99 protein-coding genes, 7 tRNA genes, 1 pseudogene and 1 riboswitch (2 of these 108 cut by a window edge) are annotated in these 114,709 nt (G+C 66.9%); of the genes and pseudogenes, 69 read left to right on the top strand and 38 right to left on the bottom strand.

Features of this window, described 5'->3' with window-relative positions:
- A protein-coding gene (locus AC2JAJ_RS20075) for a leucyl aminopeptidase (protein ID WP_486414766.1) crosses the window boundary here: on the bottom strand, positions 1–804 show its 5' portion. Its footprint begins 717 nt before the window's first position; the window shows 804 of its 1,521 coding nt (coding positions 1–804); it begins with the start codon at positions 802–804; its stop codon lies off the left edge, out of view.
- A gap of 256 nt (positions 805–1,060) precedes the next feature.
- On the opposite strand from AC2JAJ_RS20075, the gene AC2JAJ_RS20070 reads away from it, so the two are divergent.
- From AC2JAJ_RS20070 to AC2JAJ_RS20055, 4 genes and pseudogenes are all read left to right on the top strand, one after another.
- On the top strand, positions 1,061–1,999 hold the full coding sequence (locus AC2JAJ_RS20070; RefSeq protein ID WP_221387535.1) for a proteasome assembly chaperone family protein: 939 nt from the start codon (positions 1,061–1,063) through the stop codon (positions 1,997–1,999).
- A gap of 51 nt (positions 2,000–2,050) precedes the next feature.
- Positions 2,051–3,398, top strand: a pseudogene (locus AC2JAJ_RS20065) (MFS transporter).
- A gap of 177 nt (positions 3,399–3,575) precedes the next feature.
- Positions 3,576–4,874, top strand: a complete 1,299-nt coding sequence (locus tag AC2JAJ_RS20060) for a DUF4192 domain-containing protein (protein ID WP_486414768.1) — start codon at positions 3,576–3,578, stop codon at positions 4,872–4,874.
- 344 nt (positions 4,875–5,218) lie between these two features.
- Positions 5,219–6,541 (top strand): RNA polymerase sigma factor, encoded by a 1,323-nt coding sequence (locus AC2JAJ_RS20055; RefSeq protein WP_221387538.1) that lies wholly within the window; start codon positions 5,219–5,221, stop codon positions 6,539–6,541.
- Between the two features lie 196 nt (positions 6,542–6,737).
- On the opposite strand, the gene AC2JAJ_RS20050 is transcribed toward AC2JAJ_RS20055, so the two are convergent.
- A complete protein-coding gene (locus tag AC2JAJ_RS20050) occupies positions 6,738–6,959 on the bottom strand; it encodes a DUF7455 domain-containing protein (protein ID WP_013600696.1) in 222 nt (73 codons plus the stop codon).
- Positions 6,960–7,217: 258 nt separating this feature from the next.
- On the opposite strand from AC2JAJ_RS20050, the gene AC2JAJ_RS20045 reads away from it, so the two are divergent.
- The gene (locus AC2JAJ_RS20045; protein ID WP_486414769.1) at positions 7,218–9,326 is read left to right on the top strand and encodes a DNA gyrase/topoisomerase IV subunit B; all 2,109 of its coding nucleotides are present in this window, start codon (positions 7,218–7,220) and stop codon (positions 9,324–9,326) included.
- A gap of 102 nt (positions 9,327–9,428) precedes the next feature.
- On the opposite strand, the gene AC2JAJ_RS20040 is transcribed toward AC2JAJ_RS20045, so the two are convergent.
- Both AC2JAJ_RS20040 and AC2JAJ_RS20035 read right to left on the bottom strand, forming a co-directional pair.
- Entirely contained in the window at positions 9,429–10,421 is a 993-nt protein-coding gene (locus AC2JAJ_RS20040) for a M56 family metallopeptidase (protein WP_486414770.1), read from the bottom strand.
- Between the two features lie 6 nt (positions 10,422–10,427).
- Positions 10,428–10,811, bottom strand: coding sequence for a BlaI/MecI/CopY family transcriptional regulator (locus AC2JAJ_RS20035; RefSeq protein ID WP_221387541.1), 384 nt, complete (start codon positions 10,809–10,811; stop codon positions 10,428–10,430).
- Positions 10,812–11,074: 263 nt separating this feature from the next.
- On the opposite strand from AC2JAJ_RS20035, the gene AC2JAJ_RS20030 reads away from it, so the two are divergent.
- The 3 genes from AC2JAJ_RS20030 to cydD are packed head-to-tail and all read left to right on the top strand — an operon-like array spanning position 11,075 to position 17,252.
- The gene (locus AC2JAJ_RS20030) at positions 11,075–12,673 is read left to right on the top strand and encodes a cytochrome ubiquinol oxidase subunit I (protein ID WP_486414771.1); all 1,599 of its coding nucleotides are present in this window, start codon (positions 11,075–11,077) and stop codon (positions 12,671–12,673) included.
- Positions 12,674–12,688: 15 nt separating this feature from the next.
- Positions 12,689–13,738: a cytochrome d ubiquinol oxidase subunit II gene (gene cydB, locus AC2JAJ_RS20025; RefSeq protein ID WP_486414772.1), complete on the top strand. Its 1,050-nt coding sequence runs from the start codon at positions 12,689–12,691 to the stop codon at positions 13,736–13,738.
- Between the two features lies 1 nt (position 13,739).
- Positions 13,740–17,252 carry a thiol reductant ABC exporter subunit CydD gene (gene cydD / locus AC2JAJ_RS20020; RefSeq protein WP_501053277.1) on the top strand — a complete coding sequence of 1,171 codons (3,513 nt, stop codon included), beginning with the start codon at positions 13,740–13,742 and terminating at the stop codon, positions 17,250–17,252.
- A 40-nt stretch (positions 17,253–17,292) separates the two neighbouring features.
- On the opposite strand, the gene AC2JAJ_RS20015 is transcribed toward cydD, so the two are convergent.
- Entirely contained in the window at positions 17,293–17,811 is a 519-nt protein-coding gene (locus AC2JAJ_RS20015; protein ID WP_221387545.1) for a DinB family protein, read from the bottom strand.
- 121 nt (positions 17,812–17,932) lie between these two features.
- On the opposite strand from AC2JAJ_RS20015, the gene AC2JAJ_RS20010 reads away from it, so the two are divergent.
- Positions 17,933–18,913: an ABC transporter ATP-binding protein gene (locus AC2JAJ_RS20010; protein WP_486414773.1), complete on the top strand. Its 981-nt coding sequence runs from the start codon at positions 17,933–17,935 to the stop codon at positions 18,911–18,913.
- Positions 18,903–19,703: a DUF2705 family protein gene (locus AC2JAJ_RS20005; protein WP_486414774.1), complete on the top strand. Its 801-nt coding sequence runs from the start codon at positions 18,903–18,905 to the stop codon at positions 19,701–19,703. The genes AC2JAJ_RS20010 and AC2JAJ_RS20005 overlap by 11 nt, the downstream gene beginning before the upstream one ends.
- A gap of 16 nt (positions 19,704–19,719) precedes the next feature.
- Here AC2JAJ_RS20005 and AC2JAJ_RS20000 read toward each other — a convergent pair whose 3' ends face one another.
- Positions 19,720–22,236, bottom strand: coding sequence for a DNA gyrase/topoisomerase IV subunit A (locus AC2JAJ_RS20000; RefSeq protein WP_221387548.1), 2,517 nt, complete (start codon positions 22,234–22,236; stop codon positions 19,720–19,722).
- Positions 22,237–22,311: 75 nt separating this feature from the next.
- On the opposite strand from AC2JAJ_RS20000, the gene AC2JAJ_RS19995 reads away from it, so the two are divergent.
- The 7 genes from AC2JAJ_RS19995 to AC2JAJ_RS19965 all read left to right on the top strand — a co-directional run bounded on the left by AC2JAJ_RS19995 (position 22,312) and on the right by AC2JAJ_RS19965 (position 30,650).
- Positions 22,312–24,996, top strand: coding sequence for a GNAT family N-acetyltransferase (locus tag AC2JAJ_RS19995; protein ID WP_501053276.1), 2,685 nt, complete (start codon positions 22,312–22,314; stop codon positions 24,994–24,996).
- 43 nt (positions 24,997–25,039) lie between these two features.
- The gene (locus AC2JAJ_RS19990; protein ID WP_473697494.1) at positions 25,040–25,783 is read left to right on the top strand and encodes a DUF5998 family protein; all 744 of its coding nucleotides are present in this window, start codon (positions 25,040–25,042) and stop codon (positions 25,781–25,783) included.
- Positions 25,783–27,018, top strand: a complete 1,236-nt coding sequence (locus AC2JAJ_RS19985) for an alkaline phosphatase family protein (RefSeq protein WP_486414776.1) — start codon at positions 25,783–25,785, stop codon at positions 27,016–27,018. The genes AC2JAJ_RS19990 and AC2JAJ_RS19985 overlap by 1 nt, the downstream gene beginning before the upstream one ends.
- The gene (locus tag AC2JAJ_RS19980) at positions 27,011–27,745 is read left to right on the top strand and encodes a thymidine kinase (RefSeq protein WP_221387552.1); all 735 of its coding nucleotides are present in this window, start codon (positions 27,011–27,013) and stop codon (positions 27,743–27,745) included. Before AC2JAJ_RS19985 ends, AC2JAJ_RS19980 begins: the two co-directional genes overlap by 8 nt.
- Positions 27,746–27,940: 195 nt before the next feature.
- On the top strand, positions 27,941–28,435 hold the full coding sequence (locus AC2JAJ_RS19975) for a hypothetical protein (RefSeq protein ID WP_501053274.1): 495 nt from the start codon (positions 27,941–27,943) through the stop codon (positions 28,433–28,435).
- A 115-nt stretch (positions 28,436–28,550) separates the two neighbouring features.
- On the top strand, positions 28,551–29,090 hold the full coding sequence (locus AC2JAJ_RS19970; RefSeq protein ID WP_486414778.1) for a hypothetical protein: 540 nt from the start codon (positions 28,551–28,553) through the stop codon (positions 29,088–29,090).
- 138 nt (positions 29,091–29,228) lie between these two features.
- Positions 29,229–30,650, top strand: a complete 1,422-nt coding sequence (locus AC2JAJ_RS19965) for an HNH endonuclease signature motif containing protein (RefSeq protein ID WP_486414779.1) — start codon at positions 29,229–29,231, stop codon at positions 30,648–30,650.
- A gap of 57 nt (positions 30,651–30,707) precedes the next feature.
- Here AC2JAJ_RS19965 and AC2JAJ_RS19960 read toward each other — a convergent pair whose 3' ends face one another.
- The 3 genes from AC2JAJ_RS19960 to AC2JAJ_RS19950 all read right to left on the bottom strand — a co-directional run bounded on the left by AC2JAJ_RS19960 (position 30,708) and on the right by AC2JAJ_RS19950 (position 33,363).
- Positions 30,708–31,313 (bottom strand): dihydrofolate reductase family protein, encoded by a 606-nt coding sequence (locus AC2JAJ_RS19960; protein ID WP_486414780.1) that lies wholly within the window; start codon positions 31,311–31,313, stop codon positions 30,708–30,710.
- A 108-nt stretch (positions 31,314–31,421) separates the two neighbouring features.
- Positions 31,422–32,744, bottom strand: coding sequence for a septation protein SepH (sepH, locus tag AC2JAJ_RS19955; RefSeq protein WP_486414781.1), 1,323 nt, complete (start codon positions 32,742–32,744; stop codon positions 31,422–31,424).
- Between the two features lie 130 nt (positions 32,745–32,874).
- Entirely contained in the window at positions 32,875–33,363 is a 489-nt protein-coding gene (locus tag AC2JAJ_RS19950; protein ID WP_486414782.1) for a DUF3093 domain-containing protein, read from the bottom strand.
- A 139-nt stretch (positions 33,364–33,502) separates the two neighbouring features.
- On the opposite strand from AC2JAJ_RS19950, the gene dut reads away from it, so the two are divergent.
- From dut to AC2JAJ_RS19930, 4 genes are all read left to right on the top strand, one after another.
- Positions 33,503–34,021, top strand: a complete 519-nt coding sequence (gene dut / locus AC2JAJ_RS19945) for a dUTP diphosphatase (protein WP_473697485.1) — start codon at positions 33,503–33,505, stop codon at positions 34,019–34,021.
- An 83-nt stretch (positions 34,022–34,104) separates the two neighbouring features.
- A complete protein-coding gene (locus AC2JAJ_RS19940; protein WP_473697484.1) occupies positions 34,105–34,818 on the top strand; it encodes a DUF3710 domain-containing protein in 714 nt (237 codons plus the stop codon).
- Positions 34,790–35,173: a single stranded DNA-binding domain-containing protein gene (locus AC2JAJ_RS19935; RefSeq protein ID WP_374226191.1), complete on the top strand. Its 384-nt coding sequence runs from the start codon at positions 34,790–34,792 to the stop codon at positions 35,171–35,173. Before AC2JAJ_RS19940 ends, AC2JAJ_RS19935 begins: the two co-directional genes overlap by 29 nt.
- Positions 35,170–35,928, top strand: a complete 759-nt coding sequence (locus AC2JAJ_RS19930) for a DUF3159 domain-containing protein (protein WP_486414783.1) — start codon at positions 35,170–35,172, stop codon at positions 35,926–35,928. Before AC2JAJ_RS19935 ends, AC2JAJ_RS19930 begins: the two co-directional genes overlap by 4 nt.
- A gap of 51 nt (positions 35,929–35,979) precedes the next feature.
- Here the strand turns inward: AC2JAJ_RS19930 and AC2JAJ_RS19925 are convergent, their stop codons facing one another.
- The gene (locus tag AC2JAJ_RS19925) at positions 35,980–36,732 is read right to left on the bottom strand and encodes a potassium channel family protein (protein WP_221387561.1); all 753 of its coding nucleotides are present in this window, start codon (positions 36,730–36,732) and stop codon (positions 35,980–35,982) included.
- Positions 36,729–37,403 (bottom strand): potassium channel family protein, encoded by a 675-nt coding sequence (locus AC2JAJ_RS19920; RefSeq protein WP_221387562.1) that lies wholly within the window; start codon positions 37,401–37,403, stop codon positions 36,729–36,731. Before AC2JAJ_RS19920 ends, AC2JAJ_RS19925 begins: the two co-directional genes overlap by 4 nt.
- A gap of 119 nt (positions 37,404–37,522) precedes the next feature.
- On the opposite strand from AC2JAJ_RS19920, the gene AC2JAJ_RS19915 reads away from it, so the two are divergent.
- The 11 genes from AC2JAJ_RS19915 (at position 37,523) to AC2JAJ_RS19865 (ending at position 52,667) form a co-directional block, all read left to right on the top strand.
- Positions 37,523–39,499, top strand: coding sequence for an APC family permease (locus AC2JAJ_RS19915; RefSeq protein WP_486414784.1), 1,977 nt, complete (start codon positions 37,523–37,525; stop codon positions 39,497–39,499).
- The gene (locus AC2JAJ_RS19910) at positions 39,496–40,896 is read left to right on the top strand and encodes a class I SAM-dependent RNA methyltransferase (RefSeq protein ID WP_486414785.1); all 1,401 of its coding nucleotides are present in this window, start codon (positions 39,496–39,498) and stop codon (positions 40,894–40,896) included. Before AC2JAJ_RS19915 ends, AC2JAJ_RS19910 begins: the two co-directional genes overlap by 4 nt.
- A 167-nt stretch (positions 40,897–41,063) precedes the next feature.
- Positions 41,064–43,889 (top strand): aconitate hydratase, encoded by a 2,826-nt coding sequence (locus tag AC2JAJ_RS19905; protein ID WP_486414786.1) that lies wholly within the window; start codon positions 41,064–41,066, stop codon positions 43,887–43,889.
- Between the two features lie 142 nt (positions 43,890–44,031).
- On the top strand, positions 44,032–46,005 hold the full coding sequence (gene dxs, locus AC2JAJ_RS19900; protein WP_486414787.1) for a 1-deoxy-D-xylulose-5-phosphate synthase: 1,974 nt from the start codon (positions 44,032–44,034) through the stop codon (positions 46,003–46,005).
- Positions 46,002–46,619 carry a DUF402 domain-containing protein gene (locus AC2JAJ_RS19895; protein WP_486414788.1) on the top strand — a complete coding sequence of 206 codons (618 nt, stop codon included), beginning with the start codon at positions 46,002–46,004 and terminating at the stop codon, positions 46,617–46,619. Before dxs ends, AC2JAJ_RS19895 begins: the two co-directional genes overlap by 4 nt.
- A complete protein-coding gene (locus tag AC2JAJ_RS19890) occupies positions 46,616–47,176 on the top strand; it encodes a hypothetical protein (RefSeq protein ID WP_221387568.1) in 561 nt (186 codons plus the stop codon). Before AC2JAJ_RS19895 ends, AC2JAJ_RS19890 begins: the two co-directional genes overlap by 4 nt.
- Positions 47,177–47,185: 9 nt before the next feature.
- Positions 47,186–48,163: an aldo/keto reductase gene (locus tag AC2JAJ_RS19885; RefSeq protein WP_473697475.1), complete on the top strand. Its 978-nt coding sequence runs from the start codon at positions 47,186–47,188 to the stop codon at positions 48,161–48,163.
- Positions 48,164–48,169: 6 nt separating this feature from the next.
- Positions 48,170–49,195: a nucleoside hydrolase gene (locus tag AC2JAJ_RS19880; protein ID WP_473697474.1), complete on the top strand. Its 1,026-nt coding sequence runs from the start codon at positions 48,170–48,172 to the stop codon at positions 49,193–49,195.
- 177 nt (positions 49,196–49,372) lie between these two features.
- Entirely contained in the window at positions 49,373–50,257 is an 885-nt protein-coding gene (locus AC2JAJ_RS19875) for an ECF transporter S component (RefSeq protein ID WP_501053273.1), read from the top strand.
- 9 nt (positions 50,258–50,266) lie between these two features.
- A complete protein-coding gene (locus tag AC2JAJ_RS19870) occupies positions 50,267–51,055 on the top strand; it encodes an energy-coupling factor transporter transmembrane component T (protein WP_486414790.1) in 789 nt (262 codons plus the stop codon).
- A gap of 4 nt (positions 51,056–51,059) precedes the next feature.
- The gene (locus tag AC2JAJ_RS19865) at positions 51,060–52,667 is read left to right on the top strand and encodes an ABC transporter ATP-binding protein (protein WP_486414791.1); all 1,608 of its coding nucleotides are present in this window, start codon (positions 51,060–51,062) and stop codon (positions 52,665–52,667) included.
- Here AC2JAJ_RS19865 and AC2JAJ_RS19860 read toward each other — a convergent pair.
- The 9 genes from AC2JAJ_RS19860 to AC2JAJ_RS19820 form a co-directional block, all read right to left on the bottom strand.
- Entirely contained in the window at positions 52,664–54,829 is a 2,166-nt protein-coding gene (locus AC2JAJ_RS19860) for a 3-hydroxyacyl-CoA dehydrogenase NAD-binding domain-containing protein (RefSeq protein ID WP_486414792.1), read from the bottom strand. The two genes, AC2JAJ_RS19865 and AC2JAJ_RS19860, sit on opposite strands and share 4 nt — an antisense overlap.
- A complete protein-coding gene (locus AC2JAJ_RS19855) occupies positions 54,826–56,103 on the bottom strand; it encodes a thiolase family protein (protein ID WP_486414793.1) in 1,278 nt (425 codons plus the stop codon). Before AC2JAJ_RS19855 ends, AC2JAJ_RS19860 begins: the two co-directional genes overlap by 4 nt.
- A gap of 121 nt (positions 56,104–56,224) precedes the next feature.
- Complete coding sequence (locus tag AC2JAJ_RS19850; RefSeq protein ID WP_486414794.1) at positions 56,225–57,559, bottom strand: HRDC domain-containing protein; 1,335 nt, start codon at positions 57,557–57,559, stop codon at positions 56,225–56,227.
- Positions 57,560–57,648: 89 nt separating this feature from the next.
- Positions 57,649–58,302 (bottom strand): DUF3000 domain-containing protein, encoded by a 654-nt coding sequence (locus AC2JAJ_RS19845; RefSeq protein WP_221387576.1) that lies wholly within the window; start codon positions 58,300–58,302, stop codon positions 57,649–57,651.
- A gap of 55 nt (positions 58,303–58,357) precedes the next feature.
- Positions 58,358–59,455, bottom strand: coding sequence for a threonine aldolase family protein (locus AC2JAJ_RS19840; protein WP_473697468.1), 1,098 nt, complete (start codon positions 59,453–59,455; stop codon positions 58,358–58,360).
- Positions 59,456–59,498: 43 nt separating this feature from the next.
- The gene (locus AC2JAJ_RS19835; protein ID WP_486414795.1) at positions 59,499–60,236 is read right to left on the bottom strand and encodes an SDR family NAD(P)-dependent oxidoreductase; all 738 of its coding nucleotides are present in this window, start codon (positions 60,234–60,236) and stop codon (positions 59,499–59,501) included.
- Positions 60,233–61,600, bottom strand: a complete 1,368-nt coding sequence (locus AC2JAJ_RS19830) for a DUF6421 family protein (RefSeq protein ID WP_486414796.1) — start codon at positions 61,598–61,600, stop codon at positions 60,233–60,235. Before AC2JAJ_RS19830 ends, AC2JAJ_RS19835 begins: the two co-directional genes overlap by 4 nt.
- 142 nt (positions 61,601–61,742) lie before the next feature.
- On the bottom strand, positions 61,743–62,210 hold the full coding sequence (gene msrB / locus AC2JAJ_RS19825) for a peptide-methionine (R)-S-oxide reductase MsrB (protein ID WP_221387656.1): 468 nt from the start codon (positions 62,208–62,210) through the stop codon (positions 61,743–61,745).
- Between the two features lie 59 nt (positions 62,211–62,269).
- Complete coding sequence (locus tag AC2JAJ_RS19820) at positions 62,270–62,761, bottom strand: hypothetical protein (protein WP_221387579.1); 492 nt, start codon at positions 62,759–62,761, stop codon at positions 62,270–62,272.
- Positions 62,762–62,936: 175 nt separating this feature from the next.
- Between AC2JAJ_RS19820 and AC2JAJ_RS19815 the strand changes: the two genes are divergently transcribed.
- The 4 genes from AC2JAJ_RS19815 (at position 62,937) to AC2JAJ_RS19800 (ending at position 68,550) form a co-directional block, all read left to right on the top strand.
- Complete coding sequence (locus tag AC2JAJ_RS19815) at positions 62,937–64,154, top strand: alpha/beta hydrolase family protein (RefSeq protein WP_473697465.1); 1,218 nt, start codon at positions 62,937–62,939, stop codon at positions 64,152–64,154.
- Between the two features lie 27 nt (positions 64,155–64,181).
- On the top strand, positions 64,182–65,807 hold the full coding sequence (locus tag AC2JAJ_RS19810; RefSeq protein WP_486414797.1) for a succinic semialdehyde dehydrogenase: 1,626 nt from the start codon (positions 64,182–64,184) through the stop codon (positions 65,805–65,807).
- A 1-nt stretch (position 65,808) separates the two neighbouring features.
- The gene (locus tag AC2JAJ_RS19805; protein WP_486414798.1) at positions 65,809–66,636 is read left to right on the top strand and encodes an SDR family oxidoreductase; all 828 of its coding nucleotides are present in this window, start codon (positions 65,809–65,811) and stop codon (positions 66,634–66,636) included.
- Between the two features lie 135 nt (positions 66,637–66,771).
- Positions 66,772–68,550, top strand: coding sequence for a multicopper oxidase family protein (locus AC2JAJ_RS19800; RefSeq protein ID WP_473697462.1), 1,779 nt, complete (start codon positions 66,772–66,774; stop codon positions 68,548–68,550).
- Between the two features lie 24 nt (positions 68,551–68,574).
- Here AC2JAJ_RS19800 and ybaK read toward each other — a convergent pair whose 3' ends face one another.
- The 3 genes from ybaK to AC2JAJ_RS19785 are packed head-to-tail and all read right to left on the bottom strand — an operon-like array spanning position 68,575 to position 70,498.
- A complete protein-coding gene (ybaK, locus tag AC2JAJ_RS19795) occupies positions 68,575–69,087 on the bottom strand; it encodes a Cys-tRNA(Pro) deacylase (RefSeq protein WP_486414799.1) in 513 nt (170 codons plus the stop codon).
- 10 nt (positions 69,088–69,097) lie between these two features.
- Complete coding sequence (locus AC2JAJ_RS19790; protein WP_221387585.1) at positions 69,098–69,547, bottom strand: SufE family protein; 450 nt, start codon at positions 69,545–69,547, stop codon at positions 69,098–69,100.
- A 27-nt stretch (positions 69,548–69,574) separates the two neighbouring features.
- Positions 69,575–70,498, bottom strand: a complete 924-nt coding sequence (locus tag AC2JAJ_RS19785; RefSeq protein WP_473697460.1) for a sulfurtransferase — start codon at positions 70,496–70,498, stop codon at positions 69,575–69,577.
- A gap of 215 nt (positions 70,499–70,713) precedes the next feature.
- On the opposite strand from AC2JAJ_RS19785, the gene zapE reads away from it, so the two are divergent.
- Positions 70,714–71,751, top strand: coding sequence for a cell division protein ZapE (gene zapE, locus AC2JAJ_RS19780; RefSeq protein ID WP_473697459.1), 1,038 nt, complete (start codon positions 70,714–70,716; stop codon positions 71,749–71,751).
- Here the strand turns inward: zapE and AC2JAJ_RS19775 are convergent.
- The 7 genes from AC2JAJ_RS19775 to AC2JAJ_RS19745 form a co-directional block, all read right to left on the bottom strand.
- The gene (locus tag AC2JAJ_RS19775) at positions 71,748–73,001 is read right to left on the bottom strand and encodes a benzoate/H(+) symporter BenE family transporter (RefSeq protein WP_473697458.1); all 1,254 of its coding nucleotides are present in this window, start codon (positions 72,999–73,001) and stop codon (positions 71,748–71,750) included. The genes zapE and AC2JAJ_RS19775 overlap by 4 nt on opposite strands.
- Positions 73,002–73,162: 161 nt before the next feature.
- Complete coding sequence (locus AC2JAJ_RS19770) at positions 73,163–73,426, bottom strand: antitoxin (protein ID WP_221387589.1); 264 nt, start codon at positions 73,424–73,426, stop codon at positions 73,163–73,165.
- A 144-nt stretch (positions 73,427–73,570) separates the two neighbouring features.
- Positions 73,571–73,645 (bottom strand) — tRNA-Val (locus AC2JAJ_RS19765).
- Positions 73,646–73,679: 34 nt separating this feature from the next.
- Positions 73,680–73,755: transfer RNA gene (locus AC2JAJ_RS19760), tRNA-Gly, on the bottom strand.
- 56 nt (positions 73,756–73,811) lie between these two features.
- Positions 73,812–73,883: transfer RNA gene (locus tag AC2JAJ_RS19755), tRNA-Val, on the bottom strand.
- A 41-nt stretch (positions 73,884–73,924) separates the two neighbouring features.
- Positions 73,925–73,995 (bottom strand) — tRNA-Cys (locus AC2JAJ_RS19750).
- A 47-nt stretch (positions 73,996–74,042) separates the two neighbouring features.
- A tRNA-Gly gene (locus AC2JAJ_RS19745) sits at positions 74,043–74,115 on the bottom strand.
- A gap of 355 nt (positions 74,116–74,470) precedes the next feature.
- Here AC2JAJ_RS19745 and AC2JAJ_RS19740 point away from each other — a divergent pair.
- From AC2JAJ_RS19740 to hisF, 14 genes are all read left to right on the top strand, one after another.
- A tRNA-Val gene (locus AC2JAJ_RS19740) sits at positions 74,471–74,542 on the top strand.
- Between the two features lie 104 nt (positions 74,543–74,646).
- On the top strand, positions 74,647–75,507 hold the full coding sequence (locus AC2JAJ_RS19735) for a cytochrome (protein ID WP_221387590.1): 861 nt from the start codon (positions 74,647–74,649) through the stop codon (positions 75,505–75,507).
- A gap of 136 nt (positions 75,508–75,643) precedes the next feature.
- Positions 75,644–76,246: a peptide deformylase gene (gene def / locus AC2JAJ_RS19730; protein WP_486414800.1), complete on the top strand. Its 603-nt coding sequence runs from the start codon at positions 75,644–75,646 to the stop codon at positions 76,244–76,246.
- Positions 76,243–77,163 carry a methionyl-tRNA formyltransferase gene (gene fmt / locus AC2JAJ_RS19725; RefSeq protein ID WP_501053272.1) on the top strand — a complete coding sequence of 307 codons (921 nt, stop codon included), beginning with the start codon at positions 76,243–76,245 and terminating at the stop codon, positions 77,161–77,163. The genes def and fmt overlap by 4 nt, the downstream gene beginning before the upstream one ends.
- A 223-nt stretch (positions 77,164–77,386) precedes the next feature.
- Positions 77,387–78,790: a transcription antitermination factor NusB gene (locus AC2JAJ_RS19720; RefSeq protein WP_501053271.1), complete on the top strand. Its 1,404-nt coding sequence runs from the start codon at positions 77,387–77,389 to the stop codon at positions 78,788–78,790.
- Positions 78,791–78,900: 110 nt separating this feature from the next.
- Positions 78,901–79,581 (top strand): ribulose-phosphate 3-epimerase, encoded by a 681-nt coding sequence (gene rpe / locus AC2JAJ_RS19715; protein ID WP_221387594.1) that lies wholly within the window; start codon positions 78,901–78,903, stop codon positions 79,579–79,581.
- A 39-nt stretch (positions 79,582–79,620) separates the two neighbouring features.
- A riboswitch (FMN riboswitch) is annotated at positions 79,621–79,770 on the top strand.
- A 183-nt stretch (positions 79,771–79,953) separates the two neighbouring features.
- Positions 79,954–81,138, top strand: a complete 1,185-nt coding sequence (gene ribD / locus AC2JAJ_RS19710; RefSeq protein ID WP_486414802.1) for a bifunctional diaminohydroxyphosphoribosylaminopyrimidine deaminase/5-amino-6-(5-phosphoribosylamino)uracil reductase RibD — start codon at positions 79,954–79,956, stop codon at positions 81,136–81,138.
- Positions 81,138–81,797: a riboflavin synthase gene (locus AC2JAJ_RS19705; RefSeq protein ID WP_221387596.1), complete on the top strand. Its 660-nt coding sequence runs from the start codon at positions 81,138–81,140 to the stop codon at positions 81,795–81,797. The genes ribD and AC2JAJ_RS19705 overlap by 1 nt, the downstream gene beginning before the upstream one ends.
- Positions 81,794–82,519 carry a 3,4-dihydroxy-2-butanone-4-phosphate synthase gene (gene ribB / locus AC2JAJ_RS19700; RefSeq protein WP_374226192.1) on the top strand — a complete coding sequence of 242 codons (726 nt, stop codon included), beginning with the start codon at positions 81,794–81,796 and terminating at the stop codon, positions 82,517–82,519. Before AC2JAJ_RS19705 ends, ribB begins: the two co-directional genes overlap by 4 nt.
- Positions 82,516–83,250, top strand: coding sequence for a GTP cyclohydrolase II (gene ribA / locus AC2JAJ_RS19695; RefSeq protein ID WP_486414803.1), 735 nt, complete (start codon positions 82,516–82,518; stop codon positions 83,248–83,250). Before ribB ends, ribA begins: the two co-directional genes overlap by 4 nt.
- A gap of 30 nt (positions 83,251–83,280) precedes the next feature.
- Entirely contained in the window at positions 83,281–83,766 is a 486-nt protein-coding gene (gene ribH, locus AC2JAJ_RS19690) for a 6,7-dimethyl-8-ribityllumazine synthase (protein ID WP_221387598.1), read from the top strand.
- A gap of 105 nt (positions 83,767–83,871) precedes the next feature.
- A complete protein-coding gene (locus tag AC2JAJ_RS19685; protein WP_009358176.1) occupies positions 83,872–84,135 on the top strand; it encodes a phosphoribosyl-ATP diphosphatase in 264 nt (87 codons plus the stop codon).
- Positions 84,136–84,219: 84 nt separating this feature from the next.
- Positions 84,220–85,080, top strand: a complete 861-nt coding sequence (hisG, locus tag AC2JAJ_RS19680; RefSeq protein WP_221387599.1) for an ATP phosphoribosyltransferase — start codon at positions 84,220–84,222, stop codon at positions 85,078–85,080.
- Positions 85,081–85,120: 40 nt separating this feature from the next.
- Positions 85,121–85,897, top strand: a complete 777-nt coding sequence (gene hisF, locus AC2JAJ_RS19675; protein ID WP_221387600.1) for an imidazole glycerol phosphate synthase subunit HisF — start codon at positions 85,121–85,123, stop codon at positions 85,895–85,897.
- Positions 85,898–85,952: 55 nt separating this feature from the next.
- On the opposite strand, the gene AC2JAJ_RS19670 is transcribed toward hisF, so the two are convergent.
- The gene (locus tag AC2JAJ_RS19670; RefSeq protein WP_221387601.1) at positions 85,953–86,597 is read right to left on the bottom strand and encodes a TIGR03085 family metal-binding protein; all 645 of its coding nucleotides are present in this window, start codon (positions 86,595–86,597) and stop codon (positions 85,953–85,955) included.
- Between the two features lie 112 nt (positions 86,598–86,709).
- On the opposite strand from AC2JAJ_RS19670, the gene hisI reads away from it, so the two are divergent.
- The 11 genes from hisI to pyk all read left to right on the top strand — a co-directional run bounded on the left by hisI (position 86,710) and on the right by pyk (position 102,004).
- Positions 86,710–87,159, top strand: coding sequence for a phosphoribosyl-AMP cyclohydrolase (gene hisI, locus AC2JAJ_RS19665; protein ID WP_501053270.1), 450 nt, complete (start codon positions 86,710–86,712; stop codon positions 87,157–87,159).
- A gap of 113 nt (positions 87,160–87,272) precedes the next feature.
- On the top strand, positions 87,273–88,835 hold the full coding sequence (locus AC2JAJ_RS19660) for an anthranilate synthase component I (protein ID WP_221387603.1): 1,563 nt from the start codon (positions 87,273–87,275) through the stop codon (positions 88,833–88,835).
- A complete protein-coding gene (locus AC2JAJ_RS19655) occupies positions 88,835–89,479 on the top strand; it encodes a Trp biosynthesis-associated membrane protein (RefSeq protein ID WP_501053269.1) in 645 nt (214 codons plus the stop codon). The genes AC2JAJ_RS19660 and AC2JAJ_RS19655 overlap by 1 nt, the downstream gene beginning before the upstream one ends.
- Before the next feature lie 104 nt (positions 89,480–89,583).
- Positions 89,584–89,871, top strand: a complete 288-nt coding sequence (locus AC2JAJ_RS19650) for an HGxxPAAW family protein (protein WP_221387605.1) — start codon at positions 89,584–89,586, stop codon at positions 89,869–89,871.
- Complete coding sequence (gene trpC, locus AC2JAJ_RS19645) at positions 89,871–90,692, top strand: indole-3-glycerol phosphate synthase TrpC (RefSeq protein ID WP_221387606.1); 822 nt, start codon at positions 89,871–89,873, stop codon at positions 90,690–90,692. The genes AC2JAJ_RS19650 and trpC overlap by 1 nt, the downstream gene beginning before the upstream one ends.
- A gap of 79 nt (positions 90,693–90,771) precedes the next feature.
- Positions 90,772–92,103, top strand: coding sequence for a tryptophan synthase subunit beta (trpB, locus tag AC2JAJ_RS19640; RefSeq protein WP_473697444.1), 1,332 nt, complete (start codon positions 90,772–90,774; stop codon positions 92,101–92,103).
- Between the two features lie 20 nt (positions 92,104–92,123).
- Entirely contained in the window at positions 92,124–92,963 is an 840-nt protein-coding gene (gene trpA, locus AC2JAJ_RS19635; RefSeq protein ID WP_221387658.1) for a tryptophan synthase subunit alpha, read from the top strand.
- A 3-nt stretch (positions 92,964–92,966) separates the two neighbouring features.
- The gene (gene lgt, locus AC2JAJ_RS19630) at positions 92,967–94,121 is read left to right on the top strand and encodes a prolipoprotein diacylglyceryl transferase (protein WP_486414805.1); all 1,155 of its coding nucleotides are present in this window, start codon (positions 92,967–92,969) and stop codon (positions 94,119–94,121) included.
- Between the two features lie 264 nt (positions 94,122–94,385).
- Positions 94,386–98,999, top strand: coding sequence for a glutamate synthase large subunit (gene gltB / locus AC2JAJ_RS19625; RefSeq protein WP_486414806.1), 4,614 nt, complete (start codon positions 94,386–94,388; stop codon positions 98,997–98,999).
- Positions 98,992–100,449 (top strand): glutamate synthase subunit beta, encoded by a 1,458-nt coding sequence (locus AC2JAJ_RS19620; RefSeq protein WP_221387610.1) that lies wholly within the window; start codon positions 98,992–98,994, stop codon positions 100,447–100,449. Before gltB ends, AC2JAJ_RS19620 begins: the two co-directional genes overlap by 8 nt.
- 64 nt (positions 100,450–100,513) lie before the next feature.
- A complete protein-coding gene (gene pyk / locus AC2JAJ_RS19615) occupies positions 100,514–102,004 on the top strand; it encodes a pyruvate kinase (protein WP_473697440.1) in 1,491 nt (496 codons plus the stop codon).
- A 130-nt stretch (positions 102,005–102,134) separates the two neighbouring features.
- Here the strand turns inward: pyk and AC2JAJ_RS19610 are convergent, their stop codons facing one another.
- Positions 102,135–102,740 carry an ANTAR domain-containing response regulator gene (locus AC2JAJ_RS19610; protein WP_131134321.1) on the bottom strand — a complete coding sequence of 202 codons (606 nt, stop codon included), beginning with the start codon at positions 102,738–102,740 and terminating at the stop codon, positions 102,135–102,137.
- Between the two features lie 204 nt (positions 102,741–102,944).
- Between AC2JAJ_RS19610 and AC2JAJ_RS19605 the strand changes: the two genes are divergently transcribed.
- A tRNA-Leu gene (locus AC2JAJ_RS19605) sits at positions 102,945–103,026 on the top strand.
- A 703-nt stretch (positions 103,027–103,729) separates the two neighbouring features.
- On the opposite strand, the gene AC2JAJ_RS19600 is transcribed toward AC2JAJ_RS19605, so the two are convergent.
- Together AC2JAJ_RS19600 and AC2JAJ_RS19595 are read right to left on the bottom strand one after the other, a co-directional pair.
- Positions 103,730–104,311 (bottom strand): recombinase family protein, encoded by a 582-nt coding sequence (locus AC2JAJ_RS19600; protein ID WP_478221864.1) that lies wholly within the window; start codon positions 104,309–104,311, stop codon positions 103,730–103,732.
- Positions 104,312–105,262: 951 nt separating this feature from the next.
- Positions 105,263–105,502: a hypothetical protein gene (locus AC2JAJ_RS19595; RefSeq protein ID WP_306969856.1), complete on the bottom strand. Its 240-nt coding sequence runs from the start codon at positions 105,500–105,502 to the stop codon at positions 105,263–105,265.
- Between the two features lie 655 nt (positions 105,503–106,157).
- Between AC2JAJ_RS19595 and AC2JAJ_RS19590 the strand changes: the two genes are divergently transcribed.
- Positions 106,158–106,382 carry a hypothetical protein gene (locus tag AC2JAJ_RS19590; RefSeq protein WP_286404796.1) on the top strand — a complete coding sequence of 75 codons (225 nt, stop codon included), beginning with the start codon at positions 106,158–106,160 and terminating at the stop codon, positions 106,380–106,382.
- A gap of 25 nt (positions 106,383–106,407) precedes the next feature.
- Here the strand turns inward: AC2JAJ_RS19590 and AC2JAJ_RS19585 are convergent, their stop codons facing one another.
- The 3 genes from AC2JAJ_RS19585 to AC2JAJ_RS19575 form a co-directional block, all read right to left on the bottom strand.
- A complete protein-coding gene (locus AC2JAJ_RS19585) occupies positions 106,408–106,914 on the bottom strand; it encodes a hypothetical protein (protein ID WP_486414807.1) in 507 nt (168 codons plus the stop codon).
- Between the two features lie 849 nt (positions 106,915–107,763).
- Positions 107,764–108,375: a hypothetical protein gene (locus AC2JAJ_RS19580; RefSeq protein WP_286404799.1), complete on the bottom strand. Its 612-nt coding sequence runs from the start codon at positions 108,373–108,375 to the stop codon at positions 107,764–107,766.
- 1,166 nt (positions 108,376–109,541) lie between these two features.
- Positions 109,542–109,676, bottom strand: coding sequence for a hypothetical protein (locus AC2JAJ_RS19575; protein ID WP_486414808.1), 135 nt, complete (start codon positions 109,674–109,676; stop codon positions 109,542–109,544).
- Positions 109,677–109,858: 182 nt separating this feature from the next.
- On the opposite strand from AC2JAJ_RS19575, the gene AC2JAJ_RS19570 reads away from it, so the two are divergent.
- Together AC2JAJ_RS19570 and AC2JAJ_RS19565 are read left to right on the top strand one after the other, a co-directional pair.
- Positions 109,859–110,302, top strand: coding sequence for a DUF7793 family protein (locus AC2JAJ_RS19570; protein WP_486414809.1), 444 nt, complete (start codon positions 109,859–109,861; stop codon positions 110,300–110,302).
- Positions 110,303–110,892: 590 nt separating this feature from the next.
- The gene (locus AC2JAJ_RS19565) at positions 110,893–111,678 is read left to right on the top strand and encodes a response regulator transcription factor (RefSeq protein ID WP_486416766.1); all 786 of its coding nucleotides are present in this window, start codon (positions 110,893–110,895) and stop codon (positions 111,676–111,678) included.
- Between the two features lie 34 nt (positions 111,679–111,712).
- Here AC2JAJ_RS19565 and AC2JAJ_RS19560 read toward each other — a convergent pair whose 3' ends face one another.
- The gene (locus tag AC2JAJ_RS19560) at positions 111,713–112,003 is read right to left on the bottom strand and encodes an Hpt domain-containing protein (RefSeq protein ID WP_486414810.1); all 291 of its coding nucleotides are present in this window, start codon (positions 112,001–112,003) and stop codon (positions 111,713–111,715) included.
- Between the two features lie 605 nt (positions 112,004–112,608).
- Between AC2JAJ_RS19560 and AC2JAJ_RS19555 the strand changes: the two genes are divergently transcribed.
- From AC2JAJ_RS19555 to AC2JAJ_RS19545, 3 genes are all read left to right on the top strand, one after another.
- Positions 112,609–112,986: a hypothetical protein gene (locus tag AC2JAJ_RS19555; protein WP_486414811.1), complete on the top strand. Its 378-nt coding sequence runs from the start codon at positions 112,609–112,611 to the stop codon at positions 112,984–112,986.
- A gap of 64 nt (positions 112,987–113,050) precedes the next feature.
- The gene (locus AC2JAJ_RS19550; RefSeq protein ID WP_486414812.1) at positions 113,051–114,589 is read left to right on the top strand and encodes a signal peptidase I; all 1,539 of its coding nucleotides are present in this window, start codon (positions 113,051–113,053) and stop codon (positions 114,587–114,589) included.
- Positions 114,590–114,651: 62 nt separating this feature from the next.
- On the top strand, positions 114,652–114,709 hold the beginning of the coding sequence (locus tag AC2JAJ_RS19545; RefSeq protein WP_486414813.1) for a sensor domain-containing phosphodiesterase. The gene runs 1,310 nt beyond the window's last position; only the first 58 of its 1,368 coding nucleotides appear in the window; the start codon lies at positions 114,652–114,654; its stop codon lies beyond the right edge, outside the window.

Genomic DNA, 114,709 nt, shown 5'->3' with positions numbered 1-114,709 from the left:
GATGCCCTTGCCGACGAGGGCAATCTTCTTGGTGGCCTTCGCGGGGGAGTACTCGACCTTAACCAGGCGGGGCTGGCGCGTGGAGCCCTTGCCGACGCCCGTGATGCCGCCAAAGCCTTCCTTCTCAAGGCGCTTTTCGTCCCAGACCGTCACCTTGACGGGCAATCCCTTCGCGAGGTCCTTGGCAGCCTCCGCGAAGGACTCCGGGTAGAGGTGGCTGGGGGGAGTGTTGACGAGGGAACGGGTGGAGTTCACGGCCTTGGCCACCAGCCCTGCGCGCTTGAGGACGGCGCCAAGATCGCCGCTGTCAGCCAGTTCGGTGAAGATCACCGCATTGCGGACCGGGTCCTTAAGGCCGTCGCTCGAGGAGCGGAATTCGGTGAAGGAGTAGGCGCCCATCGCCGCACCCTCGGCGACCGCAGCGACGTCCGCTACGGACGCCGTCGGAAACGCGAGCGTGACTGTGCCCAATCCGGCCAGCTGCCGCACGGCCGATCCCGCGGCGCGGCGCAGCGATTCGCCCGTGAGGGGCTTGCCGGCCTGGACCTTCCCCACTCCCGCGAGGACCAGGATGCCGGACCCAGTTTCGGGCAGGCCGGGGAGGCGGACCAGCTGGTCCGCGGCACCCGTCACACCGAGCGGCTTCAGGGAGTCGGCAAGGGCCTCGGCGGACTTGGCCGTCAGTGGGTTGTCCAGCAGGACGGGCCCATCGGTTCCCTGCCCCACCCCGATGACCACGGCGTCGCTGGTGCCCTTCAGGCCCCGCGAGACGGTACTAAGGTTGATTTCAGTATTCTTGACCACAGGGATGAGTCCTCAATTCTCGAAAACGTTCGGGCAGGGATGCATGTTGGGCGCTCTGCCATGGTGGCCCGGATGCGGCCGTTCTGGACGCGGCCCGGTACGTGCAGGCCCGCCTGGCAGGCCAGTTCCGATCGTAGCCCTTCGCTTGGGCGGCAGGGGAATTTCCTGAGAGGTGCGCCACACCGGCCGCCGGAATGCCCGCAGCGCTGGCCGCGTTATGCATGATGTCCGCCCATACCTTTGAAAGGAATATGCCGTGCTTGAACGGATTTCCGGCTCCCTGCTGGACCCGGATGCGCTTTATGCGAGCAACATCGAGCTGTTCCACAGCCCGGAGCTGCGCGGGCTGAACCTGGTCATGGGGTTCACGGGCTTTGCCGATGCCGGGCATGTGGTGAAGCAGATCAACGCCGAGCTGCTGGATTCGCTGGACGCCCAGCCCGTCGCTGTGTTCGACGCCGACCAGCTGATCGACTACCGCTCCCGCCGCCCGCACCTGACGTTCGTCGAGGACCACCTGCAGGACTACCAGGAACCCCGCCTGGCGCTGTACCGGCTCGTGGACGGACTTGGCAACCCCTTCCTGCTCCTGGCAGGTTTTGAACCGGACCTGCAGTGGGAGCGGTTCGCCCGCGCCGTGGTGAACATCGTCGAGGCGCTCGACGTCAACCTGGTTACCTGGATCCATTCCATTCCCATGCCTGTGCCGCACACCCGGCCTGTCGGTGTGACCGTGCACGGCAACCGGCCGGAGCTGATCGAGGGCATCTCCGTGTGGAAGCCCACTGTTGAAGTTCCCGCCGCCGTCGGCCACATCCTGGAGCTGCGCCTGGTCGAAGCCGGACGCAACGTGGCCGGTTACGTCATCCACGTCCCGCATTACCTGGCTGAAGCCGAATACCCCACGGCGGCCGTGGCGGGGCTGGAATACCTCGGTGCTGCGGCATCGCTGATGCTGCCCACCGACAGGCTGCGTGAATCCGGCCGTGAAGTCAGCCGCCAGATCGCCGAGCAGATCGAGGCGTCCGAGGAGGTCCAGCAGGTCGTTTCCCGGCTGGAGACCCGGTACGACGAGAAGGCCGACGGCATGGTCCGCCGCTCGCTGCTGGCCAACGAAAATGACGAGCTGCCCGATGCCGACGTGCTCGGTGCCGCGGTGGAGGCCTACCTGGCCCGGGAGAACCCCGGGCAGTAGTCCTCGTCACAGCTGCCGGGAAGGCGGCTGCCCGCCGGGCATAATGACATTGTGACTGCACCCCGCGCCTGGCTTATCTGGACCATCGGTATTTTCGGATATTTGGTGGCCGTGGCGCAGCGGACGTCCTTCGGCGTGGTGGGGCTGGAGGCTACGGAGCGGTTCCATGCCACCGCCTCCGCCATCTCCTTCTTCACTGTCCTCCAGTTGCTGGTGTACGCCGGGCTCCAGATCCCCGTCGGCGTGCTGGTGGACAGGTTCGGTTCGCGTGCCATGATCGCCGGCGGCGCCATCCTCATGGGCCTGGGCCAGCTCCAGCTTGCGTTCGCCGACAGCGTTCCCGGCGGTGTCGCCGGAAGGGTCCTGGTCGGCGCCGGCGACGCCATGACGTTCATCTCGGTCATCCGGCTCATTCCGCTCTGGTTCGCCCCGGGCCGGGTGCCCCTCGTCACCCAGCTGACCGGCATGTCCGGCCAGCTGGGCCAGCTGTTCAGTGTCCTGCCGTTCGCGTTCGTCCTGCACGCCTCCGGCTGGACCCCGGCGTTCCTGATGCTGGCCGGAATGTCCGCGCTCGCCGTCGTACTGGTGGTGCTGCTGCTGCAGGACGCCCCGCCGGGCACCGAACGTTCGCATGCCCGGCAGGGGCTTCGGGCCACGGGGGCTTCCCTGGCCAGGGCCTGGCGGCAGCCCGGGACCCGGCTGGGAATGTGGAGCCACTTCACCATCCAGTTCAGCGGTACCGTGTTCGCGATGACCTGGGGCTACCCCTTCCTGATTTCCGGCCAGGGCCTTGAAACCGGGACGGTGGCCGCGCTGATGGCGCTGTACGTTGCCGCAGCCATGGCGGTGGGGCCCTTTATCGGCCGCTTCGTCTCCCGACACCCCTTGCGCCGCTCCACCATGGTGCTGCTGATCGCCGGTGCCACCGCCGGGGCGTGGGCCGCGGTCCTGCTGCTGCCCGGGCGCGCTCCGCTGTGGCTGCTGGCCGGCCTGGTGGTGGTGCTGGCCATCGGCGGCCCCGGCTCCATGATCGGCTTTGACTTCGCCCGGACCTTCAACCCCGCGCACCGGATCGGCACGGCCACGGGCATCGTGAACGTGGGCGGATTCATCGCTGCCCTCGTATCGATCTTCCTGATTGGCCTGGTCCTGGACGTGCTCTACGCCACCGGATTCTCGCAGGGAACGCTGTACGGCCTGGAGCCCTTCCGCCTGGCCCTCAGCATCCAGTTCCTGGTCCTCGGTGCCGGTGCGGCAGCGATGCTCGCCGCCCGGCGGAAGGTGCGCCTGGCAGATGGCTGCCCAGGGGATCGTGGTGCCGCCGCTGCGGGCCGCGCTGGCCCGGCAGCGCCGTGAAAACCTCGCCCGCCGCCGCGAACCGGCGCCGACTGACGACTGACAGGCCGCTGTCCGGCAGGACGCTGCCGGGCATGATGACATTCCCGTGCGGAAGCACCGGGAATGTCGGGTTCGCCGGGCGGTCCACTGGTCCTCCACTTGTCCTGTCCTGGTGCCGTTTTGCACATAGCCGGATTCGCGGCTTCCGCCGGCTGGCACGGACACGGAAGCTGGAGCCATGACAGCTCCTGAACGATTGACAGTCCGTGGGCCGGAGGACATTCTCGGCTTTATTCCCCACACGCTGGGCTACTGGCCGGAGTCCAGCCTGGTGGCCATGACCCTGCACGGGACCAGGCTCGGGGCAACCCTCCGACTTGACCTTCCCGGGCCGGCGGTGCGGGCCGACCCCCGGGCCTTTGCCCGGGCCGTCCGGCGCTACCTTGAGTCCGACCAGGACGCGGACGGTTCACTGCTGGTGCTCTTCGCCGGCGACCCCACGGCTGTGCCGTCCGGATACCAGCCGCTGTTGTCGCAGGTGCGGTCTGTCCTGGACCAGGCCGGGATGCCCGTGCGGGACGCCTGGTGCGTCGGTGACGAATATTGGCGAGACGCCTTCTGCACCGACCCGTCCTGCTGCCCTTTTCCCGGCCGGCCCGTGCAGCAGATCCGTGACAGCACGCTGAATACAGAGATGGTGTACCGGGGCAGCAGCGTTGGTCCGGCGCCGCGGCCCGGCCGTGCCCCCGCCCCTGCCGTTCCGGCCCTCCACCGCGCAGCCGTCCTTGAGGCCGAGACGGCGTGGGCGGAGGAGCTCGCCGGCCGGACAGCCGACAGGGCGCAGTTCAGCGCCGTGCTGGACTGCTGGGAAAGCCTGCTGGGGATGCCCGGATCCGAACCCTGGTTGCCGGAGGTGGAACGCGACGCGTTCCTGCGGGCCACGCTGCTCTTCACTGTGTGGCGGGACGCGGTCCTGATCATGGCGGCAGCGGGCAGGCGCACGGCCGAGGCCGGTGCCGAACAGTTCGGCGTGCTGGACGGCGGGGCGGGCGCTGCCGGAAACGGACCAGGCGAGCTGCCGCCCGTGCTTCCGCCTGCACTGGCGGCAGAACGTCCCGCCGGCGGGCCACTGCGAACCATCCCGTCCAACAGGACAGTGGGCCGGCGCGGGGAAAGCCGTCTCGGGGTCACGGCCGGCGCCGCTACCCCCGGATACGGGGAGGTCCTGATGGGCGTGGCCCCGCAATCTCCCCACTGGAGCGGCCTTGACCGCCTGGACCGGATCTTCGAACAGCTCTCAGCACTGGGCGGGCAGCCGGGAGCGGCTGCCTTCACCGGCCGGGGCTGGATTGCCTGGTGCCGCGGCCGGGGCTCGTACGCGGCCGCGTATTTGGGCCAGGCCCTCGACATCGATCCGGACTACCGGCTTGCAGGCCTGCTGCTGGAACTGGTGGGCCGCGGCGGCATCTGCGGCTGGGCGGGGAAGAAGGACGCTGCCTGGCAGAAGTTCGGGGACGAGCCGGCGCCGCCAATGTGAGGGTGGAGGGACGGGAGCGTGGAAGGGAACCTTGGAGGGAAGGGAATCGTGGGGCGAAGCTAAGCAGCGCATCTCCACAGGCGCGGACGGCGGTGCAGTAACGCATGGCGGCAGGGGAGGCCGGATCCGGGCAAATCATGAGACAATGGATGCCGAGACCCGGTTGGGTCCGTGTATCGGGTGTTTGTAATGTGCCCCGGATGGGAACATTACAGCCGCGCCGGCAGTTGTCTTAAGTGACTCTGACGGCCGTGGTGGCGCTTGGTTTTCACCACGGACTTGACAGGGTCATAGTGGTGTTGCCCGTATGGTGATTCCACAGACCACCGCTAGAAAGGTTTTCTGTGACCCCGTCTTCCACGAAGAAGGATTCCGCCGCCCAGGACGTCTTGTCCCCTGAGGAGAAGCAGGCCGCGACCAACGCCAAGCGGGCAGCTACGCGGGCAGCCAACAAGGCTTCGGCCGGTGATGCTGCAGCGGACGGCAAGCGCGAGCCCAAGAAGCGCGGGCCCAAGCCCGGTGCCAAGGCTGCAGCAGAAGCTGCGGGAAAGTCCGCTGCCGGTGACGTTGACGCGGATGACGCAACCGACGTCGAAGAGGAATTTGACGAGACTGCCCTCGAAGGACCGGACGCGGTCGAGGACACTGACGCCGACGAGGAACCCGCAAAGGCTGCTGCCGGTTCCGGCAAGGGCTTCGTCTACTCGGACGCCGACGATGACGACGCCCCCGTCCAGCAGGTCATGTCTGCCGGTGCCACGGCCGACCCCGTCAAGGACTACCTGAAGCAGATCGGTAAGGTTGCACTGCTCAACGCCGAGCAGGAGGTGGACCTTGCGCTCCGGATCGAGGCCGGTCTGTTCGCCGAGGAAAAGATCGCTGCTGACGACGGCTCCATGGACCCGAAGTACAAGCGTGAACTCGAATTCATCATCCACGACGGCAAGCGCGCCAAGAACCACCTCCTGGAGGCGAACCTCCGCCTGGTGGTCTCGCTGGCCAAGCGCTACACCGGCCGCGGCATGCTGTTCCTGGACCTGATCCAGGAAGGCAACCTTGGCCTCATCCGCGCCGTGGAGAAGTTCGACTACACCAAGGGCTTCAAGTTCTCCACCTACGCCACCTGGTGGATCCGGCAGGCCATTACCCGCGCCATGGCCGACCAGGCCCGCACCATCCGTATTCCGGTGCACATGGTCGAGGTCATCAACAAGCTGGCACGCGTCCAGCGGCAGATGCTGCAGGACCTGGGCCGCGAACCCACTCCCGAAGAGCTGGCGCTGGAACTGGACATGACCCCGGAAAAGGTCGTCGAGGTCCAGAAGTACGGCCGCGAACCCATCTCGCTCCACACCCCGCTCGGTGAGGACGGCGATTCCGAATTCGGCGACCTGATCGAGGACTCCGAAGCAGTGGTACCGGCCGACGCCGTGAGCTTCACCCTGCTGCAGGAGCAGCTGCACTCCGTGCTGGACACCCTGTCCGAACGCGAGGCCGGGGTAGTTGCCATGCGCTTTGGCCTGACCGACGGACAGCCGAAGACTTTAGACGAAATCGGCAAGGTCTACGGCGTCACGCGCGAACGCATCCGCCAGATCGAATCGAAGACCATGTCCAAGCTCCGCCACCCCTCGCGGTCGCAGGTGCTCCGGGACTACCTGGACTAATCCCGCGTCCGGAGAGGGCCGCTCCGTTTCCATCCAGCACGGATGGAAACGGAGCGGCCCTCTCCCGTTAACAGGTGGGTCCGGTTCACACGCGGGCCCGAACCGCAAGCAGCCTCAACGGAAATCGGCTTAAACGCCGGTGGGACCCCTCCGTTATGGAGGGGTCCCACCGGGTTCGTTGCTACCGATGACTCATCTAGTCGATCTCAACGGCAGCTTTCTCGTGAAGCTTTCCCGTTTCGTCGTGCCAGTCCGAGCTCAACGGCTTGAGCGTTGCCTCGACTGCACGGGCGTGGTGGCCGCAGAACAGCAGCTCACCGCCGGAGGACTCGAGTACAACCCGGACATACGCCTGAGCTCCGCAACGGTCGCACCGGTCCAGTGCGTTGAGTGTGCGATCTGCCACTGCTGTTGTCATATCGGCCTCCTTAGTAGATCTGTACATCTATATAACCAGCATTCGTATCCAAACCAGCGCAAGGATGGGGCAAGTTCGCTGTCCGCGTATCCACAAGGTTCGGTCAAGAATGGCCCTTGGCAGCACCGCCACGAAAGCTGGTGGCGCGCTGCACACCCGCTTCCGGGTGTGGCAGACGGGCGTGCCGTGCGCGTCCGACTACCCTAGAAGGAGCGGTTTTAGCTCCCGCTTCCACGTCCTCGAAGGAGTTCATCACCAGTGGCACCAAGCTCTGAGTACACTGCCCGGCACCTCTCCGTGCTGGAGGGCCTCGAAGCCGTCCGCAAGCGGCCGGGCATGTACATCGGCTCAACCGACTCGCGCGGCCTCATGCACTGCCTCTGGGAAATCATCGACAACTCCGTGGATGAGGCCCTGGCCGGCTTCGGCCACGACATCCGGATCATCCTCCACGCGGACAACTCCGTGGAAATCCACGACGACGGCCGCGGCATTCCCATCGACAAGGAACCCAAGACCGGGCTCACCGGCGTCGAGGTGGTCTTTACCAAGCTGCACGCCGGCGGAAAGTTCGGCGGCGGTTCCTACACCGCCTCCGGAGGCCTGCACGGCGTCGGAGCCTCCGTGGTGAACGCCCTGTCCTCCCGTCTGGACGTCGAGGTGGACCGCGGCGGCAAGACGTACCGGATGTCCTTCCGCCGGGGCGAGCCCGGCAGGTTCAAGGACACCGGATCGCGCCTGGACCCGTCCGCCCCTTTCAGCCCGTTCGTCGAGGACTCCGTCCTGGATGTCGTGGGCAAAGCCAAGCGGGGCGTCACAGGCACCCGCATCCGGTACTGGGCCGACCGGCAGATCTTCACCCCGGACGCCAAGTTCTCCTATGACGACCTCGTGGCCCGTGCCCGGCAGACTTCCTTCCTGGTGCCCGGCCTCAAACTCACCGTGCGGGATGAGCGCAAGTTCCCGGGGACCCCCGGTGAGGCCGGGCCGCACGAGGAGGTCTTCCACCACGACGGCGGTATCTCCGAATTCGTCGATTTCCTGGCGGCCGATCCTGCCGTCACGGACGTCTGGCGGCTGCACGGTTCGGGCAAGTTCAAGGAGACTGTCCCCGTCCTGGACGAGCGCGGGCACAGCCAGTTGGCCGAGGTCGAGCGCGACTGCGAAGTGGACGTGGCCCTGCGCTGGGGGATCGGCTACGACAGCACCGTCCGCAGCTTCGTCAACATCATCTCCACCCCCAAGGGCGGCACCCACCAGTCCGGCTTCGAGCAGGCCCTGGTCAAGACGTTCCGCAAGGCAGTGGAAAACAACGCCCGCAAGCTCAAGGCCGGGAACGACAAAATCGAGAAGGACGACATCTTCGCCGGCCTCACTGCGGTCCTCACCGTCCGGCTCGCCGAGCCGCAGTTCGAGGGCCAGACCAAGGAGATCCTGGGCACCTCCGCAGTCCGCGCGATCGTGGCCAAAGTGGTGGAGCGGGAAATAACGGCCAAGCTCAGTTCGTCCAACAAGAACGACAAAGCCCAGACGGCGCTGCTCCTGGAAAAAATCGTCAGCGAGATGAAGTCGCGCATCTCGGCCCGTGTCCACAAGGAAACCCAGCGCCGGAAGAACGCCCTGGAAACTTCCTCGATGCCCACCAAGCTGGCTGACTGCCGCACGGACGACGTCGGACGTTCCGAACTGTTCATCGTGGAAGGCGACTCGGCGCTCGGAACCGCGAAGCTCGCCCGGTCCTCGGACTTCCAGGCCCTGCTGCCCATCCGCGGCAAGATCCTCAACGTCCAGAAGGCTTCGGTGGGGGACATGCTCTCCAACGCGGAGTGCGCGGCCCTCATCCAGGTGGTGGGCGCCGGGTCCGGCCGCAGCTTCGACATCAGTGCCGCGCGGTACGGCAAGGTCATCCTCATGACCGACGCCGACGTGGACGGAGCGCACATCCGTACCCTGCTGCTGACGCTTTTCTTCCGGTACATGCGGCCCATGATCCTCGAGGGCCGGGTGTTCGCCGCGGTACCGCCCCTGCACCGGGTGGAAGTCATCAATGCGGGCCAAAAGGCCAATGAGATGATCTACACCTACTCGGAGTCCGAACTCCATGTGCTCCTTGCCCGCCTGGCCAAGGAGGGCAAACGGTACAAGGAACCCATCCAGCGCTACAAGGGCCTGGGCGAGATGGATGCAGAGCAGCTGGCCGAGACCACCATGGATCCGCGGCACCGCACGCTGCGGAAGGTGGGAATCGAAAACGCCCAGCAGGCGGAGGAGATCTTCGACCTGCTGATGGGTTCGGACGTGTCGCCGCGCAAGGACTTCATCATCGCCGGAGCATCCAGCCTGGACCGGGAGCGGATCGACGCCTGACGGGCTTCGGGGCCAGGACGGCGGGTTTGTCGGAGCCGGGATGCCGGCAAGCCCAGCCACCGGCATGAAGCACGACGACGGCAGTTCAGCCGGGCATGCAGTTCAGCCGAGCAGCCCGGGAACCACCAGCAGGGCAGTGGGAAGCGCCAGCAGCAGGGCCGAGCATGCCAGCACGAGACCACGGGCGGCGGCAGGGAGCTGCGGCTGGGGTGACAGCAGGCGGCTGACCCGGGACGCGGTGGTACGGACCGCGTCCGCACCGGGGCCGCCCGGGCCGGTTTCCAGGCTCGACAACGCGAGGCCAGGCGGGGCGGGCCGGAGTTCACCTGCTGCCGGGCTTCCGGCCGATCCGCTGGCGACGATGGCGATGGCCTTGATGAGTGTGGCCTTGCTTTCGGTCTTCAAAGCGACGTCATCGGCCAACATTTCGATCAGCGAGTTGACGGACTCCTGCGCCAGCCGGGTGGTGGGAAGCCACGGGAGGGCCTGCCGCCAGGCCGCGAAGGCCCAGAGGAGCAGGTGATGCCGCTGGCTGAGGTGGGCATTTTCGTGGCTGATGACGGCGCGCAGCTCGGCCGGCTCAAGGGCTGCCATCAGCCCGTCGGACAGGACGGTCACGGAGCGGGCGCCGCCGGGGAGGCAATAGGCGACAGGGGAGTCGTGGCTGATGACCAGTGTTCCCGCGTCCTGCCCGGACGGCGAAGCCAGCAGGGTCAGCAGTTCGCGGTGCCGCCGCCGCTGCCGCTGGATCTTGTAGTAGGTCAGCAGCAGGGTAAAAACGAGGTGCGCCGTGAGCAGGGCCGCGGCGGACAGCGCAAAGATGTGCCAGAACCCCAGCGCGGTGGTGGGCGCGTTGAAGAGAACCATGCCCGCCAGCGCCCGGAGTCCGGCGATCAGGTTGTCGCCGACCGGTTCCAGGCCATAGACCAGCATGGCACCGATCATGGACAGCCCACCGGCGAGTGCGATTGCCTGCCACAGGAGCATAGCCGTGAACGGCGAGCGCGCAGGCCATTGCGCCTTCGACAGGAGGATCGGCACCGGCCAGGCCAGGATTATTGCAAGGACCGCCAGCAGGTATGAGGCCCAGAACATGGTCCGCTACGCGTGGCCAAGCAGCTTGCGCAGTGTTTCAGCTTCACCTTCGGAGACGGACCCAATAAACCGCGCCAGCACCGCTTCACGGTCCGGTGCGGAACCCAGGACCTCGTGCATCAGTTCGGCGGTGTGGTCCGCACGGCTGGACACTGCTTGGTACCGGTGCGGGCGGGTGCCGCGTTCGCGTTCCACCAGGCCCTTCTTTTCCAGCCGTGAGAGCACCGTGAGTACGGTGGTGACGGCCAGTTCCTTGCCCTCATGGCCAGGGCCGCCCTGCGCCGCCGACGTCCGGGCCAGCTGGTCCCTCAGGGTATTGGCCGTAGCCGCTTCCTGGCCCGCCCAGAGCAGGTCCATCACTGCCCGTTCCAGTTCACCAAGACTAGCCATAGCACTTTTCCTTTGTATCCCCGCACCGGCCGCCCTTCAGCGTCCGATGACTTCACGCGGTTGTTCAACTACAGAACTAAATTTACCCGGAAACCGCCCCACTTTCTACACCGGGTAGAACATCTGGCGTGCCGCGCCCGTCCGCGCCATCCTTGGAAGGGGGCACTTCCGGTTTTACCGCCGCCAGACATGTTCTACACTTTGTAGAAGTTAGAGTTCTACAGAACGTAGAAGAACTGCATTGCCTAACAGTAGGGACTGCCTTGGACGCCTTGGAAATCGCACGCTGGCAATTCGGCATCACCACCGTCTACCACTTCATGATGGTGCCGCTGACCATTGGACTCGGCCTGGTGGTCGCCGTCATCCAGACCGCCTGGTACCGCACCGGCAAGCCCGAGTACCTCCGCATGACGAAGTTCTGGGGAAAGCTGTTCCTCATCAACTTCATCATGGGCGTGGCCACCGGCATCGTCCAGGAGTTCCAGTTCGGGATGGCGTGGAGCGAGTACAGCCGCTTCGTGGGTGACGTCTTCGGCGCCCCGCTGGCACTTGAGGCCCTGCTGGCGTTCTTCGTCGAATCCACGTTCCTGGGCCTGTGGATCTTCGGCTGGAAGCAGCTCAAGCCCGCCATCCACCTCGCCTGCCTGTGGGTGGCGGTCATTGGGTCGGCGCTCTCCGCCTACTTCATCATCGTGGCGAACAGCTGGATGCAGCACCCGGTAGGGGTGGAAATGATCAACGGCCGGCCGGTGATGACCGACGCCTGGGCCGTCTTCACCAACAACACCGCCCTGGTGGCCGTCCCTCACACCCTGTTCGGCGCCCTCGCCGTGGCCGGCGGTTTCCTGCTGGGCATCGCCTGGTACCACCTGTGGCGGAGGCGGCACGACGGCGTGGACACGGTGGGTTCCGACGGCCGGGTGGTCCCCGGCGAAGACGCCCGCATCCCGGGCCGTGACCGCGCCGACCACAATGTGTGGATCCGCTCCCTGCGGATCGGCGCAGTGGTGGCCATGATCTCGTTCGCCGGCACCGCCGTCACCGGCGACCTCCAGGGCAAGCTGATGTTCCAGCAACAGCCCATGAAGATGGCCGCCGCGGAAGCCGCCTGCCATGACGGCACCGGCTTCTCCATCCTGAGCGTGGGCAACGTGGGCTCGAAGAACTGCGACGACGTCGTGGCAGTGATCGAAGTCCCCGGCATCCTCTCCTTCCTGGCCAAGGGCGATTTCACCACCGAGGTCAAGGGCGTCAACAGCCTGCTGCCCGAGTACAAGGCGAACTACGGAACCCACCTGCCGGACAACCCGATCTACGGCGAGCGCGCGGGCCAGGAAATCCAGTACGTACCCGTCATGGAAGTCACCTACTGGGGATTCCGGATGATGATCGGCTTCGGCGGCCTCGCCGCCCTCGCGGCACTGGTGGCCCTCTGGGTCACCCGCAAGGGGACGGTGCCGGAATCGCGCTGGCTGATGCGGCTGGCAGTCTTTGGCATCCTGGCGCCCTTCGGCGCCAACGCCGCCGGGTGGATCTTCACCGAGATGGGCCGCCAGCCCTTCGTGGTGGCCCCCAACCCCGATCCCAGCGGCATCGACCAGGTATTCATGTTCACCGCCGCTGCCGTGTCACCGGGCGTCTCGGCAGGGGAGCTGATTGCCTCCCTGGTGGCCCTGACCGCCGTCTACGCCGTCCTCCTGGTGGTGGAAGTGAAACTGCTGGTCAAGTACATCCGCGGCGGCGTGGTTTCCGCGATGCCCGAGCTCGGCCACGCACCCGCGGACGAAAACGAGGACCAGACGCCCGGCGGCACCGGGGGAGCCAAACCGGCCGACGACGTCCTGGCCTTCGCCTACTAGCAGAGGAAACGAATAATGGAACTGCTTCCCACCATATGGTTCATCGCCATCGCAGTGCTGTGGACCGGCTACCTCTTCCTGGAGGGCTTCGACCTGGGCGTCGGGATGCTGATGAAGGCCTTCGCCCGCAACAACACCGAACGCCGGGTGCTCCTGAACACCATTGGGCCGGTCTGGGACGGCAACGAGGTGTGGCTCCTGACCGCGGGCGGCGCCACTTTCGCCGCCTTCCCGCTCTGGTACGCCTCGCTGTTTTCGGCCCTGTACCTGCCGCTGCTGGTGGTGCTGCTCGCCCTGATCTTCCGCGCGGTCGCGTTCGAATACCGGGGCAAGGTGGACACCGACAGCTGGCGCAACCGCTGGGACTGGGCCATCGCGCTGGGCTCGCTCTTTGCGGCCTTCGGCGTGGGCGCCGCCCTGGCGCTGACCACCACAGGGCTGCCCCTGGACGCGAACGGTGACCGAGAGGGCGGTCCGCTGGCCTGGTTCAGCGGCTATGCAGTGCTGGGCGGGCTCGCCGTGGTGGGCTTCTCCCTGCTGCATGCCCTGGCCTTCCTCGCCCTCAAGACCGATGGTGAAGTCCGCCACCGCGCCCGGCAGTGGTTCGTCCGCCTCCTGCCGGTCCTGCTCCTGCCCATCGCGGCCTGGGCCCTCGCCATCCAGTTCATGGACGGCAAGCCCTGGACGTGGGCCGCCGTCGTCCTGGCCGTGGCGGCCGCTGCCACCGCATGGCTGCTGGCCCGCAACGGTTCCGAAGGCCGCGCGTTCCTGGCCCTGGGCGCGTTCCTGGTCCTGGGCACCGCCTCCATCTTCGGCGCCGTGTTCCCGGTGGTGCTGCCCTCCACCGTGGACAGCGCCTTCGACCTCACCGTCTCCAACGCGTCCTCCTCGGACTACACGCTGGGGCTGATGAGCGTGGTCGCGGCCTTCGGCCTGCCGCTGGTGATCGCCTACCAGGCCTGGACCTACTGGGTCTTCCGCCGCCGGGTCAGCGCCGCCTCCATTCCCGAGGCACACAGCTTCCTCCCGGCGATCGCCGCCAGGGCCTTCACCACCAAGGGCTGACGTGCGGCCCACCTTCCCCTCCGGTCCCGCAACCCGTTCGGCCCTCTACTGGCTGGGGCTCCTGGCAACGCTCAAGGCGCTGTCCCTGGTCCTCATCGGCCAGGCAGTCGCCTCCATCCTCGCCGGGCTCGTTGCCGGGAACCCGGACTGGGGAGGGCAGCTGGCGGCCGGATCCGCCGGCGTCGTCCTGCGTTCGCTGACCGTCTGGGGCCAGGCCGTGGCGGCGCGCCGGGCAGCCCTGGGCGTCAAGGAGGAGCTCCGCGCCGGACTGCTGGAACACGCCTTGCGGACCGGTGTACGCACCGCCGGTCCTGCCGACGGCGGCCTGGCGGTCCTGGCCACCAGGGGGCTCGATGCCCTGGACAGCTACTACACGCAGTTCCTGCCCGCCCTGGTCAACTGCGCCGCCGTCCCGCTGCTCCTCGGCGCGCGGATCCTCTTCGCAGACTGGGTGAGCGCCGTCGTCATCGTGCTGACCCTTCCGCTGATCCCCGTGTTCATGGTGCTGATCGGCCGGTACACGGAGGACAGCGTGCGCCAGGCGCAGGCCTCCCTGGCCAGGCTCTCCGCGCACATGCTCGAACTCGCCAAAGGCCTGCCGGTCCTCGTTGGTCTGGGCCGCGCCACAGCCCAGCGCAAGGCCCTGGAGGAGATCTCCGAGGAATACCGCACCCGCACCATGGGCACCCTCCGCACGGCTTTCCTGTCCGCCCTTGCCCTGGAACTCATCGCCACCATCTCCGTGGCGGTGGTGGCGGTGTTCATCGGCGTCCGCCTGGTCCACGGCGACATGCCGCTGGAAGCAGGCCTGCTGGCCCTGCTCCTGGCACCTGACTGCTACCTTCCGCTGCGGGAGCTGGGCACAGCCCACCATGCCAGCGACGACGGCCGTGCAGCGCTCGCGGAAACCACCGCCGTGACAGGGGGAGGCGCGCAGGCCCCGCTGCCCGCCGCCAAGGCGGGCAGGCCGGCGGCTCCGCTTGAGGTCAACGCGCTGACGGTGCGCTTCGGCGCACGGTCCGGTGCCGCCGTCGGACCGCTCACCTTCGCCGCGCCACAGGGAAGGATCACGGCACTGGACGGCCCCAGCGGCGCGGGCAAGAGCACAGTCCTGGGCGTGCTCGCCGGAACGGTCGGCACCGGCGGCGGGACCAGCATGACGGGATCCATCCGCAACCTGGACCGCCACGCGGTGGCCTGGGTGCCGCAGCATCCCGTCATGGTGGCGGACACGGTCCTGGACGAAGTCCTGCTGTACCTCACACCCGACTCCGGACGCGTCACCGGCAGGTCAGCCGTGGAAGCGGCGGAGCGCTGCCTGGCCCGCGCGGGAGCCGGCCACCTGGCCGGGAAACACCAGTCGGAACTGAGCCCCGGCGAACTGCGCCGCGTGGCGCTGGCCCGCGGACTCGCCAGGATCGAAACAGGTGCCACCCTCCTGCTGCTCGACGAACCCACCGCGCACCTCGACGATGCCTCCGCCGCCACTGTCGAGGACGCAATCCGGAGGCTCCGCGGGCAGGCCACCGTCATCCTGGTGGCACACAACGACCGCACCCGGCACCTTGCCGACCACCTGGTGCCGGTCATTCCGGCCGGAACGCCGGAGCCGCTGCCCGCGGACTCGGAAGACCGCGCGGGCGGACCCGGCGCGGCGCTGCCCGCGCAGCCTCCGGCAGCCGCGGCACTCCAGGAAGTCCCGGACGAAAGGGGCGAAACCGGCGCAGGCCCCGGCCCCGGCAGCCCGACACCGGAGCCGGCCGCGGCCTCGTCCGGTGCGGCCCGGCTTCTCGCTGCCATCCTGGCGCCCGTGCGGGGCAAATTCGCTGCCGCTGCCCTCGTCGGCATCCTGGCGGCCGTCTTCGCCGTCGCGCTTTCCGGTCTGTCCGGCTGGCTGATCATCCGGGCCAGCGAACAGCCGCCCATCCTCTACCTCCTGACGGCGATCGTGGGGGTCCGGTTCTTCGGCATCGGACGGGCCGTCTTCCGCTACTGGGAGCGGCTCCTGCTGCACGACGCCGTCTTCGCCGCCCTCACCAGGCTGCGGGGCCGGCTCTGGGAATCGCTGAGCCGGCGCGCGCTGTCGCTGCGGCGGCTCCTGCAGGGCGGCAATGTCCTGGGCACCGTGATTGACGACGTCGACACCATCCGCGACCTCCTGCCGCGCGTCATCCTTCCGCCAGTCACCGCGCTGGCGGTGACGGTTCTTGCCCTGGCCGCCACCGGCATCCTTGTGCCGGCCGCGCTTCCCGCCGTAGCCGCGGCAGCTGCCGGCGGACTGCTGCTGGCGCCGGCGGCCGCCCTGTGGGGGGACCGCAGGTCCGCAGCGCGCGAACAGGCCCTGCGCTCCGGCGTCCTGCGGCGCGCCGCGGCGGCCCTCGACGCGCGGGCTGAGCTGCACGCCAACGGCGTGGCCGCCCGGGTGCTCGAGGACCTGAGGGCGGAAGACCGGAGAGCCACCCGCGCGTCCCAGCGTTCGGCCTGGGCTGACGGCCTGGGCCACGCCATTGCCACCGCCGGCTGCGGGGCGGCGGCACTTGCCGCCGCGTGGCTGGCCGCCCCCGACGTCCTGGCAGCACGACTTGCACCTGCGACGGCGGCCGTGGTTGTCCTCCTGCTCCTTGCGCTGGTGGAACCGTATGCGGCCATGACGACGGCGGCACGCCAGTTCCCGGCCCTGCGTACCGTGGTGCGGCGGGTGGGCGGATCCGGCGCGCTCGACGGCGGGGCGCACCTGCCCTCCCAGGGTGGTGGCAGCGCCCCGGGCCTGCAGCCGGTTCCGGCCAGGAACGGCCAGAAACCCGGAGTCGAGCTGGGAGGCCTCGCCGCGGCATGGCCCGGCGGCGCCCCGGTCTTCTCGGGCCTGGATGCCGTCGCGGAACCGGGGCGCTGGCTGGCGGTCACCGGCCCGTCGGGCTCGGGAAAATCAACTCTGCTCTCGGTCCTGCTCGGCTTCCTCCCCGCCGCAGCCGGTGCCGCACGGGTCACCGGCAAGGCGGCCTGGTGCCCGCAGGAGGCGCACCTTTTCGACTCGACCATCCGGGGCAACCTGCTGCTGGGACGGCCCGGCCGGGACGGCACTGCCCCCAATGAACCCGTGCCCAATGAACCCGTGCCCACGGAACCTGCGCCCAACGAAGCTGCCGGCGGACAGGACAGTGCACTGCAAGCGGTGCTCGCCGCCGTCGGACTGGCAGGGCTGGTACGCCGGCTGCCCGCCGGCCTCGATACCCGGATCGGCCCCGGCGGCGCCTTCCTCAGCGGCGGCGAGCGCACGCGGCTGGCCGTGGCACGGACCCTGATGACCGGGGCTCCGGTCATCCTGCTGGATGAGCCCACGGCGCACTTGGATGCGGAGTCCGCCGCGGCCATGCTCGCTGACCTTCGCGCCGGACTCCGGGACCGCACGGTGGTGCTGGTCACGCACAACCCCGCCGACATCCACCCCGACGACGCGCGGCTGGACTTAGCAGGCTCAGGGCGGCCGGCCGGATCGCTGGCCGGGTCCCGCTAGGAACCCGCGGCCCCGCTAGGAACCCGGCGGTCCGGCGGCGCTACCCGTCGACGTCGTGGAGGTGGTGGACAACGTCGTGCAGGAAGTAGCGGGACAGGGTCAGGACGGTGAATTCGGAGCCGTTGCTGCGCAGGCCCTTCCGCGGCCAGTCCTCTTCCCGGACGGCAGCGAAGGACTCGGCGGCCTGGTGTCCTTCGGCAGTGAGTTCGGCGCTCACCACGGCGGGGTCGGCGTTGGCGTAGTCCTTTTCCACGGCCGTCCGGTCCTGGTCCCAGTCCTCGAACCGCGCGTCATCGGATGCCAGCATGAGGTTCAGCCGCTGGTCGAACAGGGTGAAGACGTCCCGGACATGGCAGGCATACTCCAGTGCGGACCAGGTGCTGTCGTCGGGACGCTCCGCCACGTCCGGCCGGCGCAGGACTGCCCGCCACCGGGGGAGTAGGCTCAGGATGGTTCCGGGGACCGTCGACGGCGTCACGGTTGAGGCGTCGAAGGAGCATTCCGGGCAGGTGCGGGACAGGACCCAGGTCCAGTCCTTCTCATCGGGGACGATAGGCATGAGAGCAGTCTAGGCGGGATGCGCCCGCGCCGTGCGCAGCAGTCCCGCCAGAGTCCAACGCCTCCCGCCGCAGGCCAAAGGACTCTGGAGCGGCGTGCAGGCCGCGCATAGCCTTGGCTCCATGAGCGGGGAAGACATGGTGCAGACCGCCGGACTGACGAAGCGTTTTGGCCGGACAACAGCGCTCGACGGCGTCAGCCTCGCCATCGGGCCGGGCGAAGTATTCGGATACCTGGGACCGAACGGGGCAGGCAAGACCACCACCATCCGGCTCCTGATGGGCCTGCTGCGGCCCACCTCCGGCACAGCGTACGTGCTGGGGCTGGACGCGTGGCGGCAGTCGCGCGAAGTCCACCGGGTCGTGGGGTACGTGCCCGGGGAGCCAGCGCTCTATGACCGGCTGACCGGCCGCCAGCACATTGCGTACTGCGCCCACCTGCGGCACCGGGACGACAGCGAATTGGCAACCCGGACCGCCGCGCGGCTCGAACTGGACCTGGACCGGCCGGCCCGCACGCTGTCGCGGGGCAACCGGCAAAAGCTTGCAGTGGTCCTTGCGGTGATGTCCCGGCCGCGGCTGCTGGTGCTGGACGAACCAACCAGCGGCATCGACCCGCTGGTTCAGCAGGTCTTCCACGCCATCCTGCGGGAACACACGGCGGCCGGCGGCTCAGCGCTGTTTTCCTCCCATGTCCTTGGCGAGGTGGAGCGCGTGGCCGACCGGATTGGTGTGGTCCGTGCGGGAAAACTGGTGGCGGTGGAGCGGCTCCAGGAACTGGCTGCCCGGTCCCTGCACCAGGTGCGGGCCCGGTTCGCCGAAGAGGTGTCCGCGGCCGAGTTCGCGGGGGTGCCCGGCGTGCGGGACGTGCGGGTGGACGGCCGGTCGCTGGCCTGCAGCGCCCCGCAGGCAGCCCTTGACGCGCTGCTGAAGCGGGTCAGTGCCCGTCAGGTGGAGGATTTCGAGTGCTCCGAAGCACCGCTGGAGGAAACGTTCCTGGGGTACTACGGGATGGACACGGCCGGGACAGGCAGGCCCGGGACGGAGACGGCCGGGACAGGCAGGCCCGGCGGGGTGGAAGCGGAGGCTGGGCATGCTCGCTAACGTTCTGCTTAAGACGCTCCGGGACCAGGGCAGGACGCTGCTGGCCTGGTCCGTCTCCCTGGCGCTCATCGTGGCCACCTATGCGGCGATCTGGCCCTCGGTCCAGTCCCAGCCGTCGATGAGCGACTTCATCGACCAGATGCCGGAGGCCTTCCGCTCCCTGTTCGCAACCTCCAGCGCTGACATGTCAACCCCCACCGGGTACATCCAGGTTGAACTGCTCTCCTTCATGGGGCCGATTGCCGTGCTGATCTACTCAATCAGTGCCGGTGCGGGTGCCATCGGAGGGGAGGAGGACCGGCACACCATGGACCTGCTGCTGTCCAACCCGGTCAGCCGGGGCAGGGTGGTGCTGGACAAGTTCGCCGCAATGGTCCTGGGCACGTTCCTGCTGGCCGCCGTGATGGGGGTGTCCCTGGTGCTTGAAGGCAGCATGGTGGACATGGTCCTTCCCACCGACAAAGTGGCGGCCGCCATGTTGCACCTTGCCCTGCTCGGCGTCGTGTTCGGCTCCCTTGCCCTGGCACTGTCGGCGGGCACCGGGCACACGGGTCTCAGCCGGGGAGTGCCTGCCGTGCTGGCGGTGCTCGCGTACATCGTCAACGCCCTGGCGCCGCTGGTGGATGTCTTTGACCGGATCCAGAAGGTGTCCCCGTTCTTCCAGTACATCGCCCACGACCCGCTGAGGCAGGGCACGGCGTGGGACAGCGTGTTGGTGTCTGCCGGTACGGCCGCGGTGCTGCTGGCGCTCGCCGTCCTGGGTTTCCGTCGGCGGGACGTGGCGGGCTAGCGCCGTCTGCCCGGCTTTAGCCTTCCGCAGCTGCTTCGTCCGCCCATGCCATGGACGGACCCACGGCCTCCACGGCCTGGGACAGCGGGACGCCCGAGCCGTCACGCCGGCCGTGTTCCTGCGGCAGCGACCGGGCCACCCCGGCAGCTGAGGAGGCTTTTGCCGGTCCGTGCCCGGCCCAGGCCAGCAGCAGCACGTCCTCGCCTTTCAGGAAACGGTGCGACCGCACTCCGGCGGTGGCGCGCCCCTTGACCGGGTACTCCGCGAAGGCGGTCACCTTCGCCGTGCCCGGGGCGGTGCCGGGAAGGGCGCCGTTGCTGCCGGCGATGGTCACGACGACGGCGGCCTCGTCCTTGGGCTGGACAGCGCCGAAGAAGATCACCTGGTCACCGGCGGCCAGTTTGATGCCGGCCATGCCCCCTGCCGTCCGCCCCTGCGGCCGGACGTTGCCTGCGGGAAACTTCAGCAGCTGCGCCTGCCGGGTGAGGAACACCAGGTCGGCGTCGTCCGCGGCTGCCGGTGCCACGCCCACCACGAAGTCCTTGTCCTTGAGCGTGATCACTTCCCAGTCCTCGCGGTTCAGCGGGTAGTCCGGCTGGACGCGTTTCACCACGCCCTGCGCGGTGCCGATGGCCAGGACCTCGTCCAGGCGCACGAACGCGACCAGCGACTCACCCTTCACCAGGGTCAGGAACTCCTTGGCCGGAACACCGCCGGCCAGGTTGGGCAGCCCTGCCACGGGCTCAAGCACCGGCATGTCCATGACCTGCAGCCGGAGCATGCGGCCCAGCGAAGTGACCGCAGCGATTTCGCCGCGGGCCGAGGTCTTCACCACGGATGTGTACACGTCGTGCTTGCTCCGGGGCCCCGCCTCGGTCAAGGGTTCCTGGTTGGTGGTGCGGGCCACCTGCCCGGATGCGGTGAGGATCGCCCAGCAGGGGTCGTCCGCAATCTCCAGCGACAGCGGCGCAGCCTTGCCCTTCCTGCCGTTGGCCCCGGAAAGTTCGGCGGCCACGGTGGGGGAGACGGCCTCGGATTCCAAAAGGACGGTGCGGCGCGGGGTGCCATGTTCCTCGGCGATGGCGCCGAGTTCATCGGAGACCACGGTGCGGAGCAGCTCCTCGGAGTTCAGGATCGCCTCGAGGTCGGCGATCTCGCGGCGCAGCTCGTCCTGCTCCTTCTCCAGCTCGATCCGGGAATATTTGGTGAGCTGGCGCAGGCGCAGTTCCAGGATGTAGTTGGCCTGGATTTCGGTGAGGTCGTAGATGGACATGAGCCGCTCGCGGGCCGCGGCGGCCTCGTCCGAGGACCGGATGATCTGGATGACCTCGTCGATGTCCACGATGGCGATGAGGAGACCCTCCACCAGGTGCAGGCGGTCCTTCTTCTTCCCGAGACGGAAGACGGTCCGGCGGCGGACCACGTTGATGCGGTGGTTGACGTAGACGCGCAATAGGTCCACCAGGCCCAGCGTCTGCGGCTGGCCGTCCACCAGGGTGACGTTGTTGATGCCGAAGGAGTCCTCCATCGGCGTGTACCGGTAGAGCTGCTGCAGGACCGCGTTGGGGTTGAAACCGTTCTTGAGCTCGATCACCAGCCGCAGCCCGTGCTTGCGGTCCGTCAGGTCGACGATGTCGCTGATGCCGGTCAGTTTCTTGGCGTTGACGGCGTCCTTGATCTTCTCGATCACCTTTTCCGGGCCCACCATGTACGGCAGTTCGGTGACCACCAGGCCGGTGCGGCGCGCGGAAAGCTGTTCGATCTCCACCTTGGCGCGGGTCTTGAAGGAGCCGCGGCCGGTGGCGTAGGCGTCCCGGATGCCGTCCAGGCCCACGATCCGGCCGCCGCTGGGCAGGTCCGGGCCGGGGACGAACCGCATCAGGTCATCCAGCGAGGCATCGGGGTTGGCGATCAGGTGCCGCGCCGCCGAGATGACCTCCACCAGGTTGTGCGGGGCCATGTTGGTGGCCATGCCGACGGCGATGCCGGTGGCGCCGTTGACCAGCAGGTTGGGGAAGGCGGCGGGAAGGACGTCCGGCTGGGTGAGCTGGTTGTCGTAGTTGGGGACGAAGTCCACCACGTCTTCGTCGAGGTGGTTGGTGAGCGTGAGGGCGGCCGCCGCCAGCCGGGCCTCGGTGTAGCGCGGTGCTGCCGGGCCGTCGTCGAGCGAACCGAAGTTGCCGTGCCCGTCAATCAGCGGCAGGCGCAGGGAGAAGTCCTGCGCCATGCGCACCATGGCGTCGTAGATGGCGGCGTCACCGTGCGGGTGCAGCTTGCCCATCACCTCGCCCACCACGCGCGCGCTCTTGACGTGGCCGCGGTCCGGGCGCAGGCCCATGTCGCTCATCATGTAGAGGATCCGGCGCTGTACCGGCTTCAACCCGTCCCGGGCGTCCGGAAGGGCGCGGGAGTAGATCACCGAGTACGCGTACTCCAGGAAGGAGCCCTGCATTTCGGACGTGACATCGATATCGACGATGTTTTCGGTGTAGTTGTCGTCGGCGATCGGGGCTGGGCTTTGGCGGCGGGCCATGGGGCTGGTAAATCCTTCTGGGGTTACTGCGCAGCCTGCGGGCGTGCTGCGATAGTTTTTGGCTAGGCTAAGCCTATGGTGGATCAGCCCGGGGACGGCGAATATCCGGAACATTGGGAAGCCGATGTCGTCCTGCGGGACGGCGGGACAGCGCACCTGCGTCCCATCCACCCCTCGGACGCCGACGCCGTCCAGGCCTTCCACACCGGGCAGTCGCAGGACTCAATCTACATGCGCTTCTTCGCGTTCAAGGCCAGGCTGTCCGCCAAGGAGCTCAAGCGCTTCACCGAGGTGGACTACAAGGACAGGGTGGCATTCGTCATCACCATCCACGGCGAAATCATCGGGATCGGGCGCTACGACCGGCTTGCCGATCCCACCCAGGCGGAGGTGGCGTTCAACATCGCGGACGCCCACCAGGGGAGGGGCATCGGTTCCATCCTGCTGGAGCACCTTGCCGCCGCCGCCCACGAAAACGGCATCCGCAAGTTCACCGCCGAAGTGCTGCCCGAGAACCGCAAGATGCTGATGGTCTTCTCGGACGCCGGCTACGACGTCAAACGCCACTTCGACGACGGCGTCGTCAGCCTGGAGTTCAACATCGACCCCACCGAGAAATCGCGTGCGGTGATGGAATCCCGCGAGCACCGCGCGGAGGCGAGGAGCGTCCGGGACCTGCTGGCGCCGTCGTCCGTTGCCGTGATCGGAGCCAGCCGCAAGTGGGGCACCGTGGGGTACCAGCTGCTGGAACACATCATTGAAGGCGGCTTCCACGGGCCCGTCTACGCCATCAACCCCGAAGCGCTGGAACTGGCCGGCATGATGTCCTACGGCAAGCTGTCCGAAGTTCCCGAGCCCGTCCAGCTGGCCATCATCGCGGTGCCGTACGAGGAAGTCAGCGGCGTGGTGGCCGAATGTGCCGCCGCCGGCGTCAAAGGCGTGGTGATCGCCTCGGCAGGCTTCGCGGACGACGGCGAACGCGGCCTCCTGCGGCAGCGCGCCCTGGTGCGCCAGGCCCGGGCGAACGGGATGCGGGTCATCGGTCCGGCGTCCCTGGGCATCGTCAACACACACCCCGACGTGTCCTTGAACGCGTCCATGGCCCCCTCCCTCCCGCTGCGCGGGGGACTGGGCCTGTTCAGCCAGTCCGCCGCGATCGGCGTCGCACTTTATGCCGCCTCCAGCCGGCGCCGGCTGGGCTTGTCCACCCTCCTCTCGGCAGGCAACCGGGCGGACGTCTCGGGCAACGACATGATGCAGTACTGGGAGGACGACGCCGATACCTCCGCGGTGGGCCTTTACCTGGAGTCGGTGGGCAACCCGCGCAAATTTTCGCGCATCGCCCGGCGCCTGGCCCGCACCAAGCCGGTCATCGTGGCCAAGTCCGACACCATGGGCCTGCGCCTGCCGCCGGGGCACGCCGTGCGCACCACGCAGGCGCCGGCCGGAGCGCTGGATGCGATGCTCCGCCAGTCCGGGGTGATCCGCGTTGAAACCGTGGAACAGCTCGTGGACGTGGCGCAGGTCGTGTCGGGCCAGCCGCTTCCCCGGGGAGCGGACGTGGCCATCCTCAGCAACTCGCCGGCGCTGGGCAGCGTCGTCGCGGACAGCGCCTCGGCGCACGGGCTGGGCGTGGCGCAGGTGGTCGCAGGCCTCGACCTCGACGCCGGCCAGTCGGTGGCGCTGCCCGCCCTGCGGACCGCCCTGTTGGAGGCCCTGGCCCCGGACACTGTGCACGCAGCCGTTGCCGCCCTGCTGCCGGGGCGCGGGCTCGCCCCCGAAGCGATAGCCGCGGTGCTTGCGGAATGCTCGGCAGCGGCGGGCAAACCCGTGCTAGCCGTCTTTACCGGCATCCTTGACCCCGCCGTCAACGTGGAGGGGATGGTCGGTATCGGGGACTGCACCCTGCCCTGTTACTCCAACCCCGGAGCCGCGGTGGCCGCGCTCGCCGCAGTGGTCCGGTACGCCGAGTGGGCGGCCCGCGACCAGGGGCACTTCGTCGAACCCGCCGGCTGCGACCCCCGGCAGGCCGGCGCCCTGCTCGAAACACTCCTGGCAGACGTCAGGGGCGAACAGCTCAAACAGCTGGACCCTGCCGCGGCGGCCACGCTCCTGGGCCACTACGGCATTTCCGTCCTGCCGTCAGTGGGCTTCACAACGCCGGAAGAGGCGGTGGAGGCGGCCGAGGGCCTGGGCTGGCCCGTCGTCCTGAAGACCACCGAGCCGGCCTTGCGGCACCGGCTGGACCTGGGCGGCGTGCGCCTTGGCATTGAGGACGCGGAATCGCTGCGCCAGAACGTGCTGCAGATGCGCCGCGCGCTCGCCGCCTACGGCGACCCGGCGTTGGAGGTCCAGGCCATGGCGCCGGTGGGGCAGGCATGCACCTTCCGCGCCATCGAGGACCCCCTGCTGGGTCCGGTCATTTCATTCGGCCTGGCCGGGGACGCCGTCAACCTCCTGGACGACTGGGCGCACCGGGTGCCGCCGCTCTCTGCAGCGGATGTGCACGACTTCATCCGGTCCCCGCGCGCCTCCCGGAAGCTGTTTGGCTACCAGGGCCTGCCGGCAGTGGACGTTGCCGCCCTGGAGGACCTCGCCGGCAGGCTGGCGTGGATGAAGGACAACCATCCCGAAATCGCCCTGGTGGAGTTCAACCCCGTCCTTGTCGGGACCTCAGGCGCCACGATCCTCGCCGCGGATGTCCGCATAGGCAACGCCGCCCAGCGCACGGACAGCGCGCGGCGGGCCATGCTGGGCTGACGCGGTTCGCAAGTTGGCCCGGCGATCTGTGAAAATAGGGGGCATGAGCTTTCCGCCTCCCGCGTCCGCGCCCGAAACGCCCGGCAACGAAAACCAGGCAGTGCGCCAGCACAGCTCACACAACCACGGTGGGCAGGGCAGGAGCCTTGAAGACGCACTGCAGAAGGCCGGGTTCTACCCGCGCCTCGTCTCCGACGTCGTCGATGACGCCCTCGACGGCCGGGAATGCGTGGCCCACCTGGTGCACCTGGAGACCCACTTTGACCGCGCCGAAGTGCGCCGCCACATCACGGTGCTGGTCCTGACGGCCGACATGCTGGTCATCACCCACGTGGATGACCAGCAACTGGACGAGGCGGGGGAGCAGATCGTCGCCCAGATCTCCACCGAATCCGTTCCGGTGGCACAGATCCGTTCGGTGGTGCTGAGCTACATGTACGCCCAGCCGCAGAACTACAAGCCGTCCGATCCCGTCCGTGAGCTCACCCTGTCCATCGCCTGGTCCGGCGGCCAGCGGCTGGACATGGGCCCCGCCAGCTGCGGGGACCCGCAGTGCGAAGCGGACCACGGCTACACCGGCACCATCGCCCAGGAAGACATCGTGCTGCGGATCAGCGCGGAGGCGGACGGCCTGCAGGCCGTGCAGGATGCCAAGCTCTTCGCCCGCGCCCTGCGTGCCGTCAACACCGGATCCCCCGCTCCCGTATCCCATGTCCAGTCCATGGCGCCGAGGCCGCGCTCAGGAGTGTTCGGCAACCGGCTCAGCCGCGGGCACCAGCAGCGCTGATGCCCGAAGACAGCCACCAAGCCGTACCAGCCCCCGCCGCCTCCGGACGCCTTCCCGATCTCCCGCCGCCGCCCGCTTATGGACGCCGTTCCGTCGCCGAAGTCCTGACCAGCGCAGCCGCGAGCCTGGGCGTGGACGGCTTCAGTAACACCCTTGGCCTTCCTGCGGCCAGCCGCGTCTGCGTGGTGCTCGCGGACGGCCTGGGCAGGAACCTGGTCAAGCAAAAGACGGCGCACACGCCGTTCCTGCGTTCGGTCATCCAGGCGGGCCAGGGCGAGGTTCCCGTGTGGCTGGACTCAGCGTTCCCCTCCACCACGGCGGCAGCGCTGGCCAGCTTCGGTACAGGCCTGTCCGCAGGCCAGCACGGCATGGTGGGCTACGACGTTCTGGACCCTGACCAGGACAAGGTGGTGAACCTCCTGGGAAACTGGGACGCCGGCGTTGACCCGGCCACCTGGCAGCCGTTCCCCACTGTCTTCGAGCGCGTCGGCGGCCACGTGGATGTCAGCACAGTCAGCCTTTCCCAGTTCGACGGCTCGCCCATGACGCGGGCCGCCCTGCGGGGCGGCAGGTTCATTTCGGGCATGACCGCGCATGCCCGGACGGCGGCGGCGGCCGAGGCCATGGCAGCAGGCGGCCCGTCCCTCATGTACTTCTACGTTAATGAGCTTGATAAGGCCGGCCACCGGTACGGCTGCCAGTCCGAGCAGTGGGAGCACCAGCTGGAGGAGCTCGACGCAACGGTGAAGCGGCTGAACGATTCGCTGCCCGCCGGCACCACCATCCTGCTCACCGCGGACCACGGAATGCTCGACGTGCCGGAGCCGCAGCGCATTGACTTCTCCGGCGACCCGGCGTTGGTGGAGGGGGTCCGCCACACTGCCGGTGAACCCCGCATGGTGCATCTGTACCTGGAGGACGGCCACCTTGCGGACGCGGCAGGAAGCCGGGAGCGGTTGCTGGCTGCCTGGAAGGCGCGTTTCGGCTCCAGGGTGTGGGCCTTCACACGTGAGGAAGCAATAGCCGGGGGATTGTTCGGCGAGGTCCGTCCCGCCGTCGAACGCCGGATTGGTGACGTGATGATTGCGGCCCGCGACGCGCTTGCCTTGTACGACGGCCGGCGGATGCGGCCCACGGCCATGGAAGTGGTGGGCCAGCACGGCTCCCTGACCAAGGCCGAGCGGGAAGTCCCGCTGCTTTGCTTCAAGGCCGAGGGGAGGCGCCGGCGTGGCTGAACTGATCTTTTTCTCGGGGACCATGGACTGCGGGAAGTCGACGCTGGCCCTGCAGATGGATTACAACCACCGGGCCCGGGGGCGCGGCGGCGTGCGCTTTAGCCGGAACGACCGTGCCGGCGAATCCCGGATCTCCAGCCGCCTTGGGCTGGAGACGGACGCGGTGGAGGTGGTGGACAGCACGGACTTCTGGGAGGAGGTCATGCTCCGCCGCACACGGGGCCAGCGGGTGGACTACCTGATCTGCGACGAGGCCCAGTTCTACTCCCCGGAGCAGGTGGAGCAGCTGGCCAAGGTGGTGGACGAGATCGACGTCGACGTCTTTGCGTTCGGCATCACTGCCGACTTCCGGACCCGGCTGTTCCCGGGCTCTCAGCGGCTCATCGAACTGGCGGACCGTGTCCAGGTGCTGCAGGTTGAGGCCCTGTGCTGGTGCGGCCGGCGCGCCACGCACAACGCCAGGACGGTCGACGGCGTCATGGTCACCGAAGGTGCCCAGGTGGTGGTGGGCGATGTGGACATGGTGGTGGATGCCGCGGCGGCTCCGGAAGCGGAGCATGTTCCCGTGGTGGGATACGAGACGCTGTGCCGCCGGCATTTCATGCGCCGGGTGAGCGCCCACGGTGCCAAGCTGATGGCCCAGCAGGACCAGCTGCTGCCGTTCGAGGTCGACGCCTGCCTGTGGCGCGGTACCGGCGGTCCGGGCGCGCCTGGTACCGGGGCTTAGGCAGCATTGGCCGCGATCGCGGAGTGAAGCCCTGCAGTGTTCAGTGCGCCCGTGTCCTTCGGCGGCCAGCGATAAGGCCGGCAACTCCTGGGAACCCCTAGGAGGAACGGGAATCCTGGTAACGGTTTATCTTTCCCCTGTCTGGTCGATGCCCAAAGGCCTAAAGTCTGAAGACACAGAATTGGGGGATTCATCATGGAAAAAGTGGCCAGCCAAGACAGAAAGTTCCCGAAGCCCATAACGGAAGCGGTCGCGCCGATGGTCGTTGCGGTGGCAGGGCCTCTGCTGGTCATACTTCTGGCCGGCTACATCACCATGCAGTTGCAGTTGGTAGAGGCCCACGGCTTCATAGGGTTCAACGACCGGTTCATCAGCGTCGCAGGTGATTGGCTGCGGTACCTCTGGCCTGCCGTCCTTGTAGTCCTGGTTGTCGCAGCAGTCCTGATCTATCGTGCGGCGGTCCGCAGCGCGGCCGCACGCTTCACGGCTCTTGGAGTTTTCGCATTGGTGGCCATGCTCGCCATCCCGATGGCATCCGGGCCGCGCCTCAATCCGGATGAGCACTATCCATTGATGACCTATTTCGCGGTGGAAGGTGCGAAGTCGCCCCTGGTTCTGGCCCTTATAGGTGCCCTTGTTGCAGATCTCATTGCTTCCAGGGGAATGCATCCCCGGCGTGCCAGCGTATAAGTGGCCTGCAGTCGCCCTCGCCGAAGCAGGACTGTAAGTATTCGTTTGGGTCTCGTTTCAGTTCCATCTTGGGGAGCCGGTAGTGGGGCCTTTTGGCTGCGAGTACCTTCATGACATGGGGAAATTCGTTTCGCTGGCGCAGGCAGGGCTTCTGGTCATTGTGCTGGGGACAGCTTGCGGCACTCCACCAAGCGGGCCCGCAGCTGCTAACAGCGACACCCAACAAAGCCGGCCCGCAGGTCCTGGGAGCGGCATCGAAACAACAGGCGCCGCGGCGCCAGGCAGCGGCGCCGTGGCCTGCGTCGACTGGGTCCGGTTTGAGTCCCCGCAAGATCAATACGACCACGCGGGGTTGGTGCTGATCGGCGAGCCCGCCGGTAAAGACGGCGAAACCAGCATCTACGGCTACAAGGCCACAACCCACCTGATAAGGGTTGAACAGGTACTTAAGGGCGAACCGGGGGATGGAACAATCCGCATCTCTTCCACTCCTGTGACCTGTACTGCCGACGGCGAGTCCTACCCTGACGGTGACCCACTCGACACTGATCAGCGAGTGATTATTTTTGCAAGCAAACAGGGCACTGACTGGTTCACGCTAACTCCCGCGCAGGGCGTCTTGCCCTTCCAAGGGAAGGAACTGCCCTTTCGATAGGGCAGCCGGAATTTGGGCAGGGGAGAGCATGTAGTCGGCCCACCGGTTCTGATACGCCCTCGCAAAGGTTCCTGCCCTCAAATGTGGTGAGAGCCTCACGGCAGTCACAATGTCGTACCCCTTTGCCATGATTGGTTTATGGGGAAAGCAGCGGTGGCCAAGGCGTATGCGGATATCCGTGCTGCCCTTGCTGTGCTTCACGCGGAGGCGGATGGGTCCGGTTCGGAGCCGTTCTCGCCGGCTGATCCCTTGGCGGGGCTCGCCGATGGTTGCCTGGATATTCTTGGGGGTGCCCGGGAAGCCGAAGCCGGTTTCGCGGCGCTAAAGGCGAAGGCCGCTGTGAAGTATGCGGAGAGCGCCCACGCTGTTGCCGGGCCGGATGTGCCGGTGCAGGCGCAGGAGATGGCTGTCGCGGCCGAGGTCGGGTGTGTGCTGGCCCTGGGGCCGCGGGCGGCGTCATCGTTCCTGGCCGCCTCCCACGCCCTTGCCACCACGCTGCCCAGGACCTTTGCGGCCTTGGAGGCCGGGGCCCTGTCCTGGCAGCATGCCCTGGCCATGGTCGACGAAACGGCGAGTCTTGATGCTGCCAGTGCCGGCGCGCTGGAGGCCCATTTCCTGGACCCTGACGCTCCGGACCCTGCCAGGGGATGCCCGGTGGGGCAGATGCCGGCACACCGGTTCAGGGGCAAGGCCCGGACGTGGCGGGAACGTCATCATGCCGAGAGCATCGAAATCCGCCATGCCAAGGGGGTAGCGGATCGGCGGGTGGAGTTCCGGCCGGACGATAACGGCATGGCCTGGCTCTCCGCCTACCTGCGTGCCGATCAGGCGTTGGCGGGCTGGAACCGGCTGACCGCGGCCGCCCGGGGCATGCAGGGCCCGGACGAACACCGCAGCATGCCCCAGCTCCGCGCTGACGCCTTCGCTGAGGCGGTTCTGGGCAGCGGCACCGCAACCGGGGATGTTGAAGACGGTGAAGCAGCACATGTCCCATCGCCACGGATCCAAGCGCAGGTGCTGGTCACCGTCCCGGTGTCCTCGCTGATGGGATTGACCGATGAACCAGCCATGCTCGACGGCTACGGGCCCATCCCGCCGTCCATGGCGCGCCAACTGGTCGCCAACGGCGCCAGCTCGTTCTATCGGGTGTTGGTGGATCCGCGGGACGGGGCGCCGCTGGAGATCGGGCGGACCAGCTACAGGGTCACGGGCGCGATGCGGGCCTGGCTGCGGCTGCGGGACGGAAAATGCCCGTTCCCCGGTTGCAGCAACAACTCCCTGGACAACGACGCCGACCACATCCTCGCCTGGGCCAACGGCGGCACTACTGGGATCTCGAACCTGGGACAGCCCTGCCGCAAACACCACCGGCTCCGGCACACCACCGGCTGGGCACCCACCCCGGCCGGCAAAAACGAACCACCCGGCTGGACCTCACCGACCGGCCGGCACTACACAAGCGAACACCAGGACTGGGAACCACCGTGGTGGCCGCCCGGCGTCCTCCCCGGGGAGCGAAGCCTGCTCGAGGAAGCCCTCCTGGAGCAGCTGGCCCTATGACAGCCGGGCACGGTGGACGTCCCGCCCTTGGGCGCTGCCCTCGACACGAAGCTGCCGTCAGCTGATCCGGCGGTAGCGGATGTGCGTGGCAAGCGGGGAGTGAAGCACCTCGACGGGTTCGAAGTCGAAAGACTCAGCCCCATCAAAGATCCGATCACCCGAACCGAGTAGTACAGGTGCGATGTCGAGGGTGAGCTCATCAATCACGCCCGCTGCCAGGGCTTGCCGAACGGTGGATGCCCCGCCGGCGATGTCCACGCCTTTATCCCCGGCCGCCTCGCATGCCGCGGCGTAGGCCGCGTCAAAGCCTCCCGTGACGAAATGGAAGGTCGTTCCGCCCTCCATCTGAATGGGGTCGTGCGGAAAATGGGTCAGCACGAATACCGGTGCGTGGTAGGGCGGTTCCGCTCCCCACCACCCGCTCCATTCCTCATCCCAGTCGCCGCGGACCGGGCCGAACATGTTCCGGCCCATCACGTACGCGCCCTGCGGGCGCATGAGCCATTCGTTCGCGGCCTTGTCGGCATCGTTGGCGCGGGGATCACCGATGTGCCAGCCGTGCAGCTCCAGTCCCCGCCGGCCCAAGGGGTTCTCGCGGCTCTGGTCCGGGCCGGCGACGAAACCGTCCAGCGAGACCGACATATGGCAGGTGGTGTGCGGCACTGCGGACCTCCTTGCTGATTGCGGCCCCAGGGCGGCCGCAAGGGGATACTGCGGCGGAGCCTAGCACTCCACCGGGTGGTTAGGAAGAGCGCGCAAGGGGAGAGGCTTCTACTCGCTTCGGGTGCCGAAGACGATCTCATCCCAGGACGGCACGCTGGAGCGCTTCGGCCGGGCAGGCCTTTCCGGCGCCTCGGTCTCAGGCAGCTGGCCCGTGCTGGGGGAGGAATCGTCCTGCTTGGCTGTCGGACGGCGGGGATTGCTGCCCAGCAGCTCGTCCAGCCCGGCACCACTGGAAGCCCCGCTGCCCGCGGCCGGAGCGGAACCGGATGGCTTCTGCGGGGACGCTGCGATGGTGATTTCCCTCGTGTCGGTGCTGACGCCGTCGTGCAGCCTCAGCGCGTCACCCTCAACGTCCCGGTGCGGCGGAAGGAGGCTGAGCCTGGACAGCATGGAAGGCCGTGCATCGCGGCGCCGGATGAACGAATCACCCTGTGCGGCGGGGACGTCGCCCTTCTCATCCTGCGGTTCCGGATCGTGTTCCTCCGGCTCGGCGGCAACCTCGGATGGGCGCGGGTGGGCGGCCGGTACGCCATGGGTCAGCAGCAGCGCCAGGGCGTCATCCGAATCCTCGTCCACGCCAAGGCGCTGGCCGCGGCGTGAGCGGAGCATATCCAGCAGGCCGTCAGCTTCCTTGCCGGGAGCCTGCGCAGGCCCGGCCTGGCCTGGGGAGGAAGCTTTCCCTGTATCCGCGTCCGTTTCGAAGTCGAAGGGGCGATCGGAAACTGCCGTGAGGCGGCGGGCGGGCACCGGTCCGTCCAGCGGCTCGAGTTCACTGAGCTGCTGCGCCCAGCGGTTGGTGTTCTGCAAGGACTTGCGGCCGGGATTAAACGTCCACAGGGCTGGCGGTTCCTCGCCGATGCCGGGCGTTACGCCGGACTTTGCCTCGAAGCTGGCCGAAACAGTCCAGGTGCCGTCCTGGCGCCGCCAGGAGTCCCATTCCACCGTCGAAGGGTCGATGCCATGGGCGGACAGCCGGTGCGCCACCATGTCCTCGAGGGTGGCTGGATTATCGCCAAACGCCGACCGGTAAATGTCGTGGCCGGGCGACGGCGCCGCCACTTCCACCTTGCGGGCCTGCTGGGCCACGTACTCGCGCTCGGCCAGGACGGGGCCCTCATACCGTTCAACCTTGGCCAACGGCAGGCCGGAGAGTTCCGCAACGTCGGCTGCTGTGGCGCCGGCCCGGATCCGCGCCTGGATGTCGCGGGGCGACATGGGAATGGCGGGCCGCTCGTTACGCGGCTTGGCCGAGGTCCGGCTCGCCGTCCTGAGTGCCTCGTCGATCGGCAGCTGGAACATCTCGCCGCCGGCCCCGCTCAACAGGAGATGCGTCCCGTCGTCGTGCACGCCTACAAGCCGTAGATCCTGCATACAAATCCTCCACCCTGGCATTACTATCAACCGAAACTCTGCCACCCGGCCGGGCGGATTTGGCTCAAGGGGCAGGGCGCGCCGTGATTTTCCGCTGGATCCGGGCTTCCTCCGGTTCCTGCGGCGGCTGTCAGCGCCGGGCGAGGGCTGCCGTCAGCTGGTCCGGATGGCGGGTGGAGGCCAGCCAGTAGGGGGTGTGGTCCGCGGGGTCGGTGATCTCGATCCTGACCACGGGGTCGATCCAGCCGCGGATGCACAGGTACGCCAGGCCATTGAGCCTGGTGCCGCGCTCCGCTGTCGCCTCATCTGCACGGAACTGCTGGACTTCACCAATGAACCTGCGCTCGATCGTGGCCCGGCCAACCGTGAGGGAATCCTCCGTAACCGTGATGGCGGGCGTGGAAAGCACCAGGAGGACTGCAATGATGATGAAGAGCACAGCTGCCGCGGTGTAGCCCGCGGCCATGCTGATGGGCGCGAAGACCAGGATTCCGGCGGCGGAAACACCCGCTGCGATAATCCAGATCCAGGCATTGGGCCACAGCTTTTCCCGGTAGGCGGCAGGCGCCCCTGCGGACGGTGTGCTGGGAACTGATGCGGACGGGCTTGATTCGGGCATAGGCCAAGCTTTCCACCTTTGGTCCGCTATTTCACCTTGGGACAGCGCCGCCGCACTGGGGGAAGGTGCCCGGCCGGATTCGCCGCCCCAGGCAGTACACCTAGGAGCGATTTGGGGGCGCGGGTTAGAGTGAGTGACTGTGACTGATCATCCCGCCACAGTAGACCTTGTCCCCGAGGCCGCCTCCCCGGCCACCGGCGCACCCACCCTCCAGGTACAGCTGAAAATGCTGGACCCGGAACTGGAAGCCCCGTCCTACGCGCATCCCGGCGACGCCGGCGCGGACCTTCGCGCGCGGGAGGACGTCGTGCTGCTGCCAGGGGAGCGCAAGCTCGTACCGACGGGCGTCGCCATTGCCCTTCCCGAAGGCTTCGTGGCACTGATCCACCCCCGGTCTGGCCTGGCGACCAAGCACGGCCTGACCATCGTCAACGCCCCCGGAACCGTAGACGCCGGCTACCGGGGCGAGATTTCAGTCACCCTGCTGAATACCGACTCCTCCCAGCCGATCGAGCTCCGCCGCGGCGATAGAATTGCCCAGATGGTGATCCAGCGGGTGGAGCACGCCCAATTCATTCCTGTCAGCGAATTGAGCGGGTCCGTCCGGGGTACTGGAGGCTTTGGTTCCACTGGCGGCTTTACCGTCCCCGGGGCCTGACACCCCGCTGTCCCCGCTGCCACGCCAGTATCCGCTGCACGGACCCGGTCCGCGCCGGCACATTCATAACAAAGGAGTCACCCATGGTCTTCGGGCTCGGCAGGAAAGCCAAGAACGCAGAGCCGGCTGAACCGGACGAATCCCTCACCGCCGCAGAGTCCGGCGCGGGGGAGCCCGGTATCGCAGCCCTCCGCCAGGACGGACCCTTCGACGAAACCGAGATCAGCAGCCGTGACGGCTATGTGGACCTCGGCGCCCTGCTGATCACGCCCAGCGAAGGCCTGCAGCTCCGCCTCGAAGTGGAGGAAGCAACACAGCGCGTCGTGGCCGTCACGCTGGACCTGAACGGATCCAGCCTGCAGCTGCAGGCTTTTGCCGCCCCCAAGACTGAAACGCTCTGGGATGAGATCCGCGAGCAAATCGGCCAGTCGGTGGGCGCACAGGGCGGCCAGGTCGAAGAGGTCGAAGGTGCCTTCGGGACCGAGCTCGTCGCCAAACTCCCCGCGGGACTGCCGGACGGCAGCCAGGGCTACCGCGTCGCCCGGTTCATCGGCGTCGACGGACCCCGGTGGTTCCTCCGCGGAGTTTTGGGCGGTCCCGCAGCACTGGAGAAGCCCGCCGCCGAACCGCTGGAAGCCCTGTTCCGGAAGGTCGTCGTCGTGCGGGGCGACAGCCCCATGCCTCCCCGCGACCTCCTGCAGCTGCGGCTGCCGAAAGATGCCTCCGCCGCTCCTCCGCCCGCCGCGCCCACCCTGGAGGAGCCCGAACGTGGTCCGGAAATCACCCAAATCGGCTGAGACCCCCGCCGCCGGAGCTTTTCGCGGCACCGGCCGGATCACCCCAATCGACCAGCTTCCGGACAAAGGCCGCGTCCTGTGCGAGGGGCACGTCGAATCGGTAACCTTCGTGCCCGCCGACCGGACCGCTGAATTCAGTGCCCTGCTCGCCGATGCCGATACCGGACGTCCGGGACCGGCTGCAGGACGGCGCAGGCCGCCGCGGCTGCGGATCGTTTGGCTCGGACGACGGCGTGTCCCCGGCATTGAAGCCGGCGCTGTGCTCCGGGTTGAAGGGATGCTGGCCCGAGGTAAGGACGTGCCCACCATCTTCAACCCCCGCTACGAGATCCTGTCCCGCGAGGAGAACGAATGACCGCGCACCAGCCCGACCCGTCCTCCGAAACCCCCGGCTCCACGCCCCGGAAAGAACAGCCCGGGGAAGGATCGCCGATGGCGGGGCTGGCCGCCGAATACGCTGCCAAGGCCGGACTGCACCGCACCCATGATGGCCGCGTGGACGTGCTCCGCAGCGCCGGCGGCGTGCAGGGCATCGCCGAGAGCATTGTTCCCGGGCTGGTGTTCCTCGTCGCCTTTACCATCACCCGTGAACTGCCCCTGTCCCTGGTGGCAGCGCTGGTGTCGGCAGCCGCGTTCACCGTCGTCCGGCTCGTGCAGCGGCGGCCGCTGACCCAGGCCCTGGCGGGCGTTGTCGGCGTCGGCATCTCCGCGTGGCTGGCCAACACCACCGGCAAAGCGGAAGACTTCTACCTGCCAGGTTTCCTGACTAACGCCGCATACATCCTGGCGATGCTCCTCTCGATCGCGGTCAGGTGGCCGGTAGCAGGGCTGCTCTTCGGCTTCATCCGCAACGAAGGCGTGGACTGGCGCAAGGACCCTGCACGGGTCAAGGCGTACCGCCTGGGCACCTGGATCATCGTGGCCGTCCTGGCGCTCCGGCTCATCGTCCAGGTTCCCCTTTACCTGGCGGGAACCGACGGCCTGGCGGCCCTCGCCACCACCCGTCTCATCATGGGGGCACCCCTCTACATCCTGGGTGTCTGGATCGCGTGGCTCGTCACCCGGCCGGCACCGGCCGAAGCTGAAGCCGGCACCGACCAGGCCGCCTGACGCCGCAGCACCCGGGGGATACCCGTCCGGGGCGATCCGTGACCGCGGCTGCTAGCCGTCGAAGCCGTCGTCGTCCATCGCTGGTCCGTGCCCGGGAATGGAAGCCGTCCCGCTGGCCACCTGCTGGGACACGTCGATGCTGCCAGGCGCGGAGGAGAGCAGCGCGCGCAGCCCGTCCTCTGCTGCGATCGTGGTGACAAAGAAGAGCTCGTCGCCGCCGTCGATGACGTCGTCGCGGCTGGGTGTGATGGGTGCCTGGTCCCGCAGGATGGCCACGAGCGTGGCGTCCTCGGGCCAATGGATATCCCCGACGGTCATGCCGATGACGTGCGAATCGTGCGGAACGGTGAATTCCACCAGCGACGCCACCCCGGTCTGGAGGGTGAGGAGCCGGACCAGGTCACCGATCTCCACCGCCTCCTCCACGAGGGCGGTCATCAGCTGCGGGGTGTTGACGGCGACATCGACGCCCCACGAGTCGTTGAACATCCAGTCGTTCTTCGGGTTGTTGACCCGCCCCACTGTGCGGCCCACGCCAAACTCAGTCTTGGCCAACAGGGACACCACCAGATTGACCTTGTCGTCGCCCGTCGCGGACACCACGACGTCGGCGTCCTCAACCTTGGCACCCTGGAGGGTCGAAAGCTCACATGCGTCACCCACCAGCCAATGCGCACCGCGCAGTCCGCTGCGGCCGATGACCTCCGGCTTGAGGTCGATCAGGAGGATTTCATGCTTGTGCGCCAGCAGTTCCCTGGCGATTGACGATCCGACGCTGCCGGCACCGACGATAACGACTTTCACTGATACTCCTTGGCGGGGGCTTTGGCGAGGATCTGGGCGATCTGGGCGCTGCGGTCCACCTGCAGCATGGCGTGCACGGTGTCGCCGTCCTGGTATGCCGTTCCCGCACCGGGCAGCAGGCCTTCACCGAAGCGGGTGAGGTAGGCCACGCGTACGTCGGCGGCCTTTTCGATGCTGCTGATCCGGTGCCCGATCCAGCCGGCGTCCAGGTCCAGTTCGGCCAGGACCAGCCGCCCGGAAGGCTCGCGGAAATCGCCGGCAAGATGCTGTTCGGGAAGGATCCGGCGGAGCACCTGGTCGGCGCTCCAGCGGACCGCGGCCACCGTGGGTATGCCCAGGCGCTGGTAGATCTCGGCGCGTCCGGGGTCGTAGATCCGCGCCACCACATGCGGGACATGGAAGGTTTCGCGGGCCACGCGGGTGGCCAGGATGTTGGAGTTATCGCCGCTGGAGACCGCCGCGAAAGCGTACGCTTCACCCACGCCGGCCTGCTTGAGCGTGTCCCGGTCGAAGCCCACGCCGGTGACCTTCCGGCCCGTGAACCCTTGGCGGAGCCGGCGGAACGCGCGGTCGTCCTGGTCGATGATGGCCACGGAATGCCCGGCATCCTCCAGCGTGTGCGCCAGCGTTGCCCCCACCCGGCCACATCCCATGATCACGAAATGCGCCACCGTTTCTCCTTATGTATATCTGTCACGATTGTGCAGCTAGAACTCTACAGTCACCGCCGCGATTCGGGCTGGGCGGACGCCGTCATGACATCGCCCGCGATTCAGACTAGCTTTGTGGGGTGTTGACAATACTGAACGCCGTCAAACGCGTGCTGGTGGGCAGGCCGTTCCGGAATGACCGCCTCGCCCATACCTTGCTGCCCAAGAAAATTGCGCTCCCGGTTTTCGCGTCCGACGCCCTCTCATCCGTGGCCTACGCGCCGGACGAAATCCTGCTGACCTTGGCCCTTGCCGGCGTCAGTGCTGTCGCGTTTTCGCCGTGGGTCGGCCTCGCCGTCATGGTGGTACTGCTGACCGTGATTGCCTCCTACCGCCAGAACGTCCACGCTTACCCGTCCGGCGGTGGCGACTACGAGATCGCCAATGAGAACCTGGGCAGGTACGCAGGACTGACGGTTGCGTCGGCCCTCCTGGTGGACTACGTGCTGACAGTGGCCGTGTCCATGTCGTCGGCGGCGGCATACCTGACCACGGCTGTCCCGTCGCTCCATGGCCAGCAGGCTGCCATCGCCACCATCGGCGTCGTCATCCTTGCCCTGGTCAACCTGCGTGGCATCAAAGAGGCGGGCAGCCTGTTCGCAGTCCCCACCTACATCTTCATGGCGTCCATTCTTGGAATGACGGCGGTGGGCATCTTCCAGGCCGCTACCGGCCAGCTCGGGCAGGCCCCGTCTGCGGCCTTCACCATCGTCCCGGCGCCGGGCTTCGATGAAGGCCTCGTGGGCCTGACCGGCGCTTTCCTGCTCCTGCGGGCCTTTTCCTCCGGTGCCGCGGCATTGACCGGTGTCGAAGCGATCAGCAACGGCGTTCCCAATTTCCGCCCACCGAAGAGCAAGAACGCCGCCACCACGCTGCTGCTCCTGGGCATGATCGGCGCCGCCATGCTGGCCGGCATCATCTACCTTGCCAACGCCACCAAAGTGCACATCGTGCTGGACCCCGCCACGGAGTTCCTGCTCAACGGCAAACCGCTGCCGGAGGGCTACATCCAGAACCCGGCCATCAGCCAGATTGCGCAGACCATCTTCGGCGCCGGCTCCATCCCGTTCTACATCGTGGTGGCCGCCACCGGCGTCATCCTGGTGTTCGCCTCCAACACGGCCTTCAACGGGTTCCCCGTCCTCGGATCCATCCTCGCCCAGGACGGCTATCTTCCCCGCCAGCTGCGCACCAGGGGCGACCGGCTGGCCTTCAGCAACGGCGTCCTCGCCCTCGCTGCCGGTGCGCTGGTGCTCATCATTTCCTTCGACGCCGATGTCACGAAGCTTATCCAGCTCTACATCGTGGGCGTGTTCATCTCCTTCACCCTCAGCCAGCTCGGCATGGTCCGGCACTGGGGGCGGGAACTGAAACTCGCCAAAGACAAGGCCGTCCGGCGCCGGATGATCAAGTCCCGGACCATCAACAGCATCGGGTTCGGCATGACGGGCCTGGTGCTGGTCATCGTCCTGATCACCAAGTTCGAACAGGGCGCCTGGATCGCCCTGCTGGCCATGTTCATCCTGTTCCTGATCATGTGGAGCATCCGGGCGCACTACGACAACGTGGCGAAGGAACTTGCCGTGGACGAGGACTCCTCCCCGCGCGCCCTTCCCACCCGGGTCCACGCCGTCCTGCTGGTCTCCCACGTGCGCAAGCCCGTCCTAAGGGCCCTCGCCTACGCCCGGGCGTCGCGGCCCTCCCGGCTGGACGCCATCACCGTGGACATCGACCACGAGGAGACCGCCCACACCGTTGCCGACTGGGAGAAGCTGGAGATACCCGTCCCGCTCACCGTGCTCGCCAGCCCGTACCGTGAAACCGTCACGCCCATCATGGAGTACATCAAGCAGATGCGGCTGGACTCCCCGCGCGACCTCGTGGTGGTCTACATCCCCGAATACGTCGTCGGAAAATGGTGGGAGCAGCTGGTGCACAACCAGACCGCGCTGCGCATCAAGACCCGCCTCCACTTCGAACCCGGCGTCATGGTGGCCAGCGTGCCCTGGCAGCTCAAATCCTCCGAAGAAGCAAAGAACCTGCAGGACGTCCAATGACCACCAGAGCATCCTCCGCGGCCACAACGGAAGTCACCTCCGCAGACCACGCAGGGGAAGAGGCCGTCCTCGACGTCGGACCGGTGGCCCACGGCGGGCACTGCGTGGCCCGCCACGAGGGCCGCGTTGTATTCGTCCGCCATGCCATCCCCGGCGAAAAGGTCCGCGCCCGGCTGACCGACGCAGGGGAGGACGCCAAGTTCTGGCGCGCTGACACCGTCGAAGTGCTTGATGCCTCCCCGGACAGGGTGGAGCATTTCTGGCGTCCGGCGGATTCCCTGCGCGCCTGGAGCCAAGGCCATCCGCCGGTGGGCGGGGCCGAATTCGGCCACATAACCCTGGCCAGGCAGCGGAGCCTGAAAGCGGAGGTCCTGGCCGAACAGCTAAGGCGCCTCGCCGGCGTCGAGCTCACCACCGGGGTTGAAGCGGTGGGCAGGGATGCCGGGAAAGGGGCCGTGGGGAAAGCGGACGACGGCGGCCCAGGCCTTGGGTGGCGGACCCGCGCAAGCTTTTCCGTCACCCCCGGCGGCAAGCTCGGGATGCATGCCCACCGCTCCAGTTACATCGTTCCGGTGCGGGACATGCCGCTGGCGACCGAGGCCATCAACGCCCTCCGCCTGTGGGACCTGGACCTGCAGGGTGTCGAGCGAGTGGAGGTGGCAGCCCCCGCCAACGGCTCCCGCCCCCTGGTGCTGCTGGCACCGGCCCCCGGAACCAAGGACAAGCGGCTGAAGTCCATCGCCGCGCAACTTCCCGCTGACGTTTCGGTGGCAGGCTTCGATCCCCTGACGGGCAGCACCACCCAGCTGAAGGGCCGCACCTGGGTCCAGGAGTCCGCCGCAGGCCACGACTACCGCGTCACCGGGGAAGGGTTCTGGCAGATCCACCGCGACGCGCCCGAAACACTTGTGGGCAGCGTCACAAAATTCCTCCAGGGAGGCGGTTTCCTGCACCCCGGCGCGGTGGTGGCCGACCTCTACGCCGGGGCGGGACTGTTCACGGCCGTCCTTGCCGATGCCGTGGGTGAGACCGGTTCCGTGCTCTCCGTCGAAGGGGCGCCCGGTACCAGCCGCGACGCCCGCAAGAACCTGCACGCGGCACCCCAGGTGGAAGTCGTGCAGGGCCGGGTGGAACGCGTCCTGCGCCAAAAACCGCGGAACTTTGACGCCCTCATCCTCGACCCGCCCCGGGCAGGGGCTGGCAAATCCGTGGTGGGCCAGCTGGTCGCGGCGCAGCCCCGCGCCGTCGCCTACGTGTCCTGCGATCCGGCGTCGTTCGCACGTGACCTGGGTTACTTCCAGCGCTCCGGGTGGGAGCTGGCCGGCCTGCGGGCCTTCGACCTGTACCCCCACACCCACCATCTGGAGACCGTGGCACTGCTGGTTCCGGCTCCGTGATGCCGGCGGTGTTTTCGACTACGATGGCCGTAGTAGTCCCACGTCGCGCCCCGGATTCCCGGGCCGGCCGTGTGCAATTTTCGGGCCCTGGACATAGTTAGGGCCTCCTAACTAGCAGGCGGTCAACCGCGCGACAAAGATGAAACTGTTGCGAGAGGAGTCCTGCGATGAGCACTGTGGACAGCTTCGGTTCAAAAGGCAAACTTAATGTAGCCGGAACCGAGTACGAAATTTTCCGGTTGAACTCCGTTGAAGGTGCAGAAAACCTTCCGTTCAGCCTCAAGGTATTGCTTGAAAACCTGTTGAGGACCGAGGACGGCGCGAACATCACTGCCGATCACGTCCGCGCCCTGGCAGGCTGGGATCCCAACGCGGAACCCGATACAGAAATCCAGTTCACGCCCGCCCGCGTGATCATGCAGGACTTCACCGGCGTCCCCTGCGTGGTTGACCTGGCGACGATGCGTGAAGCAGTCAAGGCTCTGGGCGGCGACCCCAAGCGGGTCAACCCGCTGGCACCGGCCGAAATGGTCATCGACCACTCGGTCCAGATCGATGCCTTCGGCAACTCCGGCGCACTGGAGCGCAACATGGAGATCGAATACCAGCGCAATGGTGAGCGCTACCAGTTCCTGCGCTGGGGCCAGACCGCGTTCGATGACTTCAAGGTCGTTCCCCCGGGAACCGGCATCGTGCACCAGGTCAACATCGAGTACCTGGCACGCACCGTCATGACCCGCGAGGTGGACGGGGCGCTCCGCGCCTACCCCGACACCTGCGTGGGCACCGACTCGCACACCACCATGGTCAACGGCCTGGGCGTGCTCGGCTGGGGCGTCGGCGGCATCGAAGCCGAGGCTGCCATGCTCGGCCAGCCCGTCTCCATGCTCATCCCGCGCGTTGTCGGCTTCAAGCTCAGCGGCAGCATCCCCGCCGGCGCCACCGCCACCGACGTGGTGCTGACCATCACCGAGATGCTCCGCAAGCACGGCGTGGTGGGCAAGTTCGTCGAATTCTACGGCGAAGGCGTCGCCGAGGTGCCGCTGGCCAACCGCGCCACCATCGGCAACATGAGCCCGGAATTCGGTTCCACGGCCGCCATGTTCCCGATCGACGACGTCACCCTCGACTACCTGCGCCTCACCGGCCGGTCCGAGCAGAACGTCGCCCTCGTGGACGCCTACGCGAAGGAACAGGGCCTGTGGCACGATCCTTCCCGCGACATCAAGTTCTCCGAGTACCTGGAACTGGACCTGTCCACCGTTGTTCCGTCCATCGCCGGCCCCAAGCGCCCGCAGGACCGCATCGAGCTGACCGAGGCCAAGGACGAGTTCCGCCACGACCTGAAGAACTACGTCTCCCACGACGCCAACGCCGGCACCCTGGACGAGTCCCTCGAAGAGACCTTCCCGGCCTCCGACGCCCCGTCCTTCACCTCCGGCGCAACCCACGTTTCGGACACCGACCGCGAACCGCCGAAGTACTCGGCAGCGCACGGCGGCGCCGGACGCATTTCCAGCCCGGTTCCGGTGAAGATGGCTGACGGACGCGAATTCGAACTGGACCACGGTGCAGTCACCATCGCCTCCATCACCTCCTGCACCAACACGTCCAACCCGTCGGTCATGCTGGCCGCCGCGGTCCTGGCACGCAACGCCGTCGAAAAGGGCCTGACCGCCAAGCCGTGGGTCAAGACTTCCGTTGCGCCCGGCTCGAAGGTTGTCACGGACTACTACGAGAAGTCCGGCCTGACCCCGTACCTGGAGAAGCTTGGCTTCTACATCGTCGGGTACGGCTGCGCCACCTGCATCGGCAACTCCGGCCCCCTGGAGGCAGAGATCTCCGAGGCCGTCCAGGCCAACGACCTCGCCGTCACCGCCGTACTCTCGGGCAACCGCAACTTCGAAGGCCGCATCAACCCGGACGTCAAGATGAACTACCTGGCCTCCCCGCCGCTGGTCATCGCCTACGCCCTGGCCGGATCCATGGACTTCGACTTCGAGACTGATCCGCTCGGCAAGGACGAAGCCGGCAACGACGTCTTCCTGAAGGACATCTGGCCCAACCCGGTTGAGGTCCAGCAGGTCATCGATTCCTCGATCGACAAGGACATGTTCGCCAAGGGCTACGAGGGAGTCTTCGACGGCGACGACCGCTGGAAGGCGCTGGACACCCCGGCAGGCGACACGTTCGCCTGGGATCCGAACTCCACGTACGTCCGCAAGCCCCCGTACTTCGAGGGCATGCAGGCGCAGCCGGAGCCGGTCAAGGACATCACCGGTGCGCGCGTGCTGCTGAAGCTCGGCGACTCCGTGACCACCGACCACATCTCCCCGGCCGGTTCGTTCAAGTCCGACACCCCCGCCGGCCAGTACCTGCTGGCCAACGGAGTGGAGCGCAAGGACTTCAACTCCTACGGCTCGCGCCGTGGCAACCACGAGGTGATGATCCGCGGTACGTTCGCGAACATCCGCATCAAGAACCAGCTCCTGGACGGTGTCGAGGGTGGCTTCACCCGCGACTTCACCCAGGCTGACGGTCCGCAGGCCTACGTCTACGACGCCGCGCAGAACTACCAGGCAGCCGGCACCCCGCTGGTGGTCCTGGCCGGCAAGGAATACGGTTCCGGCTCTTCCCGTGACTGGGCTGCCAAGGGCACCGCCCTGCTGGGAGTCAAGGCCGTCATCGCCGAGAGCTACGAGCGCATCCACCGCTCCAACCTCATCGGCATGGGCGTCCTGCCGCTGCAGTTCCCGGCCGGCGAGAACGCTGCCTGCCTGGGCCTGACGGGCACCGAAACCTTCTCGGTGGAGGGCGTTACCGCCCTGAACGAGGGCACCACGCCCAAGACCCTGAAGGTCACCGCGACCGCAGAGGACGGCTCCTCGAAGTCGTTCGACGCCGTCCTTCGCATCGATACCCCCGGTGAAGCGGACTACTACCGCAACGGCGGCATCCTGCAGTACGTGCTGCGCCAGATCTCCGCGAACTAGCGGAACTGCTGCGCAGGCAGCATCATCGACGAAGCCCCGGCCGGTCACCGACCAGCCGGGGCTTCGGCTTTGCATGCGGGCTTCGCCGCCAAGGCGAGGCGTTAGAGTTAAACGGCACGTCTACCACCCGAAGGAGGGGTCATTGGGAATCTTGGACACCATCCGGAATCCGCAGGACCTGAACGAGTTGACCGAGGAACAGCTGGAACAGCTGGCTTCGGAGATCAGGGATTTCCTGATCACGAACGTCTCCCAGACGGGCGGCCACCTCGGACCCAACCTCGGCGTCGTGGAACTGACGCTGGCCGTGCACCGCATTTTCGAATCTCCCCGTGACAGCATCGTCTTTGACACGGGCCACCAGTCGTACGTCCACAAACTGCTGACCGGGCGCCAGGACTTCAGCACCCTCCGCCAGGAGGGCGGCCTCTCCGGCTACCCGTCCCGCGCCGAGTCCGAGCATGACATTGTGGAAAGCTCACACGCGTCCTCCTCACTTTCCTGGGCGGACGGCATTTCCCGCGCCCGCCAGCTCACCGGCGAAGGCGACCGGCACGTCGTCGCCATTGTGGGTGACGGCGCCCTCACGGGCGGCATGGCCTGGGAAGCCATCAACAACATCGCCGCGGACAAGAAGCGCCGCGTCGTCATCGTCGTCAATGACAACGGCCGCTCCTACGCGCCCACGGTGGGCGGCTTCGCCGACTACCTCGCGTCGCTGCGCCCCACGATCGATTCCTTCCGGGCAGCCCCGGCGTATGAGGGCGCCCTGGACTGGTGGAAGAAGAAGCTCCAGAACGGCGGCCCGGTGGGCCAGTTCACCTACAAGAGCCTGCATGCCATGAAGAAGGGCATCAAGGACTGGTGGGCGCCGCAGGGCATGTTCGAAGACCTCGGCATGAAGTACATCGGGCCCGTGGACGGCCACAACCTCCAGGCCATGGAGAACGCGCTGTCCACCGCCAAGCACTACGGCGGCCCGGTCATCGTGCACGCCATGACGGAAAAGGGGCACGGCTACGCGCCCGCCCGCGCCCATGAAGCGGACCAGTTCCACGCCGTCGGCATCATCGACCCCGAAACGGGCGAGCCCACCGGCTCTGCCGGCGCGCAGTCCTGGACCTCGGTGTTCGCGGATGAAATCGCGGCAATCTCCGACGAGCGCGACGACGTCGTCGGCATCACCGGCGCGATGCTCATCCCCGTGGGGTTGCACAAGTTCGCCGCGAAGCACCCTGGGCGCGTCGTCGACGTCGGCATTGCCGAGCAGCATGCCCTCACCGCCGCTGCCGGCATGGCGTTCGGCGGCCTCCATCCGGTGGTGGCGGTCTACGCCACCTTCCTCAACCGGGCCTTCGACCAATTGCTCATGGACGTCGCCCTCCACAAGGCCGGCGTCACCATCGTCCTGGACCGCGCCGGCGTCACCGGCCCCGACGGCGCCAGCCACCACGGCATGTGGGACATGGCCATGGTGCAGATCGTCCCCGGGCTGCACCTGGCGGCTCCCCGCGACGCCGACCGGCTCCGGGAGGAACTCCGCGAGGCGGTGGCCATCAGCGATGCGCCCAGCGTGGTCCGCTTCTCCAAGGGATCTGTGGGCCCGGCAGTAGAGGCATTGGAACGTCTGAGCGACGGCGTGGACGTCCTTGCCCGCCGCCCCTCCGGCTCCACGGAGAACGACGTGCTGATCGTCAGCGTTGGCGCCATGTCCGAGCTGGCCCTCGACGTTTCCAACCGGCTGGGCGCACAGGGCATCAGCACCACCGTGGTGGACCCGCGCTGGGTGCTGCCGGTCCGCCGCTCCATCATCGCGCTGGCCTCGCACCACCGCCTGGTGGTCTGCATCGAGGACGGCGTCCGCGCCGGTGGAGTCGGCTCACGCATCCGGCAGGAAATGCGCGCCGCGGGCGTGGATACCGCCCTGAACGAGGTGGGCCTGCCCGTCGAGTTCCTTGACCACGGCACCCGCGGACAGGTCCTGGAGCGGGTGGGCCTCACGGCCCAGCAGATTACGCACGACATCGTGGCGCAGGTCCTGGGCACGAAGGTTCCGTTCGCGCGCCCCCTGCCGGGGCAGCAGCACCCCACTACCGGCAGCCTCCCGATCCTGTGAGGGAAGAGGATGCGCTGAAGTACCCGGGCGCCGTGGGGGAGGCGGGGCCTGTCCTGCACACCACCACCACGCGCGTCCCCAACGGACTGGAGCCCGGCCAGCTGGTGGTCTCCCGCAACAGGAAATGGAACGGGAAGGCGCACTGGGTGGTGCCCGGGCGCTACCTCGGCGAAGACCAGCATGGATGGTGGATATTCCAGGGCACCAACGAATTCTGCTCCCGCCCGGGGGCAGCGTTCTACACCCGTTCGGACGCCGTCCTGCTGGTGCCGCGCCACGGCGACTGGGTGGCCACGTTTTACGACTCCGGCCACCCCAACGGCGTCCGGGTCTACGTGGACCTGGCCGTTGGCCATGAATGGACCCACATCCGGCCGGCCGTCACCGAGTTCCACGTGATCGACATGGACTTGGATGTCATCCGCACCGAGCAGCGCGGGGTTTTCATCGACGACCAGGACGAGTTCGCCGACCACAGCGTGGCCATGAACTACCCGCCCCAACTTATTGAGGACATCCAGGTGGCGGCGGACGAGCTTTACCACGCCGTCAAGGCGCAGCAGGCGCCCTTCGACGGTTCCGATATTGAATGGTTTGCCAAAGGACGCACATGAGCGGGATTGTCAGGGTTTACAAGCGCGACGACGAAGGGACCCTCCACTTCCGGGAGGCCTGGTTCGACGAGGACTACTCGCAGTTCGTGATGAACTTCGGTGCCGTGGGGCACCAGAGCAAAACCGAGGAGACCGACGTTTCCGATGCCTCCGCGGCGGACGGCCTGCTGGACGCCTTCGCCGCGCAGTGCGCGGAGGACGGGTACGCCGAACTCCCGGCCGAACAGCAGTCCTGGGTGGTGGCCCAGTTCGCACTCAAGACCCGGGAGGGCACCGACCGTGACCGCTTCCTGCAGAAGAAGGCCACGGACGCGCTCATCAGCCACCTCGCCTGGCGTGGACTCGGGACGGTGGAACGCTCGGAATTCACCGACTTCAAGCTGAACATCTTCTGCCTTTGCCCGGACGTGAACAAAGCGGTCAACGCCATCAAGGTCTGCATCCGCGGCGAGGACCTGGATTTCACGAAGCTCAGCATCGGCGCGGCGCCCTACACCGAACCGGAACATTTCAAGCTCAAGCATTCTGCCAAGCCCGCCAACAGCTTCAGCCTTTAGGAGGCGTTCGTGACCAGTGACCGCCGGGTCGGAAAATCAGGACTGACCGTCTCCACTGTTGGCCTGGGCTGCAACAACCTCGGCCGCGCAAACACCGCCACCGAGTCGCAGGACGCCACTGACGCCGTCGTCCATGCAGCGGTGGACGCCGGCATCACCCTGTTCGACGTTGCCGACACCTACGGACGCGAACCCGGGCTCAGCGAAACCATGCTGGGGAGGGCGCTCGGAAACCGCCGCGGCGGCGTGGTCGTCGCCACCAAGTTCGGCATGGACATGAAGGGCGCCAACGGGCCGGACTTCGGCGCCCGCGGGTCACGCCGCTACATCATCGCGGCCGTCGAGGCCTCGCTGCAGCGGCTCGGAACGGACTGGATCGACCTCTACCAGTTCCACACGCCGGACCCGCAGACCCCCATCGACGAAACCCTCTCCGCACTGGATGCACTGGTCACCAGCGGCAAGGTGCGCTACATCGGCCACTCGAACCGGGCCGGCTGGCAGATCGCGCAGGCCGAGTACGTCGCCCGCGAACTGGGCACCGCGCGCTTCATCTCCACGCAGAACCACTACAACCTCCTGGACCGGCGGGCCGAGCTTGAAGTGACGCCCGCCGCCGGGGAGTTCGGCCTCGGCGTCCTGCCATACTTCCCGCTCGCCAACGGGCTGCTGACCGGCAAGTACTCGCCGGGGCACGCCCCGGCAGGCTCCCGGCTGAGCCACACCCGGACCCACCTGGTGGACGACGCCGACTGGGAACAGCTGGGAAGGTTCAGCGCCTTCGCCAAGGAACGCGGACTCACCGAGATCGAGGTCGCCTTCTCCTGGCTCGCCGCGCAGCCCTCCGTGGCCAGCGTCATCGCCGGAGCCACCAGGCCGGAGCAGGTCCAGCAGAACGCCACGGCCGCGGACTGGAGGCCGGCGCCGGAAGACCTCGCCGCCCTCGATGACATCTTCCCTGCCGTTCCCAAGGTCGCACTCTTCTAGGCAGCCGTGCCCGCCTACCTGCTGGATGTCGATACCGGCATCGACGATGCCCTGGCGCTTGCCTACCTGGCGGCGCTGCCGGACACGGAGTTCGTGGCCGTTACGGCGTCTCCCGGCAATGTGGACGCCGACCAGGTGGCCCGCAACACCCTCGCCCTGCTGGAACTGTGCGGCCGGTCCGGCGTCGAGGTGGCCGTCGGTGCCCGCGCACCCCTGTCCATCCCCCTGCTCACCACCCCGGAAACCCACGGGCCGCAGGGGATGGGCTACGCGGTCCTGCCCGAACCGGAAGGACGGCTCTCGCCCCGGAACGCCGTCGACCTTTGGATTGAACACGCCCGGGCCAGGCCGGGGGAGCTGACCGCCCTCATCACGGCGCCGCTGACCAACTTCGCGCTGGCACTGCGGAAGGAACCGGCCCTCCCGGACCTGCTGGCCAGGGTGGTCATCATGGGCGGTGCCTTCTACCACCAGGGCAACACCACACCCACCGCCGAGTGGAACACGCACGTGGACCCGCATGCGGCCAAGGAGGTCTACGATGCCTACCGGGGCCGGCCGTTCGAAAAGCTGCCGATCGTCTGCTCGCTGGACACCACGGAACGGATGGAGCTGCGCCCGGCCCACGTCGCGGCACTGGCCGAAGCCGCAGGCGCCGCGGTTCCCGAACTGGTGCTGCCCAGCCAGCCCGAAGGCCAACGCAGCACCTCGGACAACACACTGGTCCGGCATCTGTCCGACGCCCTGCGCTTCTACTTCGAGTTCCACCGGCTCTACGACCAGGGGTACCTGGCACACGTCCACGACTTCTTCGCCGCCGGGGTCGCCGCCGGTACGCTCGAGTACAGTGCCCGGCCCGCCACCGCCGACGTCGAAACGGAATCCCCGTTGCTGATCGGAACCACGGTGGCCGACTTCCGCGGTCTCTGGGGTGCGCCGCCCAACGCCAGGATCGTCTCCGGCAACAACCCGGAGCAGGCGTTCCGGGAACTCGTTTCCGCCGTCGGCAGCCTGGCGCGGCGCGTGGGCTAGGAAGCCGGCAGTCCCGGAACAAAGCGCGATTGGAGGCGGCGCGCCGGAGGCAAAGGGCCAGTAGAATGGGCTCCGGACCGGCCCGGCGCAGTTGCCGCCGGCTGCTGCCGAGGTGACATAGGCAGCGACACCCCAGCCCGGACCCGCCGGGCCCCTGCCCGCACCCAAAGGAACACCATGTCATCGCCCTCCCTGACGCTTCCATCCCAGGAACGCCCCGTGCGCCGCCGGCTGCTGGAAATCCTCGGCGCCCTGGCCATCGCCGCCACCTACATCTACCTGGTCCTCAACCAGCCCACGGACATCACCGGCGGCCCAGGCAGCGCCTCCGCCCTGGTCGCTCTCTCCGGGTTCCTGGCCGGGGCGGTCCTCCTGATCATCGCCGTCCTGCCCACCCTTCCCGCGTCCACCCTGGTGCTGATCCCGGTGGCCCTGGTCCTGAACATCGTGTTGGGCCAGTTCGTCGGCAGCACCCTGGTTCCCTTCTACCTCGACGCGATCGGCACCGTCCTGATCGCCGTCCTGGCAGGCCCGGCAGCGGGTGCGGCCACCGGTGCCCTCAGCAGCATCGTCTGGTCCTTCTTCAACCCGACAGTGCTTCCGTTCGCCGCGGGCGCCGCGCTCATCGGGTGCCTCGCCGGGCTCGCTGCCCGCTATGGCCTCTTCCGCCGCTTCTACCTGGCCCCGGTGGCGGGATTCATCACCGGCATCATCGCGGGCGTGGTTTCGGCTCCGGTGGCCGCCTTCGTCTTCGGCGGAACATCCGGCGTCGCCACCGGCGCGATCGTCAGCGCCTTCCGCGCGATGGGTGACACCCTCCTGGCTGCCATCACCAAGCAGGCGCTGCTCTCGGACCCCATGGACAAAGCCATCGTGTTCACCATCGTGGCCCTCCTGGTGTACGCGCTGCCGCGCAGGACCAGCCAGCAGTTCCCCTTCATCCGGCGCCACCGGGTGCTCGCCGGCAAGGACCAGGCCCGCACAGACCAGGCTGCGCCGGGCACCGGCCACACGGAAACCCCGGCCCCGGGTACAGCGCCGGGCACCGGACTGAACGGCTGACCGCACCCTGTGACCGTACGTTCCGCAGCCGGGATCGTCGCACCAGCGAGGCGGGAGCGGCTTAATCCGCTGACCTTGCTGGCAGCGGCCGGCAGCACGGCAGTGATGACGACGGCGGCCGCCAGTTGGGCGCTTTCCCTCGCCGTTGCCGCGGCGTGCCTCGGACTGTCCGTGGCGGGCGGGACGGCCCGGCGGCTGCTGCCTGCGGCTGCCGCAGTCCTGGTCCCGCTCGGACTGTCGCTGCTGGTGCTCCACGGGCTGTTCTTCCCCGAGGGGCGGACCGTGCTGGCCGAGTGGGGACCTGCCCGCATCACCGCCGAAGGGCTTGGCTTCGCCGTCCAGCGGATCCTGCTGCTGGCGGCAGTTGTCCTGGCACTCCTGGTTTTCTCCTTCAGCGTCAGCGTCCCGGACCTCGTAGCGGCCTTGTCCGCCAAGGGAGTACAGGGCCGGTTCGCGTTCGTACTGGCGTCCACGCTGACGCTCCTGCCCGCTATCGCCGCGCGCGCTGAACGGATCCGGCAGTCGCAGGAGTCGCGGGGCCTGGTGGTATCCCGCAGGTTGCTGTCCCGGGCTGCCGCGTTCCGGCTGCAGGCCGTTCCGCTGGTGCTGTCACTGGTGGAGGATGCCGCCACCCGGGCCACTGCCCTGGAATCGCGTGGCTTCAGCGCCGCGGGACCGCGGACCAGCTACCGGGAAGTGGCCGATTCCAGGACGCAGCGGATCCTGCGCAGCATCCTCGTGCTTGCGGCCGTGGCCGCAATAGTGGTCCGGGTCGTGCCGGCGGGTGCAGGTGCCTGAGCGCATGGCCGGCGGGGCCCCGGGAAGCGGAGGCAGTACAGGCCGTACCGGCACGCCGCGGAATCCGGCCTTGGCTGCCACCATCCGGAACTTCACTTTCCACGACGCCCCGGCGCCTGCCCTGCGCGATGTCGCGCTGTCCTTCGCGCCCGGTTCCTTCACGGCCATCCTTGGCGCCTCGGGCAGCGGAAAGTCCACGCTGGGAAAGCTCCTCGCCGGTTGGCTGCCTCCGGGCGGACACGGAAGGCTCACAGGGTTCCTGGAGGTGGCCGGCACGCGGTTGGAGTTCGACGGCGGCGCCGGGGATCCCCGGATCGATCCCGCCCAGTGGGGCCGGCACGTAGGATTCGTTCCCCAGGATCCCGGCACGGTCCTTTCCACGGTCCGGGCCACCTTGGCCGAGGAGCTGGCGTTTGGCCTCGAAAACGCCGGAATGGAGCGGAGCGCCATGCGCGCGGCGGTGGACCGTACCGCCGGGCTGCTCGGGCTCCGGGACCAGCTGGGCCAGGATCCGGCACGGCTGTCAGGCGGCCAGCTGCGCCGGCTGGCCATCGGCTGCGCGATCATCTCCGGGCCGCCCGTGCTGATCATGGACGAGCCTTTCGCTTCGCTGGACGCCGCCGGATCCCACGAACTGTCCGCCCTGGTGCGCCGCCTCCTGGCGGACGGGACCGCCGTCGTGATCCTCAGCCAGGCCATGGACGCGCCGCTGCTGGAGGCGCACCGCTGGGTGGTGCTCGAAGACGGCACGGCCACGGCCAGCGGCGCCCCCCACCGCATGGCCGCCGATTCCAGCCGTGTGCCCGCTGCAATCCGGCGTCCCGGACAGGAGGCGGTGCTGTCCACGGCCGGGCCGGCCGGACCGTCACTCAACTCACCCGCCGCGTTGCAATTGAACGGAGTCTCCTTCGCCTATCCGGCAGCAGGCGGGGACAGGATCCGGGGCAGCCGGGCCCTCCGCGGCAAGAGGCGCGGGCAGACCCAGGGAGCCGCAGGCCTGAACCCCCTCCCCGCGGTGCTGGAGGACGTCCACCTTGCCGTCCACCCCGGCGAGATCATCGCCGTGACCGGGCCCAACGGGGCCGGCAAATCCACCCTGCTGCGGCACTTCAACGGCCTGCTCCGTCCCACCGCAGGCAGCGTGCTGGTGGGCGGGGCCGACATCTCGGGAGTGCCGGTAGGAAGGACCGCCGCCTCGGTAGGCCTGCTGTTCCAGCACCCCCGCGACCAGTTGTTCGAACGGACCGTCGGCCGCGAGGTCCGGTTCGGCCTGGACCGCCTGTTCGGCACGGCGGCGGAGGAGCGCGCAGCGGCAGCACTGGAAGCGACAGGACTGTCCGGCCAAGCCGGGGAGCACCCCGCGGAACTGCCGGCCTCCGCGCAGCGGCTGCTGGCACTCGCCACCGTCCTGGCCCGCAGACCTGCGGTGCTGGCGCTGGATGAACCCACCGTCGCACTGGACGGCATCGGCCTGGGGCTCCTCGACGCAGCCCTGCGGCAGGCAGCCGCGGAAGGCGCCGCCGTCGTGCTGGTCACCCACGACCTGGGCTACGCACGCTCGGCGGCGCACCGCATTGTGGCGCTCGACGGCGGCCGGCTGGTACCTGCCTAGCCCTCGGCCGGGCGGGACGCCACACCGGGCGCCAGGAAGCGCCTGCCGTTGACCCGCTCCGATGCGCCGGTGCGGTCCAGGTACGGCGTAATGCCGCCAAGGAAGAGGGGCCAGCCCGCGCCGAGGATCATGCAGAGATCGATGTCCTCCGGCCCGGCCACCACGCCCTCGTCCAGCATCAGTCCGATTTCCTCCGCCAGGGCATCCTGCACCCGGCGCAGGACCTGTTCCTGCGTGGACGGATCCGAACCGAACGACATCATTTCCAGGGTGGAGGCGGGGATGGTCCGGGAGCCGTCCGGGGCCGTCTCCCACAGCGCCTTGACGTTGTTATCGATGAGTTTGCCGAGGTTGGCGGAGACCGGGAACCGGTCCCCGAACGCGTTGTGCAGCGACTCCTGGACGTGCTGGGCCACCGGAAGGCCCACCATCGCGAGCAGCGTAAAGGGCGTCATGGGCAGGCCCATGGGGCGCAGGGCATTGTCCGCGACGTCCGCCGGGGTGCCTTCGTCGAACACCGCCGTGACCTCGCCCATCAGCCGGAGCAGGATGCGGTTCACCACGAACGCGGCCGCATCCTTCACCAGAACGGCGTTCTTCTTCAGCGCCTTGGCCAGCTCGAACGCGGTGGCCAGCACAGCGTCCTCCGTCCGCGGGGCGCGGACAATCTCCAGCAGCGGCATGACGGCCACGGGATTGAAGAAGTGGAACCCCACCAGGCGTTCGGGGTGCTGCAGGTCCTCCGCCATGGCGGTCACCGAGAGGGACGATGTGTTGGTGGCCAGGATGCACTCCGGGGACACAATCCGCTCGAGTTCGGCGAACACCTGCTTCTTGACGCCCAGTTCCTCGAAGACGGCCTCGATCACAAAGTCCGCGTCGGCGAAGGCTTCCTTTGATACCGACCCCGTCACCAGGGCCTTGGTCCGGTTGGCGGCGTCCTGGCTGATGCGCTTCTTCGCCAGCAGCTTGTCCACCTCGGCGTGGACGTAGGCGACGCCCTTGTCCACGCGGGCCTGGTCGATGTCCGTCAGGACCACGGGAACTTTCAGCTGGCGGGCAAACAGCAAGGCCAGCTGGCCTGCCATGAGGCCGGCACCCACCACTCCCACCTTGGTGACGGGACGGGCCAGTTTCCGGTCCGGAGCCCCGGCCGGCCGCTTGGCGCGTTTCTGCACCAGGTCAAGGAAGGCGTAGACGGTGGACCGGAACTCGTCCGTCTGCATCAGGTCCGCAAGGGTCTCGCATTCCAGCGCCGCGGATTCCGCGGCCGTCATGGTCCGGTTGGCCTCAAGGAGTTCGAGGACCTTGGCCGGGGCGGGGGAAGCGTTGGAGGTCTTGGCCTCGACAAACTTCCGGCCGGCTTCAACTGCCGCAGTCCAGCGGGTCTCAGTGTCCGGAGAGGAGGGGTCGACGGCGTTGGGCCGCTCTGGGACTACCTCGCCGGAGATGACGCCGGCAGCCCAGGCCAGCGACTGTTCCAGGAAATCGGCGGGTTCGAAGAGGGCATCGGCGATGCCCATGCCGAACGCCTGGCTGCCGGACAGGGTCCGGTTGTTGCTGAGCGGGTTTTGGATCATGACCTTGACGGCATTCTCCGGGCCCACCAGGCGGGGGAGGAGGTATACGCCGCCCCAGCCGGGCACCAGGCCCAGGAAGGCTTCCGGAAGCGCGAGGGCGCCTGCTCCGGTGGACACCGTGCGGTAGGTGGACTGAAGGGCGATCTCCAGGCCGCCGCCAAGGGCGGCGCCGTTGATGAAGGCGAAGCTCGGGACGCCCAGGTTTGCCAGGGTGGCGTAGACGTCGTGGCCCAGCTGCGCCATCCACAGTCCGTGCTCGCGCTGTTCCAGGGACTTCACTGCGGAGAGATCAGCCCCGGCCACCAGGTAATGCGGCTTGCCGGTGACGCCGACGCCCGCGATCTCGCCGCGGGCCGCGCGGTCCCGGAGGGACTCGAGCACGGTGCCGAGCTCCACCAGCGTGTTGGGGCCAAGCGTGGTGGGCTTGGTGTGGTCGAGGTCGTTGTCGAGGGTGATGAGGGCGAAGGTGCCCGGACCCGGCTTCCCATCCCGTCCTGGAAGTGCGATGTCCTGCACGTAGGAGTGGGTGACGGTTTCGTTGGGGAAAAGGTCAGCCAGCTTGCGGAAGTCTGCGGCGCTCATGCCAGGGCTCCTTCGGAAACGGTAGCGGCGGTCTCGCCGGAGGGGGTTCCACTGTAGTCGGGGTGGTGCGGGTTTTCCCAGATCACGGTGCCGCCCATCCCCAGGCCCACGCACATGGTGGTGATCCCGTACCGCACCGACGGGTCTTCCTCGAACTGGCGCGCGAGCTGGATCATCAGCCGGACGCCGGAGGAGGCGAGCGGATGGCCCACCGCGATGGCGCCGCCGTAGCGGTTGACGCGGGGGTCGTCGTCGGAAATGCCGTAGTGGTCCAGGAAGCTCAGGACCTGCACCGCGAACGCCTCGTTGATCTCAAAGAGGCCGACGTCATCGATGGTCAGCCCCGCGTTCTGCAGCGCCTTCTCGGTGGCAGGTACGGGACCGATGCCCATGACTTCCGGCTCAACCCCGGCATAGGCGTAGCTGACCAGCCGCATCTTGACCGGGAGGCCCAGTTCCGCGGCGGCCTCTGAGGAGGAGAGGACGGCGGCCGTGGCGCCGTCGTTCAATCCTGCGGCGTTTCCGGCGGTCACCCGGCCATGGGCGCGGAACGGTGTGCGCAGCCCTGCCAGGTCCGACATCGTGGTGCCCGGGCGCGGGGGTTCGTCCGCTGCATGGACGGTCCAGCCCTCGCCCGGCTTGCGGGCGGCCACGGGAACCAGGTCGGGTTGGATCCTACCGGCCTTGTAGGCGGCAGCCAGCTTGTTTTGCGATGCGACGGCGTAGGCGTCGGTGCGTTCTTTGGTGATGGATGGGAACCGGTCATGCAGGTTCTCCGCGGTGTCCCCCATGTTCAGGGCGGCTGGGTCCACCAGCCGCTCGGACATGAAGCGCGGGTTCGGATCGGCACCCGAGCCCATGGGATGGTGGCCCATGTGTTCCACTCCGCCGGCGATGACCACGTCATAGGCACCAAAGCCGATGCCGCCGGCAGTGGCGGTCACCGCGGTCATGGCTCCCGCGCACATCCGGTCGATGGCAAAGCCCGGCACCGTGCGCGGCAGCCCGGCCAGCAAGGCGGCAGTGCGGCCCAGCGTCAGACCCTGGTCGCCGGTCTGGGTGGTGGCGGCAATGGCCACCTCGTCGATCCGCTCCGAAGGCAGCGTCGGGATCCGCCGCAGGAGGCCGCGGATGCATTTCACGATTAGGTCGTCGGCCCGGGTGCCGGCGTAGATTCCTTTCTCGCCGGCCCGGCCAAAGGGTGTGCGGATGCCGTCCACAAAGACGACGTCGCGGACAGTGCGCGGGGATGCGCCGCTTCCGTGCTGGCTCACGTGTAACTCCTCATCGAGACGTTGCGCGCCGGATGCATGCCGCAAGGCGGCAACAGCCGGGCGTCGGTCCCACCGATGTTACTTGTGAGTAACTTAGCCTGCAAGGGCTGGAGGGCGGAGGTTACTGGGCGCCGGCCGCGGGAACGAGTTTTGGCTCCTTTGGAGGCAGCGGCTGCGGGTTCAGGAACGCGCTCGCGATCAGCGGCGCCGTGAGCTCCACCTGCCATTCGCGGGCACCCAGCGCACGCAGCTCGGCGGCGACCGAGCCGGTACTGACTTCTGCCGGGGGACGCCAGGCGACCCGCCGGAGGTAGTCCGGAGTCAGCAGGTTCTCCAGCGGCAGTTTCAGTTCCTCAGCCTTCTCCTGCAGCAGGGGCCGGGCGGTGGCCAGCCGGGCCGCTGCCTCGGGATCGCGGTCCGCCCAGACCCGCGGGGGCGGCGGCGCGTTGGTGGGCAGGTGCAGCGGGGGCAGTTCCTCAAGGGCCCGTGCTGCGGCGATGCACCGAAGCCAGCGGGGCGCTTCGCGCTGGGCGGCGCGGCCATGGAAGCCCTTGGTGGTGAGCAGCTGGGGCACGGTGGCGGGCATGGCCTTGGCGGCTGCCACCAGGGCGGAGTCCGGGATGAGCCGGCCGGGGGCCACGTCCCTCTTCTGTGCCAGCGAATCACGTTCCAGCCACAGTTCGCGGACGGCGGCGAGCTGCCGCCGGTCCCGGATCTGGTGCAGTCCCGACGTTTTCCGCCAGGGGTCCACGCGCGGCGGAGCGATGCCGGCCTGGAGGATGGCCGCGAACTCCTGCTCGGCGTACTCCAGTTTGCCGTCGGCCTGCAGCAGCTCGATGAGCTCTTCGCGCAGCTCGCTAAGGACCTCCACGTCCAGAGCCGCGTACCGCAGCCAGGGCTCCGGCAGGGGGCGGGTGGACCAGTCGGCTGCGGAGTGCTCCTTGGCGAGGCCGAAGCCCAGCAGCTGTTCGATCACCGCCGCCAGGCCGACGCGTGGCAGGCCTGCCAGCCGCGCGGCGAGCTCCGTGTCGAACAGCTTGTCCGGCCACATGCCGAGCTCGGACAGGCAGGGGAGGTCCTGGCTGGCGGCGTGGAGGATCCATTCGACCCCGCGGAGGGCATCGTTGATGATGTCCAGGTTCTCGAATGGTTCGGGGTCGATCAGCCAGGTTCCGGCCCCCTCCCGGCGGATCTGGACCAGGAACGCACGCTGCCCGTACCGGAAGCCGGAGGCCCGCTCGGCGTCAACACCCGCTGGCCCGGTGCCGGCGGCAATGGCAGCGGCGCACCGCTCCAGCCCTGACTGGGTCTCGATGACCAGGGGAACGCCGTCCCGGGGGGAATCGAGATCAATAATTTCGGGGATGGGACTGTCAAAGCCCTCCACCGTGATGTGGGGTGCGGCAGCAGCAGCCGGGACGCCGGCTGTGGTGTTGTCCGGAATGTTTGGGGTCATGGTGTCCCCAGTTTACCGGCCTGGCCCGCCACCGTCCCTGTCGCGGGCTGGCCAGGGTGCCGCGGCTTGGCGTGTCGCCGCCGGATGTCCTAGCTCCGGCGCCGGTGCGGAAGCGCGGTGACGCCGTCGGGAAGGGGCGGCAGGCCGGCGAAGGTACAGACCATGTCGGACCAGGCTTCGAGATGGGCGGTGACGTCCGCCGAGGCCGGAGTCCAGGAGGCCCGGAGTTCGATGTCGATCGAGCCGGGCCGCCCGGCGAGGGTGCCGAAGCTTTCGGAGAGGACGCGGGTGGCGGTCCCGCCTGCAGCGCGGTAGGGGGCCTTATGGTTCTCCAGTGCCTCCACCAGCCACGTCCAGGCGACCGTTCCGAGCATTTGGTCGTTGCCCATTTCCGGCTCCAGTTCGGCCCGGATATAGGTGACGATGCGGAACTCCCCGTCCCATACCTCCGAGCCGTCCGGATCATGGAGCAGGATGAACCGGCCGGTGGCCAGCTCCGTTTCATCCTCGTCCGGCACGCCCGCGGCGGACGCCAGGGCCATGGCCGCGGGCCCGTGCACAGGGGTGGCGGGGGTGCCGGCGCCGGGCGCAAGGACCTCGGCGCCGAGCGCGACGGCGAAGGGGGCAAGGCGTGCGGGTGCGGGAATCTCCGCGAGATGCAGTTCCTTGCGGCACCGGGCTTTCCGGAGGGCTCCCAGGGCTTGGAGGAAATCCGGGGGAACCTGGTCAAGTGCGTTCACCATGGCAGATTACGCAACAGGGTGGGGCGGGGCAGGAAGGCTCGCCGTCGGCGGCCGTTCAGCCGGCCCGGCCACCGGCGTGGTCCCGGAGCTCATGCCGGATTGCGGCAGCAAAGGCATCGACGTCCTCCTCGGTGGTGTCGAAGGAACACATCCAGCGGACTTCCCCGGCCGCTTCGTCCCAGTCGTAGAAGCGGAATGCGCTGCGCAGCCTGTCCGCAACGCCGGCGGGAAGCACGGCAAACACTCCGTTGGCTTCGGTCTTCTGCGTTGGGCGGACGCCGTCGATCGCGTCGACGGCGGCGCGCAGCCGGGACGCCATGGCGTTGGCATGCCGGGCTGAGCGAAGCCACAGGTCGCCTTCCAGCAGGGCGATGAACTGCGCTGACAGGAAGCGCATCTTGGATGCCAGCTGCATGTCCATCTTCCGCAGGTACACCAGTCCGTGGGCGGCGTCCGGGTTCAGGGCCACCACCACTTCGCCGAACAGCAGCCCGTTCTTGGTGCCCCCGAAGGACAGGATGTCCACGCCCGCGTCCCGGGTGAAGGCCCGCAGCGGCATTTCGAGGTGCGCCGCCGCGTTGGCAAGCCGGGCACCGTCCATGTGCAGCTTCATGCCCTTGGCATGCGCGTGGTCCGCGATGGCCCGCACTTCCTCCGGTGTATAGCAGGTTCCCAGTTCCGTGGTCTGGGTGATGGAGACTGCCAGCGGTTGGGCGCGGTGTTCATCGCCCCAGCCCCAGGCTTCCCGGTCGATCAGCTCCGGCGTCAGCTTGCCGTCGGGCGTGGGGACATGGAGCAGCTTCAGTCCGCCGATGCGTTCCGGTGCCCCGTTCTCGTCCATGTTGATGTGTGCGGTGGAGGCGCACACGACGGCACCCCAGCGGGGGAGGAGCGACTGGAGGGACAGGACGTTAGCCCCGGTGCCGTTGAAGACAGGGAAGCACTCGATGCCCGGGCCGAAGTGTCCAGCCATCAGTTCCTGCAACCGGGCGGTGTAATCGTCCTCGCCGTAGGAGACCTGGTGTCCGTCATTGGCCGCGGCCAGGGCGGCGAGGACTTCGGGATGGACGCCGGAGTAGTTGTCGGAGGCAAAACCGCGCACGTTCGGATCGTGCAGGCGAAGTGCCGCAACGGTGTCTGCTGGGGTCGTCATAGGGTTGCTCACGCTTTCAGTCTAGGTACAGTCCCTGCGGCGGTCAGTCCGCCAGCCGGAGCCTGGTTCCGTTCAGTTCCGCCGCGGGGACGGTGAAAAGCCGGACGACGGCGGCGGCCAGGTCGGCCACGTCCGTCGCCCCCGCGAACTTCCGCTCGGGGTGCGCGCGGCGAAGGCCGTCATCCACCAGTGCCTTGACCACCAGTACGACGGCCGCCGCCTGTCCGCCACTGCCGGCTTCCGGTGTCCGGCGGAAGCCGTCCGCCATGGCCATAGTCCATGCTTCCGCGGCAGCCTTGGCGGCGACGTAATTTGCGGTCGACGCCGTCGGGTTTTCGACGGTGGTTGAGGAGACCATGGCGAACCGGCCGTGCGGTGAGGCTGCGATGTCGTCGAAGAAGACCCGGCTGACGTTTCGAAGGGTGGTGATCGCGCCGCGCGCCAGGAAGTCCCAGTCCTCGTCGGACTGGTCCGCGATCCCCTGGCCGCCGCGCCAGCCACCTACCAGGTGGATGACGGCGTCCACCGCACCGAAGGTGCGGATGACGTCGTCGCGAAGCTCCCGGACGTCGTCCACAACTGCCAGATCGCACACGAAGGGCGTGACGCCGTCGCCCGCCGTTTCCGCAGCTTCCTTGATCCTGGCCTGGTCCGAGCCCACCGTGGCCACGCGGTGCCCGGCGGCAGCCAGCGCCCGGGCAACCGCGACTCCGGAGGCGCCGCTGCCACCGGTCACCAGGACGGTCAGGGCAGGCCCCTCCGCGCCGGGGGACTGGCTCACAGTGCTGACCTGCCGGTGATGCCGGCTGTTGATTCGATTACGGGCCGCATCTTCCTCTCCAAGGCTTCATAGAACATGGACAGCGGGAATTCGTCGTCAAGCACCTGGTCTGTCAGCCCGCGTGGCGTGCCCGCCAGGGGCAGTGCGTCCGGCCCCTTGGCCCAGACCGACGCCGGGTTGGGGGTAACGGTCGCCGACACCAGCCGGTAGGCCGCCAGCCAGTGTGCTGTCTTCGGCCGGTCGATGGAGCGCCAGTACAGTTCATCGATGCTGGCGCCCAGGGCGATCACGGCGTCCGGCACTTCGTCCCAATCGATGGTGAGCCGGGTGTCGGTCCAGTGGAGCACGTGCTGCTGGTGCAGCCAGGCGAAGAGAAGCTGGCCGCCCAGGCCGTCGTAGTTGCGCACCCGGCTGCCGGTGATGGCGAAGCGGAAGATGCGGTCGAAGATGATGGCGTACTGCACCAGTTTGGCGTGCCGGCGCGCTTCCGGGTCGGCGTCCTCGTCCTTTTCGATGCGGACCGACTCGCGGAACGCCGTGAGATCGCAACGCAATTCCTCGAGGGAGTACAGGAAGTAGGGCATCCGCTGCTTGATCATGAAGGGATCGAACGGCAAGTCGCCGCGCATGTGGGTGCGGTCGTGGATCAGGTCCCACATCACGAAGGTGGCCTCGGTGAGGTCCTGGTCCGCAAGCAGTTCCGCAGCGCCTGCGGGCAGCTCAAGCGAGGTGATCTCCGCGGCGGCTTTGAGGACGCGGCGGAACCTGGCGGCTTCGCGGTCGGCGAAGATGGCGCCCCAGGTGAAGGTGGGCGTCGTGCTGACCGCCACCGTTTCGGGGAAGAGAACGGCGGAGTTGGTGTCATAGCCGGGCGTGAAGTCAACGAAGCGGATGGGGACGAACAGCCTGTTGGAGTAGTCCCCGGCTTCCAGTCCCGCGATGAACTCCGGCCAGATGACCTCGACCAGCACGGCCTCCACCAGCCGGCTGCTGCTGCCGTTCTGGGTGTACATGGGGAAGACCACCAGGTGCTGGAGGCCGTCGCGGCGCTGTTCCTGCGGCTGGAAGGCGACGAGCGAGGACAGGAAGTCCGGGACGCCGAATCCGCCGGCAGCCCAGGTGGAGAAGTCCTGGCAGAGGGCGTCCAGGTAGGCGGCGTCGTGGGGGAAGGACGGGGCGAGGGAACGGACGGAACCGATGATGCTGTCAACGTTCCGGGCAGCTTCCGCGTGCGCCGTGGCGGCCGGGATGGAACCGTCCTGGGCCTGCACGGCCTGGAGCGCGGTGGCGGCGCCTTTGAGGCGCAGCCAGTCCGGATTCTCCGCTGAAATTCCCGTCACGGCGGTGGTCAGGGTCTCTGTCATCGTCGGCTGCCTTTCTGGTTGCTTGCTTCTCTGGCGAGCGTAACAAGCAACAAGCAGGACTTATCTCAAAAGACCGTTAGCCTAAGAAACTCTTAGGCTAACGGCGCACGCGGGCTGTCGAGATCAGCCCACGGCTGGCGCATCAGGGTTGTGGCTCTGCCTTCCCTGGCGTGGCGTTTTCGCTGGTCACGAGGCGCAGGGACACTGAATTGATGCAGTAGCGCTGGTCGGTGGGAGTGCCGTAGCCCTCGCCCTCGAAGACATGGCCCAAATGGGAGTCGCAGGATGCGCAGCGCACCTCGATCCGGTCCATGCCCAGGGTCCTGTCGTGGATGTAGCGGACCTTTCCTTCGGCCAGGGGTGCCCAGAAGGAGGGCCAGCCGCAATGGGAATCGAACTTCTCGTTGCTGGTGAACAGCTCCGTCCCGCACGCCCTGCACTGGTAAACCCCCGCCGTGTGGGTGTCCCAGTACTCGCCGGTGTACGGCCGCTCGGTGCCGGCCTGCCGGAGCACGTGGTACTCCTCAGGAGTGAGCTCCTCGCGCCACTGTGCGTCGCTTTTTTCGACCGTGCCGGTGTGGGCGCTGCCTTGCCCGTCCCCGGCGACCATGCCTGTTGCCTTGTTGCCGAAGATGCCGTTTCCAAAAATGCTCATAGCACTACCAACGCTCAGGAGTCGCCGATAAATCCCGAGCCGGCGTACAGGTGCAGCACGGGCACACCAAGCTGGTCCTGCGCCTTGTTGGCCCAGTCGGTGTGGAAGGTGTCCGAGACCGCGTGCGGCCTGGTGATCACCACGGCCTGCGCCGCTCCCGTTTCCTTAACCTTCGCCACGAGGCCCTCCACCGCGCCGCCGTCCACCACCTCGCCTGTGACGCCTGCGCCAAGGCCTGCCAGTGCCGCGAGCGACGTCGCAAGTGTCTGAGCCGCATGGGCACGCTCGGTGGCGGGATCCGGGTTCCGGGCCGACAGCTCCCGGAACGCCTTGGCGATATCCAGCATGGACAGGTTCTCCAGGAAGTCCACCAGTAGGTGCCGCTCGGTGTTGGCGGGCACCAGGACCAGCAGCTGCGTGTCCGTCCCGTTCACCAGGCGCTCGATGTTCAGGCGGTCGTCCGCTCCCAAGGGTTCTTCGGTCAGGATGACGATGGGATCACTCATGGCCTTAGCCTAGCCCTGCGGATGGGCCGCCGCACTCCATGAACCGGCCCCGGCCTGCCGTCCAATCTGCCCGCTGGATGCAGGCATCTGCCTACCGGGCAGTAAGAATAGTCGCATGGCACTTTTTCCCCGAACCCGCACTGCGATCCCACCAGGACCCCAGGAGCCAGGCGTGATGTCGTACCGCGCAAAGTGGGCTGTCGCCGGGGCCATCACCGGCGGCTCGGTTGCCGGCCTGCTGGGCGCAGGATCCTCGGCGCTGGCCGTGTACTTTGCGCGCCGGGTCATAACCCCGGCCCGGCAACGGGCCGCGGACAAGGAAGTGCTCGCCGTCATCCGGGACGGGCAGACGCAGCAGGTGATCTTTGCAGCCGACGACGACACCACCGTGGACGGAGTCTATGGTTTCTTTTTCGACGGCGGCAAAGGCCACGCGCGGATTGGCCGCATCGTCTCCTATTCGCCCGCAGAACGAACCGTCCTGCGCGAGGTAGAGGCGGTCTACAGCGGGGATCTCTCCACCGCGAGGTGGGGATGGTGGAGCGGTGCGGTCTATCCCGATCCCGCCGCCGTCGGAATTCCGGCTGAGGACGTGGCCATCCCGGTGGAGCGGGGCGAGGCACCTGCATGGCTGGTCCGGGCGGGGGGAAAGGCGCGGACGTGGGCGGTCATGGTCCATGGACGGGGGGCAACCCGCCAGGAAGCGCTGCGCGCCGCCGGACCTGCTCTGGAGCTGGGGCTGACAAGCCTCCTCGTGTCCTACCGCAACGACGGGCTGGCCCCTTCCGCGGACGATGGGCGCTACGGGCTGGGGTCCACCGAGTGGCGGGATATCGAAGCTGCCATCGAGTACGCCCTGGCCAACGGCGCTGAAGAAGTTGTCCTGTTTGGCTGGTCCATGGGAGGAGCCATCTGCCTGCAGACCGCTGACCTGTCCCGATACCGCCACCTGATCCGGGCGATGGTGCTCGATGCCCCCGTCATCGACTGGGTCACGGTGCTGGCCCATCACGCCCAGCTGAACCGGATCCCGTCCTTGGTGGGCCGGTACGGCCAACTGATGCTGGGACATCCGCTCGGCCGCCGCCTCACTGGCCTGTCCGCCCCGGTGGATCTGAAGGAAATGGACTGGGTCTCGCGGGCCGTGGAGCTGCGGACACCGACGCTGATCATCCACAGCGTGGACGACGAATACGTGCCTTACGGTCCTTCCGCCCGACTGGCCGAACGCAATCCGGAGATGGTGACGTTCGAGACGTTCCACCACGCCCGGCACACAAAGGAATGGAACGTTGACCCGGAGCGGTGGGAGCGTCTTGTCAAGGCTTGGCTGCGGCAGCAGCTCGCGCCCCGCATCAACCCCGGGAGCGCGGTTGGGGCATTGTCCGGATAGGCGGGCGCCCCGTACTAGGCTTCAGGAATGGGAGCACAAAGCGGAACAACGCAGCCGGTAGCCAGCGCTGACGAACTGGGTGCTGGCCTCTCCCGGGTGGTGGAGGGCCTCGCGCACTTGGTTCCAGCTCCGCCGGACAGGCCGCGGCAGGCCTCCTTTTCACCGTTTGACGGAACGGTGGTGGGCGAAGTGCCAGAGTGCACGCCCCAGGACGTCGATGCCGCCGTGGCCCGGGCACGGCAGGCGCAGCGCGGCTGGGCCGTTAAGTCCGTCACGGAGCGCCGGGCCGTGGTGCAGCGGTTCCGCAGCCTGCTGCTGGTCCGCGAAAAGGACATCCTGGACCTCGTCCAGGCCGAGAGCGGCAAATCGCGGCTGAGCGCCTTCGAGGAACTGGCCGACGTCGTCCTGACCGCGAACTACTACGCGCGCAATGCGGGACGGTTCCTCCGTCCCGCCCGTCGGAAGGGCGCAGCGCCGGTCCTGACCCGGACTGTGGAGTACCGGCTTCCCAAGGGCGTTGTGGGCGTGATCAGCCCGTGGAACTACCCCCTGACCCTCGCCGTGTCGGATGCGCTCCCGGCGCTCCTGGCGGGCAACGGCATCGTCCTGAAGCCGGATTCACAAACGCCGTTCACGGCCCTGCTGATGCTGCGGTTGCTCCGGCAGGCCGGGCTCCCCAAGGACCTGTTCCAGATTGTCACCGGGCCCGGACCGGTCATCGGCCCCGCCATCATCGAACGTGCGGACTTCGTCATGTTCACGGGATCTTCGAAAACCGGGAGGGAAGTGGCGCAGCAGTGCGGTGCGCGGCTGATCGGCTTCTCCGCTGAACTCGGCGGGAAGAACCCCATGCTGGTCCTCGCCGACGCGGACCTGGGCAAGGCCGCCAGCGGGGCGGTGCACGCCTGCTTCTCCAACTCGGGCCAGCTCTGCGTCAGCATCGAACGGATCTACGTCCACGCCGTTGTCTTTGACCGTTTCCTGGCAGCATTCAGTGCAGAGGTGGAAGCCATCCGGCTGGGTCCAGGCACGGAATGGGACATCGGTATGGGGTCCCTCATCAGCGCCGAACACGTCGAACGGGTGGACCGCCACGTCCAGGACGCGCTGGCCAAAGGTGCCCGGCTCGTCACCGGGGGCCGCAGGAGGCCGGACCTGGGACCGCTGTTCTATGAGCCCACGGTCCTGACCGGGGTGACGGACAACATGCTGCTCGCGCGCGAGGAGACGTTCGGGCCCGTCGTTGCCGTCTACCAGGCAGCGGACGACGACGAAGCCGTAGCCATGGCCAACGACTCCGATTTTGGGCTGAACGCCAGCGTCTGGTCCGCCCGGCGTGGGGAATCCGTGGGCCGCCGGCTGAATGCGGGCACGGTCAACGTCAACGAGGGATATGCGGCTACCTGGGCTTCACATGACGCACCGATCGGCGGGATGAAGGATTCCGGCGTCGGGCGCAGGCACGGCCGGGAAGGGATCCTCAAGTACACGGAGCCACAGACCATCGCCCTGCAGCGGCTGCTCCGGGTGGCGCCCTCTCCCGGCATGACGAACAAGGCGTATGCGGGAATCATGAGGCGGGCCATCACGCTGATGAGCGGCCTCCGGGGAAGACCCGGGAAGTCCGCACGGCCCGGGAACGGGGAGGACTGACATGGCCAAAGGAACCGGGCTGTCCGGCGCAACCCTCCTGGTGACGGGAGGGGGCAGCGGATTGGGCCGCCGCCTCGCCCTCGGTGCCGCGCAGCGGGGAAGCCGGGTGGTCATCTGGGACATGGATGCCGTCCGCGGTGCAGGCGTCCGGGACGAAATCCGGGCTGCCGGCGGTGACGCGGAAGCTTTGGCTGTGGACGTCACCGACAGGGACGCCGTCAACGCCGCGGCAGCCAGCACCGGCCACGTTGACGTACTGGTCAACAACGCCGGCGTCGTCAGCGGCCACCATCTCCTGGACGCCGACGATGAGGCCATTGAACGGACCCTGAAGGTCAACGTCCTGGCCTTGTACTGGGTCACCCGCGCCTTCCTGGCCGGGATGGCCGGCCGCCAGCGTGGAACCATAGTCACCATCGCCAGCGCAGCGGGCCTGGTGGGGGTGGCGCGGCAGACCGACTACTCCGCCAGCAAGTTCGCCGCCTTCGGTTTCAACGAGTCGCTCCGCGCCGAGTTGCGGGCCAACCGGCACGAGGTCAACACCCTGGTGGTTTGCCCCTACTACATCGACACCGGTATGTTCGAGGGCGTCCGGACCCGGTGGCCCCTGCTCCTGCCCATCCTTCGTGAAGAAGACGTGGCAACCAAGGTCCTCGACGCCATCGAGTCCGGCAGGCGGCAACTGGTCCTCCCGCCGATGGTGAAGCTGCTTCCGGCCCTCCGGGTGCTGCCGGTGGGTGCCTTCGACCGGCTGATGGATGTGTTCGGCGTGAACCGCACCATGGACCACTTCACCGGGCGGGCCGGGGACCGGGCTGCACAAGACTGACACCGGAACCAGCCACTGAAACACGCACTTTCCCGGAAGGTGACTCTTGGCCCTACCGCGACCGGCGCTCCATGCCTAGCGTTGCTCTGGCAGGGGGCACAACCGGCAAGGCAAGTGTTGAAATGGGGCCCACCAATGCGCATCACAAGGCGACAACTCCTGCAGGCCGGCGCGGTAGCCGGCGCGGGCATCCTGACCCAGGGTTACGGAACCGGCACCAACAGGGCGTTGGCTGCCCCGCCTGGTTCCGCCGGGGCCTTCACCGAGCAGCTTCCGACGCTTGATGAGCTTGGCGTACTGGATATGCGGGGCGGCGGCAGCGCGGCCTTGTGGGCCCGCAACACGCGGCACAGGTTCCACGAAGAAATGGGCCTGGCGGATGCGTTGGCATACCAGCAACCAGGCTCATCCCAAACCTACTTGGGGCCGGTGATCATCGCCAGGAAAGGAACTCCCTTCGAGCTGACCCTCCACAATGCGGTGGGGCGGCATCCCCTCGCGTTTGCCATCGACAAGGAACTACTTCCTCCCGGCAGCAACGACGCCACCTCGCCGCGCCTTGCGCTCCACCTGCACGGCGGCAACACCCACCCGCGGTCGGACGGCGGACCGGAACAGACCTTCAGGCCCGGGGCGTCCTACACCTACCATTACGAAAACAAACAGGAGGCGGCCGGCCTCTGGTTCCACGACCACGCGCTGGGAATCACCCGGCTGAATGTGTATGCCGGCCTGGCCGGGGGCTACCTGTTGCGGGATGCGCGTGGTTCCGGGAAAGACACCGGGGACGGCACGTACCTGCCCCCGCCGCCCTACGAGGTTCCCCTGATCATCCAGGACCGGATGTTCAACCCCGACGGCTCACTGGCTTACCCGCCGAACCCCGATCTCACCGCGGCCGACGGCAGCCCCCGCCCATGGGCACCTGAGTTCTTCGGTGACGTGGCGACAGTCAACGGGAAGTGCCGGCCCAACCTGGACGTGGCCCGGGGGAAGTACCGTTTCCGGATGTTCAACGGCTCGAATGCCCGGTTCTACGACGTCAAGCTGATGACGGAGGGGCCGGCCGTCCCATTCGTCCAGATCGGAACAGACGGCGGCCTCCTCAATGCTCCGGTGAAGCTTTACAGACTTATCCTCGGGCCGGGTGAACGGGCCGATGTGGTGGTCGATTTTGCGGGACTCAAGCCCGGCACCCGCGTTGTCCTGGCCAACAGCGCCCGCGTCCCCTACCCGGACGGCCCCGCGTCCATCCAGCTCGGCGGGCTCCCGCTGCCGGACATCATGCAGTTCACCGTGACCTCCAAAGCCGGTTACACGGCGCCGCTGCCCGACAAGCTGCGGGACCGTCCCATCACAAACCTGGTGGACCGCGCCCCGGAGACCAGGAGGTCCATGGCCCTGGTTGAAGTCACCAACGCCGCCGACGTGCCCCTCATGGCGCTCCTGAACAACCGGAGGTTCGAGAGCGACGACATCGCCCGGGTCAAAAGCGACTCGCTCGAGGAATGGGAGCTCATCAACACCACCGGGGACGCCCACCCGATCCACCTGCACTTCACCCAGTTTCAGGTCCGTGACCGGCAGAAGTTCGACGTGGACGCCTACCTTGCTGACACCGGCTTCGTCGACCCTGCCACCGGCCTGCTCAAGCCGGGCGGTGGGGAAACGGTGCCGTCCCGGCCGTTCCTGGTTGGCAGGCCAAAGGAGGCTCTGGCAAACGAGCAGGGCTGGAAAGACACCGTGGTGGCGATGCCCGGAGAGGTGACCAGGATCAGGGTCCCCTTTGGTGCGAGGGCGGCAGGCAAGGACCCCGTTGCTATCGGCTCATCCTTCAAGGGCGAGTACGTCTGGCACTGCCACATCTTGGAACACGAGGACAACGACATGATGCAGCGGTACGTGATCGAGTAGCCGCACCTCCCGGACCCTGCGCCGCTACGGCCGGGGGTTGCGGACGGTCAACGAGCTGATGGGTGCGGTGGCCGCGTCCGTCAGCCGGATCAGGTCTGCCGGCGCCAGTTCGATGTCCAGGCCGCGCCTGCCGCCGGAAACAAGCAACGAGTCCAGGGCCAGGGCGCTGGAATCCAGGACGGTGGGGGAGGGGAGGCGCTGCCCCAGCGGGGAAATACCGCCCAGGACGTATCCCGTGCGCCGCTGGGCGGCCGCGGGATCGGCCATGGCGGCTTTCTTCGCTCCCAGGGCCGCGGCCATGGCTTTCAGGTCAAGGGTTCCGCTGACCGGAACGATGCCCACGGCAAGCCGCCCTTCCACCTCCACCATCAGGGTCTTGAAGACGCGGGACGGGTCGATGCCCAGGGCGTCGGCTGCTTCCGTGCCGTAACTGGCGGCCGCGGGGTCATGGGCGTAGGGATGCAACAGAAAGGGAACCCCGGCGGCGGTCAGCACCGCTGTTGCCGGGGTTCCCTGGGAGCCGTTCCTGCGTGCCATGCGGCGCGGGTCAGCCCTGGACGCGGGAGGCCGCGGCCACCTTGCGCTTGATCCTTCCGAGCATCGCGGTCATGCCCCGCATTCGCAAGGGCGTGATGGCCCGTGTGAGGCCCAGCAGCTCCGGCATGTCGTCCGGCACGGAAAGGATCTCATCGGCGGACAGGCCGTCCAGGCCTTCGTGCAGCACGCCGGCGAAACCGCGGGTGGTGGGGGCTTCGGCCGGGGCCTTGAAGAACAGGCGCACCGGTCCGCCGCCGTTCTCCGTCTCAATGGTGAGGAACAGCGGCGACTGGCACTCCACCACCTGCTCGAGGAGCTCGGGGTGGTCCTTGAGCCGGTCGGGAAGCTCGGGCAGTCCCTCCGAGAATTCCAGCAGGAGCTGAAGCCTCTCGGGTTCGGACAGGGCCTGGAAATCATCCACGATCGCCGCCAGGGCGGAAGGCAAAGCTTGAGTAGTCATCAGTTCCAGTCTACCGGGGGAGCTTGGTCAGGCGCCGACGGTGACGGGAACGGAACCGCGCTCGGCGCCCTTGACGATCGGCACGCGCACGGCGTTGCCCCACTCGGTCCAGGATCCGTCGTAGTTGCGGACCGAATCGAAGCCCAGAAGGTACTTGAGCGCGAACCAGGTGTGGCTGGAACGTTCGCCGATGCGGCAGTATGCCACCACGTCATCGCCTTCGGACAGGCCGGCCTCGCCCAGGTAGATACCTTCGAGTTCTTCACGGCTGCGGAACGTGCCGTCCTCGGCGGCGGCACGGGCCCACGGAATCGATGCGGCGGTGGGGATGTGGCCGCCGCGCAGGGCGCCCTCTTCCGGATAGGCCGGCATGTGGGTGCGCTGGCCGGTGTATTCCTCCGGGGAACGGACATCGATGAGGGGCTTGCCGAGGTGTGCCAGGACGTCGTCCTTGAATGCGCGGATGGGCGCGTCGTCGCGCTCAACCACGGGGTAGTTTCCGGGGGCCGGGGTGGGGCGGTCCTTAGTCAGTTCCCGGCCTTCGGCAATCCACTTGTCGCGGCCGCCGTCGAGCAGCCGGACGTCCTGGTGGCCGAAGAGCGTGAAGACCCAGAGGGCGTAGGCGGCCCACCAGTTGGACTTGTCGCCGTAGATGACCACGGTGCTGTCGCGGGAAATGCCCTTCGACGCCGCAAGCGCGGCGAAGGCGGCGCCGTCAACGTAGTCGCGGGTGACGTCGTCGTTCAGGTCCGTGTGCCAGTCGATCTTGACGGCGCCCGGGATGTGGCCGGTTTCGTACAGGAGCACGTCCTCGTCGGATTCCACCACGATCAGCTCACCGTTCGCCACGGCGCCGCTTTCAAGCGCAGCCGCGAGCCACTCCGTGGAGACGAGCCGCTCCGGGTGGGCATACGCTGCGAACTTGTCATTCTGTTCAACCGGGTAGGGCATGACTTGGCCTTTCAGTAAGAGCACGGGAAACCGCGGAACATGCAATGGAACCTGTTCCCACACTAGCCAGCGCCCGGAAGGTTGTCCCTATTCCGTTAATAGGGCGAAATGTTGCTTTCGTCACGCTGCCGGGCGGCAGCACGGGGTCCCGCCCGGGTACGGTCCGCTCAGCCGGTATCCTTTCTGGGGACCAACCACCAGCAGAACGGACCACCTTGGTACAGATCGAACAGCTTGCCGCCCGCACTCCGGCAGTTTCGGTGGATGAGCTCCTGAAGGGCTTCTACCCGTCGCCGCGGTTCGGCGAGGTCTCTTTCGCGAGCTACCGCCCGGACCCCAAGCAGCCCAGCCAGGCCGCGGCCGTGCATGCCCTCAAGGGATTTGCCGACGGCGTGGGGTCGGGTAACGGGGGCGGGCTCTTCAAGAAGATGTTCGGCAAGAAGGACGCGTCCCGGGCCGGCATCTACCTCGACGGCGGCTTCGGCGTCGGCAAGACCCACCTGCTGGCCTCCCTGTGGCACGCAACACCAGGGCCGAAGGCGTTCGGCACGTTCGTGGAGTACACCAACCTCGTGGGCGCACTCTCGTTCCGCAAGACGGTTGAGGCCCTGAGCAGCTACAAGCTCGTGTGCATCGACGAGTTCGAACTCGACGATCCGGGCGACACCGTCCTGATGTCCCGGCTGATGCGCGAACTGGCCGACGCCGGGGTGAAGCTCGCCGCCACGTCCAACACCCTGCCTGGTTCGCTGGGCGATGGCCGGTTTGCCGCCGTCGACTTCCAGCGGGAAATCCAGGTCCTGGCCGACCAGTTCGACGTCATCCGGATCGACGGCGAGGACTTCCGCCACCGTGGCCTGCCGGCAGCGCCCGCGCCGTTGCGAAACAGTGAGCTGTCCTCGCACATGAAGGCGGAGTTCGATGGCAAGACCGTGGCCCAGGACGAGTTCTCCACGCTGATCCACCACCTCGCCGGCGTCCACCCGAGCCGCTACCGGCAGTTGATCGACGGCATCGACGGCGTCGTATGGCGCAACGTGGAAACCATCACGGAGCAGGCAGTGGCGCTCCGGTTCGTGGTCCTGGCAGACCGGCTCTACGACAAGGACGTTCCCATCCTGGCCAGCGGCGTCCCCTTCGACAAGCTGTTCACCGAGGAAATGATGACCGGCGGCTACATGAAGAAGTACTTCCGTGCCGTGTCCCGCCTGACCGCCCTGGCCCGGGAGGGCCAGAACCACGAGCCGTCCTAGTCTCCTTTCCGGGGTCCCTGGTTCCCGGCCTGGTCGATGGCCCGGCGCCGGTGGCGCGGGACCAGCAGCGCCCGTACCGTGAGCCCCGCGAGGAGGGCCCAGAACGCGGAACCGATGCCCGCCAAGGCCACGCCGGAGGCTGCCATCAGGAAGGTCACGGCCGGGGCAATCCTGTCTTCCGGGTTTGCCAGGGCAGCCGATGCGGCGGAAGCGAGGGTGCCCAGCAGGGCCAGGCCGGCCACCGCCTCCAGCATCCCCGCCGGGGCCGCATTGACCACTGACACCAGTGCTGCCGAGAAAGCAGCCAGCACCAGGTAGCCCAGTCCGGACGTGAAACCGGCAATCCAGCGCCTGCCGCGTGCATCCCCGGCCTCGTCGCCTGCGGCGAGGGCAGCGCTGAGCGCCGCAAGGTTGATGGCATGGCCCCCGAATGGAGCGGCCAGCACCGTCCCGGCCCCCGTCACCAGCATCGAAGAGCGCCACGGAGTTTTGAAGCCGAAGGAGTGCAGCACCGCCACCCCGGGAACGTTCTGCGAGGCCATGGTCACCACGAACAGCGGCAACGCTATGCCCGCCATCGCCTGCAGGCTGAACGACGGGGTGGTCCACGCCAGGGCAGGCACCAACCCTTCCGTGTCCGGAACGCTCCCCGCGGACGCCAGCGGGATGCCGATGACACCCAAGGCCACCAGCAAGGCGGCAGGCACGGCCCACCGTGGAGCAAACTTCATCAGAAGCAGCCAGCAGATGATCACGGGGGCGGCCAGCAGGGGAACGCTGCCGAGGGCCTTGAAGGGTGCCAGGCACAGCTGCAGCAGCACACCGGCCAGCATCGCCTGCGCCAGCGACGTGGGGATCCGTGCCATCAGCCGCCCCAACGCGGGGACCAGCCCGGTCAGCGCTATCAGCACCCCGGCGGCAAGGAAGGCGCCGACGGCGGCCGGCCATCCGCCGTCGGCCGCTCCTGAAGCGGCGAGCAGCGCAGCCCCGGGCGTAGACCACGCCAACGTCACCGGCACCTTGGAACGCCAGGCCAACAGCAGGACGCCGAGGCCCACGGCGAGCGTCAGTGCCAGCAGGCCGGATGCGGCCTGCGCAGGATCCGCTCCCACTGCCCTGAGCCCGGCGAGCACCACGGCGAAGGAGGACGTGAAGCCCACCAGCGCGGTGACGATGCCGGCCACAACGGGCCGGGAATCGTGCTGTGTCCGGACGGGCGCGGACGTGGGAGGTGCAGGTGACTTCGCCATACCGGCAGGTTACCGGCGGGACCGGGAGAAGAAGGAATCGCCTTCCCGCCTGGACTGCTTCCAAGCGGGCAGCCGCATTAAACGCCAAAGGCGCGGGTGCCGCCTCCCGGCGGGACCCGCGCCCCGTTGACGTGCTGGGGCAAAGCCCTGGCCAAATCCTTTTACGGAGCCCTGTCAACCGGCGGAACCGGATTTCCAGGAGCTGCCGGGGGAACCTGCCCGTCGGCAGGTGCCTGGCCCGGGGTTCCGTTCTTGTCCACGAGCTTGGAAGCGCCATCCTGGATCTTGTCGACGTGGCCCGCGTACTTGCCGCCGGTCCTGGTGTCGACGAAATCGCCGGCCTTGGTGATGCCGTCCTTGATGGCCTGCTCGTTACCGCGGATGAGACCCTGAGCCTTGCCCTTTAGATCGTCAATCAAACCCACGGGCACCTCCCTTCTATCGCGGAGCCAGGTCGCTCCTCGCGCCTTCGATCCTATCGGGGCCGGGGAGGGGTGCCAAGGGAATCGCGTTCGCCCGCAGCGGATGGGGCGGAAACGACAAAAGCAGCTCCGCGGAGCTGCTTTTCGTGGTGGGCGATACTGGGATCGAACCAGTGACCTCTTCCGTGTCAGGGAAGCGCGCTACCGCTGCGCCAATCGCCCCGGAACCGGAAGTCCGGCATATGGGTTTGAATACTGGAGCGGACGACGAGATTCGAACTCGCGACATCCACCTTGGCAAGGTGGTGCTCTACCAACTGAGCTACGTCCGCGTGCAGGCTTTTCCGGACTGATCCGGCGTTCCTGCTGGGCAAGTTTCCTTGCCGAGTGGGCGATACTGGGATCGAACCAGTGACCTCTTCCGTGTCAGGGAAGCGCGCTACCGCTGCGCCAATCGCCCATTGCATCCGAAAAACGATTCGGAAACCATGGTTTTCACCGAGGTGGGTACGGGATTCGAACCCGTGTATACGGCTTTGCAGGCCGCTGCCTCGCCTCTCGGCCAACCCACCGTGTAAGCGTTCATTCCGGGGAATGTTTGCCGTGACAGTGTCCTGCGAGCGGACGACGAGATTCGAACTCGCGACATCCACCTTGGCAAGGTGGTGCTCTACCAGCTGAGCTACGTCCGCATTTTGGAGGCTTGATTCCTTGCCGTTCCCGGCATTTCCTCGCGTTCCAACGAGTAAAAACAATATAGGAGGTTCCCGGAATCTCCAAATCGCACCTGTCCGCCCGGGCCGCCGTGGCCCTACTTCCCAGTATTGGCGCGGCGGACAGCTACTTACATGTGTGTAATTCACGCTCTCCCTTCTGAGCCGGCCGTGGCAAAAGAGCGGCCCGCATGGTCCAGCGCGGGCGATCAGAAGGCATTGTTCGAAGGGAGGCCCGCCGGGCGGAACATGCACGATGTGGTGAGGCGCCCGGCAACCCGGGAACACCGATTTTTGAAATGTCCCGGTGGTGGGCTAGCATTCAAATGCACCCGGGCGATTGGCGCAGTGGTAGCGCGCTTCGTTCACACCGAAGAGGTCACTGGTTCGAACCCAGTATCGCCCACAGTACAAAAGGTCCGTTTCCGCTCCTTGCAGCGGGAACGGACCTTTTTTGTGCCCGGCCGCCGTGCCGGAGACTTTGTCAGTCCCTTGTGAAAGAGTTTTTGTATGACTGATCCGCTTCTTGCCCATGCCACCGAATACGGCCGGATGTACGCCCGGTCCACCTCGGAGCAATTCTCGGTTCCCTCCATTACTACAGTCATCAGCCAGCAGCCGCACGGACTGGACGGCTGGTTCGGCTACATGGGGGCCAGCAGCCTGGCCAACGATCCACTGCTGGCGGACTGCCTGGGCAGCCCGGCCAAAATCAAGCAGGCGGTCAACCGTGCCGCCAAGGCGGCGGAAACCTATCGCGATGAGGCTGCGCAGCGGGGCGACCGGGTCCATAACTACTGTGAGCAGGTGGCTTTGCGTGCTTTGGGCCGGCCGCATGCCATGCAGGAAGCGCGCCAGGCCCTGGCTGCCAACGGTGAGGAAGCCTTCGCTGCCCGCTTCGACGAATGGTGGGAGTTGTTCAGGGTGGAACCCATCGCTCCTGAAATCACCGTGTGGAACAACGCGGTGGGATACGCCGGCACGCTGGACCTGGTGGCAAGGATCAACGGCCGGGTGTGCCTGATTGACTACAAGACCAAGGGCACCACCCGCGACGGCCAGGTCAAGCCGCTGGACGACAAAGTGGTCATGCAGCTGGTGGCGGGCATGAAGGCCGAGGAAAGCCTGGTGGACGCGGAAGCGGGCACCTGGGAGCCGTGGAAATACGGTGAAAACCCCGTTCTGCTGGCCGTCGCCATTGGCGAGACCGAAGTCCGGCCGGTCCGCGCCAACCCGGAAGTCCTCAAACACCATTGGTGGAAGTTTTGTGCCCTGCGCCGCGTTTGGGAGCTGAACGCGGACACCATCAGCGCCGGTAGCGCCCTGCTGCCCATTGCCCCGCCGCCCCTGGCCCAGGTCCGCACGGCCTAGGTCCGCACGGCCCAAGCCCGCACCGCCGGTCCGCACCGCCCAAGCCCGCACGGCCTGGTGCGGGCCGGTGCATCAGGAGTACTGCACCTAAACTGGATAGGTTCCCTTTGCCGCCAACCGTGAGGACAAACAGCGCATGGCTATTCTGAATATCCGCATCATCGGGGATCCTGTGCTTCGCACAGTCGCCGATCCCGTGACGGAGTTCGGGCCGGAGCTGGCCAAACTGGTCGCAGACATGACGGAAACCATGGAGGACGTGGAGGGTGCGGGCCTGGCCGCACCCCAGGTGGGCGTCAGCCAGCGCGTGTTCACCTACCGCATCGGCGGCGTGGAGGGGCACGTGATCAACCCTGTCCTGGAAAACAGCGAGGACTACCAGGACGACCATGTGGAAGGCTGCCTCTCCATCCCCGGCCTCGGCTTCCCGGTCCGCCGCTTCCGTGCCACCCGGCTCACCGGCGTGGACATGCACGGCAATCCGGTGTCCATTGAAGCCGAGGGCATGTTGGCGCGCTGCTTCCAGCACGAGAACGACCACTTGGACGGCATCCTCTACACCGACCGCCTTGAGGGGGAGGACCGCAAGGCGGCCCTGCGCTCCATCCGCAACTCCAATTACGGCTCCATCGCCGGAAAGACGACGGCGAAGCGCGCCAAAACAGTAGGCAGCAGTTTCGGCGGTGCAAGCTTCGGCGGGGGCAGTTTCGGGACAGCCGGCCAGGGCGCCGCTGAATGAGGGTCCTCTTCGCCGGCACCCCGGCCGTCGCCGTACCGTCACTGGACGCCCTGGTTAAGGCAGGGTTCGACGTCGTGGCCGTTCTGACCCGGCCGGACGCGCCGGTGGGCCGGAAACGCGTGCTGACGCCCTCGCCGGTTGCCGCCCGCGCGGAGGAACTGGGGATCGAGGTGATCCACGCCGCGAAAGTGGATGCGGATGCCATAGCCAGGATTTCCGCCGTGAATCCGGACGTTGCCGCCATCGTGGCTTACGGCGGCCTGGTGCCTCCGGCCGCGCTCGGGATTCCCCGGCATGGCTGGGTCAACCTGCACTTCTCGCTGCTGCCCGCCTGGCGCGGTGCGGCGCCGGTGCAGCGGTCGGTGATGGCAGGGGACGACGTCACCGGTGCCGTCACCTTTCAGTTGGAGGAAGGCCTGGACACGGGCCCCGTCTTCGGAACGCTCACTGAAGGAGTAGGGCCGGACGACACCGCGGGGGAGCTTTTGGACCGGCTCTCGCACAGCGGCGCGGTGCTCCTGGCCCAAACGTTGTCTGCCATTGAAGCCGGAAAGGCGGCCCCCCAGCCGCAATCGGGCGACGTCACCCTCGCGCCAAAGCTCACGCTTGAGGACGGCCGGCTTAACTGGACACACCCGGCGCTGGCCATCAGCAGGCAGGCCCGCGGTGTCACCCCGGAGCCGGGCGCCTGGACCATGTTGGACGGGCAGCGGGTCAAGCTCGAGCCGGTCCGGCTCCGCCCCGACGTCTCCGGCCTGGTGCCGGGCGCTGTGTCAGTCCAGGGCAAGAGCGTATTGGTGGGCACCGGCTCGCACGCGGTGGAACTCACCCGGATCCAGCCGGCCGGCAAAAAGATGATGGGCGCGGCCGACTGGGCGCGCGGCATGGCTTCAGCAGAGAGTGTGGTGTTCGAATGAGCGGGTCCGGCAGCAACGCGGGAGGGCCGGGAAACGGCGGCGGCCGCGACAACACCGGCAAGGGCGGACGCGCCGGCAGCCAGGGGCCGGCCGGGGCAAGGGTACGCCGGGGGATTCCAGCCGCCGCAACGCCCAGGGCCGCGAACGCAACCGTGGCCCACGGCGCAGCTTCACCGAAAACGCACCCTCCCAGCGGACCCGGCGTGCGGATCCCGCCCGGCTGGTGGCCTTCGAGGTCCTCCGTGCCGTCGCCGCGGAGGACGCCTACGCCAACCTGGTCCTCCCGGCCCGGATCCGCCACCACGGCCTGGACAAGCGCGACGCCGGCTTTGCCACCGAGCTGAGCTACGGTGCCCTCCGCAGCCAGGGCACTTATGACGCCATCCTGGCCAAATGCGTCGACCGGCCACTGGCCCAGCTGGACCCGGCCATCCTCGATGCCCTGCGTATCGGAACACACCAGTTGCTGGCCATGCGCGTCCCCGCGCATGCCGCCCTGGACCAGACGGTTGGACTTGCCCGGGCAGTGATCGGCGCGGGGCCCTCCGCCCTGATCAATGCCGTGCTGCGGAAGGTTACCGCCCGGACCCTTGAGGAATGGCTGGACCTGCTGGTGGCCGGTGAAACCGACGAGACGAAGATCGCCTCGCTCCGGTACGCGCACCCGGAATGGATTGTCCGCGCCATGCGCCAGTCGCTCGTGGCCCACGGCCGTCCCGCCAGCGAGATCAACGATCTGCTGGAAGCTGACAACGCGGCCCCCGTGGTCAACCTTGTGGCCCTTCCTGGCCTGGGAAGCCTTGACGAGGCTTTGGAAAACGGCGCCACCCCCGGCGAACTGGTGGAAGGGTCGGCGCTCTCCAGCGGTGGGGACCTGGGCCGCCTGCCGTCGGTGCGTGCCGGAACCACCAGGGTTCAGGACGTCGGCTCCCAGCTCGTGGCCAGGGCATTGGCAGCGGTTGATCTCCGCCCGGCCCCGGACGGGCGTGGCGTGGACGTCAAGGCCCAGGCTGGACCGGGTGGAGGAGGAGAGGCGTGGCTGGACCTGTGCGCCGGCCCGGGCGGGAAAGCAGCACTCCTGGGCGCCTTGGCCCATGAACGCGGTGCGACGCTCCTGGCCAACGAACCGGCTCCGCACCGCGCCAAGCTGGTCAGCCAGGCCCTCTCCGCGGTCCCGCACGACACCTGGCGGGTACGGACCGGAGACGGCCGCGACGTGGGCGCCGAACAGCCCGCCGCGTTCGACCGGGTCCTGGTGGACGTCCCGTGCAGCGGCCTGGGCGCACTGCGGCGCCGGCCTGAATCCAGGTGGCGCCGCACTCCGAAAGACCTTGCCGACCTTGGCCCGCTGCAGCGCGATCTCCTTGCATCCGCGTTGGCGGCGCTGCGGCCCGGCGGAGTGGTGGCGTATGTGACCTGTTCCCCGCACCCTGCCGAAACCACCGCCGTGGTGGCTGACGTCCTCCGGAAGCGCAACGACCTTGAACTCCTGGACTCAGGAGCAGCACTGGACGCTGTCAGCTTGCCTGGAGACCTTGGCGCCGGACACGAATTGACAGCCCAGCTGTGGCCACACATCCACCACACCGATGCCATGTTCCTGGCACTCATCAGGAAGAAAGCCTGATCCGCAAGGGCCCAGGCCCGGGCTGCGGACACAAGGCCCGGCCCGTCCCTGCGGAGGCGCGCGGGACTTTGTCCATTTGATCCAAACACCTTCAGTGAAAGGCACCCCCAGTGACGCAATGCTGCATCAACCCGAGCATCCTCTCTGCCGACTTCGTCAATCTCGAGGCCGAACTGCAGCGCATCAGCAACGCCGATGCCGTGCACGTTGACGTCATGGACAACCACTTCGTCCCGAACCTGACCATCGGCCTGCCCGTGGTCCAGCGGATCCAGGCTGTCAGCCCCGTTCCGCTCGACGCGCACCTGATGATCGCCGACGCCGACCGCTGGGCGCCCGGCTTCGCAGACGCCGGCCTGGCGTCCGTGACTTTCCATGCCGAAGCATCCATCGCCCCCATCAAACTGGCGCGGGAACTGCGCAGCAGGGGATCGAAGGCAGGCATGGCCCTGCGCCCGGCCACGCCCGTGGAGCCATACCTGGACATGCTGGCGGAACTGGACATGCTGCTCATCATGACGGTGGAACCGGGTTTCGGCGGACAGGCGTTCCTGGATGTCACGCTGCCCAAGATCCGCCGGGCACGGGCGGCGGTGGACGGCTCCGGCATCGGAGTGGCCATCCAGGTTGACGGCGGCATCACCGAAGACACCATTGCGCGCGCTGCCGAAGCGGGTGCCAACGTGTTCGTGGCAGGCTCCGCGGTGTACGGGGCCGGGGACCCCGCTGCCGCCATCGACCTGCTGCGCGAAAAGGGACGCCGGACGTTACGTGCGGCGTCGGTGGAATAACCGGGGGCACCTGCCGGTTGTGGCACAATAACAACACACATACGTGCTCCGGGGTCGGTGTAAGTCCGAACCGGCGGTGACAGTCCGCGACCCGCGAGCCGAGGTTCTCCCATGGAGGATCCCGGCGGACGGTTGAACCGGTGGAATTCCGGTACCGACAGTTAAAGTCTGGATGAGAGAAGCACGTACAGCTGTATCTGCGGGCCTTCGGGCCCCGCAGCGTTCTGCTGTCGTATCCCCGGAGCCATCGCGGTTCGACAGGGAAGGAACGACAGGAATGAACCCCCAGCGATGGCTCTTTAACGCCGAAAGTCCTGCTGCTTCGATGGCAGGCGCACATCCCCGAACCAGGCCCGCAGCGGTGGCCGCCGCATGACCGGCGCTACCGGGTTGCAGCCCGCCGCCGGAGTGGTCACTGCCTTCAGCCCGGCCGAAACGCGGGCCATGGAGACCGCCCTCAAAGCTGCCCTCAACGGACCGCGCGGGGCAAACCCGCTGGTCGGCGCCGTCGTCATCGGTCCTGACGGCCGGCACCTGGTCACCGGCTACCACCGCGGTGCCGGCACCGCACATGCCGAAGCCGACGCAATCGCGCAGGCGGTCGCCGTCGGCCTTGACCTGACCGGCTGCACCATGATGGTCACCCTGGAGCCCTGCGACCACGTGGGCCGCACCGGGCCCTGCACGGAAGCGATCATCGCCGCAGGGATCACCGATGTGGTGTATGCCGTGGACGACCCGCATGATCCGGCCGCCGGGGGAGCGGCAACCCTGCGTGCTGCCGGGGTGCGCGTTCGCAGCGGCCTCGGCGCGGACGAAGCCCTGGACCTGAACCGCCAATGGTTTGAGGCGGTGGCGGCCAGGCGGCCCTTCGTCACACTGCACATCGCCCAGACGCTGGACGCGCGGATCGCCGCCGAGGACGGCACGAGCCAGTGGATTTCCAGCCCGGAATCGCTCGCGGACAACCATGCCATCCGCAGCAGGATCGACGCCATCCTGGTCGGCACCCAGACCGTCCTGGTGGACAATCCCCGCCTCACCGCCCGGACCCCTTCCGGCGAACCTGCGGCCAGCCAGCCCGTGCGGGCCGTCATGGGGCTTCGCGATGTCCCGGCGGACGCCGCGATCCTTGGCGATGACGGGCTTGCCGTCCACCTTCCCACCCGGGATCCGCGCGAGGCCCTGTCCATGCTGTACGCCTCGGGCACCCGCCACGTCATGGTGGAGGGCGGCTCCCGGATCCTCAGCTCATTCCTGGCAGCCGGGCTGGTCGACGAACTGATCGTCTATCTGGCTCCCACCCTGCTCGGTTCTGGCACTCCGGCCCTGAACGGGCTGGGCATCACCAGCCTTCCCGACGCCCAGCTGTGGGAATGGGATGCGTCCGACGGCGGCGCCGTCCAAACGCTGGGCCGGGACCTTCGGCTGCATTTGAGGCCGCAACGACGAGTCGCCCTGGACCCCAAACCAGCAGGCCCGCAAAGCTCTGACCCACAACTTCCAAACCCACAACCGTCCCGCGGACCCGCGGATCAAGCCCAGGGAGGCTACTGATGTTCACCGGAATTATCGCCGAACAAGGGCACGTGCTGTCCGTCGAGCGCGACGGGGACAGCAGTGCCACCGTCCGGCTGCACGCCCCCGGCACCACCGAGGGCCTGGCCCTGGGCGGCTCGATCGCCGTCAACGGGGTATGCCTTACCGCAACCGCCATCGATGGCAAGGAGTTCAGCGTGGACGTCATGGGGGAGACCCTGGTCCGCAGCACCATCGGTGAGCTTGCCCCCGGTGACGCCGTGAACCTGGAGCGGTGCGTTCCGGCCGGCGGCCGCCTGGACGGGCACGTGGTGCAGGGCCATGTGGATGGGGTCGGCGTCCTGCTGGAGCGCGAGCCCCAGGGCAACTGGGAGCGGCTCCGCTTCGGCGTCCCGGCCAACCTTGCCCGCTACATCGCCGAAAAGGGCTCGATCGCCATCGACGGCGTCTCCCTCACGGTCACGGCAGTCAGCGCCGCGGACGAACCCGAACCCTGGTTCGAGGTTGGCCTGATCCCCACCACGCTGGCCGAAACCGGCCTCGGCACCAAGACCACCGGCAGCCGGGTCAACCTGGAAGTCGACGTGCTCGCCAAGTACACGGAACGCCTGCTCGCGTTCGCCGGTCCCCGCGCTGCCGCCACCGGCGAAGCCGCAACTGCCGGAGGTGCCCGGTGAACGCCGCCGTACGCCTCGAACCAGCCGTCACGGTCGACCCGGAGGTGAAGACCGGCCGAACGCTGGACCCCATCGAAGACGCCGTCCGTGCCCTGGCCGCCGGCCGGCCCGTGCTCGTCGTGGACAATGAGGACCGGGAAAACGAAGGCGACATCATCTTCGCGGCCCAGCACGCCACGCCCGCGCTGATGGGCTGGACCATCCGGTACAGCTCCGGCGTCATTTGCGTCCCGCTGCCCGGCGAACGGGCCGACGCATTGGCGCTGCCCCCGATGGTTGCCGTCAACGAGGACGCCAAAGGAACCGCGTACACGGTGTCCTGTGATGCGGCCATCGGCGTCAGCACCGGTATTTCCGCCACGGACCGCGCCCTGACCGCCAGGATCCTCGCCGACCCGCAGGCCGTGCCGGCGTCCATCACCCGCCCGGGGCATATTTTCCCGCTGCGTGCAGTTGACGGAGGTGTGCGGGAGCGCCAGGGCCACACCGAAGCCGCGGTGGACCTATGCCGCCTGGCGGGACTGGAACCGGTCGGCGTGATCGCGGAAGTGGTCTACGACGACGGGGAAATGATGCGCCTGGACGGCCTGCGTTCGTTTGCAGCGGAACATGGATGCCCACTGATCTCGATTGAGGACCTGGTGGCGTATCTTGAAGCCGGGGCCGGGGGAGCCCACGGAGATGCCCGGGTGACGCCGGGCGAAAAGAAGGAGGAACGATGACGGCATCGGCAGCCAGCGACGACAGCCACCAGGACGGCCACCGGAAACACCACGCAGTGTCCGGCGGGGCGCCCTACCCCGTCAGCGGAGGGCCCGTTGTGCAGCTGCCCACTGCCTTCGGCGATTTTGTGGCACAGGCGTGGACCGACGTCCTGACCGGCGTGGAACACCTTGCCGTCAGTTCGCCCAACCCGCCCGCGGACGGCGAAGCGCCGCTGGTCCGGCTGCACTCGGAGTGCCTGACCGGCGACGTCTTTGGTTCCTACCGCTGCGACTGCGGGGAACAGCTGGCTTTTGCCCTGGAACTGATCCGGGACAACGGCGGGACTCTGCTCTACTTGCGCGGACAGGAAGGCCGCGGCATCGGCCTGGCGAACAAGATCAAGGCCTACGCGCTCCAGGAAGCCGGGTTCGACACGGTGGAGGCCAACGAGCAGCTGGGCCTGCCCGTGGATGCCCGGTGCTACAAGGCTGCCGCCCAGATCCTCGCCGAGATGGGACTGCACGAGGTGCGGCTCCTGAGCAACAACCCGGACAAGCAGAACAGGCTGGCCAAGGCCGGCGTGAGGGTCGTGGAGATGGTTCCAACGGAGGTCCCGTCCCGCGAACAGAACATCCGGTATCTGCGCACGAAGAAGGAGCGTATGGAGCACCGGCTCCTGCTGGACACCCAGGCGGCACCCGTGCCCGTGTCCGGCTCAGACGCCCTTTATGACCACGAACAAGACTGACCCCCAGAAGACGAAGGACCACAAGAACACATGAGCGGACACGGCGCCCCCGATATCGACCTCACCACCCTCAACCCCGCGGAAACGTCGCAGCTGAAACTGGCGATCGTCGCCGCAAGCTGGCATACGCAGATCATGGACGGACTCCTGGACGGTGCACTGCGTGCCGCCAAGGACGCCGGCATCGCCGAGCCCACGGTCGTGCGGGTCCCGGGCAGCTTCGAGCTTCCCGTCGCCGCCGCCCGGCTGGCACCGCACTTTGACGCCGTGGTGGCCCTCGGCGTCGTGATCCGCGGCGGCACGCCGCACTTCGACTACGTCTGCGAGGCAGCGACGTCGGGACTCACCGACGTCAGCGTCCGCACCGGTGTCCCGGTGGGCTTCGGCGTCCTCACCTGCGACAACGAGCAGCAGGGCCTGGACCGCGCGGGCCTGCCCGGCTCCAAGGAAGACAAGGGCCACGAGGCCGTCACCGCGGCGCTGGCCACCGCCGTCGTCCTTAAGCAGTACGCCTGACCCCGGTGCCGGGATGGCGGGTGCGGTGTGTATTCGCTCACATCGCGCCCGTCATGCAACGGGCCGGGAAGCGCCCCCGCGGCTGCACCAAGTAGGCTGGAGGGTGTGAAGAATTTCGAGACGCTGTTCGCTGAGCTCAGCGAGAAGGCAGCCACCCGCCCGGAAGGCTCCCGCACCGTCGCTGAATTGGAGTCCGGTGTTCACGGCATCGGCAAGAAAGTCGTTGAGGAAGCAGCCGAAGTCTGGATGGCTGCCGAATATGAATCCGATGAAGCGGCGGCCGAGGAAATCTCCCAGCTGCTGTACCACCTGCAGGTTCTGATGCTCGCCAAAGGCCTGACCCTGGAAGACGTCTACAAGCATCTGTAGCCACCGGTCCGGCGCACTGCCGCCGGGCTTCGCTGTGGCCTGCACTGCCTGAAACATAGACCTTCCACCAAGAAAGAAACCCCCATGCTGCGCGTAGCCGTCCCCAACAAGGGCTCCCTGTCCGAAGCCGCCTCTGCCATGCTCTCCGAAGCCGGATACCGGCAACGGCGCGACAGCCGCGAGCTGGTCATGGTTGACCCCGACAACGACATCGAGTTCTTCTTCCTCCGCCCCCGCGACATCGCGGTCTATGTCGGCCAGGGAACGCTCGACGTCGGCATCACCGGCCGGGACCTGCTGTTGGACGCCGAGGTGGAAGCCGAAGAACTGCTTCCGCTGGGGTTCGCGGCGTCCACCTTCCGCTTCGCCGGTCCCGTAGGGAACTTCAGCTCCGCCGCGGAGCTCGAAGGCAAGCGCCTTGCCACCAGCTATGACGGCCTGCTGCGCAACTACCTGGCGGAGCGCGGAATCAACGCCAAGGTGGTCCGGCTGGACGGCGCCGTGGAATCCTCCGTCCGCCTCGGCGTCGCTGATGCCATCGCCGACGTCGTGGAAACCGGCAATACGCTCAAGGCCGCCGGGATGGAAATCTTCGGCGATCCCATCCTCAAGTCCGAGGCCGTCCTGATCCGCCGCACCGGAAACGGCGGCGCCGCCAACGGCACGGCCAAGGAAATCGACGTCCTGATCCGCCGCCTGCAGGGCGTCCTCGTGGCCCGCCAGTACGTCCTGATGGACTACGACATCCGCAAGGAACTCGTGGAGAAGGCGGCCGGCCTGACCCCCGGCCTTGAATCGCCCACGGTCTCCCCGCTGCGCGACTCCGACTGGGTCGCCGTCCGGTCCATGGTGCCCAAGAAGGAAACCAACCGGATCATGGATGAGCTGTACGACCTCGGCGCCCGCGCCATCCTGGTCAGCAGCATCCACGCCTGCCGCATCTGACACCGGCAATCCCAGCACCGCAGAATATCCAGGAGTTCCCATGGCAGTAGCAGTACGGGTCATTCCCTGCCTCGACGTTGACGCCGGACGCGTCGTCAAGGGCGTCAACTTCGAGGGCCTCCGCGATGCCGGCGACCCCGTTGAACTGGCGCACCGCTATGACAACGCCGGCGCAGACGAACTCACGTTCCTTGATGTGACGGCCTCCTCGGGCAACCGGGAAACCACGTTCGACGTCGTCCGCCGCACCGCAGAGGAAGTCTTCATTCCGCTCACCGTCGGCGGTGGTGTCCGTGGCGTGGCGGAGGTGGACAAGCTGCTGCGCTACGGCGCGGACAAGGCTTCGATCAACACGGCAGCCGTCGCGAGGCCGGACGTCATCGACGAAATCACCCGCCATTTCGGCTCCCAGGTCCTGGTCCTGTCCGTGGATGCGCGCCGCACCCGCCCGGGATCCCGGCCCACGGCGTCGGGGTTTGAAGTCACCACCCACGGCGGGCGTACCGGCACCGGCATCGACGCCATTGAATGGGCCAAGGAAGCAGCCGACCGCGGCGTAGGGGAGATCCTTCTCAACTCCATCGACGCCGACGGCACCAAGGACGGCTTCGACCTCGAGCTCATCAAGCTGGTCCGGGCCGCCGTCAGGGTTCCCATCATCGCTTCCGGCGGCGCGGGAGAGCCGGCGCACTTCCCGCCGGCGGTGGCTGCAGGTGCGGATGCCGTGCTGGCGGCGTCCATCTTCCACTGGGGACCGGACGACATGATGTCGCAGGTCAAGGACGCCATCCGCGAAGCAGGCTTCGAAGTCAGGTAATCCCTACCGCAGGAAACAAATGCCAGGTCACGGCAAGTGACCTGGCATTTGTTTTTTAGAGCCCTACTTCGGCTGACTGGAGGAGGGCGACGGCGTCGGGCTGGCCTTCGAAGGTGACCAGCGCGTGGCGGGTGCGCCCGTGGGCATGCATCAGCAGTTCGCCCGGCTCACCGACGATGGCCACCGAGACAGGTGCGCGCTTGGCAACGTGGCGGGGGCCCGACGGCCGGACCAGGACAATGCCCAGGTCCACGCCGCGGTACAAGATGGCGGCACGCTTGACCAGTTCATCCCAGAGGGCGTCCGAGTAGGCCTCATCCAGTGCCCGGGGCGCCCACCGGTCCACGGCGCGCCGGACGTCCTCGGTGTGCACGAAGTACTCGATCAGGTTGGCGCTTTCGTCCAGCGCCTTGATGCTCATGGGCGAGAAAGCAGGCGGGCCCGCGCGGAACGTGTTCACCAGCCGGGCATAGTCCTCGTTGCTGGTGAGCTTGGCCGCCAGCCTGGCGGTGGCCTGGTCCGAGGCCTTGGCGAGGCGCTTGATCACCAGGCCCAGCCCGACTGCTGCCTTCCGTTCCCGCAGGTAGAGGTGCGCGGCGAGGTCCCTGGTGCGCCAGCCCTTGCACAATGTGGGCGCGTCAGGACCGGCCGCAAGCAAGGTTTCGGCCAGGACTTCTCGGGACGGTTCGACGAAATGCATCACTTGGAAAACTAGCACGAGAGCCGCGGACTTGGGCAGCACGGGAGCCGCCGCTGGCGTGCCGTTGTTCACATCGGGAAAGGGTGCCGGGGAAGGCACTAGACTTGACCCGATGTCTGAGCAGCAAACCCCCGCCCAAACCGCAGGATCCGCCGCGTCCCCGTCCGTGGAATCCGTGCCGCCGCCGTCCGCCGTGACGGCTGCCGGCCCGCTCCCCGAAGACGTGGCCGCAGCCCTCAAGCGCGACGCCGCTGGCCTCGTTGCCGCCGTAGTGCAGCAGTACGACACCAACGAAGTCCTGATGCTCGGCTGGATGGATGACGAGGCGCTGCACCGGACCATGACCACCGGCCGCGTCACCTTCTACTCCCGTTCCCGCCAGGAGTACTGGCGCAAGGGCGACACCTCCGGGCACGTCCAGTGGGTCAAATCCGTAGCGATGGATTGCGACGGCGACGCTCTGCTGGTGCGCGTGGACCAGGTGGGTGCCGCCTGCCACACCGGCACCCGCACCTGCTTCGACGGCAGGGCGCTCGACGTTGCAACGGGCCAGGCGGACTAGGCCGGACAGGCTGCCCGGCCGCCGGTCCACCCGGGACCACGGCCATTCCAGGAAGCAGAATCAAGGAGCCTGGAGGGCCGGCCCTTTCGAAGAACAGGCGGACAAGCAAAGCCATGCAGGACCTTGGAACCATCAGCCCGACACTTGAGGAGTTCCGGGAACTTGCCGGCCACAGCCGCGTCATCCCGGTCAGGCTCAAGGTCCTCGCCGACGCCGAAACCCCCATCGGCCTCTACCGGAAACTGGCCCAGGGGCAGCCCGGTACGTTCCTGATGGAATCGGCGGCCGTCGGCGGCGCCTGGTCACGCTACTCCTTCATTGGCGCGCGGTCACGGGCAACCCTGACCACCAAGGACGGCCAGGCACACTGGCTGGGCGAACCTCCTGCCGGGGTACCGGTGGACGGCAGCCCAGTGGACGCCGTCCGTGACACCATCGAGGCCCTGCGCACCGACCGGTTCGAGGGCCTGCCGCCCTTCACCTCGGGCCTGGTGGGTTTCCTGGGCTGGGAAACGGTCCGGCACTGGGAGCGGCTGGTGAGCCCGCCGGAGGATGACCTGCAGCTGCCCGAGATGGCCCTCAACCTGGTCACCGACATGGCCGTGCATGACAATGTGGACGGCACGGTCCTGCTGATCGCCAACGCCATCAACTTCGACAACAGCTCCGAACGGGTCGACGAGGCCTGGCACGACGCCGTGGCCCGGGTCAAGGAACTCCTGGCGAAGATCAGCGCGCCCGTGGTGCAGCCCGTCTCCGTGCTGACGCCGGCGGCGCTGGACTTCGCCTCCAGTGTCCAGGAACGCTGGGACGAGGCCGAGTACCTGGCCGCCCTGGACCGCGGCAAGGAAGCCATCGTGGACGGCGAGGTCTTCCAGGTGGTGATCTCGCGCCGCTTCGAGATGGAATGCCAGGCCCCCGCCCTGGACGTGTACCGCGTCCTGCGGAACACCAACCCCAGCCCCTACATGTACATCTTCAGCCTGGCGGACGCCGACGGCCGGGAGTACTCGATCGTCGGCTCCTCGCCGGAAGCCCTGGTGACGGTCACCGGCGGGGAAGTCATCACCCATCCCATCGCCGGCTCACGCCCGCGCGGCAAGACCGTGGAAGCTGACAAGGCCCTGGCCGAGGAACTCCTGGCCGACCAGAAGGAACGCGCCGAGCACCTGATGCTGGTGGACCTGTCCCGCAACGATCTTTCCAAGGTCTGCGTGGCCGGAACCGTGGACGTCACGCAGTTCATGGAAGTGGAGCGCTTCAGCCACATCATGCACCTGGTGTCCACCGTCGTCGGGCAGCTGGCTCCTGGCGCCAAGGCGTACGACGTCCTGAAGGCAACGTTCCCGGCCGGCACGCTGTCCGGCGCACCCAAGCCCCGCGCCCTGCGCCTCCTGGACGAACTGGAGCCACACCGCCGCGGCATCTACGGCGGAGTGGTGGGCTACCTCGACTTCGCCGGTGACATGGACATGGCCATCGCGATCCGTTCCGCCCTGATCCGGGAGGGCCGTGCGTACGTGCAGGCCGGCGGCGGCATCGTGGCCGATTCCGTCAACCCCACCGAGGCCCTGGAGACGGTCAACAAGGCGGCAGCCCCCCTGCGCGCGGTGCACACGGCGGGATCGCTGCACAACATCTCTGCTGAGTCGCTGCCTGGCGGGACGGACTCCTGATGCCCGACGCCGGACTCGAGGCCGGGCAGGCAGGGAAGGCCAGTAAGGCCGGCAGCGCACCGTTCTGGGCGAGGAAGTCCACCCTGGTGCTGCTGATCGCATTGCTGGCCCTGGCCGCCTTCGGCACCACCACGCAAACCTGGCTGACCGTCATGCTGGACCCGGACCAGGTGGGCCAGGCCGGAGCCTCGCAGAACGCCCTGCAGGTCCAGGGCAGCAAAGCCGCCACCACGGTGACGGCCCTCGCGCTGGTGGCCCTCGCCGGCGGCCTCGCCGCAGCCATCGCCGGCAGGATCGCCCGCTGGATCATCACCGCCATCATTGTCCTCGCGGCAGCCGGCGTGGCCGCTGCCGCCGCCACGGTCCTGGCCGACCCGCTGACGGCGGCGCAGGGATCCATCGCGGCCGCAACGGGCATTTCGGGAAGCCCGGCGCACGTGGACGTGACCGCCTTCCCGGTGCTCGCCGTCGTCGCCGGCTGCCTGCTGGCCTTGGCCGCCCTGCTGGTCATTCCGGCATCCCGGCACTGGCGCACGCGGACCAAATATGACGCTCCGGGAACCGCTGGGGCCGCCGCACCCACCGGCCCAGTGGACGAAATCGACAGCTGGGACCGGTTGTCCCGGGGCGACGACCCCACCTAAGCCAACCGCGCACCCTCCGGCGGTCCGGGCAGACGCCCGCGGTACGCGGACGGCGCCCAAAAAATGGCAGAATGTAAGCAGTATCCATCCTGAGGAGATTTTCCATGAGCAAAGCACCTGCGTCCGTTTCCAAGTCCGGCACCCGCACGGTTGCCCCCGGCGCCATCGACCACAGCCAGGAACTCGGCCACGGCAACAGCCCCGCAGCCTGGACCTGCGTCATCGTCATGCTCATCGGCGCACTCATCGCAGCCATCGCGTTCGTGATCGCCAGCACCCCCATCTTCATCGCCGGTGCCGCTGTCATGGTCCTGGGCCTGATCCTCGGATACGTCATGCGCAAGGCAGGCTACGGCGTCGAAGGCAGCAAGCTGAAGAACTCCGGCCACTGATGGCGACTGTTCTCGACGACATCAACGCCGGTGTCCGGGAGGATATGGAGGCCAGGAAGCGGCACGTTTCGCTGGCTGAGCTGAAGGACCGGGCACAGGCCGCCGCCCCTGCGCGCGACGCCTGGGCCGCCCTCGGCGGGACCTCCCCAACCCGGGAACAGCTGAAAGTCATCGCGGAGATCAAGCGCCGCAGCCCCTCCAAGGGGGACCTGGCCAGCATCGGCGACCCCGCCTCGCTCGCCAGGCAGTATGCCGACGGCGGTGCCGCCGTCATCAGCGTCCTCACCGAACAGCGCCGCTTCAACGGCTCGCTGGCCGACCTCGACGCGGTGCGTGCCGCCGTCGACGTCCCGCTGCTGCGCAAGGACTTCACCCTTGACGAGTACCAGATCTGGGAAGCCCGCGCCCATGGCGCAGACCTGGTCCTGCTGATCGTCGCGGCACTCTCGGACGGGCAGCTGAACGAGTTCTCCGCCCTGAGCCGGGAACTCGGCATGAACGTGCTCGTGGAGACGCACACCGAAGAGGAAATCGAGCGGGCGGTGGCCGCCCAGGCGCGCATCATCGGCGTCAACGTGCGGAACCTGAAGACGCTCGACGTCGACCGCTCAGTCTTTGCCTCACTGGCGGGTCTGATTCCGGCCGGGTCGCTCGTGGTTGCCGAATCCGGCGTCCGGGACGCCGATGACGTCACGCACTACGCCGCCAGCGGCGCCAACGCAATACTGGTGGGCGAAGCCCTGGTGAGCCACGCGACGCCGCGGGAGCGGATCGCCGAGTTCACCGCAGCCGGCGCCGCCGCCATCGCCGCACGCGGCTGAGGCTCGCGGCGCGGGAAACCCCTCCGGCCCCGGCCGGACTGCACACTTTTGACCACTTACTCTCGAACAGGATGGACTGATGGCTGACGCACCTTCAGGAAACGCTGACAACAACACCGCGGAAGCCTTCCTGCAGGGCGGTTCCCTCCGCCACGCCCCGGGGCCGTACTTCGGCAACTACGGCGGACGCTGGATGCCCGAATCCCTGATCGCCGCCCTGGACGAGCTTGAGGAAACCTTCAACAAGGCCAAGGACGATCCCGAGTTCCGTGCGCAGATCGATGACCTGAACAAGAACTACTCGGGCCGGCCCTCCCTGCTGACCGAAGCCAAGCGCTTTTCCCAGCACGCCGGAGGCGTCCGGGTGTTCCTCAAGCGCGAGGACCTCAACCACACGGGATCCCACAAGATCAACAACGTCCTGGGCCAGGCGCTGCTCGCCAAGCGCATGGGCAAGACCCGGGTCATTGCCGAGACCGGCGCCGGCCAGCACGGCGTGGCCAGTGCCACCGCGGCCGCGCTGATGGGCCTCGAATGCGTGGTCTACATGGGTGCCGAGGACTGCCGCCGGCAGGCGCTGAACGTCGCCCGGATGGAGCTGCTGGGCGCCAAGGTCATCCCCGTTACCAGCGGGTCCCAGACCCTCAAGGACGCCATCAACGAGGCCCTGCGGGACTGGGTGGCCAACGTCGGCAACACCCACTACCTGCTGGGCACCGCCGCCGGCGCGCACCCCTTCCCGGCCATGGTCCGCTACTTCCACGAGGTCATCGGCGAGGAAGCCCGCGCCCAGATCCTGGAGCAGGAAGGACGCCTCCCGGACGCGGTCTGCGCCTGCATCGGCGGCGGCTCCAACGCCATCGGCATCTTCCACGGCTTCCTGGACGACCCCTCCGTCAGGATCTACGGCTTCGAGGCCGGCGGCGACGGCGTGGAGACCGGCCGGCACGCTGCCACCATCACCCTCGGCAAGCCCGGCGTGCTGCACGGCGCACGTTCCTACCTGATGCAGGACGACGACGGGCAGACCATCGAGTCGCACTCCATCTCCGCAGGCCTGGACTATCCGGGCGTGGGACCCGAGCACTCCTACCTGTCCGACATCGGGCGGGTCAGCTACGAGCCGATCACCGACAGCGAGGCCATGGACGCCTTCCGGCTGCTGTGCCGCACCGAGGGCATCATCCCCGCGATCGAGTCCTCGCACGCACTTGCCGGGGCCATCAAGGTGGGCCAGCGGCTTGCCGCCGAGGTTGCCTCCGCAGGAAAAGGAACAGCTTCGGAAAAGATCGTCATCGTCAACCTGTCCGGCCGCGGCGACAAGGACGTAGCCACCGCTGCGGAATGGTTCGACCTGCTGGACAAGGATTCCGCCGAATCGGAAATCGGCAAAGAGGGGGAGCAGCTGTGAGCACCGCAGGAATGGACAACATGGCACAGACGGCCGGCAAAGCCCAGATGACCAGCAAGTCGGCGGCAGCCATCGACAAGGCCCGGTCCCAGGGCCGCGCTGCCCTGATCGGCTACCTTCCGGCTGGTTACCCGAGCGTTGAGGAGACCATCGCGGCCGGCATCGCCCTCGCCGAAAACGGTGCGGACCTGATCGAAATCGGCATCCCCTACTCGGACCCCGTCATGGACGGCCAGGTTATCCAGGCCGCCACCACCGAGGCGCTGGCCAAGGGTTTCCACGTCAAGCAGGTCTTCGACGTCGTCGCCGGCATCACCAGCAAGACCGACGCCGCCGTCTTGGTGATGACCTACTGGAACCCGGTGGTCCGCATGGGCGTGGATGAGTTCTCCCGCAGGCTTGCCGAAGCCGGGGGAGCCGGGCTCATCACCCCAGACCTCATCCCGGACGAGGCCGCCGAATGGATGGAAGCGTCGGACAAGTACGGCCTTGACCGGGTGTTCCTGGTTGCGCCGTCCTCCACCACGGAGCGCATGCAGCGGACCGTGGACGCCAGCCGCGGCTTCGTGTACGCCGTTTCCATCATGGGCGTCACCGGTGCCCGCACGAGCGTCAGCTCGGCCGCCAAGGACGTGGTGGCCGCTGCCCACGCCGCCGGCGCGGAACGCGTCTGCGTCGGGCTCGGCGTCTCCAACGCCGACCAGGTCCGGGAGATCGCCGCCTACGCGGAAGGCGTCATCGTGGGCACTGCCCTGGTGGCGGCCGTGCGCGACGGGGGAGTGGACGCCGTCGCCGCACTGACCAAGGACCTCAGCACTGGCCTCGCCCGGGAATCGGCCCAGGCCAAGGACGGGGCGTAACCCATGCAGACCCTCCTTCAGGCAGCCGTCCTGGTGCCGGCGAGCATCCCCAGCCCGGACTGGTCCGGCTTCGACATCCCCCTGCCGTGGGGCAGCCTGCGCATCCACGCGTACGCGCTGTGCATCCTGGCCGGGATTGTCCTGGGCCTCTGGCTGACTTCCGTCCGCTGGGCCAAGCGCGGTGCGCCTGAAGGAAGCGTCTGGGACATCGTCATTTGGGCCATCCCCTTCGGCATCATCGGGGGCCGGCTGTACCACGTGGTGTCCTCGCCGGACGCCTACTTCGGGCCTGGTTTCGATGGCACCGGCGACCTCTCGCTGATCCCGCAGATCCAACGCGGCGGACTGGGCATCTGGGGCGCCGTCGTCCTCGGTGCCGTAGGTGCCTGGATCGGTTGCCGCCGCAGCGGCGTCAAGCTCAGCGCGTTCGTCGACGCCGCCGCGCCCGGGCTGTTGCTGGCACAGGCCGTGGGCCGCTGGGGCAACTGGTTCAACCAGGAGCTCTTCGGCGGGCCCACAACCCTTCCCTGGGGCCTGCAGATCGACCCCAACAACGCGAACTTTCCCGCAGGGATGCCCGCCGACACCCTGTTCCACCCCACTTTCCTCTACGAATCCCTGTGGAACCTGGCGGGCGTGCTGATCCTGCTTGCGCTCGACAGGCGGTTCCATTTCCGCCGCAGCAGGCTCTTCTGGCTCTACGCCATGTACTACACGCTGGGCCGGGTCTGGATCGAAGCACTGCGCATCGACGACGCCGAGCAGATCAACCTGCTCGGCATAACCACCCGCCTGAACGTCTGGACCAGCATCTTCGTCTTCCTGGCCGCCCTCGCCGCGTTCATCCTCCTGGGACTCAAGGGCCGCCCCGAACCGGACACGGTGTACCTGGCCGGCCACGGACCGGAAACGGCCGCGGCAGCCGGCGCCGATGCCCGCGCGGAAGATGACGTCCGTTCTCCGGACCCCGTTGTCTCAGATAGTGATTCGCGTGATAATCTCCCTGATAACCAAAGCGGTTCCCGGCATGCTTCCGACCCCACGGAAAATGCCGAGGCGGCACCGGCCGGCTCCAAGCCTGGAACGGGTGCAACGGCTTCCGGAACTTCCGGCAGCACAGCCACAGGATCCGCGTCGGAGGCTGGCCCCGGTAAGTAGGGAGCCGGCCACGCAGGGCAGCAGAGCCACCGCTCGAAGGGCCCGAAACCACAACGTCGTGGCATGGGGCACCGTCCGGAAGGCATAGAGCTGCTGTCCGGTGTTGCCCAGGGCAGGAGCCTGCGTAACCGTTAGTTCGGCAGGCTGCGCTGACCTACAATTTCCAGTAAGTAACACTTTGTTGTGCCCAATGTGAGCGGCGCCCGACGAGTGGGGCCAATGGTGTCCCTTCCATACGCACGATCAGGAGGAAGGACGTCTCCCATGACCCAAACTCTTCACACTCCCAGCTGGTCCGAACCGGATCAGCCTGAGACTGCATTGTCGCCGTTCAAGCGCTTCGCGGCCTTGCCGGAGGCTGCCGGGCTGTACAACCCGGAGCAGGAGAAGGACGCCTGCGGCCTGGCGATCATCGCCACCCTGCGCGGCGAACCCGGGTACGACATCGTCGACGCCGCACTGACCGCGCTGCGCAACCTTGAGCACCGCGGCGCCGTGGGCGCCGACGAGGGAACGGGCGACGGCGCCGGCCTCCTCATGCAGATCCCGGACGAGTTCTTCCGCGCTGTCACCGAATTCGAGCTGCCCGCTCCCGGCCAGTACGTGGCCGGTACCGCGTTCCTCCCCGCCGAGCAGCGCGAAGCCGACGCTGCGAAGGCCGGCATCGAGGGCCTGGCGGCAGACGAGGGCCTGAAGGTCCTCGGCTGGCGTGAGGTGCCCGTCGTCGCCGACCTCGTTGGTGCCATGGCGCGTGCCTGCATGCCGTACTTCTCCCAGCCCTTCCTGGCATCCGCCACCGGCGAGGAACTGGACCGGAACGAACTGGACTCCCGCGCCTGGCGTGTCCGCAAGCGCGCCCAGAACAAGTACGGCGTCTACTTCCCGTCGCTGTCCTCCCGGACCATCGTCTACAAGGGCATGCTCACCACCGCCCAGCTGGAGCCGTTCTACCCGGACCTCTCGGACAAGCGGTTCAAGACCAAGCTGGCGATCGTCCACTCGCGCTTCTCCACCAACACCTTCCCGTCCTGGCCGCTGGCGCAGCCGTTCCGGACCATCGCCCACAACGGTGAGATCAACACCGTCAAGGGCAACCGGAACTGGATGCGCGCCCGCCAGTCGCAGCTCGCCAACCCGCTGCTGGGTGACTCGCCGGAAGAGCTGTACCCCATCTGCACCCCCGGTGCCTCGGACTCCGCTTCCTTCGACGAGGTGGCTGAGCTCCTCTGGCTGTCCGGCCGCCCCATCACGCACTCGATCATGATGATGATCCCCGAGGCCTGGGAAAACCACGCCACGATGGACCCTGCACGGCGTGCGTTCTACGAGTACCACTCGCTGCTGATGGAACCCTGGGACGGTCCTGCGGCCGTGTCGTTCACCGACGGCAACCTCGTGGGTGCCACCCTTGACCGCAACGGCCTGCGCCCGGGCCGGTTCTGGATCACCGAGGACGGCCTCATTGTGTTCGCCTCCGAGGTGGGCGTCATCGACGTCGAACCCTCCAAGGTGGTCAAGAAGGGCCGCGTGTCCCCGGGCAAGATGTTCCTGGTGGACACCGAGGCCGGCCGCATCATCGACGACGAAGAGGTCAAGGCCGAAGTCGCCGCGGCCAACCCGTGGGCCGAGTGGGTTAAGGACAACCTGATCGACCTCAACGACCTGCCTGAACGTGAGCACGTGGTCCACACCGCCGCGTCCGTCAACATCCGCCAGCGGACCTTCGGCTACACCACCGAGGAACTGAAGATCCTGCTCGGCCCGATGGCCCGCACCGGTGCCGAGCCGCTCGGCGCCATGGGCTCCGACACCCCGGTGGCCGTGCTGTCCAAGCGCCCGCGCCTGCTCTTCGACTACTTCGTGCAGTCCTTCGCGCAGGTGACCAACCCGCCGCTGGACGCCATCCGCGAAGAGCTGGTCACGTCGCTGACCTGCGCCATCGGACCCAACGGCAACCTGCTGGACACCAAGCAGGTCCGCCAGCCCCAGGTCCAGCTGCCGTTCCCGGTGATCAACAACGACCAGCTCGCCAAGATCGCCAACATCGAGGACGCCGACGGCAACCGCGTGGCCATGAAGGTCCGCGGCCTGTACCGCCCCGAAGGCGGCGAGAACGCCCTGCGCGCCCGGCTCACGGAGATCTGCGAGCAGGTTTCCGGTGCCATCAACCGCGGCGTGCAGTACATCGTGCTGTCCGACCGCGACTCGAACGCCCAGTGGGCGCCCATCCCGTCGCTGCTGCTGGTCAGCGCCGTGCACCACCACCTGCTGCGCAGCGCCAACCGCACCAAGACCGCCCTGGTGGTCGAGGCCGGCGACGTCCGCGAGACACACCACGTGGCGGTCCTGATCGGATACGGCGCGTCCGCCGTCAACCCGTACCTGGCCATGGAGTCCGTGGAACAGCTCATCGCTGCCGGCGACGTCACGGGCGTCACCCCGCAGGATGGCGTCTACAACCTGATCAAGGGCCTCGGCAAGGGTGTCCTGAAGATCATGTCCAAGATGGGCATCTCCACGGTTGCCTCGTACACCGGTGCGCAGACCTTCGAAGCACTGGGCCTGGGCCAGGAACTGGTGGACGAATTCTTCGCCGGCACCCACTCCCAGCTGGGCGGCGTGGGCCTTGACGTGATCGCGGCGGAGGTCTCGGCACGCCACCAGATGGCCTACCCCGAGGGCGGCATCGAGCAGCCGCACCGCCCCCTGCTGGGCGGCGGCGAGTACCAGTGGCGCCGCGACGGCGAGCCACACCTGTTCAACCCGGAGACCGTCTTCCGGCTGCAGCACGCCACGCGTGAGCGCCGCTACGACATCTTCAAGGCCTACACCAAGGGCGTGGACGACCAGTCCACCAACCTGATGACCCTTCGCGGCCTGCTGAAGTTCAAGAACGAGCGCCCCTCCGTGCCCCTTGAGGAAGTGGAGCCCGTCTCCAGCATCGTCAAGCGGTTCTCCACCGGCGCCATGAGCTACGGCTCCATTTCGCAGGAGGCCCACGAGACGCTTGCCATCGCCATGAACCAGCTGGGCGGCAAGTCCAACACCGGTGAAGGCGGCGAGGACGTCGAGCGCCTGCTCGACCCCAAGCGCCGCTCCGCGGTCAAGCAGATCGCGTCCGGCCGCTTCGGCGTGACCAGCCTCTACCTGACCAACGCCGACGACATCCAGATCAAGATGGCGCAGGGTGCCAAGCCCGGCGAAGGCGGCCAGCTGATGGCGCAGAAGGTCTACCCGTGGGTTGCCCGCACGCGGCACTCGACCCCCGGCGTCGGACTCATCTCCCCGCCCCCGCACCACGACATCTACTCCATCGAGGACCTCGCGCAGCTCATCTACGATGCCAAGCGCGCCAACCCCTCGGCACGGGTGCACGTGAAGCTTGTCTCGGAAGTCGGGATCGGCACCGTGGCGTCCGGCGTGACCAAGGCGAAGGCCGACGTCGTACTTGTCTCCGGACACGATGGCGGCACCGGCGCCTCCCCGCTGAACTCCCTCAAGCACGCCGGTGTTCCCTGGGAGCTCGGCCTGGCCGAGACACAGCAGACGCTGATGCTCAACGGCCTGCGCGACCGCGTGGTGGTGCAGGTGGACGGCCAGCTCAAGACCGGCCGTGACGTGGTCATCGCCGCGCTGCTGGGCGGCGAGGAATTCGGTTTCGCCACCGCTCCGCTGGTGGTGGAAGGCTGCATCATGATGCGCGTCTGCCACCTGGACACCTGCCCTGTGGGCGTCGCCACCCAGAACCCCGAGCTGCGCGCCCGGTTCAGCGGCAAGCCGGAGTTCGTGGTCAATTTCTTCGAGTTCCTGGCCGAGGAAGTCCGCGAAATCCTTGCTGAGCTTGGCTTCCGGAGCCTTGAGGAGGCCATCGGCCACGCCGAGGTGCTGGACACCCGCGACGCCGTGGACCACTGGAAGGCCGACGGCCTGGACCTGGACCCGATCCTGCACGGCCTGGAGTTCGACGACGACGCGCCGCTGCGCAACATGACCGGCCAGAACCACGAGCTGGACAAGCACTTCGACCAGCGCCTGATCACCATGGCCACCGAAGCGCTGACGGACCGCAGCCCGGTGAAGATCACCGTGGACGTCATCAACACCGACCGTTCGGTGGGGACGATGCTGGGCCACGTGGTGACCAAGACCTTTGGCACCGACGTGCTCGCCACCGACACCATCGACGTCACCCTGAACGGCACCGCCGGCCAGTCCCTGGGAGCCTTCCTGCCCGCGGGCATCACCCTGCGGCTGTTCGGCGACTCGAACGACTACGTGGGCAAGGGCCTCTCCGGCGGCCGCATCATCGTCCGCCCGGACCGCACCAACGTCTTCAAGGCGGAGACCAACGTCATCGCCGGCAACGTGATCGGCTACGGCGCCACCAGCGGCGAGCTGTTCCTGCGCGGCCAAGTGGGGGAGCGGTTCCTGGTCCGCAACTCCGGTGCCACGGCCGTCGTCGAAGGCATCGGCGATCACGGCTGCGAGTACATGACCGGGGGCCAGACCCTGATCATCGGACGCACCGGGCGCAACTTCGGTGCCGGCATGTCCGGCGGCACCGCCTACGTCCTGGACCTGCGCACCACCCGCGTCAACAAGCAGGCGCTTGAGTCCGGCGAGCTGCAGCTCCGCGAGCTGGACGCCGAGGACCGCGACATCGTCCACGGCCTGCTGGTCAAGCACGTGGAAGAAACTGACTCCCAGCTGGCAGCCCGCCTCCTCGAGAACTTCGATGACACCGCTGCCCGCATCACCAAGGTGCTGCCGCGCGATTACGCGGCCGTGCTGCAAACCCGTCTCGACGCCATCGAAGAGGGCCTTGACCCCGACGGCGAAGAAGTATGGTCTCGAATCCTGGAGGTTACCGGTGGCTGATCCACGCGGATTTCTGAAAGTGCGCCAGCGTGAAACCCAGCCGCGCCGTCCCGTTCCCGTCCGCATCATGGACTGGAAAGAGGTCTACGAGGCACAGGAAAAGGGCACGCTGAAGGCGCAGGCCGGGCGCTGCATGGACTGCGGCATCCCGTTCTGCCACCAGGGCTGCCCGCTGGGCAACCTCATTCCCGAGTGGAACGACCTCATGTGGCGGGACAAGGGCGACGAGGCCATCGAGCGCCTGCACGCCACCAACAACTTCCCGGAGTTCACCGGCCGGCTGTGCCCCGCGCCGTGTGAGGCCTCCTGCGTGCTGGGGATCAACCAGCCTGCGGTCACGATCAAGCAGGTGGAAGTCTCGATCATCGACGAAGCGTGGGACAACGGCTGGGTCAACCCGCTGCCGCCTGCCCGCCTGACGGGCAAGACGGTTGCCGTGGTTGGTTCCGGGCCTGCCGGCCTGGCGGTGGCCCAGCAGCTGACCCGCGTGGGCCACACCGTCGCGGTGTACGAGCGCGACGACAAGATCGGCGGCCTGCTGCGGTACGGCATCCCCGACTTCAAGATGGAAAAAGAGCAGGTTGACCGCCGTGTCGAGCAGATGAAGGCGGAAGGCACCCGCTTCCGGACCGGCGTTGCCGTGGGCACGGACGTCACCTGGGAGCAGCTGCGCCGGCGCTACGACGCCGTCGTGGTGTGCACCGGCGCCACCGTTCCGCGGGACCTGCCCATCCCGGGACGTGACCTGGACGGCGTCCACTTCGCCATGGACTACCTCGTGCCCGCCAACCGCGCGGTGGCCGGGGAAACGATCGAGAACCAGATCCACGCCCAGGGCAAGCACGTGGTGATCCTTGGTGGCGGCGACACCGGCGCCGACTGCCTCGGCACCGCCCACCGCCACGGCGCAGCGTCCGTCACCACCCTGGCCATCGGAAAGCAGCCGCCCGTGGAGCGCGCCAGCCACCAGCCGTGGCCGATGTTCCCCAACCTCTTCGAGGTAGCCAGCGCCCACGAGGAAGGCGGCGAACGCACCTACCTCGCCTCCACCGTGGAGTTCGTCGGTGAAAACGGCAAGCTGACCGGCGTGAAGGTAGCTGAGACCGAGTTCGTCGACGGCAAGCGCCTCCCGAAGGCCGGCACCGAGCGGATCATCCCCGCCGACCTGGTGTTCCTGTCGCTGGGCTTCACCGGAGCAGAGCCCGCGGGCATCACCGAGCAGGTGCACGCCGAATTCGATGGCCGCGGCAACGTTGCGCGCGACGGCTACTACATGACCAACACCGAAGGTGTCTTCGTGGCCGGCGACGCCGGCCGTGGACAGTCCCTGATCGTGTGGGCCATCGCCGAGGGACGTGCCGCAGCGGCCGCCGTCGACAAGTACCTGATGGGGAGCACCATCCTGCCCGCGCCGGTGGCGCCGACGGACCGCGCCATCGCCGTCCTCTAGGGATGCACCGAGGGTTCACCTCTTCGACAACTTAACCAATGCAAGTGACCAATAGGGTAGGTATATGAGACGCGCAAAAATTGTGGCTACGTTTGGCCCGGCTATTGCCAGCTACGAAAACACCCTCGCGGTGCTCGAAGCCGGCGTCGACGTCGCCCGCATGAACATGAGCCACGGCGACTACACCGTGCATGACAACACCTACGAGAACGTCCGCAAGGCCGCGTCCGACCTTGGAAAGGCCGTCGCCATCATGGCGGACCTGCAGGGTCCCAAGATCCGCCTGGGCCGCTTCGTTGACGGGCCGCACGCCCTGGCCGTGGGTGACATCTTCACCATCACCACCGAGGACGTTCCCGGCACCCAGGAGATCTGCTCCACCACCCTGAAGAGCCTCACCGAGGACGTCAGAGTGGGGGACGCGCTGCTGATCGACGACGGCAAGGTGGCACTGCGCGCCATCGAGGTCGACGACGTCAAGGTCGTCGCCGAGGTGACCGTGGGCGGCATGGTGTCCAACAACAAGGGCATCAACCTTCCCGGAGTGGCCGTCAACGTTCCCGCGCTGAGCGAGAAGGATGAGGACGACCTCCGCTGGGCGATGCGCCGCGGCGTGGACCTGGTGGCGCTCTCGTTCGTCCGCGACGCCACCGACATCACCCGCGTGCACGAGATCATGGATGAAGAAGGCCGCCGAGTGCCGGTCATCGCCAAGATCGAAAAGCCCCAGGCAGTGGATCAGCTCCCCGAGATCATCGACGCGTTCGATGCCATCATGGTGGCCCGTGGCGACCTCGGCGTGGAGCTGCCGCTGGAGGAAGTGCCGATCGTCCAGAAGCGCGCCATCGAACTGGCCCGCCGCTGGGCCAAGCCGGTGATCGTAGCCACCCAGGTGCTGGAATCCATGATCGACAACCCGCGCCCGACGCGCGCGGAGGCATCGGACTGCGCCAACGCTGTGCTCGACGGTGCTGACGCAGTCATGCTGTCCGGCGAGACCAGCGTGGGCAAGTACCCGATCGACACGGTCAAGACCATGGCCCGGATCATCGAGTCCACCGAGGTCCACGGTCTCGAGCGCGTCCCCCCGCTCGGGACGAAGCCCAAGACCCGTGGTGGCGCCATTACCCGTGCCGCCGTCGAAATCGCAGACCAGCTGGACGCCAAGTACATTTGTGCGTTCACCCAGTCCGGTGACTCCGCACGCCGCCTGTCCCGCCTGCGGCCCATCAAGCCGGTCTTCGCTTTCACCCCGGTGGAGCAGGTCTGGAACCAGCTGGCGCTGACCTGGGGCATCCAGCCGGTGCTGGTGCAGATGGTTGACCACACCGACGCCATGACTGCGCAGGTTGACCGCAGCCTCGAGGAAATGGGGCTCGTTGAGGATGGCGACCTGGTGGTTATCGCCGCCGGTTCCCCTCCCGGAAAGGCCGGTTCCACCAACTCGCTGAAGGTGCACAAGGTGGGCGACCTCGCCGACTCCACGCGCGGCGGGGAAATCGGCAGCAACCGCGAAAAGCTCGGCCCTTGGCCGGAAAAGAGGAAGAAAGCCTAGCTTTCGCCTACGAAAAGGACCCCTGCCGGCGGCAGGGGTCCTTTTTCGCTGTGGTGCTTTTCTGTCCGGTGACCTGACCGTGCGCGGCTGGGCCCGTCGTCGTAATCTTCCCGGGCCCAGCCAGCGGGCGCTAGTTGACCTGGTTGATGATGGTCTCGGCGACCTCGCGCATGCTGAGGCGGCGGTCCATGGAGGTCTTCTGGATCCAGCGGAAAGCTTCCGGTTCCGTCAGGCCCATCTTGGTGGTCAGCAGGCTCTTGGCACGTTCCACCAGCTTGCGGGTGGCGAACTGCTCCTGGAGGTCGGAGACTTCGCTTTCCAGCGCCTTGATTTCCTCGTGGCGGGAGAGCGCGATCTCCAGTGCCGGGATCAGGTCCGCGGGCGTGAACGGCTTGACGACATAGGCCATGGCGCCGGCATCGCGGGCGCGCTCCACGAGTTCCTTCTGGCTGAAGGCGGTCAGCAGGACCACGGGGGCGATGCGGGCCTTGACGATCTTCTCGGCGGCGGAAATGCCGTCCATGACCGGCATCTTGACGTCCATCAGGACCAGGTCCGGCTTTAATTCCTCCGCCAGCTGCACGGCCTTCTCGCCGTTGTCCGCCTCGCCCACAACCTCATAACCCTCGCCCCGCAGGATTTCGATGATGTCGAGGCGGATGAGGGTTTCATCCTCTGCCACAATGACGCGGCGCGCCGGCTGGGACGTGGGCTTTGACTCCGTCTGTTCAGTCACGGGATCTCCTTGAAAAGGTACGGCGGGACATCACTATCTTAGGTGCCACCGCGGCTGTACTTGGCTTGCAGGGGTTCGGTTGCGGCGACGGCGGCGCGATTCTGGAATTCAGCCTATCTGCATGTAGAGTAATTGCGCGTACGTGAAGCGATCGCGTTGCTCACAGTCAGCTGTGGGCGTAGCGTTTTGCTCCATGTATTCCGCGCCCGAGTGGCGGAATTGGCAGACGCGCCGCACTCAAAATGCGGTATCGAAAGGTGTGTGGGTTCGAGTCCCACCTCGGGCACAGTGTTTTCCCTCGTCAGAGGCATTGTTGCTTTGACCTGTGTACAAAGCTTGCGCTGGGGCGCCTCTAACGCTACTAGTGCGGGCTTTAGCCTGGCTGCCGCGGAGCCTATGCAGTGTGTGGGGTGGCGGGTCCAAGTCCGTGGCTGGTGGAGCTTCCGCGTGCTGACGCTGAGTTTCTTGCGGTTCCTCTTTCCGGTTCTGTTAGGTGGGCCGGCATTGGCCTACATCTATTCATGCCGCGGGGGAGTGGGGACAACATGACTTGTCCACACCTGAACTCCTGCGCTGCCGGAGCCCGGCCTGGGGGACCGGTAGAGAGGGTGGCCGCGTTAGTTTGTCCTATCAGACGGAGTGTGTGCAGTGTCCACACTTATATCTGCTTTCTTAATACGAAGTTATTGAGCTTGCGCCATCCTGACAGTTCTGATCACTGCACAAGCCGTCCAGCTCATAAACAACTATGACCTTTAGTTCGCAGAGCCCTTTCACTATGGCGAACCGAGCCAGAGGACCTGCCGGAACTCGGCGTGGTTGTCGTTTTCACAAGTCGACTGCACAAGCGCCCGCGGAATTCCGGGGTTGTGCAGACGAGTATGGATATTGAAATGTCAGAAGTGCCCTGCACCAAACTGCATTCTGCTCAATACTCCTCTGCACCAACAGTCATCTTTTCCGAAGCCGTTTGCACCAACCTGCAGGAACTACTTCTTTGGTGCCTGCGTCGCTCCTGTTGCCGGGACCCATCGGTAGAGGGTGGGTACGGAGACTCCTAGGGTGTCGGCGACCTCCCTCGGCGGTGTTCCTTGTTTGAGGAGTTTGCGGGCTGAGCGGATCTTGGCATCTGTCATGATGCGTTTGCGGCCGCCGACCCGTCCTTGTTGGCGTGCGGCCTGTAGGCCGGCCTGTGTCCGTTCGATCATGAGTTCCCGTTCCATCTGGGCCAGGGACGCCATGACGTTGAAAAAGAAGCGTCCGGAGGCCGTTGTGGTGTCGATGGCATCAGTGAGGCTGACGAATCCTACGCCGCGGTCGTTCAGTCCGCTGGCGAAGTCCAAAAGGTCTTTCACGCTCCGGCCCAGGCGGTCCAGCTTCCACACCACCAGGGTGTCACCATGGCGCAGGTTGTCCAGAGCCTGGTCGAGGCCGGGACGTTGGGACTTGGTGCCACTGATGGTGTCTTTGTAGATCTTGTCGCATCCGGCCTTATTCAGGGCTTCGACCTGCAGGTCCAGGTTCTGATCCCGGGTGGAGACCCGGGCGTAACCGATGCGGTGTGTGGCCATAGGGGTGTTCTCTTCTCAAAACTCGGTTCGGAGTCTTAGTTCGACTGTACCGTTTCGAGAACTATTTGTGAGAACCTAGGCCCGGGCTGCTCCTTTTTCTTCCTCGCCCCAATTTTCCGGGGCAGGACGTCGGCACCACTGCGATGAGCGATCGTCCCTTGGATTCTCGATTCAAGGTGTTCTTGCAATCCTTCGTTTTCGAGAATGGATCGTCAACGTTGTAGTGAGCGGCGGGCGCCCAGGCGCTGGCCAAGGTTTAGGTTGGTCAACCCATCATCGATGTGAAGGACTGAGGCAGGGACCCGAGTACCTTGTTGCTGGGAAACGCGGACCGATTACGCGGGAAGGAACCAGGCAGAGTCCGTATGGTCATGGCAGGAGCCGGCGGTGAGGGCATTCGGCTGAGACCACGAATGCCTCCCCAGCCATCGCCGGCTCCACCCCCTGTTCCGAGCAAACCTGATGACCGAACGAATGCCTGCCCTTGGAGGGGCGCGGGGCTTCCTTTACTGGCTGGGTCTTTTAGCCTGCGTTCATCGCAAGGAGATCCTCTATGACCTCGCAAATCAACCGGATTTTGCAGCACGGGGCGGGGCCAAGTCTCTGTGATTTTTTAGGGTTGCAGGGGGTGACCGTCGAGAGGGATTGTTCCAGACTGGTATTGACTCCTACAGTGGGGCCAGGGCGTGATGATCTGGCCGCCCCGGGCGTTGAGGCGGTAGTACTGGAGAGCCGTCATGAAAGACCCACGTTTTGCTGCCTTGGCGTTGGTTGAGTGCAGCGCTGTCAGTGTCGCGGACCTTTGGGTGAAGTACTTTGCCAAGGGTGGGGATGCTGATTCTGTTGAGTTCGAAGCCTACCTATATGGTCTTTTAGATCCGGGCAGGCATGACGCTCTTATTCTTTCCTGGGTCGTAGACGAGGTCCTGGGCCGTTAAGCACCACAGCCGCTTAAAGGATGCTGGGGGCGCTGGCGATGATGTAGTCCACGGCTACAGGGCCTTTCATGGCCAGGTGGTTACTCGCAGGGTCGATGCCCCACGCTCTCAAGCCGTCCCACAGGGCTTCTGGAGACTCGATGATCGTATCGTTCATAAGGCACCAGCTGATGTAGAGACCATACAGCTCATCGGGGCTGAGGCCTCGTACGCTGCCGGGCCGGTCCTGCAGGGCGTCTGAAAGGAAACCCACGACGCGAGCGAACTCCACGGCTATCCTCCTTCCCTTCACACAGCAGAAACTGATGGCAGAAGGTCCTGAAGCCACGCTGCCTCCGGCAACACTGTAGCTGTTTAGAGGAGGGACAGGGATCCGGGACCGAAAAGCAACGCAATAAGTGGCCGTGCCACGGATTCTGCACCGCACCCAGTGCTGCGCGTCGCCGGACTCGGTTTAACTGATGGCTCTTGCGCTTGGTCAAGGCCGCCCGGCGCCATGGAGGTGGCCGGCGCTGGCTGGGGGTGGCCGCTGAGTCTCCAGAGATATCTCTCCTCAGGACCTCTCGACGCCGGCCACAACTTGACCCAGGAACCTGTCCCCGGGAAAACCAAATGTAACCTTGTTGTCCAGCCTAGGATCCTCTGTCTTTCCCAAGGAGCATTACAGCTCCCTAATCTGCTGATTAGGGGCCGCGTTTCCCGGTCCGGCGACGAGCTGTTTATGGGCCCCAGCCTCCAAAGCTGCCTCTAACGGTGGGCGGGGCACCGTCGGACCCAAGAAGAGCGTCTTCCCGTGGAGGAAGGTTTCGTACTGCACCTGAGGTCTAGATCCCACCCTGGAATCTTGGTTCAACAAGCCGGGTCTTTGGACCATAGCTGGGAACGGGCCGAGCAGTCAGGCTTTCGGTATGCCGTACTTCCTCGAATACCTAACGGACGTGAGTGCGGGCTGCTTCACGGTGGACGGCCTGGACTTCGTTCACGCCCTGGCCAAGGCAAAAAACGCGTTGCGGGGTCTGGAGTGCATTAGTGCAGCTTTGCTCTTCTCACCTGACCCCAAACCCGCCTTCGGTCAGGGTTCAGCTATCGCGACCTTCACAAAGGACGGAGGCTGGCGCTTCCACGACGAGTGACCGGCCTAGCTCCGAAGAAGTGCCATTACGGGCGTTCCTGCTCCCAAGTGCGCCAATACATCGTGAACTGGGGGGTCCGTTTTCTTCGATGAGCAGAGGCGAAATCCGCGTCGAGGGCTTCGTTGATCACCGGTAGCTGCCAGCTGCCGATAGCGGTGGCGTCTTGCCCCTTGAGCCAGGTCCGCAACCGGTCAAGCACCGGCTGCGTTGCCTCCTCGACGATGTCTTCCACGGTTCCGATAAGGTCGCTGAGACCCTCAGCCAGGGCCAACGGCATCTGGTGGGTGAGAGAAACACCCATGACATCGACGCCTTTTCCCTGGTCATCGAGAATCGCTACCGGCAATGGCATCACCAGTGTCGATTGTGAGTGCGCGACCGTGGTGTTGCGGTAGTTCCGAATGAGGTCATGCACTGCTTGGAGGTGCGCGGGAATGGGTGGGACCATTGACATCTTGTCCAGGCGGGTTCGGACGTTGGAGTCTATGAAGGGACGGATATAGGCCGTGACAGCATGGGAGGTCAGCGGCATCCACAGCGCTGAGTCCTCTCCTGAGGTCAGTGCGCAATCCAGGGCGTGCGCGGCTTCAGAGAGGTCATTCGCGTGGCTTGTCAGCTCAATTAGCAGTCTCGTGTCGGCCGTGTCGGGTAGGACTGCGGCGGGTGGGCGAGGGATCCCCAAAAGCGGTCTCCTCCTTGTCTCCGGATGATCGTTCCTCCAGGGCTAGAGAACAGCAGGCGCCCGGACGGTCAGCGCCGCGTTGAGCATCGGGCACTCAGTAGCTGCGACATCCCCGTTTCTCAAACATCGTAACCACTTGGGCGCAGTTGCTCGGAGCGTGTCCCAGTCATCCGAGAGTGCGCTCTGTTATGGTGAAACGTCCCGCTACTCCAGCTACCCCCAAGGCTGAGAGTAACGGGACATCTTCGTCGATGCAGGCGGCTGTCTTCCGCGGGCTACTGAAAGTCTCTCGGGGGGCATTCCGTACGTCGTCACAGTTGGTATGACGTACAGGGATGTGGAGTGGCCAGACTCAAGATTGGAACAAGAAGGTCCTCACTGACGGGCGGGTCGCTTCAGTCGTCGCCGCTGACTTTCTAGTCTGATTGCTAAGGGCAAGGCCGAGAGCCCTTTCCGGAAGCGACGTCAAGGGGGGCGTATGAGTTCAAGTATGCCGGGGAACGAGGAAGCTTCCAGCGAGGTTCCCCCGCGGGGACGGATCCCTGTTCCCACCCCACCAAACAAACCTTTAGCTAGAGCTCGCCTAGTACAACAAAACCAGCGTTCGGCACGCCGGGAGCACGAAGTCCAGCGCGTTACCCGCGACCTTGCCGCACTTGCAATAGCACAGGCGCGATAGTTGACGTAATCCTTCAGACCTCACCAGGACGTGGGGCACGGCGCGGAACCCACGGGGATGACAGGCCTTCTGGCCCCCTCGGCCCCCGCCACCTCCACGCTCAGCCTGATGCACCTGGTCTCCGTTCCGTGGACCAGAAAGCCGCCGGGCCACCAGGTGTACGGGGTCTTCTCTGGCGGGCACGCAGTGAAGGTCACGGACGTGTTGCCTTCCGTCGCCCCGTACTCGGCCACGAGTCCCACGGTCTTTTGCTGCTCCGACGCCACGGTGACGGTGACCGTTTGCCCGGCACGCAGCCAGTACGGATTCTTCATCCATTGAACGCCATTCATGAGCTGCGTTGTGCCATCGCTGGTCTGGGAGAAGTTGTCCCTGATGAACAGCGGATCGACGTTGAAGAGCCTTTCCCCGGATGGGCTGAACCCCGCAGCGTCGGTCTGGCCCTGCAGGCATCCCGCCTCGTAGTGCCCGGCAGGCGGAGGCAGTGCCTTGACGGAGGTTGGGGCCGTGGACGACGAAGGCGGGGAGACGCTCGGAGCGTCCGGCGCCGGAGTGCCGCCGCCGGTGCATCCGGCCAGCAGCAGGATCAAAGGAACCAGTCCGAGTGGATGGCACCGTGTCTGCTCCACCATGCCCTCACGCTACGCCAGCGCGTCGTGGGCGGGAAGTACAGGACGGCGCCTCAGTCTATGCAGTGGTACATGAAGGATCCATCACCGCAGGGTACCCGCGGGAACAGGGCAACCAAAGTTCCTCAGTGGGGCCAGAAATAACCGTCATGCTGGGGTCAAAAAGGTTGACATAGTCACCCGGGCTGTGCAGACGACTTTGGAAATTCGTGCAGACGACTTCGGAAACTGACATATATCCGAGATGTCTCACCGGCTCATTGTGCCTCAGAAAACCCCTTCCGGCACACGCCCAAGACAAAACACGGCGAGACAACTTTCCAAGACAACGAGATGCCCGTCCCGACGCCGCTCCGGTTCGGCTTCTCCGGGAAAGAGGCAGTGTCTTGAAAAGCTTTTACTTTATGAGACGCCTATTTTCCGGTGCGGTTCCATTCCCTGCCGGCGCTGCGGGACTGCCGATTCTCGGATGCAAGGGCAGAATGAAGCTCCATTTGGGTCCTTGCGGTTGATTTGCGTCGGGCGGCGAACTGGAGGCGGGAATGCCAGGGACGTGATGATGGGCGCAGCTCGGATGGACCATAGCTCACTGGTGTTGATCTGGGAAGAGAGCTGTTCGGAGAGCCGTTTCGCTGGGTAGTCCGGCCAGTCCCGTTGGGCTGGGGTAGATCCTGCATGTCAGTGCCGGGGCCGTTGTTGAGGGAAAGACGTCCCGGCCGTCGGTGATGAAGGAGGGCGAACCGTGGAAGTTGAGGGTGCGTGCTTGTTCTTCGCTGGTGAGCTCACGCATACGGATGTCCCCTTGTGCGTGTCCGACGGCCAACGTGCGCCTGAAGAGTTCCAGTGCGGCCGCGGTGTTGGGGCAGCCCGGGATGACTCGCAGTTCGTATTCCACCGTTTAAGTGTCTCAGCCTGCGTGCGGGAGCGCATGCGATGAAGGTGGCTCCGGGCGTCTGGAAGGTGCGGGGTGAGCTACCGCAAACCAAGGAGCCGTCAACACCGAATATCAGAAGCTATCTGCACTGGTGAAGCTGGTTTTGTGTTAGCCCCGGTTCAGGGCGGCGACGACGAACAGCGTCGTCAGGGCCGTCAGGGCTGCCAATATGGCGTAGCCCCACCATTTTGGTTTGCCTCGATGTGGGTTGATGTCAATGTAAGGCATGTCTCTGCTATTTCTGCTCTCCCGCGGATACTGCGCTTTTCCGTTTGGCATGCCCCATCAGGACCTGTAGTGAGCACACTGCAAGCACCACAAAGGAGCCGAAGAAGACGGCGAGGCCGAGCACATAGCGGATGAGGTCCACGGCGTGATTCCCTTTTTGTCGAATTCAATGGAATAACGCTGACCCTAGACCGTAACCAGCGCTTGTACACAGTCAACCTCAAGATAAAATGGGCTAATGCTCAATATTGCGTCAAGAATGTCGATTGACTAATCGATTCGCGGTTGGGTACCTAGCCGAAATGGGGTAAGGAGGACGGGGCAGTGCATGGGCCTTGGTTGGCAGGGCGCGGCGAGCTGGAGCGTTGCGGGGCACCTGGAGCGCTTGAGCTGCGTTCTGGTGTGATCCACTTGCACTGGGACAGCGGACCAGTTGTGACAGAGGATGCCGCGCAAGATGTGATGGCCAGGATCAGTGCACTTTGTACCGGGCGTCGTAGGCCGTTGCTGGTAACCACTGAGTGGATGGAGGCCCTGGGATACAAGGCGCGCAATGTTTTTGCCGCTAACTGGCCCCTCACACGTGTTGCTGTGGTAGGGACTTCACCGGTGGATGAGGTCATTTTTGTCTTTTATGCAGCCCGGCACGGGCCCTTCTGCCCCACGCAGTTCTTCACTTCAGAAGCGGACGCGATGAGGTGGCTGAAGACCCCAACTGGTGCCGTGAAAAACACAACGTTATCCAGTGCTGGGGGAACCCATGGCTGAAGGGGTTAGTGAGTGGCCAGCGGATGGCCCGGGTCCGAATGAGATTTTGACTGTTCTACTGGCCCGTGTTGACGAAGTAATCCAAGACACTTCCGGGACTGCCAACGGGATGCCACTTTTCGCGGTCGAGGCGGTTTTGACGGGTAGGCTCCGCGCCGTCCTGCCGGATGTGCGGTTCACCGAGCAGGACATTCGGGCTTGGTCTGCCCAGATCTCCAGCTGACCAATCAATAGCAGCCTCCACAGGATTTCTGTCGTTCTGGCGGTCCAGGCACCGCCAGAACGACTACCAGCAACCCAGTATGAAATGGTCGCTAAAGAGCTCCACGAAGGTCCGCCGGCCGCAGCCCCAGAGCACTATCTGGACATTGACCGTAGCTCCTTGCGGGTACAACCGCAGCCCGGGCTTGGGGATGTCCGGGCTGCAGATAGCCATACTTCGGGGTTTCGTGCAGCACTAAATGTGCGTTTTACTAGCAAGTTCGCAGTGCCTGAGGTGACTGTTTGGTTGTAGCTTGGAAAATGTGTTCCCGAAAACTGTGCCCGCGCTGGGCTGGCACGGATTCTTCGGGCACTCATTGGAGGGGGCCATGGGCGAGTTGGGCGTGGCTGTAATTATTGAAGACGATCTTGACGTGCGCGGACTTCTTGAGGCTGTGCTGCTTCAATCAGGTTTTGAGGTCCATACCGCGTCCGGGGGCAGGGAAGGCGTGGACAGGGTCCGCGAGATTGGCCCGGACGTGGTGACCCTGGATGTTGGCTTGCCTGACATTGACGGTTTCGAGGCTCTCCGGAGGATCCGGCAGTTCAGCACCGCGTACATTGTGATGCTCACGGGCAGGGAGGACGAGGCTGATGTGCTGGCCGCCCTGCAGGGCGGCGCGGATGATTACATCACGAAACCGTTCCGTCCGCGGGAAGTTCGGGCAAGGATCACGGCGATGATGCGCCGCCCCCGGCATCGGCCCGGGACGGGTGCAGACACATTCGGACCTGTCCCTCAGCCGGGATTCCCCGGGGCCGGGAACAGCGCCTCCGTTCTGCGGTACAACGGGTTGGAACTCGATTACAGAAGACGCATCGCTTCGGTGCATGGAACGACGCTGGAACTGACTCGGAGCGAGTTCGAGCTGCTCCATGAGGTGGTGCGAGGAGCGGGAGCGGTGCTGTCCCGGGCTGAACTCGTCCGCGCCGTCCGGGGAGAGCAAAACCGCGATGATTCGTACATCAGTGACGCCGATGAACGCGCTGTCGAGGTCCATATGGGAAATATTCGGCGTAAGCTGCGCGACGATCCCGAATCGCCGCGCTGGCTTGAGACGGTCCGCGGGGTTGGGTACAGGCTGCCCGCACAGAGGCCACACCAATCACGGTGACACGTGGAAGGCTACAGAATACCGGAACAGCTGATCACACGGCCAGGTTGTGCCGTCGTTCAAGTTCTGCCATGGTGTCCTGGCCGTGGACCGCTATCAGGGCGAGCAGTGCGGGGACCTGCTGAAGATTGCCTTGTCGGAGGGCCGCTTCAAGGGTTTGGGCCAGATGCGCCAAACGTGTGCCGCCCACCATTGCCGAGGTGACTTTCAGGCTGATGGCCGCGTCGAGGGCCAATGTCAGGTCTTCCTGCTGGACAGAGTCCCTGAGCCGGGTCTGGCGCTGGCCCCACATGGCCGCATAGTCCCGGGCAAACTGCAGTGACATTCCCCGCGAACCGAGGTCTTCGGTCAGGGCTTGGAGAGCGGTAGGGTCCAGCAGGGGCAGTGTCCCCACCGCGGGGGAACTGACGGCCGTGGCGGGGAGTCCGCCCGTGTCCGATGCCGAAGAGAGACCGGGGGGTACCTCCGCCGGATCACCGGAGTGTGTTGATGATGTTGAAGCGGCCATCATCCCAAGCTACGACCCTCGTGGGCGGCAGAGGGTCAATATCGGCTGATCCTGTGGAAACACTTGGCCTGACTTGAGCCTGGGACCTTGCCCGAGTCCGCGGGCCAACGGCTGTCGGGCCATCGCCGAATATCCCTGATTTGCCGCAGATTCAGCACGAGATCCACCAAAGTCCGTGGCTGGGCCCAAAAGTTCCCGCAGGTTAATCCAAGGACGGGACTAATCCCGTTTTGTCGCTGTTAGCTTCGAAGTGTCGATGGATCTACCGACCGGATCAGCGGTGACAGGCAGGTGAAGAATACTGCTGTAGACGCAGACCGGGAGAAGGATCCTTGGCAGCGGCATCCAGTTGTACCTGGGGTTGCAACCGCCGCGGGGCCCGCTCAGGGGCGCCGGGCTCCTCATACGAAAGAGAAACTCTCATGCGCAAATCTGCAAAGCTCATCACCGCCCTGTCCGTCGCCGGCCTCACCCTTGTTGCCGGCTCGGCGTTCACCGCCGCCAGCGGTATCGACCAGGCACAGAAGATTGTCGGTGCCACCAGCCAGAGCATCACCGGCGTCAACGTCGACACCGTTCAGTACACCGTTGGCGCCAGCGACACGACCACGGCCGTGAACTTCCACGTAAGCCAAGACCTTGCCGCCAACCCGGCGACCGTGAAGGCCACTATCGGCAACGGCACAGCCTCCGAGACCGCGACCTGTACCCCGACCGCAAACGTCAGCGGCGGCACGGACCTGGCCTGCACCTTCACCGGCGTCGCCGGTGTGACCACCCTGAACATCGTCGCCAGCTAGTACTGAGTAACAGGGGCCCGGCACCACGTGGTGGTGCCGGGCTCACACCATCTGGGGAGGAGGGATGATGCGGACCATGCGCATCGTCATGGCCCTGGTAGGGCTGGCCGCTGTCGCGTGGCTGCTGCCTGCCTCGGTGGGCGGGGCCGCCTCCTATGTCATCACCCACGGAATCAGCATGGAACCGGGCTTCCATGCAGGGGACCTGGCCATCGTCCGCCAGGCAGACGCTTACCGCGTCGGTGATGTTGTCGCCTACCACAGCGACCAAATGAACACCGTGGTCATGCACCGCATCATCGCCATCGACGGTGACCGGTACAGCTTCCGCGGCGACAACAATAGCTTCGTTGACGTTGACCACCCCACGGCCAACGAATTCCTTGGCCGCCTCGCCGTCAGGGTCCCCGACGGCGGGACCTGGCTCCAACGGCTGGCCAGCCCGACCGGTTTGGCCCTGGCTGCGTTCACCCTGCTGGCCGGCGGCAGCGCTGCGGCCACCACCCGCCACCGCCATAAACGAAGGAGAACAGCAGTGTCCCGCCACATCAGTTCTATCCCCTCCCCGGCACTCCGCCTTGGCGGCCTGCCGTCCTCCCTGCGGATTTCGGCGGCACTGTGCACCTTGTTCGCTATCCTGGGCACCATCCTCGGAGCACTTGCCTGGTCCGGGCCCCTCGAAACAGCATCAACATCACAGGTCAAAAGCGGCACACGAATGGACTTCACCTACGCTGCTGCGGTCGGGAAGAGCCCCGCCTACGACGGAACGACCGCGAACTCCCCCGACCCCGTCTTTCGTAAACTCACCAACACCGTAGATGTGCACTTCACCTATCACGGCGACCCGGGCACGGTAACGGTCAACGCTGTCCTGTCCACACAAGGAGGCTGGCACACCAGCACCCCCTTGGCCGGGCCCGAGACCTTCACCGGGCCCGGCTACGACGGGCAAGTCACCCTGGACCTGACAGCCCTGGAAGCCAAGGCCCAGGCAGCCTCAGCCATCACCGGGCTGCCCGCCACCCCACTCTCCATCGTCGTGACGCCGAAAGTAACCACATCCGCCGGAGCCAGTTTCGGGCCCGGACTCAAACTCACCCTCACACCCCTCCAACTGGCCCTGACAGGCGGCCCCGACACGCTCAGCGTCAGCGACGCAGCAACCACCGAGCAGGCAGCCATGACACCGCGGATGGTTGGTCTGAACGGCCTAGGCATCACCGCCGCGACCGCCCGGATAATCTCCGCGATTCTTCTGGCCGCCGCCCTGGTCATCGGGGCCATCGTGGTGGTCTACGCCCGCCGCACCGCTCCGGCCGACGAAGCCGCGGCGATCCGCCGCCGTTACGCCGCGCTGCTGGTCCGGGTCCATCCCATGCCCGCAGCACAGGGCAGAGCAGTCATTGACGTCACCACGTTCTCGACCCTGGCCAAACTCGCCGAGCGCTACGGTCTGCTGGTCCTGCATTGGGCACGCAGCGGCGTTGAAACCTTCATCGTTCAGGATGAGAACCTCACCTACCGCTACCGCTCCGGGGCCAACCAGGCAACTGTTGCCAAAGAGGGCCTGGACGCTGACCGTGCCGATGCCCAGTCATGACCGCAACATCCACTGACCACAAGGCCCCGTCCACCGCACCAGGGCAACAGCGACGCCCGGGCATGGCCAGTCACGTTTCGTTCACCTGGGGACGAATTCTCCTGTGCGTCCTGTCTGTAC

It is taken from the genome of Arthrobacter sp. MOO21 (genome assembly GCF_057369995.2).
The sequence above is the reverse complement of the archived record's forward strand: the minus strand, read 5'-3'. Positions and strand labels throughout refer to the sequence as shown.

Bases quoted from the DNA above. Each gene is read 5' to 3' on its own strand.
- AC2JAJ_RS19705 (WP_221387596.1), top strand. From the start codon at position 81,138: ATGTTCACCGGAATTATCGCCGAACAAGGGCACGTGCTGTCCGTCGAG.
- AC2JAJ_RS19735 (WP_221387590.1), top strand. From the start codon at position 74,647: ATGACTGATCCGCTTCTTGCCCATGCCACCGAATACGGCCGGATGTAC.
- AC2JAJ_RS19905 (WP_486414786.1), top strand. From the start codon at position 41,064: ATGAGCACTGTGGACAGCTTCGGTTCAAAAGGCAAACTTAATGTAGCC.
- AC2JAJ_RS20015 (WP_221387545.1), bottom strand. From the start codon at position 17,811: ATGCCTATCGTCCCCGATGAGAAGGACTGGACCTGGGTCCTGTCCCGC.
- AC2JAJ_RS20005 (WP_486414774.1), top strand. From the start codon at position 18,903: ATGCTCGCTAACGTTCTGCTTAAGACGCTCCGGGACCAGGGCAGGACG.
- cydB (WP_486414772.1), top strand. From the start codon at position 12,689: ATGGAACTGCTTCCCACCATATGGTTCATCGCCATCGCAGTGCTGTGG.
- AC2JAJ_RS19930 (WP_486414783.1), top strand. From the start codon at position 35,170: ATGACCGCGCACCAGCCCGACCCGTCCTCCGAAACCCCCGGCTCCACG.
- AC2JAJ_RS19805 (WP_486414798.1), top strand. From the start codon at position 65,809: ATGGCCAAAGGAACCGGGCTGTCCGGCGCAACCCTCCTGGTGACGGGA.
- AC2JAJ_RS19850 (WP_486414794.1), bottom strand. From the start codon at position 57,559: ATGACCCCAAACATTCCGGACAACACCACAGCCGGCGTCCCGGCTGCT.
- ribH (WP_221387598.1), top strand. From the start codon at position 83,281: ATGAGCGGACACGGCGCCCCCGATATCGACCTCACCACCCTCAACCCC.
- AC2JAJ_RS19875 (WP_501053273.1), top strand. From the start codon at position 49,373: ATGTCATCGCCCTCCCTGACGCTTCCATCCCAGGAACGCCCCGTGCGC.
- sepH (WP_486414781.1), bottom strand. From the start codon at position 32,744: ATGCAGGATCTACGGCTTGTAGGCGTGCACGACGACGGGACGCATCTC.
- AC2JAJ_RS19550 (WP_486414812.1), top strand. From the start codon at position 113,051: ATGATGCGGACCATGCGCATCGTCATGGCCCTGGTAGGGCTGGCCGCT.
- def (WP_486414800.1), top strand. From the start codon at position 75,644: ATGGCTATTCTGAATATCCGCATCATCGGGGATCCTGTGCTTCGCACA.
- ribA (WP_486414803.1), top strand. From the start codon at position 82,516: ATGACGGCATCGGCAGCCAGCGACGACAGCCACCAGGACGGCCACCGG.
- gltB (WP_486414806.1), top strand. From the start codon at position 94,386: ATGACCCAAACTCTTCACACTCCCAGCTGGTCCGAACCGGATCAGCCT.
- AC2JAJ_RS19860 (WP_486414792.1), bottom strand. From the start codon at position 54,829: ATGAGCGCCGCAGACTTCCGCAAGCTGGCTGACCTTTTCCCCAACGAA.
- hisI (WP_501053270.1), top strand. From the start codon at position 86,710: ATGTCTGAGCAGCAAACCCCCGCCCAAACCGCAGGATCCGCCGCGTCC.
- AC2JAJ_RS19940 (WP_473697484.1), top strand. From the start codon at position 34,105: ATGGTCTTCGGGCTCGGCAGGAAAGCCAAGAACGCAGAGCCGGCTGAA.
- AC2JAJ_RS19950 (WP_486414782.1), bottom strand. From the start codon at position 33,363: ATGCCCGAATCAAGCCCGTCCGCATCAGTTCCCAGCACACCGTCCGCA.
- AC2JAJ_RS19565 (WP_486416766.1), top strand. From the start codon at position 110,893: ATGGGCGAGTTGGGCGTGGCTGTAATTATTGAAGACGATCTTGACGTG.
- AC2JAJ_RS19655 (WP_501053269.1), top strand. From the start codon at position 88,835: ATGCCCGACGCCGGACTCGAGGCCGGGCAGGCAGGGAAGGCCAGTAAG.
- AC2JAJ_RS19580 (WP_286404799.1), bottom strand. From the start codon at position 108,375: ATGGTGGAGCAGACACGGTGCCATCCACTCGGACTGGTTCCTTTGATC.
- AC2JAJ_RS19845 (WP_221387576.1), bottom strand. From the start codon at position 58,302: ATGGTGAACGCACTTGACCAGGTTCCCCCGGATTTCCTCCAAGCCCTG.
- AC2JAJ_RS19970 (WP_486414778.1), top strand. From the start codon at position 28,551: ATGGGGAAATTCGTTTCGCTGGCGCAGGCAGGGCTTCTGGTCATTGTG.
- AC2JAJ_RS19985 (WP_486414776.1), top strand. From the start codon at position 25,783: ATGCCCGAAGACAGCCACCAAGCCGTACCAGCCCCCGCCGCCTCCGGA.
- AC2JAJ_RS20040 (WP_486414770.1), bottom strand. From the start codon at position 10,421: ATGTTCTGGGCCTCATACCTGCTGGCGGTCCTTGCAATAATCCTGGCC.
- AC2JAJ_RS20000 (WP_221387548.1), bottom strand. From the start codon at position 22,236: ATGGCCCGCCGCCAAAGCCCAGCCCCGATCGCCGACGACAACTACACC.
- AC2JAJ_RS19790 (WP_221387585.1), bottom strand. From the start codon at position 69,547: ATGACTACTCAAGCTTTGCCTTCCGCCCTGGCGGCGATCGTGGATGAT.
- AC2JAJ_RS19910 (WP_486414785.1), top strand. From the start codon at position 39,496: ATGACCACCAGAGCATCCTCCGCGGCCACAACGGAAGTCACCTCCGCA.
- AC2JAJ_RS19810 (WP_486414797.1), top strand. From the start codon at position 64,182: ATGGGAGCACAAAGCGGAACAACGCAGCCGGTAGCCAGCGCTGACGAA.
- AC2JAJ_RS19600 (WP_478221864.1), bottom strand. From the start codon at position 104,311: ATGGCCACACACCGCATCGGTTACGCCCGGGTCTCCACCCGGGATCAG.
- AC2JAJ_RS19965 (WP_486414779.1), top strand. From the start codon at position 29,229: ATGGGGAAAGCAGCGGTGGCCAAGGCGTATGCGGATATCCGTGCTGCC.
- AC2JAJ_RS19775 (WP_473697458.1), bottom strand. From the start codon at position 73,001: ATGGCGAAGTCACCTGCACCTCCCACGTCCGCGCCCGTCCGGACACAG.
- AC2JAJ_RS19890 (WP_221387568.1), top strand. From the start codon at position 46,616: ATGAGCGGGATTGTCAGGGTTTACAAGCGCGACGACGAAGGGACCCTC.
- AC2JAJ_RS19995 (WP_501053276.1), top strand. From the start codon at position 22,312: ATGGTGGATCAGCCCGGGGACGGCGAATATCCGGAACATTGGGAAGCC.
- trpB (WP_473697444.1), top strand. From the start codon at position 90,772: ATGGCTGACGCACCTTCAGGAAACGCTGACAACAACACCGCGGAAGCC.
- AC2JAJ_RS20035 (WP_221387541.1), bottom strand. From the start codon at position 10,811: ATGGCTAGTCTTGGTGAACTGGAACGGGCAGTGATGGACCTGCTCTGG.
- trpA (WP_221387658.1), top strand. From the start codon at position 92,124: ATGGCACAGACGGCCGGCAAAGCCCAGATGACCAGCAAGTCGGCGGCA.
- AC2JAJ_RS19670 (WP_221387601.1), bottom strand. From the start codon at position 86,597: ATGCATTTCGTCGAACCGTCCCGAGAAGTCCTGGCCGAAACCTTGCTT.
- ybaK (WP_486414799.1), bottom strand. From the start codon at position 69,087: ATGGCACGCAGGAACGGCTCCCAGGGAACCCCGGCAACAGCGGTGCTG.
- AC2JAJ_RS19830 (WP_486414796.1), bottom strand. From the start codon at position 61,600: ATGACAGAGACCCTGACCACCGCCGTGACGGGAATTTCAGCGGAGAAT.
- AC2JAJ_RS20010 (WP_486414773.1), top strand. From the start codon at position 17,933: ATGAGCGGGGAAGACATGGTGCAGACCGCCGGACTGACGAAGCGTTTT.
- AC2JAJ_RS19820 (WP_221387579.1), bottom strand. From the start codon at position 62,761: ATGAGTGATCCCATCGTCATCCTGACCGAAGAACCCTTGGGAGCGGAC.
- AC2JAJ_RS19585 (WP_486414807.1), bottom strand. From the start codon at position 106,914: ATGCCGCTGACCTCCCATGCTGTCACGGCCTATATCCGTCCCTTCATA.
- fmt (WP_501053272.1), top strand. From the start codon at position 76,243: ATGAGGGTCCTCTTCGCCGGCACCCCGGCCGTCGCCGTACCGTCACTG.
- AC2JAJ_RS19660 (WP_221387603.1), top strand. From the start codon at position 87,273: ATGCAGGACCTTGGAACCATCAGCCCGACACTTGAGGAGTTCCGGGAA.
- AC2JAJ_RS19785 (WP_473697460.1), bottom strand. From the start codon at position 70,498: ATGCCCTACCCGGTTGAACAGAATGACAAGTTCGCAGCGTATGCCCAC.
- msrB (WP_221387656.1), bottom strand. From the start codon at position 62,210: ATGGTCGCCGGGGACGGGCAAGGCAGCGCCCACACCGGCACGGTCGAA.
- AC2JAJ_RS20060 (WP_486414768.1), top strand. From the start codon at position 3,576: ATGACAGCTCCTGAACGATTGACAGTCCGTGGGCCGGAGGACATTCTC.
- hisG (WP_221387599.1), top strand. From the start codon at position 84,220: ATGCTGCGCGTAGCCGTCCCCAACAAGGGCTCCCTGTCCGAAGCCGCC.
- AC2JAJ_RS19840 (WP_473697468.1), bottom strand. From the start codon at position 59,455: ATGACGACCCCAGCAGACACCGTTGCGGCACTTCGCCTGCACGATCCG.
- AC2JAJ_RS19800 (WP_473697462.1), top strand. From the start codon at position 66,772: ATGCGCATCACAAGGCGACAACTCCTGCAGGCCGGCGCGGTAGCCGGC.
- ribD (WP_486414802.1), top strand. From the start codon at position 79,954: ATGACCGGCGCTACCGGGTTGCAGCCCGCCGCCGGAGTGGTCACTGCC.
- hisF (WP_221387600.1), top strand. From the start codon at position 85,121: ATGGCAGTAGCAGTACGGGTCATTCCCTGCCTCGACGTTGACGCCGGA.
- AC2JAJ_RS19555 (WP_486414811.1), top strand. From the start codon at position 112,609: ATGCGCAAATCTGCAAAGCTCATCACCGCCCTGTCCGTCGCCGGCCTC.
- AC2JAJ_RS19990 (WP_473697494.1), top strand. From the start codon at position 25,040: ATGAGCTTTCCGCCTCCCGCGTCCGCGCCCGAAACGCCCGGCAACGAA.
- pyk (WP_473697440.1), top strand. From the start codon at position 100,514: ATGAGACGCGCAAAAATTGTGGCTACGTTTGGCCCGGCTATTGCCAGC.
- AC2JAJ_RS19650 (WP_221387605.1), top strand. From the start codon at position 89,584: ATGAGCAAAGCACCTGCGTCCGTTTCCAAGTCCGGCACCCGCACGGTT.
- AC2JAJ_RS19975 (WP_501053274.1), top strand. From the start codon at position 27,941: ATGGAAAAAGTGGCCAGCCAAGACAGAAAGTTCCCGAAGCCCATAACG.
- trpC (WP_221387606.1), top strand. From the start codon at position 89,871: ATGGCGACTGTTCTCGACGACATCAACGCCGGTGTCCGGGAGGATATG.
- AC2JAJ_RS20050 (WP_013600696.1), bottom strand. From the start codon at position 6,959: ATGACAACAGCAGTGGCAGATCGCACACTCAACGCACTGGACCGGTGC.
- AC2JAJ_RS19815 (WP_473697465.1), top strand. From the start codon at position 62,937: ATGTCGTACCGCGCAAAGTGGGCTGTCGCCGGGGCCATCACCGGCGGC.
- lgt (WP_486414805.1), top strand. From the start codon at position 92,967: ATGCAGACCCTCCTTCAGGCAGCCGTCCTGGTGCCGGCGAGCATCCCC.
- AC2JAJ_RS19590 (WP_286404796.1), top strand. From the start codon at position 106,158: ATGCCGTACTTCCTCGAATACCTAACGGACGTGAGTGCGGGCTGCTTC.
- AC2JAJ_RS19560 (WP_486414810.1), bottom strand. From the start codon at position 112,003: ATGTCACTGCAGTTTGCCCGGGACTATGCGGCCATGTGGGGCCAGCGC.
- AC2JAJ_RS19865 (WP_486414791.1), top strand. From the start codon at position 51,060: ATGGCCGGCGGGGCCCCGGGAAGCGGAGGCAGTACAGGCCGTACCGGC.